The following is a 112901-nucleotide window of genomic DNA, read 5'->3' as shown; positions in this document are numbered from 1 at the left end:
CGTACCCCAGCGCGATGCCGAACCACCGTGCCCACCCGACGTGGTGGCGGGCCAGGCAGTCGAGCAGCAGCCCCCGCGTCAGCGCCCGGCCGACCAGCTCACGCTCCGTCTCCGCCGAGGCGACCGGGACTCTCTCCGGCCGGAGGTACTGGCGGGTGTCAGCCGGGCGTGATGCCGTAGTGCTCGCGCACCTCGCCGACATTTGGCGCGCCGTTGAACCCCACGTCGTTCGCCCCGACGATGATCGACCCGTCTTCGGTCACGTACTTCTGCGGGGTCGCCCAACGGTCCTCGAGGTCGGGCGATGCAGCGAAGGCCCGCAGGGCCGCGTCCATCACCGCGATGGCCTCGTCCTCGGTGGTCGCCTCGATCACCACGTCACCGCGCTGCCAGCCGCCGCCGAACTGTTCGCTGCAGTCCCATTCTGCGGAGACCACACCGGGGACCGACATCGCCGCCGCGGGGAACGCCTTCTCGCACTTGGCTGCACCGCATGCCGAGACGGACAGCATCAGCGCCGCCGCCACGACAGCCGGCAACAACCGCATTCGCTCACGTCGTATCACTCAGTCAGTCCTTCCGTAGTGTCCGCGCACCTCACGGATCGTCGGAACCGCCGAGAATCCGACGGCCCCCGCGCCGACGACGATCGACCCGTCCTCGTTGCGGTACTCCTGCGGCGTCGCCCACCGGGGTTCGAGGCGCGGCTCGGCGGCGAACGCCCGCAACAGCGCGTCCATGATCCGAATCGCCTCGTCGCATGACGAGGCCCGCAGGACCACCTTGCCCCGCTGCCAGCCGCCGAACATGTCGCTGCAGTCGAACTCGGCCGACACCACGCCGTCGACGGCGAGCGCCGTCTCCGCGAACACGTCCTCGCAGTCGGAGTTCCTCGCCCGCCCCAGGCTGAGCAGAACGGCGAGCACGCCGCCGACCGGCCCCGCCTGAGACATCCGGTTCACAAGCCGACGCCTGCGGCGTTCCCAGCCCTTGCCCATCAAGGCTTCCGGCCGCCGTGGACCTCCACGGCGGTTACGTCGCTACCCGACGAGTCAGGATCCGTCAGGAACCCGCTGTCGCGGAGCGGCTGCTCGTAGGCGAGGTATCCGGGATCCGTGCTGTGCGCCTGGTAGTACGCCGTGTCGCCCTCCCGCACCATCGTTACCGGGGTCACGCACCAGAGCGGGACGAACGGCACCTGGCCCAGCGTGGCGTTCAGCACCCGCATCGCGCCGTTCTCGGCACGCGGCACCATGTAGACGATCAGCTCGGCCACCGGCGCTACGCAGTAGAGGCAGACCGCGAGGAAGACCCACACCACCCACCACAGCGGCAGGAACACCAGGGTCAGGGGGAGAAGCAGCAGCCAGCGCAGTGCGGCCGGGCGGACGGGAAGCGGCCTCCCCCAGGCCGGGTCGTCGTAGTCATGCACGGACGGTGTCTCCCCCCCGGGTTCGCCGTCGCTCGACGGTGCGCCCGTGAGTGTACGCCGGGGGCCGACCCGCACGGAGCGGCGGGCCGTGCCGACCCCGGCATCAGCGTGGGTCCGGCCGGTGTCTCACTTCTTCCGTAGGCCGTGCCGTAGATGTCGTACGGCACGGTGCAAGGGACGTCGTCGGCCTGCGCGCAGGACAGGGATCGGGTTGCGTTGGTGGCAGGCTTCGAAGCGGCGCCCGGCGGCTCCAGCGGGACGTCGCACCAGATCAACGGGTCCAGAATGGACGACTTCACGGGGCGTGAGGCCGATCCCGCCAGCTCGGAGACCGGTCTTGAACCCGCCCGCAGCGGATTACCCTTCCAACGCATATTGATCCGAAACGCTTTGTGTTCGCGCTCGTTGGTGGTGTGTGAGTGATCTGGTGGGGGATGCGCGGGCCTGGTCGCCGGACGCACAGGAGGCTGTACGTCTGCTGGCGGTGTCCGCGCTGGTGGACGGCCGGGACCGGTCGGAGGTTGCGGCCCTGTTCAGAGTGTCGGTCAGGGCCGTGGACAACTGGTGGGCGAGGTGGCAGGCGGGTGGCCGAGACGCGCTGATGTCCCGCCCGCGGGGCCGGCGCGCGGGTGCGAGGCCGCGGCGGCGCACATCGACAGCCAGGCCGGTCACGCGCGCGGGCGCCGGGTCATCGTCGTCTGAGCCGTCTCCCGCGCGTCGGCACGGCGTCGCCGGGCGAAGACCCTTACTCGGAACGCGAGTTGCCCGGCCCCAGCGGCACAAGCACCCTCACGGCCGTAGGATCCGTACGTCCTCGCACCGGCGAGGACCGTACGAGGGGGAAGCCGGATGGTCGGCATGCTGACGATGACTCACCCGAGGCGACAGGAGGGGGTCACTCCCGAGCCGGTCGCCCGCAAGATCAACCTCTTTGTCAAGCCGGGACCGTCCTGGACGGTCGGCCACGTGGAACGGGAGCTGCCGCCGGGGGGCGTGCCCGCCTATCTCGCGGCCCGGGGCAGCGGCGCACGCTCCTTCGTCCTGTGGGCGGACGAGTACCGCGGGGCGCGGGTCGCCACCGTGGTGACCGCCTCCTGCGCGAAGGGCGTCTCGGTCTATCAAGTACTCGGCGCGCAGGGTGAGCTCCTCTGCACCGTCGTACGCGAGAAGGCGTTCAGGAGGGGGCTGCGTACCCGGTGGACGGTGAGCCGGCCCGGCGCACCCGATGCGGTGGGATACAAGGGCCGGATCGTCTGGTGGTGCGTGTGGTGGCTGTTCTCGCCCCTGCTGCCGTTCCTCTTCGTGGCGGCCGTGCTGGGCGGGGGCGGCGACCTTCCTCGTGGACCGGGCCGCATCATCTGGCGCGAGGGCGGCCGGGTGCCACTGGAATTCAAGGCGCACGGAAACCAGGTGCATCTTGAAGAAGCGTTCCTGGACCCGCGGTCAGGGGCCGCCGTACTGGCCCTGGTCCGTTCCTTCGACGGCATGCTGAACGCGTGGGACCGGGGGAAGATCTGACGGCCGCCCGCAGGAGGCGCGGTCTCGGTCGTCGGCCAGCACCACGCACGACTCCGGCGGCAGGTGCAGCACCCCGTCGCCGCCCGGGGCCTCGGCCGGCTCCCAGGCGGCCAGCACCCTCCCCCCGCCGGCCCGGTGCCGGCCGGCGCCCAGCGGGATGGCGGCGGGCTTCCCGGAAAGGTTGACCGCGACCCGCAGATCGCCACGCTTCGCGCTGCTTCAGAAGAACGTCCTCGACCGCCGTACCTGGGCCACCCGCCAGGAACTGCGGATCGCGATCGTCACCTGGATCGAGCGCACCTACCACCGACGCCGGCGGCAGAGACGCCTGGCCCGATTGACCCCCGTCGAGTACGAGACCATCATGACCGAGCCGCAGCCCTGGCTGCATAAACCCCGCCGTCACCCGCCCCTGCAGCAGTCCCCTTTCTCTAGCAGATGCATGGTTCAGCACGGTTCGAAGCAGGTCCGGCCTCATCGCTGACAGTCGCAGCGAGAAGGGCAGCCGCTGGGGCGGGCGACCGGAAAAATCGCGTGACCCTGCCCATGGCACCGGCGACACTCACGCCATGACTGGTACTGCACGGCCCCAGCTGCTTCGACCGCGTGCCCTCAGGCCCGGAGACCTCGTAGTCATCGCCGCGCTGTCCGGCCCGCTGCCGACCGCCTACGAGCCCAACGTTCAGCGAACGGTGGAACTGTTCGAGCGAATGGGTTTCCGCGTGCGGCGGGCTCCGCTGCTCGAAGTAGGACGGCACCATTGGTGGAGCGCGGCCACGCCGGCCGAGATCGCCGCAGAACTCAACGGACTTCTGCGTGATCCCGAGGTGCGCGCGATTATCGCGAGTGACGGCGGCCAGACGGCGCTCGGCTACCTCGACCTCATCGACGTCGACGCGATCAAGACCGACCCCAAGCCGATCCTCGGCTACAGCGACACTTCGCTGCTGCACCTGGTGCTCCATGGGCGCACGGGCCTGGTCGGGTTCCACGCCGACATGGCCGTCCCCGGCTTCGGCGGCCAGTGGCCGTCCGCGCCCACGGCGCGCCAGGCGGAACTCGAGCAGCTCTACTGCAGGCTGCTGACCGGTACCGCGGTGATCGGGGCGCTGCCGGCGAGCCCGTCGTGGGAATGCTGGCGTCCAGGTCGCGCCGAAGGGCCGCTGATCGGCGGGGTGATCAACCGCATCGTGCTGGCGCAGGCGACACCCTTCGCGCTGCCGCTGGAGCGGTTCGACAGTGCCGTGCTGTTCTGGGAGGAGATGGGCGGCCTGGCCTCGTACGTGTGGAGCTATCTGCAGGTGATGCGGCACTGCGGCATCCTCGACCGGATCTCCGGCATGGTCGTGGGCGTGCCGCGTGAGATCGGCGGACTTGAGCCCGGCGCGTCCCCATCCCTGCGCGAGATCGTCCTCGACGTCCTCGGCGACCGTGACATCCCGGTCCTGGGCAACGTCGAGTTCGGGCATGCCGGCCCGAACCTGCCGATGCCGGTCGGCATCCGTGCCGGCCTCGATGCGCAACGGCGGACGTTGTCGCTACTCGAACCGACGGTAGGACCTCTCGCGATGACGGGACCGGTGAGCTGAGCGACGCGGAACAGTCAGCCGATGGCCCCGGCAGCACCCCTGGGGCCGATTCACGCTTTGGTGACTGCCGCTATGAGTCGCTCGTTGGGCCTGTAGGAGGGGCCATGAACACCTGGCGGCTCGTGTTGATATAGAGGCCCACCTCCCGACCTCAGGGATCACCAACCCGGTGAACGTACGCGGTCACAGCACTGGCGTCGCGCACTGGACATATCGAACAAATAGGCAATTATTCGGCCACTGAGCGCGCGGCATGGCGCTGATCACGCCGCCGCGATCAGCGCCATGCCGCTATTGATCAAAAACTCATGGGGTCCACTCGTCGATGACGTAGCGGACGTGTCGGCCGCCGAAGTATCCACGCACAATGTGAGGTTGGCGTTGTCGACGGTGGAAGAACCGCCGGGTTTCGGAGGCGAGTTCGGTCTGGTTCCTGGCCCGGTGGGTGTGAGGCAGGCTGCGTTTGAGGTCGGCGTTGACCAGCTCGTCCGGGTTGAGTTCGGGTGAGTACGACGAACTCACCGCGTACCCCACCGAACTCGCCAACGCTGCTTGACCCGTTGGCATCGTGAGGTGTCTGGCGCGTGCTCGGCAAGGTACGCACCGACCCGAGGTGGGCGACCGCGCTGGTGAGGGCTCTGCTGGTCCTGACGAACTGCCAAGTCTCCCGGTGACCGACGATCTTCGCCGAAGTCATCCGCCCGCGACCAGCACGAGCATCCCTAACCCCGCGCACACCAGACCCGTCACCAGCAACTTCACGATGCACAGTGCTCAATGCTCGCGGAGTCACGGTCGTCACCTCCTTCCTCCGCTATTGACCTTGCCCCGGGGGCCGGGTTCTAGCGTCGCGGACGTACCGAGGAAGACGCGACGAGAGAGGTGATGACCATGCCGTTCCGTGAAGGTGAGGTCTACCGCTGCCCTGAGGCGGACTGCGGGTGCGAGCTGACCGTGACCAAGGCGGGTCCGCTCATCTCCACTGGTCGGCAGAGCCCGACGTGCTTCTGCGGCAAGGTCATGGTGAAGCAGCCGGCGTGAAGTGGATCGTTTGGAGCCGCAGGTCTGCCATGCTGGGACTGCCTGCTCCGGTGGACTCCCCCGTACCACCGGGGCGGGCTTGTCAGCCCCGGTCGTCGGTCACGTCGCAGACCAGGAGGGCCCGTCCGAGGGAAGCCTCGCTTCCACAGCAGGGGCCTTATCCGGCTTCGTCCTTCAGGCGCGCAGGATCCAGGACCGTGATGCGGCCCCGGGCCAGGTGTAGCAGGCCACGGTCCGCGTAAGCGCCCAGGACCTTGGTGCAGGTCTCGCGGGAGGTGCCGGCGAGTGCGCGCGAAGTCCCTCAGGTCGCGCGGCTTATCGCCGAGGACGGCATCGTTGACGGGGGGCAGCAGCATCAGCCCCCACGACCCCAGGCCGAGCACCGCCGTGGTACCGACGAGCCACAGTGCGACCAGGGCCGGCTCCTCCGTCCCGTGCCTCAGGACCCCGCGCACGACGACCACCACGAACGCCACGACCGCCAGCTCACCCCCGACGATCAGCCAGGACATACCGCTCCTCCTGTTTCCACGAATCGATGCACCGGCCCCCTACGTAAGTGACGACGACCGGAGCGCCATCACGTCCTCTCCGAGCCGTTCGACATTCGTTGTGGTCAGCGTGCCGGGCGTTGATGGCACTTTGCTTCGCCTGAGCCCCGGCTTGACAGCCGGAGGTCTTGAGGCGGGCGGGAAGGGGGCGCTCCGTCGGTGGTAGTGGCTGACCCAGGGGCTTTTGGGGCGGTCAGCCCAGCAGGCGCAGGGAGATCGATTTGACGAACCGGAAGTCCTGCCCGAGTCCAGTGCGCAGGGCCCCGACCAGCAGGGCGACAAGTCCCACCAGCGTGTAGCACGACCACAGGAGTATCGGCAGTGGCTGGGACTGCGGGTATGACGCCGGAAGCCCGAGCAGGGCCGACACCATGGCTCCGCCGAGGAGTGCAATGAGCACGGTGAGGCCGAAGTTCGCGGCGTGCGTGGCATGCTCGCGGGTCCACGGGTTTTGTGTCCGCGCACGGATGACGACGGGGACCAGCCAGATTACGAAGATGCCGACGAACGTGAAGCCCACCAGCGCCGTACCCAGATACGACCACACCGCTCCCGTCCGGCTTGCGGTCTGCTCGACCATGACGCCCATCTCCCTCTCAACAGGCCACCGTTCTACCGTCGGTGAGCCGGGAGGGGTCCCGATCGAGCGGTGCGAGACGCGCTGTTCGCCGACGACGGGGACCACTCCTTCCGCTCCCGGTCCCCACCGTATGGAGCCGAGCACGTTCGGGCCGACGTCCGCGAGAGCCGAACCGAAACACCACAGGCCCCCGGGGGGAAGCAGACATCCCTGGGGGATGAGAGGACCTTTGAATATGACTGCCCCGAGGAACATCCGCTGGAGTTGCGTGAGCGTGCGGTCCGGATGTACCGCACCACCGAGCCGAAGCCTGTGCTCAAGCGGATGGCCGCCGAGCTGGGCGTCCGTCCCGAGGCGCTGCGCGGCTGGATCCGCCAGGCCGGGACCGATGCCGGCGAGCGCGAGGACCGGCTCACCACCGACGGGCTGCTCCTCGGGTTCGCGCCCCAGCTCGTCCTGTCCTTCGTCGGCGGTTAGCCGCGCACGTGCAGCCCGAAACCCGTGCGGCCCGCCGGCTCCCGTCCCTCCTTGAGGTGCAGTGAGGGGATCTCGTAGTCACCGAAGTTCTGCGGCCGGAACGCGATCGGCTCGGTCGACTCCAGGGTGAGCAGGCGCTGCTCCCAGGCCTTGGCGACATCCGGGTACTCCACGCTGGTCATCCGGTCGGTGCCGTACAGCACGAACGGCGGCAGCACCTCGATGCCCGGGTAGTAGAGGATGCCGTGGTGGATCGGGAACAGCAGATCATCGATGGGGCCGTTGATCCCGCGAGCGGCGTAGTGCGACTCCGGGCCGCCGGCGGTCACCGACAGCAGAGCCCTCCTGCCAGCGAGGGTGCCTTCGCCGAAGCGCTCGCCGTATTTGGTGTCGCTGTGCTCGCCGACGCCGTACGCGAAGTGGTAGGTGAACACCCGGTCCACCCAGCCTTTGAGGATCGCGGGCATCGTGTACCACCACAGCGGGAACTGGAAGATGATCGTGTCGGCCCACAGCAGCTTCTCCTGCTCGGCGAGGACGTCCGGGGTGAGCGTTCCGGCGTCGAAGGCCCGGCCCGAGTCCAGGGCGACCTTCAGCGGACGTGAGGCGTCGGGGCCGTAGTCCGCGGCGTCCACGACCGCCTTCCAGTTCATCGCGTACAGATCGCTCACCCGTACCTCGTGTCCGGCGGTCTCCAAGGTGGACACCGCGAGGTCCTTCAGCGAGCTGTTGAGCGACTTCGGTTCCGGGTGGGCGTAGACGATCAGCGTCTTCATGAGAACTCCTTCGGATCGGATGCCTCCGATCCTGGGCGCCGCGGCGCCGGGCGTTCAGGGGCTCCTCTTCCGTCGGACGGGACTTCCTGGTATCGGCAGGACCACCTTCACGGGCACCACCGAGGCCATACTGAGGGGCATGGACGACCTTGCGGGCTTCCTGCGGACCCGGCGTTCCCGGGTCGACCCGGCGGCCGTCGGCATCCCCACCGACAGCCGCCGCCGGGTCGAAGGGCTGCGCCGCGAAGAGGTCGCGCACCTGTCCGGAGTCAGCGTCGACTACTACGTACGATTGGAGCAGGGCCGCGCGACCCAGCCCTCCGAACAGGTCCTCGACGCGCTCGCCCGCGTCCTCGGCCTCGACGAGACCGAACGCGGGCACCTCGACCGGCTCGCCCGGCAGCGCCGCCGCCGTGCGAAGGCGCCGGGCGGGCGGGTCCGGCCGGAGCTGCTACGCGTTATCGATCTGGTCGCCGACGCACCCGCGCTGATCATGGACCACCGCCTGGACGTGCTCGCCGGGAACCACCTCGCCGGGCTCCTCTACGGCCGGCCGATGCCGGGCCTGAACACCGCCCGGCACATCTTCCTTGAGGAGGCCGAGCGCGGCCTTTACGCGGACTGGGAAAACTGCACCCTCGACGTGGTCGGGCACCTGCGCCTGGCCGCCGGCAAATACCCCGAGGACCCCCGCCTGGCCTCGCTCATCGGCGAACTGGCGATGGGCAGCGAGCGCTTCCGCCGCCTCTGGGCCCGCGCAGACGTGCGCGCCCGCACACATGGACGCAAGGCGTACCGGCACCCGCTGATCGGACTGCTGGAACTGCACCAGGAGAACTTCGCACTACCAGATGAATCGGGCATGGAGCTGCTGGTGCTGTCCGCGGCCCCCGGCAGCCCCGCCGAGGACGCGCTGCGCCTGCTCGTGGGCCTGGGCGCGGACAGTGGTGACGCGCATCCCATAGTGAACGCTCAGGTCCGCGAGTAACTCGACGACGCCCATACGCCTCAGCGCTGACGGCTTTCCGGTCTCCGGACCACTTTGCGGCTGGTGACATGATCCTTACCGACACACAGGAAGCTGGGATGGTGTCGGCTGCTGTCGTGTCTGCTGGACGGTTCGATTTCTGTGTGCGGCGGGGTGCCTCCGCGCTTATCTAGAGCTGCCGAGCATTCGCGCAGGTTATGGCGCTTCAGGGGGTGAGGGACGTTGGGCACATTCCGTTGAGAGAAGGCGGGAACGGAGGGCTGCCCTTACGCGCTCGGAGCGCAAGCGCGCAGGGGCAGCCAGTTCCAGGAGATCAAGCTGGCCGTTCCGGAAGCCCGCGCTCACACCCGCACCGACGCCGCCACCGCCAGGTGGTCGCTGCCGGTGGCCGGGAGGGTCCAGGCCGACCGCGGCTCCACACCGCGTACGAGGATGTGGTCGATCCGGGCCACCGGGAACGAGGCCGGCCAGCTGGCACCGAACCCCGCGCCCGACTCAGCCTGCACGGACCGCAGTTGGGAGGTGAGCCCGGAAAACGCCCGGTCGTCGGTCGTGCCGTTCAGGTCGCCCACGAGGATCGTGCGGGGGAGCGGCTCGGCGCGCACGGCGGCGGCGAGTCGCCGCGCGGCCGCGTCACGTGCGTCGGAGGTGAACCCCGAGCCGGCGGTGAAGCGGACGGACATCAGATGGACGACGAAGACCGCGACCGGTCCCTCGGGCGTGCGGACGGTGGCGCGCAGGGCACGTGGCCAGGGCGCGATGTCGACCGCACGGGCGTCGGCGACCGGATACCTGCTCCACAGACCGACCGTGCCCTGCACGGAGTGGTACGGGTAGGTGCCGGCCAGCGTTCTCTCGTACGCCGCTGTCGACGGGCCGCCCAGCTCTTCGAGAGCCACCACGTCCGCGCCGGAGGCGGCCAGGGCACGGGCGGTGCGCACCGGCCGCGGATTGTGTTCGTTGACGTTGTGCGTCACGACGGTCAGGTTGCCGCCGTCCTCCCGTTTGTCGACGAGTGTCCCGCCGAAGAGCGAGCACCAGACGACGGCCGGCAGCACGGCCACGGACACGGCGGCGGCCCTGGACCGGCGAGCCAGCGTGCACAGGAGCAGCAGCGGCACGGCCAGACCCGTCCAGGGCAGGAAGGTCTCGACGAGGCTGCCGAGACGGCCGACCCGGTTGGGGACGAGGGCGTGGCCCAGCATCACCAGCGTGGCCAGGACCGCGAGCGAGCCGAGGACCAGCGGCGGCCGCCGGACGCCGGTGTCCTCGTTCCGCGGGCGGATGGAATCGGGTTCCGGCCGGGCGGGCGCGGTGTCGAGGGAGTTTGTCACTGCCGTCTCACCGTGTTCCGGGCGAGGTCGTCGACAGCCATCGCCGTACGCCCTCGATCAGCGCGTGGCTCGTGGCGAGAGCGGCCCGCAGCCCCTGCCGGGGGTCGGTACCGGCGCGCTGGTGCAGCACCACTCCGAGGATCAGCCGGTCCCGGCCGTCCTTGTCGGACGCGGTGGCCGCCCACATCAGGGCGCCGCCGGCGGGAGTGCTGGAGCCGGTCTTGAGGCCGATCACGCTCGCCGTGCCGAGCAGGGTGTTGGTGTTGCGGATCGTCCCGGGGACACCGGGCACGGTGGTGCTGGGCATGGCGACGATGGTCCGGAACACCTCGTCGCGCATGACCCGGCGGGCCAGCCTCAGCTGGTCGGCCGAGGTGCTGGTGGTCGTGGGTTCGATGCCGCTGGCGCCGGTGTAGGTGGTGTGGCGCATCCCCAGGTCACGGGCGGCCCGGTTCATCTTCGTGACGAAGGCCTCCTGCGAGCCGGCGTTCCAGCGGGCCAGCAGCCGGGCGATGTTGTTGCCGGAGGGGATCAACAGCAGTTCCAGCAGCTGTCGTTCACTCAGCCGCATACCCTCCCTGACCGGCACGCTCGACTCCACGCCCGAGACGGACTCGTTCGCGGCGGTCCGGTCGACGGTGACGAGGGGGCCGTCCTCGCCCGTGTGCAGCGGACGGTCGCGGAGGATCACGTAGGCGGTCATCACCTTGGTGACGCTGGCGATCGGCACCGGTGTCCGCTCGCCCCGCGTACCGAGGGCACCGTGGGCGCCGATGCCCTCGACCACCACGCTCGTCTGCCCCTCCGCCGGCCACGGCAGCGAACCCGCTCCGGTTCCCGGGCTGTTGCCGGAGGTGAGCACGGCGACGGCGAGGACCGCCAGGGTGACCAGTGCGGTGGCGCCCGCGGCGAGGCCGGCCGTGAAGCGCCGCCCGGACCGGTCATGCCGGCGGGGCGGAAGCCATGAGCCGGTGGACCACGAGGGCTGGGCCCGGCCTGCGCCGGGCTCTCCGGAAAAGGGAACCGGTGACATGGGAGGGACACCTCCAAGGGGGCGGGTGCGCGGCGTTCACGCACGTCGACCACCTTCCGCGGGGCGGATCTCCGCTCGGCTCCGGCCACGGATCGGGCACCGCTCGGCCGGGCATCCGTTCGGTATCGGCCGTTCGGCGTCAGCCCGCGGGCGGCAGCCGGAGGGTGGCGAGCGCCCCGCCATCGGGAGCGTTCGCGAACTCCAGCGACGCCCCGATGACCCGGGCCTGCCCCAGCGCGATGGTCAGCCCGAGGCCGTGCCCGTGGCCGCGCTCCGACGCACCCGTGCGGAATCGCTGCGGGCCGTCCGCGAGCAGCTCCGCCGGGAAGCCCGGGCCGTGGTCCCGTACGGTCACGGTCGTCCCGGCCACCTCGACCTCGACGAGCGTGCGGCCGTGCCGGTGGGCGTTGACGACGAGGTTGGCGACGATCCGGTCGAGCCGGCGCGGATCGGTCTCCGCCGACAGGGCACCGGTGGCGGTGAACCGCGTGTCCAGCCCGGTGCGGGCCACGGACTCTCCGACCATGTCGGCGAGCGGTACGGGCCTGAGTTCGGCCCGCTCGGCGCCCGCGTCGAGCCGGGAGATCTCCAGCAGCTCCTCCACCAGCGTCCGCAGCACCCCCACCCGGTCACGCACCAGGTCGGTGGTCTCGCCCTCGGGAAGCAGCCCGCTCGCGGTCACCAAGCCCATGAGTGGCGTACGCAACTCATGGGCGACGTCGGCGGTGAAGCGCTGCTCGGTCAGCAGACGTTCGCGCAGACTGTCGGCCATCGAGTCGACGGTGGCCGAGATCTCGGTGATCTCGTCACCGCCCCGGCCACCGGCCGCGGTCCTGGCGGCCAGGTCGCCCCCGGCGATCCGGCGGGCGGTCCGCGCCACCCGGCGCAGCCTCCGGTTCGGCAACTCGGCGGCGAGCGCCGACAGCGGTACGACGACCGCCAGCGCCGCCAGGGAGTACTTCCACATGTGCCGGTCCAGCGCCCGCCGGGTGAGCAGGTCGGAGGTCATGTCGGCGCTCACCGCCACGGGAGCGCCACGGAGGGTCCGAACGGCCCACATCGAGGGGTGGTCGCCGGGGCTGTCGCCGTCGTACCAGGTGGCGGAGCCGACCGCCCTGCCCTGCCGGTCCTGGAGACGGCGCAGGAGTTCGTCGGGCATCTCCCCGGGCGAGACGACCAGACCGTCGGGCGGGACGCCGTCCCGCTCGTAGTCCTCCACAGCGTCGGCCAACTGGGTCAGGGCCTTGGCTGCACCGTCGTTCATCGACCGTTCCAGGGTGCTGCGGTGGACCAGCAGCCCGACGGTCACCGCGATGGCACAGCACGCCACGGTGACGAGCAGCGCGATCTTCCAGCGCAGCGAACGCCAGTGCGGCAGCGCGCGTACCACGTCAGCGCCGCAGCTTGTAGCCGAAGCCGCGGACGGTCTCGATCCGCTCGGCCCCGATCTTCTTCCGCAGGCGCTGCACGCACAGGTCGACCACGCGGCTGTCGCCGTCCCAGCCGTAGTCCCACACGTCGCGCAGCAGGGTCTGCCGGTCCAGCACGATGCCCGGGTTCGCGGCGAACTCCAGCAGCAGCCGCAGTTCGGTGGGGGCCAGCGCGACCGGTTCACCGGCCCGGAACACCTCCAGGCCGCCCGTGTCGATGACCAGGTCGCCGAAGACGAGCCGAGCGTGCCGGTCGCGGCCGGGCCTCCCCGACCGGTCCGGCGGGTCCGGCTGGTCCGACAGGCCCGGACGATCGGCCACGGGCCCGGCCGCCGGGCCGGGGGCCGGGGTGAATGTGGCCCGCCGCAGCAGCGAACGGATCCGGGCCACCAGCACGGCGGTGTCGACGGGCTTGACCACGTAGTCGTCGGCCCCTGCCTCCAGGCCGGAGACAACGTCCAGGACGTCGCCGCGCGCTGACATCATCAGGACGGGATCCACGCTGGTCTCCCGGATCCGGCGGCACAGCCCGATGCCGTCGAGGCCGGGCAGCATCACATCCAGCAACAGCAGGTCGTGCCGGCCCTCCCGGAACAGTTCGAGTCCGGTCAGGCCGTCGGCGGCAGCGGTGACGCGGTAGCCGTAGCGCTCCAGCGCCATCGTGACGGATCTGCGGATCACCGCGTCGTCCTCGACGAGCAGGATCGTCACGGGCGCGGGCATGGACACGGGCGCGCCCCCGTCAGCTGCTGAAGCGGGCATCTTTTCCGTCCGGAGGTAGGTTCGGGGGCTCTCTCACCCTGCCAGAACCGTGCCTCCGCCCAGGCTCAACCGTGTATCAGCCGCGTATCGGCGATCTCTCGGCGGGATCGCGGGCTACGAGGTCCGGGAAGCAACAGACGAAAGCCTCGAGCGTGTAGCCCTGATCCAGCAGGTCACCTGGGCCTGCCTTCGCCGTGCACTCGGCATTGAGGATGACGACTGGTCGGCAGCGCAAGAGTCCCTGTCGGAGAGCGTCGATCCATTGGGTCGAATCGAATCCAAGTGAAGCCGCCCCGAAGGGAGCGCCTTGACCCAGTACGCCACCCGTGTGGTTCAGTCCGGGATGACGTGCCCGAGCCCATGAGAGGCGAGCGGGTCGCGGAACGGCTTCCAGATGGTGGGGTCGGCCAGGTTCGTGAAGAGCCCGGTGCAGGTGTTCGTGTCGCCGGTCACGAGCCCGTACACGACCGTTTTGCCGGAGGCCTTCGTATCGAACAACGGTCCCCCGCTGTCCCCGGGGCCGACCCGGGATTCGGCGGTGCCCGCGCAGATGAACTCCTTGTCCCAGGCACCGCCCTCCGTGTCGAACTTGTTGACGGGCAACTTCACTTCGTGCATACGGGACGGCTTGTTCGGATCGGCGAGATCGGTACGTCCCCAACCGGCGGCGCGTACGAGACGCCCCGGCCGCAGCTGCGTTCCCAGCAGTGGCAGGGCCGCGCGAGGCTGGTCGACCGAGCTGTCGAGCACGATGAGCCCCAGGTCCGTGTTGGTCGCGGTGTCGAAGTCGGGGTGGCTGTAGACGGAGAAGCGGTCGCCGGTCACCACTGTTCCGCCGGGCGTGCTCGAGTCGGTCCGCCCCAGGACCAGCCGGATCTTGACCATGCCCTGCTCGGCGAACCTGGCGCAGTGCGCCGCCGTGGCGACAACGCGGCTGTGGACGAGTGCTCCGCCGCAGTAGTGCGACCAGGTCCCGTCGTCGCCCTGTTGCTCGATCTGTACGACGAAGGGCCGCTCGCCGTCCGGTACCGGCACTCCCCCGACGATCGCCGAGGCGACGGGTGCCATGGCGAACACGGTTCCCAACGCGCAGACACCCGCGAGGGAGGTGACCGCCCGTCGGCTCACTGACTTGCGCAAGGTGGACTCACTTCCGTCTGCCACCGGGCGCGGCCCCGGCGGACTCGCGGGGCGGCCGACGCCCGGCCGCCCCTTCCGACGAGGATTATGAGTCCGTCATTCCTCCGGCAGGCCTCCGTCCCGTATCGGGCCGATCGCGGCCTCCCCTCGGCTGTGTAACAGCGTGAGGGAAGTCACGAGGGTTTATTCCAAAGGGAGTTGGGGTCGGCGACCGCGACCCCCGGACGGGATCGCGGTCGCCTGCTCACCTGCGTCCGGTGCCGAAACGCCGAGCAGCCCCGGTCACGTCCGCTGGAGTGGTGTATCGACGGCCACTCGGTGATCTCGTTTTGCGGCTATGCGGTGAGTTCGGTGGGCAGGGCCGTCTCGCCGGTTTCTGACTCGATCGGGTGGAGCGGGCCTTGGCGAGGAATTCACGGCCCATGTAGCGGCGGGCCTCGGACCATTTCAAGGAGTTCTGCGGCTGGTGTCTGAGCTAGGGCGTGTTGCGAAAGTGCTTGCTGTGGGGGTCGGGACAAGCGGCCATTGATCAACGCGACCCGGGTTCGTACCATCTCCCGATGGGACATGACGATCTTCCGACTCTTGAACTCGCTTTTCCCGGACCAGAACGTGACCGTGGCGTGGCGGCGATCCTGAGCGGTCAGAAGACCGCGCTCACAGGCCTCCTGGAGATCTATGAGCACGCCGGAGAGGCAGTGCCGCAGAGCGGCCAGCGGTTCTCAGTGCTCGATTCCGAGGGTCGTCCGGCCGTCACGATCGAACTCGTCGACGTACGGGTCGTTCCCATGAAGGAAATCGACGATGACTTCGCGCGAGCCGAGGGGCGCGGCTACTCCGATGTTGCACAGTGGCGGGCAGCCCACGAAGAGTTCTTCCAGAGCGATGGCGTGAGCGAGTTCCTGGGTCGCACCCCCGACATTACCGATGACACTCTCGTCGTTGCCGAACGCTTCCGAGTGGTCAAGCCCGTGTGATCGGTGGCCGGCATCCGACACGACGAGAGTCCGGAAGGATCAGCTGGGCAGGCTTTGAGAGGCGGCGGGAAGGCTGTTGGTCGTAGCCACTCGTTGATGGCTGCGACCAGCACTGTTGCCTCATAGCGGACGGCAAGTTTGATGCCCCTATGGATGTCAAGCTGCCAGGGCCTGTTCGCGGGGCCGAGCATGGGCTCGGATGATGATCGTGTAGAGCTCTCGGGCGACGTAGCGTTTCAGGCAGCGGATGGCTTCGCGTCGGGTCTTGCCTTCGGTGATGCGTCGCTCGACGTAGCTGCGGCTGCGTGTCTCCCAGCGGAGTCGAGCAAGGACGATTGTGTAGAGAGCCGAGTTGGCCTGACGGTCACCGCCCCGGTTGAGCCTTCTGCGCTGCGTCTTGCCCGAGGATGCTTCGACCGGGCTCACTCCGCAGAGCGCGGCAAACGAAGCCTCGCTGTGGAGCCGTTCGGGATTGTCGCCTGTGGCGATGAGTAGCGCTGCGGCGGTGTCCGGACCCACGCCGTAGCAGTCAAGCAGCTGCGGGATGTGCTGCCTGATCACGTCGGTGATCTGCTGCTTGAGAGCGGCGATCTCATGATCGGGTTCTTCGACTCGACGGGCGAGCAGCCGCAGGGTGAAGACCGCGGCCGCTGTCGCCGTGCCGGCCGTAGACCTGTGCAGTGCCATGCAGGCTCGGACCAGTTTGGGGATGGTCAGCCCGTCAAGGGACTCTCGCAGCTCGGGACTGGCCGTCACGAGTACCGCCCTGAGCTGGTTGATGGCCTGGGTACGAGCTTTGACCGCGGAGACCTTGGCCATCTTGAAGAGCCGGAGAGCTTCAACGGGGCCGTCAGCGAGCTTGGCCGTCGCGGTGGCTCGGCCGGACAGCACGGCATGGGCTGCTGCCTCGGCGTCGATGGTGTCGGTCTTGCCACGACGGCGGCGTGTTGCCTTGTCCGGCTGGTTCACCTCGATGACGGTCAGCTCGTTGGTGCGCAGAAAGCGGCTCAGCGCGGCTCCGTAGGAGCCAGTGCACTCGACTCCAGCGCGGCTGGCCATGCCTGATGAACGGGCCCAGTCCAGCAGCTGCTGGTAGCCATCGGTCGTGGTGGGAAAGCTCCGGCAATCGATCAGCTTGCCGGTGGTCGAGATCACGGCTGCCACGTGGGCATCCTTGTGAGTGTCAACACCCAGGATTACCTCACGATGGCAGTCATGGTGAATACGGATCGGCTGGGCCATGCTGGCACTGGTCATCGGTCTCCTGCCATTGAACCGGAGCTGGTGGCCGTCGCCGGGCTGGCAGGGTGGTCAGGACTGTGACGGTGCCTGTCGCGAAGGCCCCTATCGGGACACACCCGCCGGCCTGGCGGCAGCGAGCGCCGTCCCGGACAGTGGCCGACAGATCAAGACTCAGGACAAGACAGTCAGTCGTATCGCGGGTCAGGCCACCGCCGAGACGGCACCGCCATCCTCACAGTCATATCTCGTGGCCACGGCCCGGTGGCGCTTCAGCCGGTTGATCCCGCACTCCACCGCGTGGCGCTCTTTGTAGTCGGCCTTGTCGAACTTGGGCGGTCGGCCGCCTCGGGAGCCGAGCTTCTTGCGGTTGCGGACCTGGTCGGACTTCTCCGGGACCGTGCAGGGGACGCCTCGTCTGCGCAGGTAGACGCGGTTTGCGCGAGAGCCGTACGCCTTATCGGCGCGGACCTTGTCCGGCCTGGTGCGAGGTCGGCCCGGGCCGATGCGGGGCACCCGGATGCCTACAGGTTGGAACTGCGGACTGTCATGCCTCTGGCCCGCGGTGACGAGCAGGGACAGCGGCTTCTGCCCCTGCTCGACCGCGAGGTGCAGCTTGGTGGTCAACCCGCCACGCGAGCGTCCGAGGCCGTGGCCGTCGGGCTCGGTGTCGACGCCACCAGGAGGCTCCTTCTGCAGATCCCCCTTTTGCGAGCCCCCGCGGCGTGCTGGTGGGCGCGGGCGATCGTGGAGTCCACGCTGACGTCCCAGGTGATCAGGCCCTTCGCATCGGCCTCCGCCTGCAGTTGCTCGAAGATCCGCTTCCAGGTGCCGTTGCGCTGCCACCGTCGAAAGAGGTCGCAGGCCCGGTCCCACGGTCCGTACCGCTCTGGGAGATCACGCCACGGCGCACCAGTCCTGGTCCGCCACCGTATGCCGTCGATCAGCTGCCGACGCGTCCATGTCGGCGGCCGCCCTGGCTTCTTGCCCGTCGGCAACAACAATTCAAGCCGGGCCCACTGGCCGTTCGTCAGATCACCACGCCCCACGGCGTGATCATTTCACGACCTTGATCCACTTTCGCAACACGCCCTAATAATCGGTTGCGGACCTTCGGGATGGCGTTTCACGCCAAACTTTCTCAGCCAGCAGCGCTCCGGCGACGACACGACGGCCACTGCGCCGTTGACACGGCGAACACGACGAGACCGCGAGGGTATGTACTGACAGGTGTCTGCCTCGGGCAGGCGCTGGCCGCGATGCTCGTGGCATGACCAAAACGAGTGTCCCGATCACCGTCCTCGCCCGTACAACGTCCAGCCCCGCGCACACCTACCAGGTCATCGTGCCGATCGACCTCGCCCAGGTGTTCAAGCCGTGGGGACCGTTCCCCGGCGTCGCGGAAGTGCGCGACCAGACCGGCACCTGGAACCGGCCGGGGACGTCGCGCCAGACCTGGTTCACCGACGGCTCCAAGGCCGACGAGCGGCTTACCGAGATCGCGGAGGGGCACGGGTTCGCCTATGAGCTGAGTGGCTTCACCAACGTGCTGGCCAAGCTGATCTCCGGGGTGCGCGGCGAGTGGTCGTTCCTGCCCGATGGCACCGGCACGTCGATCCGGTGGACGTACGACTTCCGGCCGCTGCCAGGCCGCCGCTGGATCGTCGCGGGGCCGTTCAAGCCGCTCTGGGCCCGCTACATGCGCGCTGCACTCACCAGGATGGTGACCGTGGTGCAGGAAACGCCCGGTGGCATCATGGAGGAGTGAGCGACCTGAGCTTCGGCGCCTTACTGCGCGGCTGGCGCGACCGCCTCGACCCGGCCGATGCTGGCTACGCCCGGTCGGCCCGCCGCCGCGCCCCTGGCCTGCGCCGCGAGGAACTCGCCGAGCTCGCCGGCCTCTCGGTCGAGTACGTGCTGCGCCTGGAGCAGGGCCGGGCCACCAATCCCTCCGCGCAGGTGGTCTCGGCCATCGCCCGCGCGCTGCGGCTCACCCCGGCCGAACGCGACCAGCTCTTCCGCGCCGCCGGCCTGCTCGCCCCGCGCGACCACACCGTCGGCACTCACGTGCCGCCGAGCATCCGCCGCCTCGTCGCCCGCCTCGGTGACCTCCCGATCGGCGTGTTCGCCGCCGACTGGAGCCTGCTGTGGTGGAACGACATGTGGACGGCTCTGCACGGCGACCCGTCCGGCCTGCCACCCGCCGAACGCAACCTCGCCCGCGCACTCTTCGGCACGGGAGAGGGGCGCTGGCACCTGTACCCCGTCTCATCGGCGGCCGGACAGTACGCGTTCGAGACGGCGATCGTCGCGGACCTGCGCGAAGCGGTCGGCCGCTATCCGGCCGACCCGGAGCTGGCCACTCTCGTGGACGGGTTGCGCAGGGCCTCGCCGTTCTTCGGTGAACTGTGGGCCGTGGCGGGCATGGAGCAGCTGGCTGGGGACCTGAAGACGATCAGCCATCCCGAGCTTGGCGACGTCACCCTGGACTGCGACGTGCTGACCTTGCCGAGAGTCGACCTGCGCATCGTCACCTACACAGCGGCCCCGGGAACCCGCGGCGCCGACCAACTCGATCTCATGCGTGCGTCCCGGCTCAGCGAAGCCCGCTGACAATCGGGACGCTGAGGAACTCATTCGGCATCTGGCCGTTCATCGCAAACATCCTGCGGGGTGCCAGAACACGGCCCTCGTCGGTGCGTAGGAGGCATCCGGACGTCAACCACGACCCCTTCGGCACTCGGCCCGGCTCCCGCACCGGGGCACGACATCTGTGAGACCGTAGGACCACTAGCCGCAGTCGCGCGCGAGCCCGCAGCCTGACCACCACACCGATGGTGTCCGTCAAAGCGGAACAAGCTCAGTACGGCCGCGAGTACACCGGGCACATCGACGAGCTGTCGCAGGTGTACGACGTCGACGAACTCCGCCAAACTCGGGAGCAATGCTCAGTACCTGTGGATCGGGGCTCGGGAGGCGCGCGGAGGGCATACCTTCCCGAGTGATCGATTGAAGGTCACCGAGTAGGCCGACGCTGCGAACGTCGGTCGGGAAGGCACGCCCTGTGCTGAGCGTAGTCAATACCGATGGCTCTACTCCGAACGGCTCCCTGATCGACGAGATCGTCCGCGAGGGCGCGAGGCGGATGCTGGCCGCCGCTCTTGAAGCGGAAGTCAACACCTACATAGCCGAGTTGGCCGAGGAGCGAGACGAGGGCGGTCGCCGCCTGGTAGTGCGCAACGGCTCGCATCAGCCGCGGAAGGTCACCACCTCGGCCGGATCGATCGAGGTCAAGGCGCCGCGCGTCAACGACAAGCGCGTCGATGAGAGCACCGGCGAGCGCAAGCGGTTCTCCTCGGCGATCCTGCCGCCCTGGTGCCGCAAGTCCCCGAAGATCAGCGAGGTGCTGCCGCTGCTTTACCTGCACGGCCTGTCCACCGGCGACTTCGTGCCCGCGTTGGAGCAGTTCCTCGGCTCATCGGCCGGCCTGTCGCCGGCGACGGTGGCCCGGCTGACCGCGCAGCGGCAGGCCGATCACACCGCCTTCCAGGATCGCGACCTGTCGAGCACCGACTACGTCTGGGCCGACGGCGTCCACCTGCGCATCCGCCTGGAAGAGGCGAAGGCCGCCGTGCTGGTGTTGATGGGCGTGCGCGCCGACGGCACCAAGGAGCTCATCGCGATGAGCGACGGCTACCGCGAATCGTCCGAGGCATGGGCCGGGCTGCTGCGCGACTGCGCCCGCCGCGGCATGCGCGCCCCGGTGTTGGCCGTCGGCGATGGCGCACTCGGCTTCTGGAACGCTTTGAGCGAGGTCTTCCCCACCACCCGCCACCAGCGGTGTTGGGTTCACAAAACAGCCAATTGCCTGGACGCCCTGCCGAAGCCCGCGCAGCCTGCGGCCAAGCGCGCGATCCAGGACATCTACAACGCGCACGCAGCGCGGGCGGTGGCCGCCTTCGCCAAGCAGTACGGCGCGAAGTACCCCAAGGTCGTCAAGCGGATCACGGACGACGAGGACGAACTGCTGGCGTTCTTCGCCTACCCGGCCGAACATTGGATCCACCTGCCTACGACAAATCCCATCGAATCGACCCTCGCCACCGCGCGACTCCGAACGAAGGTCACCAAGGGTGCCGGGAGCCGGGCCGCCGCCCTCGCGATGGTCTTCAAGCTCATCGAGTCCACCCAGACCCGCTGGCGAGCTGTGAACGCACCCCACCTCGTCGCCCTCGTCCGCGCCGGCGCCCACTTCGAACGCGGCCACCTCGTCGAACGCTTCGATGGCCAGAGCCCACCCGCAGCCGCTTAACCCCGGCGACGCGCCAGTTCCGGCCGCTTAACGTAGTCGGTCAGGCCGATCACGTTTCCCCACGGGTCGGCCACCTCCACTGTCCAGCCCGTGGCCACCTCAAAGGGCTCGGCAAGCAGTTGGACGCCCCACTCAGCCAGTTCCCCAGCCAGGCGCCGGGCATCGGACACCTCAAGCCACAGCCGCATCGCTGGCGGACTGCCCTGGCCGGCAAGCTGATCGACCCGAACCATGACCCCCGGCGCCTCATCGCCCACCGCGAACAAGGCGAGTCGGTCCCCTGGTCCACCAGCTCGGACTTCACCGTCAGGCCAAGCCCGGCCGATCACGGCAAGCGAAGACGGCACTCCGATCCACAGGCATCTTGACGATTACTCTCGGACGTCACATGTCACCCATCGATGCAGTAGTCCTCGATCGCCCATCCGCCATCAGTGGCAGTGATCGGACTCGGCCGCCGGGCCGGTGCCGGTGGCGCCCAAGTCATCAGAGCGGCCGGCGTCGACGCGCGGCCACTGTGCTGTGGGACGCCCAACCGGTCGCTCCTCCCACAGCGGCGGCCAGTCGGGAGCCCCGCCCAGGGTCCGCGTGGCGTGCCCGAGGCGCTGCCAGCCTGCCGGTGAGTCTTCCCAGGTCTCCTGGCGCCCGAACACTGTGAGGTCCATGAGCGCGTAGCTGTAGTCCACCGCCTCGGCCCCGCGACGTTTGGTCCAGTACGTCTCGAAGACACGGTCGCCGTCGCGCAGGTAGCACACCAGGTGGAACAAGCCGAGCTCCCGGCCGACAAGAAGCGACTCAAGCGAGGGCTGGGCGGAGTACCACGGCATCGTCCAGCCCATGAAGGCGCGATAGCGCAGGCTCTCCTCGTACGACGTCTGCGCATCCGCGAAGCCGTAGGCGGTGTTCCGCCCCTGACAAAAACACGGCGAAGGTGATGTCACGGGAGTGCAGATAGGCCAGCTCGCCCACGTGGCTCATCACCCAGGTACAGCCTTCGCACTGCTCAGCGGCCGGCCGGCCGGGCCACCACATGAAGTAGTAGGCGATCATCTGGCGTCGCCCTTCGAACGCGTCCAGGAGTGTCATGGGGCCGTCCGGCCCCAGCAGCGGGCTGTCTGCGGCCACCTCGACCATCGGGAGCCTGCGGCGCGCGGCGGCGATCGCGTCGCCTTCGCGGGTGTGGGCCTTCTCCCTCGCCCGCAGCCCTTCCAACTGCTGCTCGAAGGTCGCGCGGTCGACGACCGACTGTTGCGCCTTGCTCGGGTTCTCGGACATCAGCGGCTCCTGGGATCGCTTCGTCGTGACTACGGGTCGCTCCTCAGCAACGTAGTTGCCGGTCGGGATCGCCGTCACGCGCATCCGACCCGGCTCTGCCGTCTCCGAACGCACCCACGACGTCACTCACCGTAGCGGCCGACGACCTCTGCGTGGGCTGACGTACAAGCTCATCGAGTCCGCACAGGCCCGCTGGCGCGCCATCAACGCCTCCCACCTGGTCGCGCTGGCTCGGGCTGGCGCGAAGACGGAGAAGGCCAAACTCATCGAGCGACCCGAGAAATCAGGAGGAGATCAACAAGTCGCAAGACACGCCGATCCACAGGTCTTGACTATTTCTCTACCGGGAACTCATCACGGAAACTGGGAGATTCGTCAGCTCGCGCAAGCAAATCCCCCGGCGTTTCCACGCGGGTGACGAGGTGCGGGCGCGGACCGGGCGGCCGTCGGCCGGAAAGACGCTATCCTCCCGGCGACGGCCACCGGGCCGTCAGGCGATGCGAAGCCGCCGGTAGCGCAGGCGCGAGCGAGCGGCGTGTGGCGGCCAGCAGCGCGAGGAACGCCGCGGCGGAAAGCTCGTACACCTCGGGCCTGAAGACCAGCACGATGCCCAGGACCGGGGCCGCAATGAACGCCCCTACCTGCATGTTGACTTCCCTGTCACGCAGATCACGTGTTTCAACCACGCCTGCCTGCGGGATGTCACGGTCAAGTCGCTTCTCCCGGCTCCACTTGAACCGCCGGTGGAAGCCGATGTTTCGGGGTCCTCGAATTTAGTGGGGGCGCGCCTCCCGTCGGCTCCGCCGAGTGGTTGCGCAGCGTGAGCTCAGGCATTGGTTCTCTCGGTTCCTGAAGCCGAAGGCGTTACGCGCTTCGAGCTTGATGAGGCGGTTGTTGCCTTCGGAGGCGGCGTTGGTGATCCCGGTGGTCAGGTAAGTCTCGATGCCGTCCCACCACTGCTCGACAGTCTCGGCAAGGGTGACGAGTTCGGGCAGGTGGGCGTGGTCGGCGGCGTGGGCTAAGAAGTGATCTCATTTGGTGAGTCTGCGGTAGCAGATCAGGGTGCAGGCGATGCTGGTGAAGGCTAGGAAGTGCTCGGCTTTGCGTTCGTAGCGGCGGTACAGGCGTCGGCATCCGGCGAGCCAGGACATCGTGCGCTCCACGGTCCAGCGGTGGCGGCCCAGGCGGGCCGAGGACTCGATACCTCTGCGGGCGATGCGGTGCCGGATTCCTCGGCCGGCTAACCATCGTCGCAGGTGGTTGTAGTCGTAGCCCTTGTCGGCGTGGAGTTTGCGGGGTCTGCGTCGCCGGGGTCCCCGGCGGGAGCGGATCGGCGGTATGCCCTTCACCAGGGGGATCAGTGCCTGGCTGTCATGCGTGTTGGCGCCCGAGATGCCGATGGACAGGGGCAGTCCGGTCCGCTCCGTGATCAAGTGGATCTTTGACCCGTACTTGCCCCGGTCTACAGGATTCGGACCTGTCAGCTCCCCCTTTTCAGGGCCCGCATGTTCACCGAGTCGATCGCGCACCGCGACCAGTCCAGCTCGCCACGGGAGCCGAGTTCGTCGAGCACCAGGCGGTGGAGCTTGGCCCACACCCGGGCCTTGGTCCACTCGGTGAAACGCCGGTGGGCCGTCGCGCCGGACGGCCCGAACGACGCGGTCGGCAACTGCTGCCACGTGCAGCCCGAGGTCGCCACAAAGACGATCGCAGCCAGCACCTCCCGGTCGCCGTGCCGGCGCCGGCCGCCACCCTGAGGCCGCGACGGCGCCTCCGGGACCACCCGCTGGAACAGCTCCCACAACTCATCCGGCACCAGCCGCTCAACGATCCTCGCCACGCCACAAGTCTAGTCACCCAAATGAGATGGCGTCTAAAGGCGGGGATTCCCTCCGAAGAGAGGGATGGAAGCAGTCCACGACCACGGCCGCGTGGGGCAGCGCGCGGTGGACGGCGGTGCGGAAGGTGGCACACAGGTCGATGGCGACGTAGCGGACCTGCGTGCACCAGGAGGCGGGCTGGGAGGTGAGCCGGTCGGCGACGGAGGCGGAGTTGCGGCCCTCGACCTGGCCGAACAGGCCGCGTCCGTCGGTCCCCAAACCGGAGAAGCTCACCTGATTCTTGCGAGGATGCCCCGGCGTTCACGCAGGGCAGGAATCGCCTCCCGTGACGGCGACGCGGAGCGTCGCCGTGTCTGGTCTCCTGGGGCGCGGAGCGCCTGCAAAGCCGCCGACGGAGCCGAAAAACGAACGGGTGTGCCCGTGTTCGCTGGTTGGGGTCGCTTTGCCGTAGTTGGGGTACGGGTGTGTGCATGTCGCACGTACGGTCTCTTCATGGAAGCTGGGGTGATCGGGCGGGGCGTGGGAGGGGGATGTCGTGTCGGTGGTGAAGGGGGCCGGGGACGCCGGGCATGCCCGGCGGACGTTCCGGCTGCGCGTGTCGTCGACCGCCGAGCGTGGACTGGTGGCGGAGTGGGACCGGTGCCGGTGGATCTGGAACGAGTCCGTCGCCAAGTCCAAGCAGACCGACCTCTGGAACAAGAACCGCGCCGAAGACACGGACAAGGCGACGTGCGGTCCGGCCCGGCTCGACACGATGCTGACCGAGGCCCGCGCGAAGACGCTGTGGCTGCGTGAGGGCTCATCGGTTCCCCAGCAGCAGATCATCCGCGACTTCGGCAAGTCCCGTGCGAAGGCGCAGAAGGACATCCGTGAACGTCTGCCGCAGCATCGCCGGGCCGGGATGCCGAGGTACAAGAAGAAGCGTGAGGCTGACCCGAGCCTGAACTACACCAGGCGCGGCTTCCGGCTGAAGGACGGCCGTCTGCACCTCGCCGGGAACATCGCCCTGACGGTCGTGTGGTCGCGGGATCTTCCCGCCGACCCGTCCTCGGTGCGTGTGTACCGCGACAGCCTCGGGCACTGGTACGCCTCGTTCGTCGTGCCGGCCGAAGTCCAGCCGCTGCCCGGGACCGGCCGGGTGATCGGGATCGACTGGGGGGTCAGGGAGACCGCGACCACCACCAGCGACACCCACGACCTCCCCCATGCCCGGCACGGGAAGAAGGCCCAGGCGAAGCTGTCGCGGTACGACCGCATGATGGCCCGCCGCAAACCCGCCAAGGGGCAGGCGGCCTCCCAGAGCTACCGCGAAGCGAAGAAGCTGCGGGCCAAGGCGTACAAGAAGGTGTCCCGGCAACGCCAGGACACCGGCCGCAAGTGGGCCAAGCGTGTGGTGGCCGACCACGACGCCATCGCCGTGGAGGACTTCCGCCCGAAGTTCCTTGCGAAGTCGACCATGGCGAGGAAGGCCGCCGATGCGGCCATCGGGGCCACCAAGAAGGCCCTGTTGGAAGTGGCCCGCAAGCTCGGCAGGATCGTGCACCTGGTCCATCCCGCGCACACCACGATGGACTGCGCGCAGTGCGGAGCGAGAACCAAGCACGCACTACCGCTTTCGGAACGAACCTACGCCTGCGCCGCGTGCGGAACCGTCTCGCCCAGAGACAAGAACTCCGCCCGCGTGATGCTGGCCCGGGCTGGTCTCCACCCGGCTGGTGCTGATGGTGCAAGACCTGGCGGGACGCTGTTCCGCCAGGCAGCCTGAGCCAGGAATCCCCCTCGTTTACGAGGGGGAGGATTCAATGTGTTGCCCTCATGGCGCGCAGGACGATCTGTGTGATCGCACGTTGTCCACGGGCGTTGGGGTGTACCGGTGCTGCCGGGATTCTGGGGATCAGCGGCTCGATCCATCGTGTGTCCTCGGCTGAGCAGGCGCTGTGCTCCCGGGATTCGGTGTAGGTGTCGACGTAGGTGGCGCCGGCTGTGTGGGCCTGTAGGCGCAGTACTTTGTTGAGCTGATGTTCCCTCTCCCGTAGGTAGGCAATATCGCCGGGAGCGAGGGGAAGTGTGCGTCCGCATCCTGTGTCGCCGGGCGGCAGGATCGCGGGGTAGCCGATGATGTAGATGTGTGCTTTGGGCGCACGTTGCCTGATCTCTTTCAGACGCCATCCGCTTTCCGAACGTGATCGTTTAGTTCGGGTGGATGGGCATGAACTCCCTTTCGTCGCGGGAGAGATGGGCGTGGTTCGTCCGCTCGTCTGGCTCGTGGAGGTCGCTGGTGGCGTCGGTGCTGGGTCTGTTGGAGGCCAGGGAGAAGAGGGTCCGGGAGGAGATCGCGCGGCTGCGAGAGGAGGCCGAGCGGGTGCAGGCCGCGCTCGGTGAGGCGGAACGCGATCTTCAGCGGCTGGTGGATGCCCGGGTGACGGTGACTGAGGTACTGGCCGGGTCGCCTTCGGCGGTCACGGTACCGACTGGAAGCGTGGTGGCTGGTTCGACGGTACCCCGGCGGGAGACGGGCATGGCGGCGACAGCCCTTGCGCCGGACTACCAGCGGATCTTGTCGGTGCTGGAGTCTGAAGCGGGCCGGGAGGGCGTGCGCTGCCAGCAACTGGCCGTCGCGCTGGGCCTGGAGGCCGTCCCGGCGAAGGTCGAGGGACTGCGATCGAAGGCGAAACGCCTGGTGGAGCGAGGGTGGGCCTTGCAGGTGCGGCCGGGAGTGTTCACCGCTCTCGCGGTGCCGGCCGTCTGAAACCGGCCGGGCGGCGTCCGGCCAGGCGACCGCTCATGAGCATGGTCATCGACCACAGCACCATGGCTTCGTGCATGGCCGGCAGCGTCTCGTAGTCGCGCACCAGGCGACGCGAGCGCATCAGCCAGCTGAGCGTCCTTTCCACCACCCACCTGCGCGGCAGCACCACGAACCCCGCTGTGTCATCGGTGCGTTTGACGATCTGAAGGGTGAGCCGGGCCGTCTCACGGGCCCAGTCGACGAGCCGGCCGGCATAGCCGCCGTCCGCCCACACCAGTCGGATGGAGAAGTACTGCCGCCGCAGCCGCTGAAGCAGCGGGACGGCAGCGTCGCGATCCTGGACGCTTGCCGCACTCACCGTGACGGCCAGGACCAGGCCGAGGCAGTCCACCACCAGGTGCCGTTTGCGGCCGCCCACCTTCTTGCCGCCGTCCCAACCGGAGGTCGAGCGCGGGATGTTCACCGCCGCCCGCACCGACTGGGAGTCCACGATCGCGGCCGTCGGGTCCGGCAAGCGGCCTTCCTTCTCCCGGACGCGGTCGCGCAGCCGGTCGTGGAGTTCAGCGAGCAGACCCGTGACCTGCCAACGGCGGGCGAAGGCATGCACGCGCCGATACGGCGGGAAGTCCGCGGGCAAGTTGGCCCACTTCACGCCGTTGTCCACGACATAGCGCACCGCGTCAAGCATCACGCGGTGGCAATAGCCCTCCGGCCGCCCGCCCCGCCCCTCCAGCCAGGCCGGAACCGGAAGCAACGGCCGCACCACCCGCCACTCCTCCTCCGTCATGTCGGAGCCATAACTCGGGGTGCGGTCCGGCCCGTCCGCCGCGTTGCCGAACCTGTGCGCGAGACAGTCACACGACGGTGGCAGCGAGTTGGACTCCACGCAGGCGGACGCGAAAGACTGCGGCAACAGGGCCTCCTGGTACTCGGTTGGGATCGCACCCCCGAACTACCAAGAGGCCCTGCTGTCATGCGCTGACCCTCACGCGATCACCCGATCAGGAGCCCTGTTCGACCAGCCCAGCCCCGTGATCGATAAGCGGATGGCGTCTCAGCAGGTCGGACAGTTCTGTTCCCAGAGCTGTCATCCGCTGCTGCGTACTGTCGGTGCCGTCCTTGACGTAGCGCTCTCGGCAGGGAGCGTCGACCGAGACGTCCTTGCTGCGAGTGATGATCTTGTACGCCGTTCCCATGGTGAGGCAGCGGGTCAGCATGCTGCTGAAGCCGATGTCATTGCCTCCGATGCCGACGGTGACGAGCCGGGTCCGGCGGGACAGGGCGGAGAGCTGTGCGGGATTGCGGCCGTTGTCGGTGGACTGAGGCGAGGTGAAGTCCGCTGTCGTTGCGCCGCTGCAGCTCATGTCGCGGAATATGCCCGGTGTGAGCTTGAGCTGGGCGGCGAGCAGCGTCGGGTAGTTGTGGTCGGAGCGGTCGCAGCCAGCGGGTTTGCCGCTCTGAGCTGGTATGCGTGGACCGGAAGTGTAGGAGTCACCGAGGGCGACATAGGGGCCCTGCAGGTCGCGGTCCCCAGCGGTGTCGCTGTCCTGGCGGGTCTCGGCGACGGCGGCGGTCAGGACTATTACGGACAGGAGGATTCCGGTCAGGACGACGCGTAGGTGAGTCACGATGCCTTGTGTCCCGTCTTCTGAGTGGGCTTGATCGGTCAGGAACAGGGCATGCCCGGTGCCTACGAGAGCGGCAGCCTGGACATGGGATGCCCTGTTGCGGCGTGCAGGGGCAGACACCGCGATGACTCGGGCGATTTGGCAGCGTGGGGGTCAGTGAAGAGCACCGGCCGCATTGCCTGTCACTGCGGCGGTTGCACCAGGCCGGACTGGTAGGCGAAGGCGACGAGCTGTGCACGATCGCGGGCGCCCGTCTTGGTTTTGGCCCGCTGGACGTGGGTGCGGACGGTCAGGGGGCTGAGGAACAGTGCGTCGGCGATCTCGTCGTTGGATTTGCCCTCCGCGACCACGGCCAGCACCTCGCGCTCTCGCGGAGTAAGGCTGCTGAATTGCTCGGGGTCGGGGGCGACGGAGCTGGGTACGGGAAGGGCGAGAAAGCGGGTGATCAGTGAGCGGGTGGCTGCGGGTGACAGCAAGGCGTCACCGGAGGCGACCGTGCGGATGCCGTCGAGGAAGGCGTCAGCAGTGGTGCTCTTGCCGAGGAAGCCGCTCGCACCCAGGTGCAGGGCCTGGGCGACGTGCTCGTCGGTCTGGAACGTGGTGAGGATGAGGACGCGTGTGTCCTGCAGCTCGCTCTGGTCGCAGATGGCGGCGGTCGCGGCCAGTCCGTCGGTGCCGGGCATGCGGATGTCCATTAGAACGACGTCCGGGCGGTGGAGGCCGGCCAGCGTGATGGCCTGCTGCCCGTCGGCGGCCTCGGCGACGACCTCCATATCGTCACAGGAGTCGATCAGCACCCGGAAGGTCGCTCGCAACAGGGCCTGGTCGTCGGCAATCAGTACGCGGATCGTCATGGAGGTTGCTCTCTTGTCAGGCGCTGATGGGAAGTTCGGCGGTGACGGCGAAGCCGCCTTCCGGGCGGCGCCCTGCACGGAAGCGGCCCCCGGCGGACTGAGCGCGCTCTCGCATGCTGATGAGACCGAAGCCTCCGCCGGGTGCGCGCGGGGGTGTGATCGGGCTGCTGTCGTTGCTCACGGTGATCGTCAACTGTTCCTGGGCGTAGGCGAGGTGGACATGTGCCGTGTTCACGGCGGCGTGTTTGGCAACGTTGGTCAGCGCTTCCTGCACAATGCGGAAGGCGGTCAGGTCTACCCCGGCCGACAGGGGCTTCACGGGGCCTTCGACAGCGGTCGTGATGTGCAGTGCGGCGGCGGCAAAGGCGGCGACCAGGTCAGGAAGCCGGTCAAGTCCAGGTGCGGGGGTCAGCGATTCCTCGGCGGTCTCGGGCTGGCGCAACAGGCCCACGGTTGCCTCGAGTTCGCGCAGCGCTGCCGTGGTCGCGCCGGTGAGTTCGGTGAGGATTCGGTCGGTCTGCGCGGGATGAGTGGAGAACAGGTGGGCGGCTGTGCCGGCTTGGGCGTTGGCTAGGGCCATGTGGTGGGCCACCACATCGTGCAGTTCCCGGGCGATGCGGACGCGTTCTTCGGTGACGCGGCGTTGTGCTTCCTCGTAGCGGGTGCGTTCGGCGTCCTCGGCACGTGTGCGGACGGTGTCCATGTACGCGCGGCGCGCTCGCACCGCCAATCCGTGCAGGATGGGCAGCAGAATCCAGAAGGCCAGGCTCACCGCCTCGTTCGCCCAGGGCTCGTCCTCCGAATCCCAGCGCAGGGCAGTGGGCACGAGGATGACAGCAACCAGGAGACCGTAGGTACGGATGGTTTGCTGAGAGGCTTGGAGAGTCAGTTCGTACAGGGCAACGATGACCGGGAGCAGCAGGAGGGGCCCGAAGGTGCTGCCCTGGGCGCCTGCGACGGCGGTGCCGAGGGTGGTGAGGACGACAACGGCGGCGGGGCGGCGACGGCGCGCCAGCAGGCTCGTACAGGTGACTGCCGCGAGGGCGAAGCCCGGCCACCACAGGGTGTCGTCGCCAACCCGACGGTACTGGTTGCTGGTGGCCGCATAGATCAACAGGAGGAAAGCCGCTTCGACGAGGCGGGGGTGCCGGTCGATGTGACGTCGCAGGCGGGTGACCATGGTTTCTCCGCAGTGCCGTGACCGAGGGCTGAAGAAGTGGACAAAGTGGAGGCCAGACCGGGCCGCTCTGGGACTGGGTCCGAGCGGCCCGGTCGGCACGTGTGTCAGACCGTCACGGAGGCCCGTGGATCGTCGGCAGGCAGATCATTCGGCGCGGAGACCTGCTGGGTGAGTGCTTCGCCCTCGACGTCGACGCGGGGCATCAGCCGGTCCAGCCAGCGCGGCAGCCACCATGCCCGCTTGCCGAGGAGCGCCAGGACCGCGGGCACGAATGCCATACGGACGACGAAGGCGTCGAAGAAGACGGCACTGGCCAGCCCGAAGCCGACCATCTTGACCAGGGATTCGCCGCCCGTCATGAACCCGCCGAACACCGCCATCATGATCAGCGCTGCTGCCCCTACGACCTGGGCGCTGTGCCGGAATCCGGTGACGATGGCCTGGTCAGGCCTTTCTCCGTGGATGTGCGCCTCCCGGATCCGGGAGACGAGGAAGACCTGATAGTCCATGGCGAGGCCGAAGACGATACCCACCAGGAAGATGGGCATGGTGCTCATGATCGGGCCGGTTTCGTCGACGCCGAAGAGGCCGGCTCCGTGGCCCTGTTGGAAGACCGTGACGATCGCGCCGAGGGCCGCACCGACGGACAGCAGGAAGCCGAGTGCGGCCTTCAGCGGAACCAGGATCGAACGGAAGACCAGGGCCAGGAGGAGGAAGGCGAGACCGACGACTACCGCGAGGTAGGGGATGAGGGCGTCCTGCATCTTCTGGCCCACGTCGATGTTCAGGGCGGTGGTGCCGGTGACCTTGAAGTCGGCGCCGGTGGCCGACTCCACCGCACTGCGCTCGCTGCGGATGGTGTGCACCAGGTCCTGCGTTTGCCGGCTGGTGGGTGCGGTCGAGGGGACAGCGGCGATCACCGCTGTGTCTTTGGCCTCGTTGAACCGTGCCGGGGAGACGGAGACGACTCCCTTGGTGTCGGCGAGCTTTTCGGAGACCGCTGTCACGGCCGCCTGCGGGTCCTTGGCCTTCTTGACGTCGACTACCACGGTCAGCGGGCCGTTGAAGCCCGGGCCGAAGCCCTCGGCGAGCGCGTCGTAGGCGCGGCGCTCGGTGGTTGCGGTCGACTTGGCCTCATCGCCCGGCATGCCCATCCGCAGGTCAAGGGACGGCACCGCGAGCGCCCCGAGGCCGATCACTGACAGGAGCAGGACGGGCAGCGGGCGGCGCACCACGAACTGGGCCCAGCGAACACCCCGGGGGGCCTTCGTGGTGGTGCCGGCCGTCCTGGTCCTGCCGACGAGGCTGAGGATCTTGGTGCGGGAGCGACGTCCGCCCTTGCGGTCACGGCGCGAGAGCACTGCATTGGGCCAGAAGCCCAGGAGTGCCGGCACTGCGGTCAGGGCGATCAGGACTCCGACCATGACGGCGCCTGCCGAGCCGATACCCATCTTGCTGAGCATCGGGACGCCGATGACGGACAGACCCAGCAAAGCGATGACGACGGTGAGTCCGGCGAAGACGACCGCGCTTCCGGCCGTGCCCACAGCCAGGGCAGCCGCCTCCTGCGGCTGGTGTCCCTTGGCCCGCTCCTCCCGGTAGCGCGAGACCACGAACAGGGAGTAGTCGATGCCGACGGCGAGGCCGAGCATCATCGCCAGTTCACCGACTGTCGAGGAGAATCCGAAGGCACTGCTCAAAGCGGTGATTGCGGCCAGGCTGATGCTGACGCCGAGGATGGCGGTGAGCAGGGGGAGGCCGGCGGCGGCGAGCGAGCCGAAGGTGATCAGCAGAACCACTGCGGCGACGAGAACGCCGAGTACTTCACCCAGGCCCTGCGCGGCTTCGGTCTCCAGCGCGGAGCCGCCGACCTCGACGGTCAGGCCCGCGTCCCGGGCCTGCTCGACCGCCTTGGTCAGGTCCGTCTTGCTGGCGTCGGTGAGATCGTCGCTGGCGACCTTGTAGGTGACGGTGGCGTACGCGGTCGACTTGTCCTTGCTGACCGCGTTCGCGTCGAAGGGGCTGGCCGCGTCGGCGACCTGCGGCCCGTCGGCCACCGCCTCGACGAGTTCACCAATGGCGGACCGGCTGGCGGCGGAGGTGACCTGCTGGCCGCGTTCCGCGACGAACACGATGCGGGCCTCCGCACCGTCCGCTTCGGCACCCGGGAACCGCTCATTGATCAGGTCGAATGCCTGCTGCGACTCGATGCCGGGCAGGGAGGAGGAGTCCTCCGACGCCTCGGATGCACTGGAGGCGCCGAGGAATACAGCAGCCAGTACGGCCACCCAGACCAGCACCACAGTGCGACGCCTTCGGAAGGCCCAGCGGCCCACCCGATGCAAGAAAGTCGCCATGAGAGACATCTCCATATCTGGATATCGGGAACGTCATTCACCCTGCCGGGCCGACCTCATTCGTGTCGTCGGCCGTAGCGACAATCCCCTGTACTCAAAAACAAGTAGGGCTCAGCGGGCGTGTCATATCCCGCCGGTAGTCCTCCTGCCGTGAACGGCAGGAGGCCGCGCAAGCAGGACGGCGGCACACCTGGGCGGAGCACGCCATCGGTTCTGTTGAGACAAACGGTGTGTCGCCTACTGCTCGCTGTCCGCAGCAGCAGGCCGAAGGGGTCGGGCGATCCTCAGGAGTTGCCGACGGAGCTGTCGGGATGCAACGGCAGCAGGACGCGGAACGTGGTGCCCTCCCCCGGCTCAGAGCACACCTCAACACGGCCTTGGTGAGCGGTCACCAAGGAGCGGACGATGGACAGGCCAAGTCCGGCACCGCCGGTCTGTGTGCGGCCGCGGGCGGTGTCGGCACGGTAGAAGCGGTCGAAGACATGAGTGACCTGTTCGGCTGTCATCCCTGGTCCCTCATCGCTGAGTTCGAGGACGGCTTGGCCCCCCCGCGTGCCGACGCCGATGCGTACCGGTGTGCCGGGCGGGGTGTGGGCGATGGCGTTGCCGACGAGGTTGGAGGTGACCTGCCGCAGGCGTGACTCGTCGCCCAGAACCGGGGCGCCACCGGGCGGGCCGCCGTCCGGGCCGGTCAGGGTGACGGGACGGTCGGGTGCCATGGCCCGCAGGTCGTGCAGGGCATCGGCCGCCAGGGTGCGCAGGTCCATAGGGGTCAGGCGAAGGGTCAGATGCGCATCAGCGGTGGCGTCTTCGTCGAGCCGGGCGAGCAGCAGCAGTTCCTCGACGATGCGGACCAGGCGGGCTGCTTCACGTTCGATACGGCTCATGGCGGCATCGACGTCCGCACGCTCGGGCATGCCGCCCATCCGGTACAGCTCGGTGAAGCCCTTGATCCCGAACAGTGGTGTGCGCAGTTCGTGGCTGGCGTCCGCGATGAAGGTACGCATGCGCGCGTTGGTGGCCGCGCGGGCGACGTCGCCGGCTTCGGTGCGGTCCAGCATGCCGTTGAGGGCGGCGGACAATCGGCCCAGTTCTGTGCGCATGGTGGCCGGCTGCGGTACCCGGCTGGACAGGTCCCCGCCCGCGATGGCAGCTGCCGTCTTCTCGATGCGCCGCAGCGGCCGCAAGCCGGCCCGCACCGCGAACCAGGCGACGACGCCCAACCCGATGAGCACCACTGCATCGATCACCAGCATCCACACGCCCAGGTGCCGGATCGTCGTATGGACCGGAGACAGGGAACCGGCCACGACGACGCTGCCGCCCTTGCCCGCTTCGACGTCCTGGCCCGGGACCAAAGCAGCAGCGATGACACGCCACTCGTCGCCGTCGCCTTCGGCCGCCACCTGGAAGGGGCGCTGTTCGCGGGCGGCGACCGCCGCGGTGTCGAGGACGGGAAGACGTGGGGCGCTGTGCGTAGCCGGACGCAGCGTACGCCGCAGTTGGCCCTGGGAATCGAGGTAGACGACGTAGACGTCACCGGTCAGGTCGCGCTCCACTGCCTCACGCAGCTCCGGTGCCGTCTCGCCGGGCACGTCTTCCAGGTTCGACAGCCGCGCCGCCGTCGCGGCAGCGGCGCGCAGCCGGTCTTCCAGCTGGTGCACCAGTTGCCGCTCCAGCAGGGTGACGAGTACGGCGTTGCTGGCCAGCAGGGCGGTGACGACCAGCAGCAGCGTGATGGCCACGACCCGCCCGCGCAGCGACATCCGGCTGATCGGCCCGCGCGGTGAAGCGGCACTCATGCGCGGGGCCTGCGCAGAACGTAGCCGGTCCCGCGCACCGTGTGGATCAGCTTCGGTTCTGCGATGTCGATCTTGCGGCGCAGGTAGCTGATGTAGGACGCGACGATGGAGTCGTCACCGTCGAAGTCGTAGTGCCAGACCTGGTCCAGAAGCTGATGCCTGGACAGGACCTGGCCGGCGTTTTCCATGAGCACGCGCAGCAGGCTGAACTCGGTCGGAGACAGCTGCACCGGCAGGCCGTTGCGGGTCACCTGGTGGCTGTCGGGATCGAGCTCCAGGTCGTCCACGACTAGGAGCCCATCGGGCCGGCGGCCGCTGGTGCGGCGCAGCACGGCCTGGATGCGCAGGATGAGTTCCTCGAGGTTGAAGGGCTTGGTGACGTAGTCGTCCCCGCCGACCCGCAGACCGCTGATGCGGTCCTCCGCGGCGTCCCGGGCGGTCAGGAAGAGGATCGGCGGCTGCCCGATTCCCGGGCCGGAGGGGTCCTCACGCAGACGACGTGCCACCTCGAAGCCGTCGAGGTCGGGCAGCATCACATCCAGGACGATCAGGTCGGGTCGGTTGTCGCGGGCCGCTTCCAGGGCCTGACCGCCCGTCTGGGCCGCAGTCACCTCAAAGCCGGCCAGCCGCAAGCTGGCGGACAGCAGCTCACACAGCGTGGGCTCGTCCTCCACCAGCAGCAGTCGTTGCGTCGTCGCCATGGCACCTGTCCCCGACCGATGATCTTCTGTCTTCACTGTCCCGCCCCGCTACGCGTCACGCTTGCGGAAGACAATGAATGCCGCCGCCATCAGAACCGCCACGGACCCAGCCATGACACCCACCCCTGCCCAGGGTGAGGTTCCCCCGTCATGCGGGAGCCGCTGATCAGCTCGTCAGCAGGGGGTGACGGGTGTTCAGATTCGTTGGTTCGGCCGTCGCCTGCTCGGCGTAGTACTTCTCCTCGAACTCGATCGGGCTGAGGAAGCCGAGCCGTTCCTGGATGCGGCGGGAGTTATAGAAGCCGTCGACGTACTCGAAGAGCGCGAGATTCACCTCGGCCCTCGTGGTGAAGGTGCGGCCGCGGAGGCCCTCGGTTTTGATGAGCATCCAGAGGTTCTCCGCGAGCGCGTTGTCGTACGAGTCCCCGACCGAACCCATGGACGCCTCAACTCCCGCCCGCATGAGCCGAGTTGTGAGCTTGATGGACGTATATTGACAGCCGTGGTCGGCGTGGTGAATGAGCTTGCCCGGCTCGACCTCGCGGGACGCGAGCGCGTACTCCAGCGTGGTCAGGACCAGGTCGGCGTCCGCGCGGGCGGAGGTCTCCCACGCGACGACCCGGCGGGAGAACGCGTCGCGGATCGCGGACAGCCACAACGGCCCCTCGCCGGTGGAGATCATCGTGAGGTCGGTGACCCACAACCGGTTCGGCGCCGGTGCGGTGAAGTCTCTGTTGACCAGGTCCGGGGCCAGGGTGGCCTTCGGATCCCGGCGCGTGAAGCCCTTCCGCCGCGGGCTCACACCCGCGAGGTCGGCCTCACGCATCAGGCGCTCGACCCGTTTGCGGCCCACCGGGGTGCCCTCGCGTTTCAGCACGGCGTGCACGCGCGGAGAGCCGTAGACGCCGGTGGAGTCGGCGTGGATCTCCTTGATCCGCTCGGTCAGCTCGACGTCGCGACGCCGCCGTTCGCAGGGCTCCTTCTCCGCGCGGCGCCAGCGGTAGTAGGTGGAGGAGGGGATGTGGAGTTCCCGAAGTACGCACTCGACTCCCAGGCGGGGATGCTCGTCGACGAGCGCCGTCACCTGGGCCGGGTCGGGTCGAGTTGCGCCGCGAAAAACGCCGAGGCCGTCCGCAGGACGTCGTTGGCCCGCTTGAGCTGGGTGTTCTCCTTGCGCAGGGCCGTGAGTTCGGCGCGTTCGTCGCTGGTGAGACGGTCGTCGCGCTCGCCGGCGTCCGCCTCGGCCTGGCGGATCCAGCCACGCAGGGCCTCCGGGTGCACGCCGAGGTCGACGGCCAGCTTCTTGATCTGGGGCTTCGGCTCAGCGGTGCGATACATACGTACCGCACGCTCACGCAACTCGAGCGAGTATTTCCGGGGTGCAGCCATGGTCACAGGTCCTCTCATGAGTCCCATCTGACCTGCTGTCAACTTCCTCCGCATCCCGGGGGAACCTCAGGGGCTGAGCAAGTCGGGGTCCTGATAGCTGGTGATAATCTGCCCGCCAGCGATCGGCGGCCAGTACTTCGACACCCAGTCACCCAGTCCGCCGGGCAGGGCCGGGGCGAAGGCCTGAACAATCAGCATCACCCCGAACAGTGTGGTCACCGTCGCCGTGGTGGAACGGATCACCGTGCCCAGAGCCAGTCCGAAGAGCCCGGCCAGTGCCAGGTAAAGGCCACCACCTACGATGCCACGCAGTGCCACGCCGTCGGAGAGTGCCAGGTGCGGAGCGCCCGCCCCGGACAGCGACGCCTGCCCGACGAGAAACCCGGCCAGTGACACCGCGATCCCGACCGGGAGCGCCACGCCCACCAGCACCACAGCCTTGGATACCAGCACCCGCGCCCGGTGCGGAACAGCAATCAGGGTGGGGACGATCGTGCGCGCACCGTACTCCGAGGTGATGACCAGGCCGCCCAACAGGCCGAGCGCGATCTGCGCAAGCAGGTAGCCGCGCAGGCTGGTGGCCAGCGGGTCGAACGAGGCCTGGTCCGCGGGACTCAGGTCCGCGAACTCATTGCCCGCGGACGAGGCATTCAGCGCAGCGAGACCGATGCAGAACGCCAGGGTGCCCAGGATCACGTACAACGTCGACCGCATCGTACGAATCTTGATCCACTCGGCGTGCAGGCAGTGCCAGAAAGTCACCTTCCCACCCCGCGCACGACGCGGTTGTGGCTGAAGTCGGAGCACAAGCGAGCGCCGGCGGGCTTTCGTCGCCCTGGCAAGGACTTGCGTAGGGGGGCGTGTCATCGGCTCGTCTCCTTCTCCGACTGGTATTCCACCGCATCCCGGGTCAGGTCCATGAACGCCTTTTCCAGCGACACCTGGCGCGGAGCAAGCTCGTGCAGCTCCACTCCGCTGACCGACGCCAGCGCGCCGATCTCGGCGGCCTCCAGGCCGGTCACCACCAAAGCGTCGCTGCTCTCGGTCCGCACCTGAACGGCTGCACCGAGCATGCTGCGCAGTTCCTCGGCCTGGGGGCTGCGGACAAAGACCTCGCGCTCGGAGTGAGCCTCGATGAAGTCCTTCATCGTGGTGTCGGCGATCAGTCTTCCCCGGCCGATGACAATGAGGTGGTCAGCGGTCAGTTCCATCTCGCTCATCAGATGGCTGGACATCAAAACCGCGCGTCCTTCGGCCGCCATCCTCCGCATCAGTGAACGGATCCACACGATGCCCTCCGGATCCAGCCCATTGAGCGGCTCGTCGAAGACCAGCACCGGCGGATCACCCAGCAGGGCCGCAGCGATCCCCAGCCGCTGACGCATGCCGAGGGAGAACGTCCCGGCACGCCGGCGGCTCACCTTCTCCAAGCCGACTTCCTCCAGCACCGCCGCAACCCGGCTGCGCGAGATCCCGTTGCCGGCCGCCAGCGCCAGCAAATGGTGAAATGCGGTGCGACTGGGCAGCACCGCGCCCGGATCCAGGAGCGCCCCGACCACCTTCAGCGGCGCGGGCTGCGCAGCATACGGCCGCCCGCCCACAGTCGCAGTCCCGGAGCTGGCGGCGTCCAGGCCCACAATCATCCGCATCGTGGTCGACTTGCCGGCACCGTTGGGCCCCAGGAACCCGGTCACTTCCCCGGGCCGGACAGCGAACGTCAGATCATCCACGGCCAGAACCTCGCCATAGTGTTTCGACAGGCCACATACTTCGATCATCGAGACTCCAGACCGGCAGTAGTACACGCGACCGTCACGTGCACCACTCACTGTCCACCGCCGCCGTGAACCAGGCCTGGACGAACATGAACGTCACATGGGAACGCCAAGCCTGTGACCTGCGAACACTCCGCAGCCCGCACCCGATAGCCCTGGGACTCACATGAAACTCACATGGGTGCAGATCTTCTGAGAGGGCGGTATGAGAGTGCGTAGGTGTTTTGTCGTCACCTGAACGTGTAGCGGTGTGGCATCTCGGCCGGTCGGCGGCCCTGGGCATGTTGAGCTGGTCGCCGTGAGCGAGCGCAAGTCCTACAAGACCGACCTGAGCGATGAGCAGTGGGTGTTGGTCGAGCCGGTGATCATCGCGTGGAAGGGTGCGCATCCCTCGGTCAGTGGTCATCAGGGCCGGTACGCGATGCGGGAGATCGTCAACGCTCTGCTCTACCAGGGCCGGACCGGTTGTCAGTGGGACCTGCTCCCGCACGACTTTTCGCCGCCCGGCGCGGTGAAGTACTACTTCTACATCTGGCGCGACGACGGGACCGACCAGACCATCCACGACCTGCTGCGTTGGCAGGTGCGGGAGAAGCTGGGCCGGAAGGCAGATCCGAGCCTGGTGGTGCTCGACACTCAGAGCGTGCACGCGGCGGCCGGAGTGCCCGCCGGGTCGACGGGGCGTGATGCGGCAAAAAAGTACCGGGCCGCAAGCGCGGCCTGGCCGTTGACGTTCTGGGACTGGTGATCGCAGTGGTCGTGGTGGCCGCGTCGGCGCACGAGAACGCCGTCGGGATCGCGCTGCTGAACAAGGTTGCCGCCGACACCGACGCCGTGGAGAAAGCCCTGGTCGACCAGGGCTTCAAGAACGCCGTCGTCGCGCACGGGGAGAAGGTGGGCATTGAGGTGGAGGTCGTGGAGCGCAACCCCGCACAGACCGGGTTCGTTCCCCAGGCCAAGCGGTGGGTCGTGGAGCGCGCCTATGGGATCTTGATGCTGCACCGCAGGCTGGTGCGCGACTACGAGCACCGGCCCCGCAGTTCGGAGTCACGGGTGTACTGGGCGATGACCTCGGTAATACTGCGCCGGTTGACCGGGGCGACCGCGCCGGCCTGGCGCACCTCGTGACCGGTGGAGAGCTGACGCTCGGGGCGGTGCTGGCCCGGCTGGAGGAGCGGGAACGAGAGATCACCGCGCAGGCCGAGGCAACGAGGGAACGGATCGCGCAGCTGACCGCACAGCTCGACGAACTCGACCGGGCCACCGAGGAAGTTCGGATCACCCGCAAGACACTGCTGGAGCTGCCCGATCCGCAACCGCCCGCACCCCCGGCACCGAAACTTCCGGATCATCCGGCCTATCAGCAGATCATGGCGGTGTTCACCGCGGCCGGCCACCCGCTGAGAGCCCGGCAGGTCTGCGAGGCGATGGACCTGGCGGTCGCGCCCAACAACATCAACAACATCCGCCTAAAGCTCAAGCGGCTGGCCGACCGCGGGATCCTGGCCGAGACCGAGCAGGGCTTGTTCACCCAGCCCCGGCCGTAGCCGCCGCGACCTGCCCGCCCACCCCGGACAAAACCAAGAATCGGGCATCAGGTCTCATACCGCCCCCTGAGCATGCGACATCGTCGCTTCGCTGACGGAGCAGTTCCTCATCAGCAAGACACCCGGCGGCATCCAATGCCCTGTCAGCTGCGCCACAGTCTTCTGCCGAAGTCGGACGGAGGGCCCGGGGTCCATCAGATCGGTATCACCAGACACACCGCGGTCGGCCAGTGCCCACAGCGCATTCCTGACCGCCATCACGGCATCAATCGTCGTACAGCCACCGCCCATGGCATGAACTCGACCGTGCCGCACCAGCGGACACCCCTCGGGCTCGCCGTGAGCAACTGCGGCGTGCTCCCCTCAAGGCGGCGAACTCCACGGACGGCCCACAGGATCCAGTGAGGTGACCGCCGGGTCAGGCGAGTTCGTCACCGTCCCGGTCGGTTCCCGCCAGCACCAGCACGGCCGATCCCGCCACGACCGTCGAAGCGGCCATGGCCACGGCCATGGGGACGGCGGTGTTCTCTCCGCCCAGTCCGACCAGCGGGGAGACGGTGGCGGCCAGACCGAACTGCAGAGCCCCGACGATCGCCGACGCGCTGCCCGCCGCCTGCGGAGCGCGGGCGACGGCGAGCGCCGTGGCGTTGGCCGCGATCAGACCGAGCGACGAAACCGTCACGAAGACCAACGGGACGGCGAGGTCTCGGACGAGCAGTCCGGTGCCGGCGAGCAGGCACAGCGTCGTAGAGCACACCGCCATGACGAGGAGGCCGACGCGCAGCAGGAGACGGGCGCCGAAGCGCCGGACGATCCGCCGGTTGAGGGCGCTGGTGGCAGTGAATCCCACAGCGTTGGCAGCCAGGATCACCGCGTAGGTCCCGATTGAGAGATCGAAGACGTTCTGGTAGACGAACGGCGAAGCCGCGAGGTAGCTGAACAGGGTGCCGAACCCGAAGGCGAAGGCGAAGGCGTAGCCGAGGAACGGGCGGTCGGTGAGGAGGGTGCCGGTACGGCGGAGGGTGGTGGCGAGCCCCCCGCCGCTCCGCCGGTCGGGCGGCAGGGTCTCGGGGACCAGGAAGAGCGCGCCGAGGAACGTCAGTGCCGCCAGGCCCGCGAGGACGAGGAAGATCCCGCGCCAGCCGACGGCACCGACCAGTGCTCCGCCGATCAGCGGGGCGACGACCGGTGCCACGCCGGCGGTCATCATCAGCAGTCCGTACGCCCGGGCCGCCCCCGCCCCGCGGGCCCGGTCGCCGACCACGGCACGGGCGATGACGATCCCGGCGGCTCCGCTGACGCCGTGCGTGAAACGGGCCGCGACGAGCAGTCCGACGGAGGGCGCCGCGGCGCAGAGCAGCCCCGCGAGCACGCTCACCGCGGTCCCGGCCAGCAGCGGCCGACGCCGGCCCCAGCGGTCCGACAGCGGCCCGATGACCAGTTGCCCGACGGCCAGGCCGGTCATGAACGCGGTCAGCGTCAGCTGGACGCCGGTGGCTGAGGCATGCAGGTCACGCGCCATGCGCGGAAACGCCGACAGATACATGTCGATGGCCAGCGGGGAGACTCCGTAGGCCAGGGCCAGCGCCAGCAGCATCGCGGCCGGCAGGTCCGTTCCGTGTTCCATGGGTGCGGTACAACGGTTAAGCCGTTCGGACCGTGCACGCCTCGCGCGCATGGGCGTCACGCGGAGTCGGCCGGCGGCCGGGCGTGCCCGTTCCGGAGGGAGTCCAGCAGCCTCGGTGACGCCTGGAGTGCCGTTCGCTGCATCAGGTCCACGACACCGCGGGTGCCCCCCATTTCCGATCCCCCGCCGGCTCGGCCCGGGCCGCCGTGGCGCAGGGCGGGGAGCGGGGATCCGTGCCCGGTGGTCTGCGTCAGGTTCGTCGAGTCCAGCAGGTGGAGCCGCCCGTGCCAGGGAGCCGCCTCCCGGACGAAGGCGGTCGTCCAGGCGAGGTCGTCGCCGACCACGGAGGCGGCGAGGCTGCCACGGCCGCGCGCAACCAGGTCCGTGGCGTGGGCGGTGTCGCGGTACGCCAGCACGGTCGCGGCCGGTCCGAAGGGTTCGACCTCGTGGGGTGCCGAGGCGTCCGGGTCCGCGGAGATCAACAGCGTGTCCAGGAAGGCGCCCCGCTCCGGGTCGGCGTCCACCACGCGCACCTTGCCCGGGTCGCCGTACACGAAGCGGCCGGACTCGACGATGGCGCGCACCGCCCGCCGTACGTCGTCGCGCTGATCCAGGCTGACGACTGCCCCCATCCGGACGCCCTCCGCAGCGGGGTTGCCGATGGTCACGCCTGCCAGCTCGGCCGAGATCGCGTCCAGGGCGGCGAGTTCGTGCTCGCGCGGGACGAGGACCCGGCGGATCGCGGTGCACTTCTGGCCCGCCTTGACCGTCATCTCGGTGACGACCTCGCGGACGAATGCCTCGAACAGCGGGGATCCGGGCTCGACGTCCGGCGCGAGGACGATGGCGTTGACGGAGTCGGCCTCCGCGTTGAACCGGACGGAGCGGGCCACCAGGTCGGGGTGCGTGCGCAGGGTCGCGGCGGTGGCGGCCGAGCCGGTGAAGGAGAGCACGTCCTGTTCGTGGAGCAGATCGAGCGCCGTGCGCACCGAGCCCACGACCATCTGCAGGGCACCGGGAGGCAGGACCCCGGCCTCGGCCACGATCCGTACCAGGTGTTCCGTGAGGTACGCGGTGGGCGTGGCCGGCTTCACCACGCTCGGCACGCCGGCCAGCACCGCCTGCGCGAGCTTCTCCAGCGGCGCCCAGACCGGGAAGTTGAAGGCGTTCACCTGGAGCATCAGGCCCGGTGAGGGGGAGACGAGGTGGACGCCGAGGAAGTCCTCACCGCGCGCGAGGCGTTCGGCGGGGCCCTCCAACAGGTAGGGCGCGTCCGGGAGTTCGGCCCTGGCCCGGGTGGCGTAGTCGCGCAGCACGCGGACGCCGCCGTCGACGTCGTACCGGGCGTCCGTCAGGGTCGCACCGGCGCGCGCCGACAGCACGTAGAGCTCCTCGCGGCGGGCCCGGACGGCGGCGGCGACCGCGTCCAGGAGGTCGGCTCGCTGCGGGAAGGTGAGGTCGCGCAGGGCGGGACCGCCGACGCGTCGTGCGTGGGCGAACGCCCCGGCGACGTCGAGCCCTTCGGAGGAGACGTGGCAGATCGTCTCGCCGGTGACCGCGTCGCGTACGGCGACCGCCGACGCGGGCGTGACCGTGGGGGTGACCCAGGTGTCCTGCAGAAAACTCTGGAGCATGGGGTACGGCTGCTTTCGTCGAGGGCGGACGGGGGCGAGGGCGTGACGGGAAGGTCCGGGCATTCAGTCCACGGAATGGAGGCCCGGGGCTGTCAGTCCACGGGGTGGTGGCCCCAGATGTCAGCGGTGTAGGTGCGGCTCACCCAGGTGCTCTCGTCGACCTGCACACCGCCCGCTCCGATCTCGATGCCGAAGCCGGCGGGCGACGTCATGTAGAAGGAGAACATCCCGTCGTTGGCGTGCTTGCCGAGCGTGGCCATGAGCTCGACCTCGTGCTCGCGGGTTCGGTCCAGGGCGCGGCCGACCTCCTCCGGGCTGGTCACCTCGCACAGGATGTGGTGGGTGCCCTCGTTCTTGTACGAGCGGATGAAGGCGATGCTGTGGTGCCGGGGGTTGCAGCCCAGGAAGTAGAAGGTGCCCCAGGGGTAGTCGGCGGTGTCGCTGAGCCGGAAGCCCAGGATCTCGCAGTAGAAGTCGACCGCCTCCTGCACGTGCGGTGTCTTCATCACGACGTGCCCGAGGCCCTGTTCTCCGGTCACGAAGTCGACGCCGAGCGGTGACACGAACTGGCTGGGGGCGAGGCGGCGGCCGCAGAACAGCTCGGTGCGGATGCCGAGCGGGCCGGTGAAGTGCACCATGCGGGCCACCTGGCGGTCCCGGCACTCCTCCTCGGTGCCCGCCGTGACGTCGACGCCGGCCTCCTTGAGCCGCACCGTCATCGCGTCGATCGCCGCCCCGTCACGGACCTCCCAGCCGATGACCGTCACACCACCGGGTTCCGCCTCCGTCAGCCACATGCGGAACGGGTGCTGGTCCATACGCAGGCGATAGCGCACGGGCCCCTCGCCCGGGGCGGAGCCGCTGTCGGCCGCAGCCCCCGGCTCGACCGCGAGACCTATCACTGTCCGGGCGTACTCCGCCCATGCATCCGGGTCGGGCGCACCGATGCCCACATACCCAAGGCTCTGGATCGTCATGGCGAAGACAATATTTGTTAGACCCTTGACGGTCAATACTCTTACGAATACGTTGACGCCATCGAGTCGAGGAGGTCCCCGATGTCGGGAGTAGTGCCCGAGAAGGCCCGCCTGCAGCCCGTCGACGAGGGCGAGCTGCATGAGAAGACGCTGACGTCGCTGGCGCCGTACCGCGATCAGGACGGGCGGATCTACACGATCTGGGCGACGCTGGCCCACCACCAGGAGGCTCTGCGCCGCTTCATCCTCTTCGGCAACCACGTGCTGGGGAAGAACACCCTGCCGTTGTCGTCCCGGGAGCTGATGATCCTGCGGATCGCCGTCCGGGCGCGGGCCGCGTACGAGTGGGACCAGCACGTCCGGATCGCCCGCCGCGCCGGGCTCACCGACGACACGATCCTGGCCGCCGCGACCGGCGACTGGGACGGACTGGAGGAGCTGGACCGGGTGCTGCTCTCCGCCACCGATTCGCTCCTGGACCGCCAGGGCGTCGACGACGAGCTGTGGGACCGGCTGACGGCCCACCTGAGCACCGAGCAGGTCATCGACGTCCTCTACACCGTCGGCCAGTACCTGACCATCGCCACCGTCATCAACACCCTCGGGGTCCAGGTCGAGGGCGACCTCGCACTGCCCCTGCCCGAACCGACCGAGAAGAAGGAAGAAGCCGCATGAAGCTCGCCAACCTCGCCGGCCGCCCGGTCGTCGTCCGCGACAACCTCGCCCTCGACATCGCGGACGCCAGCAAGGGAGCGATCGAGCCGCGCCTCGAGGTGCTCTCCGATCTCTCGCTCCACGACGAACTGCGCGCCCTCGCCGAGCGGGCGGAAGAGGCGGACTGGAAGCCGTTCGAGCAGCGTGACCTGGGCCGGGTCGCCAAGCCCTACAAGGCAATCGGCGTGGCCCTGAACTACCGCGCGCACGCCGAGGAGTCCAACCTGCCCGTCCCGGACGAGCCGTCGGTGTTCGCCAAGTTCGCCTCCTCCGTGGTCGGTCCGTATGACTCCATCGTGGTGGAGCCGCAGTACGACAAGGTCGACTACGAGGCCGAACTCGTGGTGGTCATGGGGCGGACCGGCAAGAACATCTCCGCGGCCGACGCCTGGTCCTACGTCGCGGGTGTCACCGCAGGTCAGGACGTCAGCGACCGCAAGGAGCAGTGGCGCAAGCCGATCAACCAGTTCACGCTGCCGAAGTCGTACGACACCTTCAGCCCGATCGGCCCGTACCTGGTGACCGTCGACGAGTTCGAGGACCCGGACGACATCGAGGTGGTCGGCTGGGTCGACGACCTCGAGGTGCAGCGAGGCCGAACCTCGGACCTCATCTTCAGCGTGCCCGAGCTGATCGCCTGGCTGTCGAAGCGGGTGACGTTCGAGCCCGGCGACCTGATCTTCACCGGCACCCCGGCCGGCTGCGGTGTCCGCCGCACTCCTCGGCTGTACCTGACCGAGGGTAAGGTCCTGCGGACCGAGGTCACAGGCGTCGGCACTATGGTCAACCCGGTCGTCGGCGGCTGACTGCGGTCCGGTCGGACCAGAGAGGACGGGAGATCGTGACGGACACCGCAGGAGAAGCGGAAGCCGCGAGGCTGCGCCGGACCCGGGAGTTCTCGGAGTTGCTGCGCCACCACCATCGCGAGCTGGGCACGACCGATCCCCGGGATCTCGACGCGATCGAGATGGTCACCGACCTCACCCGACTCGAGGCCCGGCTGACGAAGGACTTCGAGAAGCACGTCCACCGGCCGCTCGGTCTGACCTGGGCGGGATTCCGCATCCTGAACGCCCTGTGGGCCTACGACGGGCTCGCCCAGCAGGACATCGGCCGGGTCTCCGGGTCCACGCGCGCCAGCATCTCCAGCGCGCTGACGACCCTGGAGAACCGCGGCCTCGTCACCCGCCGTCGCGTGGAGACCGACCGCCGCCAGCTGATCGTCGAGCTCACCGACGAGGGCCGCGAGACGCTGCGGAAGGCCATCGAGGCCCAGACCCTGCGGGAACGGGCGTGGACCGCCGTCCTGCGCGACGACCAGCTCAGTGAGCTGGTTCACCTGCTGCGAACCCTGGTCAATCAGGAGACCCCGGCCGCAGACTGACCGGCACATACTGACCGCCAGCACCCGAACCCCCGCACACCGACCGCACGCAGACGTGAGTCCGCGTGGCGACTTACGACATCCGCAGAATCGTCAGGACCCTTACTGTCGCATCCCTAACTACTCAAATGCTGTCTCAGCAGGGCTTCTCAAAGGAGAGAATCATGGTCCGTCGTGTCGTTACCGGTGTCAGCCCGAGCGGCAAGCCCGTGATCGTCAGTGACGGCGAGCCGCCGCGCACCCGTCAGTTCACCCACACCCCCGGCTTCGCCCGGTCCGTGGTGTGGAACACGGCGGCGCCCGCCGTTCCGTCGGCCGACCCGACGGAGTCCCTGAAGTCGTTCGTGCCCGCCCCCGGCGAGACGATAGCCCTGACCGTCACCTTCCCGCCGGCCAGTGTCTACGCCGACCCGGCCTGGGACCCGGCGGCCGCCGCCGGCGAGCAGTTGGAGGCCACCCCGGGTCTGGCGGAGCTGTTCGAGCCCGACAACCCGGGCATGCACACCACGCCCACCGTGGACTACGGCGTCGTCCTGAGCGGCGAGATCGTCCTCGACCTCGACGGCGGTGAGGTCGCCACGCTGGGGCCCGGCGACCTGGTCGTGCAGAACGCCACCCGGCACGCCTGGCGCAACCCCGGCACCGAGCCCGCCACGGTGTTCTTCGTCCTGATGGGCGCCGGCGGCACCGCATGAGCACGCTGATGGCCGCTGCCCCGGGTGCGCCCGTCGTCGAGCTCGATCTCGCCGAGCTGCGCGACGACCCGTACCCGGCCTACGCGGAGCTGCGCCGCACCGCTCCGCTGGCGTGGGTGCCGTCGGTCGGACGGCACCTGCTGACTCGGTACGAGGACATCGTCCGCGCGGAGAAGCTGCCGGAGGTGTTCAGCTCGCGCGAGGAGGGTTCGCTGCTGCTGCGCACGGTTGGCCCCAACCTGCTTCGTGAGGACGACCCGGAGCACCGGCGGCTGCGGGCCGCGGCCGAGCCGCCGACGCGCCCCCGCCAGGTCCGCGACCTGTGGGCCGGGACGTTCGAACGCAACGCGCACGACCTGCTCGACCGGATCGCCGGGCGCGGCGAGGGCGACCTGATCGGCGACTTCGCCGAGCCGCTCGCGGCGGCCAACCTGGCCGTGGTCCTGGGGCTGCGCAACGCGAGCGCCGACGACATCTCCGACTGGTCGCGGGCGATGATGGCGGCGAACGGCAACTACGCCGACGACCCCGACATCTGGCTGCGTGCCGAGCAGGCCACCCGTGCCATCGAGGACGCGGTGGCCGAGATGGCCGAGGCCGCCCGCCGCGAGCCCGACGGCTCGGTGATCTCCTCCATGGTCCACGCGGCCGATCCGGTCGAGCTGACCGAGATCCAGAACAACATCAAGGTCATCATCGGCGGCGGCGTCAACGAACCGCGCGACGTCTTCGGGGTCGGTGCCCAGGCACTGCTGCGACGCCCGGACGTACGGGACCGGGTCGTGGCCGATGCCGGGCTCTGGAAGCGGGTCTTCGAGGAGACCGCGCGCTGGATCTCGCCGATCGGCATATATCCTCGCCAGCTCACCCAGGACTACGAGATCGCGGGCGTCGCGCTCCCCGCCGGGAGCCGCGTGGCCCTCGTCATCGCCTCGGGGAACCGGGACGAGTCGGTCTTCGAACGAGCGGACGAGTTCGACATCGACCGGCCGCACCGGCCGCATCTCGCCTTCGGCGGCGGACCGCACTTCTGCATGGGCGCGTGGGTCGCGCGCCACGAGGTCAGCGCGCTCGCCTGGCCCCTCGTCTTCAGCCGCCTCAAGGGACTCCGCCTCGTCGAGGGCGCGGACGACCGGATGGAGGGCTGGGTGTTCCGGGGACTCACCTCGCTGAACGTCACCTGGCAAGCCTGAGCCCCGCCGGGCCCTGTGGGCCCTGCGGAGCCAATCGAGCCGTCCCCACCGGGAGGACTTCATGCCCATCGTCATCTTCGAGTTGCCCGACGGCACCCAACGCAAGGTCACCGCCGATTCCGGGACGGTGCTCATGCAGGCGGCCGTGTCGAACGGCGTCGACGGCATCGTCGCGGAGTGCGGCGGAAACGCCTCCTGCGCCACCTGCCACGTCTACGTCGACGAACGGCACGGCGAGCTCGTGGGGCCGCCGAACGACGTCGAGGACGAGATGCTGGACTTCACCGCCGCCGAACGCCGGCCCACCAGCCGGCTCAGCTGCCAGGTCCAGGTCTCCGACGCGCTCGACGGGCTGGTGGTCCACATCCCCGAGGAGCAGGTATGAGTGCCGCCGGCGTGGTCGTCGTCGGGGGCGGGCAGGCCGGGTTCAGTGTCGTCCAGGCCCTGCGCGGCGCCGGGTACGAGGGCCCGGTCACCGTCTTCGCCGACGAGCCCCGGCTGCCGTACCAGCGGCCCCCGTTGTCCAAGAAGGCCCACACCGAACCGGAGGGCCTGGGCGTCGACCTGGTGCCCGAGTCCTTCTACCGCGAGCGGGACATCGATCTGCGGCTCGGCGAGTACGTCGCCGCCCTCGACACGGCCGCCTGCGCGGTGACCACCGGCTCGGGCGAGCGCGTCCCGTACGAGCACCTCGTCCTGGCGACCGGCGCGCGCAACCGTCCGCTGCCCGTCCCCGGCGCCGAGTTGGCGGGCATCCACGCGCTGCGCTCCCTCGACGACGCCCTCACGATCGGCCGGGCGCTCTCGACGGCCCGTGACGTCGTGGTTGTGGGCGGCGGGTTCATAGGACTGGAACTGGCCCAGGTCGCCCGGGCACGCGGAGCACGTGTGACGGTGGTCGAACTGGCCGACCGGCTGCTCAGCCGGGCCGTCTCACCTCAACTCCAGGAACATCTGCGGGAGCGGCACGAGCGCGACGGCATCCGTATCCTCACCGGAACGGCCGTCGAGCGGATCGAGGGCAAGGGCGGGCAGGTCCACCAGGTCGTCACCGGCCAGGGCCCGCTCCCCGCCGACCTCGTGGTCTACGGCATCGGGGCCACGCCCAGGGACGAACTGGCCCGCGAGGCGGGTCTGGCGGTCGACGACGGGGTGATCGTGGACGAGCAACTGCGCTCGGTCTCCGATCCCCGGGTCTTTGCCGTGGGCGACTGCGCCCGGCATCCGCATCCGCACGCGGACGGGCTCATCCGGCTGGAGTCCGTGCAGAACGCCATGGACCAGGGGGCGCTCGTCGGCCGCCGTATCGCCGGGGGCGCCGCCGGGCCGTACGAGAGTCTTCCGTGGTTCTGGAGCGACCAGGGTCCGGTGAAGCTCCAGATCGCGGGGTTGCGGGCGAGCACCGACGAGGTGCGGGTGGTGCCCGGTGACAGTGACACCCTGGAACGGCTGGCCGCGTACGCCTTCCGCGACGAGCGGCTGGTGGCCGTGGAGACACTTAACTGGCCCGCCGAGCATCTGGCGGCCCGTCGGCTGCTCCAGCAGGACCCGCCCGTCTCTCCCACCGACCTCGCGGGGTCCACCCTCGGCGCCCTCGCCCGCGCCAGACGTACCAAGGAGGTGCGCGCATGACCGGAGACTCCACCGAGGTGTGGTTCGGCGCCCACCTCGTGACGAGCGCGGCCGAGGCCGGCTCGCGGACCGCCCTGGCCTTCGCCGACAGGTCCTGGACCTATGCCCAACTCGACCTGGCTGTGCGGCGCACGGTCGCCCGTCTCGACAAGTTCGGGGTGCGCAGGGGCGACCGGGTCGTAATGCAGGGGGCAACCCGGCCCGAGGCGCTGATCACGCTGTTCGCGGTGACGCGGATGGGCGCGGTCCTCGTACCGGTCCACCCTCAGGTGACCGGCGGCGAGCTGGCGGTGTTCCGCGAGGAGACCGCGCCGCGTGCGGTGGTCGGTGACGAGCGGTTCCTGAGCGCGGGGCCGGGCGATGGCGGAGGTACCTGCTTCCGGCTGACGTGGGACGATCTGCACCCCGGCGACGAGGCGTCGGCGCCGGCCGCCGATCCCGAGCCGCCCGCCGGGTCCGATGCCGCGATCATCGCGTTCACGTCCGGGACCTCCGGCCGCCCCAAAGGGGTCGCGCTCACGCACGACAACCTGCGCTGGAGCATGGTCAACGGCCTGTCCCTGCTGCCGGTCGGCGAGGACGACGTCGCCCTCGTCTCCACCCCGCTGGCGCATGTGGCCGTACTGGGAGGGCTTCCGCAGTACACATGGGCGCGGCGCGGGACGGTGGTGCTGGCGCCGAAGTTCGACCCGGACCTGTTCACCGACCTGGTCCGCGACCACCGGGTGACCTGCGCGTTCGCGGTGCCCGCCATGGCCGCGCTGCTGGCCCGGCACCCTCGCTTCACCAGCGGTGACCTGGACACCCTTCGGTGGGTCCTGTCCGGCGGGGCACCGGCCCAGACGGCGACCCGGGCACAGCTCCATGAGCGCGGCATCGGGGTCGCCGACTCCTACGGGCTGACGGAGACCTGTGCCGGGGTGACGTACTCGCCGCTCGACACGGCCGCCGCCGTCGCGGGGCGTGCCGTGCCCCATGTCGAGCTGCTGGTCGTGGACGGGACGGGGGCGCCCACCCCGGCGGGTGTCGCCGGTGAGATCTGGGTGCGCGGGCCGTCGGTCGCCTCGCACTACTGGACGGCGACCGGGCCGCGGCCCGCCACCGACGCCGAGGGCTGGTTCCACAGCGGCGACCGAGGACGGTTCGACGCCGAGGGCCGGCTGGAGGTCGTCGGCCGGGTCAAGGACACGATTATCACCGGCGGCGAGAACGTCGACCCCGCCGAGGTCGAGAACGCGCTGGCCGACCTTCCGGGCGTGGTCGAGGTCGCGGTGTCCGGAACGCCGGACGAGGTGTGGGGCGAGGTCGTGACCGCGTTCCTCGTCTCCGACGACTGCGCACCGACGCTCGACGACGTCCGCGCACACCTCGACGGACGGCTGGCCCGCCACAAGTGGCCCCGCCGCCTCAGCGTCGTCCCGGCACTGCCCCGAGGGGCGACCGGGAAACTCCAGCGGCAGCGGCTGACGATGCTGCTGGACGACTGAGATCACGCACGCCGTACGGGCGGTCCGACCGGACCGCCGGGCGACCGATCACGCCGTACGACGGCGGCGACGCCGTACAGACGGCACCGGTGGCGCGGTTCGACGACCGGCATCAACACCACAGAACCGCATCTCCCAGAGCTCCACACCCCAGAGAGCCCCACGCACATCCCGAACCCCCACATCCATATCCGACCCATGAGATGGGGGCCGGCTCCACCGGCGACATCTCCACACACAAAGGAGTGGCCATGAGTGCGACCATGCGAGCCGCGCGGATGCACCAAGTCGGCGAGCCCATGCTGATCGAGGAACTCCCCGTTCCCGAGCCGGGCCCCGGCGACGTCCGGGTGGCCGTGCACGCCGTCAACATCGTCCCGAACCTCGCCAACATCCTGAACATGTGGACCACGTGGTTCCCGCACAGCCCCCTGCCCACACTCCCGGCGATCTTCGGACTCGACCCGGCCGGCGTGGTCGAGGCGGTCGGCGAGGGAGTCCAGGGCTGGAAGGTCGGCGACCGGGTGTACGTCAACCCAGGCCGCAGCTGCGGGTCCTGTCGGTCCTGCCGCAACAACGACTCGATCAACTGCGCCAGTTACGCCTTCGCCGGGTACTTCGGTTTCTCCCCCACCGCGATCGACCTCCTCGACCGCTACCAGGGCGGCCTCGCCGAGTACATGATCGCCCCCGCCTACTCCCTGGTGAAGCTCCCCGACAACCTGTCCTTCAACGCCGCCGCCCGCTTCGGCTACCTCGGCACCATGTACTCCGCCCTCCGCAAGGCCGGCGCCGCACCGGGCAAGTCGGTCCTGGTCAACGGCATCAGCGGCACCCTCGGCATCGGCGCCGCGCTGCTCGCGCCCGCCATGGGCCTGACCCAGGTCTACGGCACAGGCCGCGACAAGGGCCTGCTCGACCAGGTCGACAAACTGGGCGGCGGCCGAGTGCACCTTCACTCCCTCAGCGACGGCCCGCTGGACAACTGGATCCACCAGGAGACCGGCAACTACGGCGTCGACATCTACATCGACGCCCTCGGCCCGGGCGCCCCGCACGAGACGTTCCTGGCCGGCATGCGGGCCATGGCGCGCGGCGGCATCGCGGTGAACATCGGCGCCGTCGCCGGTGACCTGCCCATCGACATCCACCGCATGATGGACCAGCAGCTGCGGCTCATCGGCTCGGCCTGGTTCACCTCCGGCGAGGGCCAGGCCATGGCCGACATGGTGGAGGCGGGCTTGCTCGACCTGAGCCCGCTGGAGCACCAGGTCATCCCACTGGAGCAGGTCAACGAGGCCATCAGCGGCATCGCGGAGCGCAACGGCGGCTTCAGCAACTTCATCATCAGCCCGACAGCGACGTCCTGATCCCTACGGCCGGGGGCCGTCGGCCAACTCCCCCTCAGGACCGGCGGCCCCCATCCCCCTTCACCTCTGCTCTCCTCTCGTCTCGTCTCGTCTCCTCTCATCTCTCCCCCTTCTCCTCGCTTCTCCTCGCTTCTCTTCGCTTTGGAGCCCCGATGCACGCGCAGAACTCCGGCCGTCCGGCCGACCCCCTCGACCTTCTGGAGATCGACAGCCTGCTGACCGCGGACGAGCGTGCCGTGCGCGACGCCGTCCGCACCTTCTGCGACCGGCGCGTGGAACCGCACATCGCCGAGTGGTTCGAGCAGGGCGCGGTCGAGGACATCCGTGGGCTCACCAAGGAACTCGGGGAACTGGGCCTGCTGGGCATGCACTTGGAGGGCTACGGCTGCGCCGGGATGAGCGCTGTCGACTACGGACTCGCCTGTCTCGAACTGGAGGCGACCGACTCCGGTCTGCGCTCCCTCGTCTCGGTCCAGGGTTCGCTCGCCATGTACGCGATCTGGGCGTTCGGTTCCGAGGAGCACAAGGAGGAGTGGCTGCCCCGCCTCGCCGCCGGCACCGCCATCGGCTGCTTCGGACTCACCGAACCCGACTCCGGCTCCGACCCCGGCAGCATGCGCACCGCCGCCCGCCGCGACGGCGACGACTGGATCCTCGACGGCCGCAAGATGTGGATCACCAACGGGTCGGTCGCCGACGTCGCCGTGGTCTGGGCCCGCACCGACGACGGCATCCGCGGTTTCGTGGTGCCCACCGACACCCCCGGTTTCTCAGCTCCGGCCATCAAGCACAAGATGTCGCTACGGGCGTCGGTGACGAGCGAGCTGGTCCTGGACTCCGTACGGCTGCCCGGGAGTGCCGTGCTACCGGAGGTACGGGGGCTGAAGGGCCCGCTGTCCTGCCTCAACGAGGCCCGGTACGGCATCGCCTGGGGCGCCATGGGCGCCGCCCGCTCGTCGTTCCGAGCGGCACTCGCCTACGCGGGCGACCGGGTCCAGTTCGACCGCCCGATCAGCGGCTTCCAGCTGACGCAGGCCAAGCTGACCGATATGGCCATCGAGCTGGCCAAGGGCACGCTGCTCGCTTTCCACCTGGGCCGCGCCAAGGACGACCGCGGGCTGCGCCCCGAGCAGGTCAGCTTCGGCAAGCTCAACAACACCCGCAGCGCGCTGGAGATCTGCCGCACCGCCCGCACCATCATGGGCGCGAACGGCATCTCGCTGGAGTACCCGGTCATCCGGCACGCCAACAACCTCGAGTCGATCCTCACCTACGAGGGCACCGTCGAGATGCACACGCTGATGATCGGCCAGGCCCTGACGGGGCAGGCGGCCTTCCGGTGAGCGCTGGGCCGGGCGCGGACGTGCGCAGGGTCGGCGTCGTCGGCTGCGGACTGATGGGCGCGGGCATCGCCGAGGTCTGCGCCCGGGCCGGCTTGGACGTCGTGGTGCACGAGGTGAACGAGGAGGCGGCCAAGGCCGGTCGGTCCCGGATCGCCGCCTCGCTCGACCGGGGCGTACGGCGCGGCAAGCTCACCGGTGAGGAGCGCGACGCCGCGCTGGACAGGGTGCGGGTCACCTCCGACCTCGTGGACCTGTCCGACCGGGACCTGGTGGTGGAGGCGGCGACCGAGGACGAGGCAGTGAAGCTCGACCTGTTCGCCGCCCTCGACCGCATCGTCGTACGCGAGGACGCGCTGCTCGCGTCGAACACCTCCTCGCTGCCCATCATGAAACTGGGCATGGCCACCACGCGCCCGCACCAGGTGATCGGGGTGCACTTCTTCAATCCGGTCCCGGTCCTCGGCCTCGTGGAGATCGTGCCGTCCCTGCTGACGAGCCCTCAGACCCAGTCCCGAGCAGAGGGGTTCGTAACCGGCGCGCTCGGCAAGCAGGTGATCCGCTCCCAGGACCGGGCGGGCTTCGTGGTGAACGCGCTGCTGGTGCCGTACTTGCTCTCCGCGATCCGGATGCTGGAGTCCGGCTTCGCCTCAGCGGAGGACATCGACAACGGCATGGTCCTCGGCTGCGCCCACCCCCTGGGCCCGCTGAGCCTGGCCGATCTGATCGGCCTGGACACTCTCGCTGCGATCGCCGACGCGATGTACGCCGACTTCAAGGAGCCCTTGCACGCCGCACCCCCGCTGCTGCTGCGCATGGTGGAAGCCGGACTGCTCGGCCGGAAGTCGGGGCGCGGCTTCCACGACTACTCGGAATCCCAGAAAGGCAGTTGACCCATGGCGCAGGAAGTACGCGGTGTGATCGCGGCGGGCAAGGACCTGCCGGTGCGGGTGGAGACGATCGTGGTACCCGACCCGGGCCCGGGCGAGGCCGTGGTGCAGGTGCAGGCATGCGGGGTGTGTCACACCGACCTGCACTACAAGCAGGGCGGCATCAGCGACGACTTCCCGTTCCTGCTGGGCCACGAGGCGGCGGGCATGGTGGAGTCGGTCGGCGAGGAGGTCACCGACGTCGAGCCCGGGGACTTCGTCATCCTGAACTGGCGTGCGGTGTGCGGGAATTGCCGGGCCTGTCTCCGCGGCCGGCCCTGGTACTGCTTCAACACGCACAACGCCACGCAGAAGATGGCCCTGGCCTCGACCGGCCAGGAACTCTCCCCGGCACTCGGCATCGGCGCCTTCGCGGAGAAGACGCTGGTCTCGGCCAGGCAGTGCACCAAGGTCGACCCGTCGGTCGCCCCGCAGGTCGCCGGGCTGCTGGGCTGCGGCGTGATGGCCGGGATCGGTGCCGCGATCAACACCGGGAACGTCGGCCGGGGCGACACAGTCGCGGTGATCGGCTGCGGCGGTGTCGGCGACGCGGCGATCGCCGGGGCGAACCTGGCCGGGGCGGCGAAGATCATCGCCGTCGACATCGACGACCGCAAGCTGGCCACAGCCCGCACCATGGGCGCCACCCACACCGTCAACTCGCGCGAGACCGACCCCGTCGAGGCGATCCGCGAGCTGACCGGCGGCTTCGGCGCAGACCTCGTCATCGAGGCGGTCGGCCGCCCGGAGACCTACCGGCAGGCCTTCTACGCCCGCGACCTCGCCGGCACCGTCGTCCTTGTCGGCGTACCCACCCCGGAGATGAAACTCGAACTCCCCCTCCTGGACGTCTTCGGACGCGGCGGCGCCCTGAAGTCCTCCTGGTACGGCGACTGCCTGCCCTCCCGCGACTTCCCGATGCTCATCGACCTGCACCTGCAGGGCCGCCTAAACCTGGAGGCGTTCGTGACCGAGACCATCCAACTCGACGAGGTGGAGAAAGCCTTCGAGCGGATGTACCACGGCGACGTCCTGCGCTCAGTGGTGATGCTGTGAGCGGGGCCGTACGTGTCGAGCGGGTCGTCACCGCCGGGACCTTCTCACTGGACGGCGGGACATGGGACGTCGAGAACAACGTCTGGATCGTGGGTGACGACCACGAGGTACTGGTCGTCGACGCTGCCCACGACGCCGACGCCATCGGCGAGGCGGTCGGCGACCGTCTCCTTACGGCCATCGTGTGCACCCACGCCCACAACGACCACATCGACGCCGCGCCGTCACTGGCCGACCGCACCGGTGCGCCGATCTTCCTGCACCTGGACGACCGTCTGTTGTGGAAACACACGCATCCCGACCGGGATCCCGACGGCTACCTCTCGGACGGCCGCCGTCTCACCATCGCCGGGACGGAACTGACGGTCCTGCACACCCCCGGGCATACTCAAGGCGCGGTGTGTCTCTACGCTGAGGAACTGGCCACGGTTTTCACCGGAGACACCTTGTTCCAGGGCGGGCCGGGGGCCACGGGACGTTCGTACTCGCACTTCCCGACGATCATCCGCGCGATCCGCGACCGTCTGCTGACGCTGCCGCCCGAAACCACGGTGCGTACCGGACATGGGGACGACACCACGATCGGCGCCGAGGCGCCGCATCTCGACGCGTGGATCGAGCGCGGTCACTGACAGTCGGGTTCGCGGATCGCGCCCACCGCCGCATAAGACGCCGCAGCGAGCGCACAGGTCTGACTGCGGGTGACGCGAGGGGGGGACCAGGCACGCCGCCACGGCCAACGAGTTGCCACCCAGCCCCAAAGGCCGGAGTTCAACGCTGGGTAGTCAGCACCAAGTCAGCACGTCAAATCACCCCGAATCACACATCCCTGACGCCGTCTGTCCTGCCGCCGATCGAGCGCCTGGTCCGGATTTTGAGAGGCAGACGTGTAGGCCACGCTTACGTTCCGGCCCCGAACTATGTTGTCCCGCCACATGTGCGCCTAACCTGCATATTCCTACGATGTTCCGACACGAACCCGTCCTCACCGCACACGAGGAAGCGGCGCACATGGCCTCCGCAGCAACCGCTCCCCGACGCCGAACAGCCTCAAGCGCGTCGTCACCGCAAGCCTCATCGGCACCACCATCGAGTGGTGCGACTTCTTCCGCATGTGCTCGCCACGAGGCACCTACTCGCCCTCGATGAAAATCGCACACTCCATCTTGCACAGCAGCGCAGCAACTCGACATATCGCGCCCGTCGGCTGCGCCCTGCATCGCGAAGTCCCGCTGGTACATCCACGAGGAGTAGGCCACGCCCCCGGCCCAGTGCACACTGGGCCGGAAACTCCTGGGGAATCCCGGGAAGTCGGGGGTGACATTCCGCAACCATCAGCACGATTGCCCAGCTCAGCAGGGGTGCAGGTCAGGCCCAGGATGTCACTGGCGTGAATGAACTGTCCTGCCGGGTTCGTCCAGTTCGGCCCGTCTTGTGCTCAGGGGGCGGTATGAGACCTGATGCCCGATTCTTGGTTTTGTCCGGGGTGGGCGGGCAGGTCGCGGCGGCTACGGCCGGGGCTGGGTGAACAAGCCCTGCTCGGTCTCGGCCAGGATCCCGCGGTCGGCCAGCCGCTTGAGCTTTAGGCGGATGTTGTTGATGTTGTTGGGCGCGACCGCCAGGTCCATCGCCTCGCAGACCTGCCGGGCTCTCAGCGGGTGGCCGGCCGCGGTGAACACCGCCATGATCTGCTGATAGGCCGGATGATCCGGAAGTTTCGGTGCCGGGGGTGCGGGCGGTTGCGGATCGGGCAGCTCCAGCAGTGTCTTGCGGGTGATCCGAACTTCCTCGGTGGCCCGGTCGAGTTCGTCGAGCTGTGCGGTCAGCTGCGCGATCCGTTCCCTCGTTGCCTCGGCCTGCGCGGTGATCTCTCGTTCCCGCTCCTCCAGCCGGGCCAGCACCGCCCCGAGCGTCAGCTCTCCACCGGTCACGAGGTGCGCCAGGCCGGCGCGGTCGCCCCGGTCAACCGGCGCAGTATTACCGAGGTCATCGCCCAGTACACCCGTGACTCCGAACTGCGGGGCCGGTGCTCGTAGTCGCGCACCAGCCTGCGGTGCAGCATCAAGATCCCATAGGCGCGCTCCACGACCCACCGCTTGGCCTGGGGAACGAACCCGGTCTGTGCGGGGTTGCGCTCCACGACCTCCACCTCAATGCCCACCTTCTCCCCGTGCGCGACGACGGCGTTCTTGAAGCCCTGGTCGACCAGGGCTTTCTCCACGGCGTCGGTGTCGGCGGCAACCTTGTTCAGCAGCGCGATCCCGACGGCGTTCTCGTGCGCCGACGCGGCCACCACGACCACTGCGATCACCAGTCCCAGAACGTCAACGGCCAGGCCGCGCTTGCGGCCCGGTACTTTTTTGCCGCATCACGCCCCGTCGACCCGGCGGGCACTCCGGCCGCCGCGTGCACGCTCTGAGTGTCGAGCACCACCAGGCTCGGATCTGCCTTCCGGCCCAGCTTCTCCCGCACCTGCCAACGCAGCAGGTCGTGGATGGTCTGGTCGGTCCCGTCGTCGCGCCAGATGTAGAAGTAGTACTTCACCGCGCCGGGCGGCGAAAAGTCGTGCGGGAGCAGGTCCCACTGACAACCGGTCCGGCCCTGGTAGAGCAGAGCGTTGACGATCTCCCGCATCGCGTACCGGCCCTGATGACCACTGACCGAGGGATGCGCACCCTTCCACGCGATGATCACCGGCTCGACCAACACCCACTGCTCATCGCTCAGGTCGGTCTTGTAGGACTTGCGCTCGCTCACGGCGACCAGCTCAACATGCCCAGGGCCGCCGACCGGCCGAGATGCCACACCGCTACACGTTCAGGAGACGACAAAACACCTACGCACTCTCATACCGCCCTCTGAGGGTGCTGTCGATCAGGCGGTGGGTATGGCCTGGTCGCGGTAGCGCGTTTGGTGGTTGCGGATGAACTCCTGCTGCTGGTGTCAGGCCCAGTAGGCGTCGAAGTCGCCATTGGCGCGGACGGCACGCAGTTTGAGTACGGCTTCAGCTCCGGACAGGCCCCAGCGGGCGCCGGTGATGTCCAGGCGGTCTTTGACCATTCACCGACCCAGACCACCTGATGCACACCCTCCGGCGAGGACTTCGCCAGATCCAATACCGCGGCAATGTCATCGACGGCTGCCTCACCGAAACCGGCCTCACCTTGACGGCATCACACCAAAAGGGTCAGTAACCGCAGCTGACGCCTGGGTATGAACGTGCGATGGAGTTCTGGTTCAGTCGTGCCGACAGTGCGGCGGAGCTCGGTGCCGAGGCGCAGGAACGGAGGTGAACTCCTCCCACTCGTCCGGCGAGGCAAAGTCAGGTAGAAGTCGAGGCGCCGTCGCCTTCTTCATTGTGGTCCGAGTGGGCCGAGCCGGTGGTCGAGCGCGGCACCGACCTCGGGGCAGTTCTGGCGGATGATGTCGAGGAAGGCGTTCAGTGCCGGGGAGCGGTCCCGGGCTTGGAAGGACAGGACCAGATCCGGCAGAGGTGTGTGCGGGGTCACCTCGCAGAACCACGTGCCCCGTCGTTGGGCCGTCAGCATGCGGGAGGGTCCCAGACCGACGCCCACCCCGCAGGCAGCGAGGCCGATGATGGTGTGGATGTCCCTCGCGACGGTCGCGCCGGAGAGCGTCGGGGAGTCCTTGCCCAACAAGTTCCGCAGCCCGGTGACGACGGCGGGCTCGTCCTCGCCCGGCGCCACGATCAGCGGCTGTCGCCGCAGTTGGTCCACGTCCACCGACGACTGCCCCGCGTACGGATGCGTGCTGCTCACGACCGCGACCAGGTGGTCGTGTCCGATCGGGACCTATACCAACTGCTCGGCCCCGACGCCTCGTGGACGGCCGAGGCCGATCGCCACGTCAAGTTCGCCGGCGACGAGCGCGGCCGTGCTGCGGTTGGTCGCCATCTCGTGCAGTTCCAGCCGCACGTCGGGCCGTTCGCGGCCGAACCGGCCGAGGACGTCCGGCAGGGGCTTGAGCAGCGCCGAGGCGATGAACCCCAGGCGCAGCCGTCCCGTCTCGCCGCGTGCTGCCCTGGCCGCGTCGACCGAAGCCGCCGTGATCTCGTCGAGCGCCCTGCGGGCCCGGGAGAGGAAGGCCGCGCCCGCAGCTGTCGGGAACACCCCCTGGCGGGTGCGGTCGAACAGGCGGGCGCCCACTTCTCGTTCGAGGTCGGCGATCTGCTTGGACAGCGGAGGCTGCGCGATGCCCAGCGCACCGGCCGCCCGGCCGAAGTGTGCGTGCTCGGCGAGGGTCAGTGCGTATCGCAGGTGCCGCGCCTCCATGTCAGCCTCCCATCCATATCTCACATGTATCGTAGGTCGGCTCTTCAGATCTTTCGCTGGATGATCGGGATCGGGTCGCGTGGAATGCGGTCATGACTGCTTCTTCCTCCACAGACACCGTCTTCGTCTTCGTGCACGGGGCCTGGCACGGCTCCGGGCAGTGGGCGGCGACGCAGCGCGCACTCGCCGCACTCGGTGCCGCGAGCATGGCCATCGACCTGCCGGGACACGGCTTCGACGCGCCACTGCCCAGCGGATACCTCCAGCCGGGTCAGCCGGGCCTGTTGACCGAGAAGTCCGCGCTCGCCACCGTGACGATGGACGACAGCGCCGAGGCCGTGCTGGACACGCTGCGCCAGGCCCGCCACCACCGTCGTGTCGTGCTCGTCGCGCACAGCGCGGGCGGCGGCCCCGCGTCACTGGCCGCCGAGCGCGCACCCGAACTCGTCGATGAGATCGTCTACCTCTCAGCCTTCGTGCCCGCCGGACGGCCCCGGTTCTTCGACTACCTGGGCTCGCCCGAGAACGCCACGGCACGAGGCCAGAGTCTGAACCTCGGCGACCCCGGAGAACTGGGCGCCGTGCGGATCAACCCGCTCTCGCACGACCCCGCCTACATCGAGGAACTGCGGCAGACGCACTACCACGACACCCCCCTGGACCGCTTCGACCGCTGGCGCTCGGCACTGAGCCCCGATCTACCTCTGGCGATCCCCACCACCCCGGTCATCGTGACCCCGGGCCGGTGGGGGCGCATCCCGCGGACCTTCCTGCGCTGCGCGGACGACCGGGCACTGCCGACGGCCGTGCAGGAACTGATGATCGCGGAAGCCGACCGGGCCATGCCCGGCAACCCGTTCACCGTGCGCACCCTCCCCGGCAGCCACAGCCCGTTCGCCGCCCGGCCCCATGAGCTCGCCGCGGCGCTGCTGCCGTGAGCGTCGGACGCCTCGTGCTGCCGGTGGTGCTCAGCGCCACTTTCGTGCAACTGCTCAACGTCACTGTCGCCCAGGTGGCTGCGCCGGCGATACAGGCTGGCCTCGGCGCCGGTCCGGGCGCCGTGCAACTGGTCCTCGCCGGATACACCCTGACGTACGCGTGCCTGCTCATCCCCGCCGCACGGCTCGGCGACCGGTACGGCTACCGCCGCCTCTTCGTGGCGGGCACCGTGGTCTTCACCGCGGGCTCGGTGGCCGGCGCGTGTGCCCCCGACGCCGCATCACTGATCGCGGCCCGGCTGGTGCAGGGCGCGGGCAGCGGCCTGGTCGCTCCCCAGGTCCTGTCAATCATCCAGGCCGCCACCCCCGCGACACGCCGGCCGCGCGCCCTCGGCCTGTACGGCGCCACCATGGCCGTCGCGTCACTGGCCGGGCCCCTGATCGGCGGCCTCGTCCTGAGTGCCGATCTCTTCGGCCTCGGCTGGCGGCCGGTGATGCTCCTCACCGTGCCGGTGGCGCTCGCCTCGCTGGCCGGAGCGACCGCGTTGCCCCGCACCCGCGGGGCGGACGGACTCCGCGTCGACAGGCTGGGTGCGTTGCTGGTCACCGTGGGAGCCGGCGCGCTGGTCCTGCCCCTGGCGCTGGGGCGGGAAGCAGGCTGGCCCTGGTGGACGTGGGCCGGATTCGCCGTGGCTGTTGCCGCCCTCGGCCACTTCGTCCGCAGCCTCCCGCACCGGCCCGACCCGCTGATCCATCCCGCGGTGCTGCGTGACCGGTCGGCGCGCCGGGGCACGCTGCTGGTGTTCGTGTTCAACACGGGCGTGCCCTCCTTCACCTACCTGCTCTTCCTCCACCTTCAGGCCGCCGTCGGGTACTCGGCCCTCGCGGCCGCGCTGACGTCAGCACCGTTCGCGGCCTCCGCCGGCGTCGGCAGCAGAGCCGCGCCCGCTCTCACCCGCCGACACGGGCCGACGGTGCTCACCGTCGCGTCCCTGGTACTGGCCGGGATGTGCCTGGCGCTGGCCCCGCTCATCGGCTCGGCAGCGGGACGCCAGGCGGCACTGCCCGTGCTGGCCATCGGCGGAGCTGCGTTCGGCGCCTTCACCGCCTCGGTGTTCACCCTGGTCCTGGCCGAGGTGCACGGCCCCGCCGCCGGTTCGGTCTCCGGACTGCTGCCCACAGCACAGCAGCTCGGCGGATCGATCGGAGTGACCGCAGCCGGACTCGCCTACCATGCCCCCGCCGCCGATGCGGACACCGCGTTCCGGCACGCCATGCTCTACCAGGTCGCCGCCTTCACGATCACCGCACTGATCAGCCTCCGGCTCCGCGACCGGCCTGGCACCGAGCCCGTGCACGGCCATAGCAGTCACAACGGAGGGGCACGTATTTAACTGGGAGTGAAATCTAACTGCTCTGTCTCACTTTCGGTGGTGACGCAGAGTCGTGAGGCTCGTTGGCATCCGTGTGACGGATGTCAACGAGCTTGTGCAGATGGTGTTTTCGGGCCTGTGCCCGCTGGTCATAGACGACATGGTCGACGAGGGCGAGCGGACCGTGGTGTGGGCGCAGACGCCGCAGAACATGGCGCCGTGCCCGGTGTGCGGGGTGTCGTCGGGGCGGGTGCACGGCTACCACTGGCGGACTGTGGCTGACGTGCCGGTCGACGGGAGGCGGGTGGTGGTCCGTGTGCGGGTGCGGCGTCTGGTGTGCCCCACGCGCGGCTGCCGACATACCTTCCGCGAGCAGGTGCCCGGAGTGCTCGACCGATACCAGCGGCGCACCACTCGTCTGACCAGGCAAGTCAAGGCCGAGGTCAAGGAGTTAGCGGGCCGGGCGGGGGCACGTTTGCTGGCGATACTCGCGGTGGGCGTCTCGCGTCATACGGCTCTGCGTACCCTGTTGCGCATCCCGCTGCCCGCAGCGCGGACGCCCCGCGTGATCGGCGTCGACGACTTCGCTCTGCGCCGGCGCCACCGCTATGCCACCATGATCATCGACGCCGAGACCCACGAGCGGATCGCCGTGCTGCCCGACCGCACGGCCGACCCCCTGGAAGCGTGGCTGCGCGAACATCCGGGCGTCGAGGTCGTGTGCCGTGACGGCTCGGCGACCTACGCCGAGGCCATCCGCCGCGCTCTGCCCGTGCGACGCAGGTCGGTGATCGGTGGCATTTGTGGAAGAACCTGTGTGAAGGTTCTCACGGCGAGGTGAAGGCACACAGCACCTGCTGGGCCACCGTACTGGACGCATCTATTTACGACGGGCCCCGCGCCCAGACCACCCTGGAACGCTGGCACCAGGCCCACGGTCTGCTCGAACAGGGCGTGGGCCTGCTCGATGCGCCCGCCGCCTGCAACTGGCCCTGAACACCGTCAAACGCTACGCCCGTGCGGACCGGACCGAGCGGATGCTCCGCGTCCCCAAGTACCGTGCCAGCCTGGTCGACCCCTACCGCGAGCACCTGCGAAAACGCCGAGCCGAGGCCCCTGGCGTCTCCCCGTCCTGCACCTCTTCGAAGAGATCAAAGCCCTGGGCTTCACGGGCTGCCTGAACCTCCTGCACAAGTACATCAACCAAGGCCGCGCAGACGCCGACCGCAGCCATATCTCCCCGCGTCGGCTCGCCCGGATGCTGCTGACCAGGCCCGACAACCTCAAGGCCGAGCAACACGAACTCCTGGCCAAGCTCACCGCCGCCTGCCCCGAGATGATCCAACTGGCGGCAGTTATAAGGGACTTCGCCCCGCTCCTTGCACCTCACGCCGACAATCCCGACGCGCTCTCACATTGGATCGTCCAGGTCCGCGGAGCCAACCTGCCCCACCTGCATGCCTTCGCCCGAGGTCTAGAACGAGACCGCGACGCAGTAAACACCGCCCTCACACTTCCGTACAGCAACGGCCCCACCGCGGGCGTCAACACCAAGACCAAGCGGATCGCGCGCCAGATGCACGGACGAGCAGGCTTCACCCTTCTTCGCCACCACATCCTCCTCGGATAGCGGCACACTCCGTCACCACCGAATGTGAGACAGGGCCGTTAAATTGACACACCCAGAGCGGAGGCCAGGTCCGACGAGGCGGTCTCTCCAGGTTGTGAGGTTGGACCGCACAGCAGCTCTTTGGCCTCATGGAGACGCTTCAGGGCCTCGTCACAACGCTCCTGTGCTGTTGATCAGGGCGGGCGCGTGGGCGAAGTTCCTGGATGCGGTGGGCACTGCCTGATCGGCAGATCTGTAACGCGTTCGGCCGGGGCCCCTGTGAAGGAGCCCCGGCCGTGTGGAGTTGACCTCAGAAGCTGCCGGTCCGGCCGCTGGGGGACGTGGCTCCCAGGTCGATGTCGCCGTAGGCGTAGGAGGTGACGCCGGCGTCGTTCACCTGCAGCGTGTAGCAGGAGTGCCGGGCCGGGTCGTTCTCGGTGTAGCACCTGTACTCCGCACCGTCGCTGTTGCGGTGAACGGTGGCGTGGGCGCAGTTGTCCACCCCGGCAACGCAGCGGTTGCCATTGGTGATCGTGATCCGGGCCCAGGCGGTCCTGCAGCCACTGCTGTAGCGCAGTTCGAGCAGCGCGGCGCCGTTTCCGATGTTGGCCGAACCGACGGTGCGTGCCGAGGCACTGCATCCGGTGGCCGACGGGTCGGTGCCGTCGTACTGAGCGGCGCTCGCTGTCCCGGCGCTGCCGACCAGCAGGCCTCCGGCCAGCAGTGCCGCCGTCGCCGTACCGGCCATGAGTGTTCCCGTCAGACGCATGCTTCCCCCTGGCTTCGATGTGTCGGGTCTGTACGGGGCCGACTCTTCCCTGCGGGGGTGGAAGGAATGTTGAAAAGACGTTGAGCGCCTGTCTCACCCCAGGGTCCCCGCTGCGCACAAAATGGGAGGGGTACACGGGGAAAGGGGGACGCTGTGGAGTTCCGATTACTCGGCCCGGTCGAGGCGTCGGCCGACGGCCGGCCCGTCGCACTGGGGCACGCCAAGCAGCGGTGTGTGGCGGCGGTGCTGCTGGAGCGGGCGGGCCAGGCGGTGCCCGCCGAGCAGTTGATCGACCGGGTGTGGGGCGAGGATCCACCGGAAACGGTCCGCAATGTGCTGTACGGCTACATCGGGCGGTTGCGCACCGCGGTGGGCGCCACCCGACTGGTGCGCTGTTCTGGCGGCTATCTGCTCGAAGTGGCCCCCGAACAAGTGGACTTGCATCGCTTCCGAGGTCTGGTGACCGAGGCGCGCGCGATGGTGGGGGAAGTGGACGAGCGAGCCGCCGCCCTGTTACGGGAGGCTCTCGGGCTCTGGCGTGGGGAGGCCCTGGCGGGTCTGGCGGGCGCTTGGGCCGAGGAGACACGCGGTCAACTGGCTGGGGAGCGGAGAGCGGCACAGTCGGAGTGTCTCGATGTCGAGCTGCGCCTGGGCCGGCACCACGCATCGCTGGGCGAGTTACGCGCCCTGGTCGCGGCGAACCCCCTGGACGAGCGGGCTGTGCGGCAGCTGATGACCGCGCTCTACCGCAGCGAGTGCCAGGGCGAAGCCCTCTCGCGCTACGAGACCACCCGCAAGCACCTCGCCGACGAACTCGGCGTCGACCCCGGCCCGGAACTGCAAGCCCTGCACCAGCAGATCCTGTTGGGCGGGCCCGGCCTCGCCGCACCGACACAGCCCGCGAGGGTGGTGCGCTCCGAACTGCCGCACGATGTCGCGCCCTTCGGTGGACGAGCCGCCGAACTCGCCCGGCTGGATGTCCTTCAGTCCTGTGGCTCCGTGGCGATCTCTGTGATCAGCGGCACGGCCGGGGTGGGCAAGACCGCCCTGGCCGTGCACTTCGCCCACCGGGAGCGCGCACGTTTTCCCGACGGGCAGTTGTACCTGGACCTGCACGGCTTCGACCCCGACAGCCAACCCCTCTCCCCCGGTAAGGCGTTGAGCCGGCTCTTGCGCAGCATGGGCCTGGAGCCGCAGGACATCCTTGCCGACGAGGACGAGCAGATCCGTCAATACCGCTCCCTGCTGGACGGCCGACGGATGCTCATCGTGCTGGACAACGCTGTCTCCGCCAAGCAGGTACGCCCGCTGCTGCCCGGCGACCGCTCGTGCCGAGTGCTGGTGACGAGCCGCAACCGGCTGGACGGCCTGGTCGCCCGCGACGGCGCCCATCAGCTCACCCTGGAGGTCCTCGGCCCACCCGAGGCGCAGGCATTGCTGGCCTCGGTCCTCGGCAACGAGCGTACAAGCGCCGAGCCGGAGGCGACCCGGGAACTCGCCCGGCTGTGCGGGCGGTTGCCCTTGGCGTTGCGGATCGCCGCAGCACAGCTGGCCCGTGACCCGCACCGCCGTATCGCCGACCTGGCGGCCGAGCTGTCGGCGGACGGCCGGCTGGCCACGCTCGAACTGCACGGCGACCAGTCCTCCGGGATACGGGGCGCCTTCGCCCTGTCCTACCGCTCCTTGTCCCCCGAACCCCGTCGGCTCTTCCGCCTGCTGGGTGTCGTACCCGGACCGGACGTCACCGCTGAAGCGGGTGCGGCCCTGCTGGACACCACACCGCAACGGGCCAAGCATCTGCTGCGGGCGCTGGCAGCCGCCCACCTGGTCGAATCACCCACGACGGGCCGCTACCGCTGCCACGACCTGGTGCGTGAGTACGCCGCCGAACGGGCCCAGGCCGAAGAGTCGCAGGCCAAGTGCGCCGCGGCCCTAGAGCGGCTGTTCTCCTTCTACCTGCGGCACGCACAGGCGACCGGCAGTGTCCTGCCCTGGCAGTACCCGCAGTTGCCGGACGATCCGGCGGGCCCGGAACCGGCCGATGTCTCGGGGGCGTCTTCGGTGTCTTCGGATGAGGCAGTGACGTGGCTGGAGGCCGAACGGGAGAACTTGCTCTCCGCCGTGAACCACGCCGGCCGTCACGGACCACGCCCGTTCGCCTGGCAGTTGACCACCGCGCTGCTGCGCTACTTCTGGCTCTGTCTGCCGCGCACCTCCTGGCAGGCCACCGCACAAGCCGCGCTGGAGGCGGCCCGCGCCGACGGTGACCCGTTCGGCCAGGCCGCGGCACACCGCAGCCTCGGCCTGGCCCACTGGGACATCGGCCAACACCGTCAGGCCCGCCAACACCATGCTCACGCTCTGGAACTGCACCGCCACACCGGCGACGCACTGGGCGAGGCACTCGCCCTCGGCGGCCTGGGCCTGGTGGAGGCGGAGGTGGCACAGCTGGACGACGCTCTGGGCCACTACCGCACCGCCCTGCACATCGCCCGTACCCTGGGACGTCCCGAGGTGGAGGCGCAGGCGCGGGTCGGCTTCGGCGTGACCTACCGGGACATGGGACGACTGGCGGATGCCGCCGACCACCTGGAACTGGCCCTCCGCCTCTACGACAAGGCCGGGGCATCGGTCGAGCCCGTCCGCCTACCGGCTCTGGCCGCCGTGTACTGGGAGCAGGGCAGGCTGAGCAAGGCCCTGACCCTCCTGGGCCTCGCGGCCGATCCCCGTGACACCAATCCCACCACCCTCGACCTCCTCGCCAAGATCCACCTCGATCTCGGCCGTCACGACGAGGCTTTGGCGTACGCCCAGCACTCCCTCCGACTGGCCGAGGACACCGGTCGGCGCCGTCTGTTGGCCATCGCCCTGACCACCGTCGCCGACGTACGCACACGGGCAGGGCACACCGAGTGGGCGGCCAGAACACAGGAGCACGCCCTGGGACTGGCCCGCGAGACGGGCAACAGACGCGCCGAGGCCGACTGTCTGCTCGGCCTGGCCGCCACTTGCCGCGACGAGGCCCTGGCCTACGCCCACCAGGCACTGGCACTGGCCCGGCGCAGCGGCTTCCGGGTGGTCGAAGGACAGGGCCTGACCGCCCTGGCCGCCGTCCACGCCGCCCAGGGGCACCCCACCGCAGCCCTGCCCCACGCCCGTGACGCCTTGACCCTCCAGCAGAAAACCGGCCACCGCCTGGGCGAGGCCCGCGCCCTCACCGTCCTGGGCAGCACCTTGCACACACTCGGCCGGAACACCGCGGCCGAGGCCGCCCTCCAACAAGCCCACGCCCTCTACACGGACACGGGGGCCCGGCCCCCCGAGAACAACACCCGCGACCTCGACCGCATCCGGGCCACGCCCGGCAGTCCGGCTCCTCGAACATGAGCGGCGCGCGAAGCCCGCGCCGCCTCAACGGAGTTCGCCCGTACCGTCACCGGTCGCGACGCGGCGTGCAGCCCGGGTGCGGGCGACGTCCACGGCCTGGTGCTCGGTGTCGGTGATGATGCCGAGCCGCCGCACGTGCGCGTACTCGTCTTCGTCCTTCCACGTGAGAGCGCTCAGGTCGGGGTCGACGACCAGGTCCGCGGTCAGGTCGAAGGTGTCGAACCCGTCCGCCCTGCGGCAGGTGGGGTGCTCGAGGTTCACGTACCACTTCCGCAGCCCAGTCGGCGTGGAGAAGGCGTTGATGCTGAACCATGTGGCCGGCGGCTTCCACAGCAACAGCTCGGTCTCCTGCCACCGGCCGTCCGCGAGCTCCCACTCCCCCGCCGCCAACGCCTCGAACGCCTCCCTACGCACCGAACGGTCCCCGTCGGAATGGGCCTTGGCATACAGGGCGGGCCAGCGGGTCTCCGCTCCCGGCACGCAGGCGGTCACCAGAGCCTCACCGGAATCGGCGATGACACGCAGCGCCTGCTCACTCCACACCCGCCCAGTGCGGTGCACGTCGCGTCGGCCGATAGGTGCGGGCGGTGTAGAGCAGTGCGATGCCTGCGCCGAGCGCGGCGGGGAAGGCGACGACGGCGGTGCGCAGGCCGGTGACGAGGGCTGCCGATCCCTTCATCAGCTCGGTCCGGTTGATGTAATTGGCATCGATGACGTAGGGGCCGCGCCAGACCAGCCACGTCAGCCCTGCCAGTAGCAGGAGTGTTCCGGCCGCAATGAGAGCGATCCGAGCCCGACGCTGGACACGTTCCTTCTGGCGGGCTCGTATCCAGCGCTGCTCCAGCCCAGTCATAGGCTGCCATGCGGTCTTGCGCCGGTCGTACCTCCGGCGGAGGGAACGCACGGGTGCGGTGTCCTCATGCCCGCATACATGCCGCCCTGGCGGTGTTCGGTTGCAGCCATCCCGCAATCAAATGGGCCGCGCTGTAAGCCGCAGACAGCTCAGCAGCGCATAACCGAAGGTCGATGGCCACCGGACCGTGCTGTGGCGAGCCGAGGACAGCGTCCGGCTGCAGTCGCGGACCGGCCGCGACGTCACCGCGCTCTGGATGGACCTGGCCGTGGCCGCCATGCATTCTCTGGGGGTTCTCTGAGCGTGGTGTGACGTCGTACGCCGTGCCCTCGTTGAAGGTGCGGCAGCGGTTCTCAGGGGGTGTGGCTCTGCGGTGAATCGTTGCGGTCGACTCGTGGAGCAGGGGTACAAGTGCGTGCTTTTCCTGTCCGGATGCCCTCAGGTGTCCGGTACTGGACGGTAATGGACGACGCGGTACGGGTGGTTGAGGCCCCCGATCGCTTCCTGAGCGAGACTCGGCTGGCGCGGGGGCGGGCGGAGACGACGACGAAGGCGTATGCGGAGGGCCTCTCGTTGTTCCTGCGCTGGTGTGACAGGACCGGTCGGGACTGGCGGACCGCCGCCCGCGACATGGGACTGTTCATGATCTGGCTGGGCTGGACTTCGGGGAATGGCGGCCAGCGCCGGACGGTCGTTCCGGGCCCGGGAGCCCGGCCGGTGCGGGGCGACGGCCGGATCAACAAGGTGCTCACGGCGGTTCGGATGTTCCTGGTCCACGCCGTGGTCAACAAGGAGGCGCCGGCCTGGGTGCTGGAGCAGGTCTACGAGCTCGGCGACGATCGCGACCTGCCGGTGGAGGCCAGGGGTGAGAGCGGCGGGCTGCGTTACCGGCTGCGCGCCCGGCATCGGCTCCAGGAGCCGGAGAGCGAAGTGGACCGGGCCAGCGACGAGGAGGTCGTCGCGATGTTCCGGTCCTGCCGTTCGGCACGGGACCGGTTGACGCTGCTGTTGCTCGCCCGGGTGGGACTGCGGCCGGGGCAGACGGCGGGACTGCACCGCAGTGACCTGCACCTGATGGCGGACTCGCGGTCGCTGGGGTGCGACATCGAGGGCGCTCACGTCCATGTGGTGCGGCGGCAGAACGAGAACAACGCCTGGTCGAAGTCGAAGAAGTCGTGGGTGATGCCGGTGGATTTCCTCGTGGTGCGCGCCTTCGACCTCTATGCGGTGGAACGCCACGCCGTGCTGGAGGCAGGTGGCAGCGACTTCCTGCTGGTCAACCTGTTCCGCCCGCCGTTTGGGGCGCCGGTGAGTGCGGAGGCGATCGGGGAGCCGTGCGAGTCGCTGTCCGCGCGGGCCGGTCTCGGGCGCCGGGTGACGCCGCGGATGTGCCGGCATGCGATGGCCAGCAACGTCGTGGACTCGGGCGGCACGCTGGATGAGGTGCAGGCCCTGCTGGGGCAGAAGCACCCGGAATCGTCGCGGCCCTACCTGCACCCGGGGCGGGAGCGTCTGCGCAACGCCGTTGAGCGTGTCCCCTCACCTCGGCTGGCCTTCGGCGAGGACGGCGCGCGATGAGCCTCCTGGTGGTGCCGGCTCAGGTCGAGGAAGGCCGCAGTCTGCGGTTGCGGCTGGTGCGGGAGGCCATCGAGCCGTCGTTCCTACAGCTGATGCAGTGGGATCCGGCCGTGGGCCGGCTGATCTTCCCGAAGGATCATGTTCAGCTCGGCGGGGTGGCCTGCCGGGTGGAGGGCTGCCGCAAGACGTCGTTCAAGTTCGCCATGGCCCACGGTCTGTGCGACACCTGCGACTTCCACTGGCAAGCCTCCGGGGTGCCAGTCGAGGAGTTTCTGGCCACGGCGAAACGGACCTGGCGCTGCGTCGGCAAGGACGCCTGCTGCGTTCGCGACTGCCCGCGGCCCTGCAAGAGCGCCAGGAACCGTTCTGCTACGCGCATCTGCATCAGCAGCGGGTCAGCGGGCTGTCGATCCTGGACTTCGTACGGCGGCCGGGTGTGGTCGCACTGCCGTCGTTCGGGATCTGCCAGGTGTTGGCCTGCGACCGGGAGAAGGACTACGAGCGCACCCCGTACTGCATGGCCCACCGCAACCGGCTCAGCGTCGAGACGCGCAACGGCCGCGTGGCCGACGAGGAGACCTGGCGCAGGACTACGAGCCCGGTCACGATCACCGGCGAGATCAACCTGCGCGGTCTGCCCGAACTACTGGTCGCAGAGATCATTTTTGGTCTGCAGGAGCGGACCCGGTCCGGGGCCAAGACCAAGGACCACTCGCTCAGGCCCTTGTGTGACACGGCCCGCCGCCAGCAGGTCGGATCGATCACCGAGATCGACCTCGCGGGCCTGACCCGGCTGCAGTGCCAGCTGGTGGCCACGTTCACGACCAGCATCGACCGGCTCGGCGCGACGCCGGAGACTGAACGCCTCAAGGACATCTGGGACTTGGTGGTCTTCGGGATGGGAGGTCACCTCCGGTTCAGTGACATCAGCCAGCCCTGGCTGCGTGAAGCGGCGAAGGCATGGGCGGTTGAAGAACTCCCGCAACGCCGCGGCAAGCGCGCACACCACGGTCCAAGGCGGCATCAAGAACCTGGCGAAGTTCTCGGAGAGCCTTCGGCTGCAGCGGGACGATCACGGGATGGACCCCCGGCGCCTGGGCCGGTCGGACATCGTCGCCTTTCTCCACCGGCAGGCGTTCCTGCAGCAGGAGGGCGCCTTGTCCGCGGACGGCCGCTACAAGCGGATCACCAAGTTCCGTCAGGTCCTGCGCCGCATGCGTTCCCTGGGGCTGACCGGCCCCGGCCAGCCGCTGGACGGGCTGCCCGGTGACGTGGTCCTCAGAGAAGAGGACATCCCGACGAGGCAGAGGATTCCGAGGCCGGCAAGGACCTCCCCCAGGAGGTCATGCGGCAGCTCTGCTCCCAGCTGGACGCGCTCGATGCCATCGCGCCCCCGCACATCAGGATCGCGGTGGAACTGATCATCGATACGGGGCGCCGGTCCCAGGAGGTCAGCTATCTGCGCTGGGACTGCCTCGATGCCGATGAAGACGGCCAGCCCGTCCTCATCTACGACAACTACAAGTCCCACCGCCTGCGAAGGCGCCTGCCCATCGCCGCGGCGACCGCCGCGCTGATCACCCGGCAGCAGGAGACCGTGCGACGGCGCTTCCCGAATACTCCCACGAAGGACCTGGCGCTGCTGCCCACGCAGATGCGAAACCCCCACGGCGTCAAGACGATCAGCGAGGACCTGCTCGCCCAGTGGCACCGCACCTGGGTCAACGGACTGCCCGACCTCTACGTCAACGTCGTTGTGGAAACCGACGGGCGGCGCACAAACCAGCAGATCCCTTTCGATAAGGCCCGCGTCTTCCTCTACGCCTACCGGCACAGCTACGCCCAGCGGCACGCCGACGCCGGCGTCGGACCCGACGTGCTCAAGGAGTTGATGGACCACCGCCAGCTCAGCACGACACAGGGCTATTACCGGGTGGGCCAGCAACGACGGCGGGAGGCCGTCGAGCGAGTCACGGCCATGCAGTTCGACCGGCACGGCCGCCGGATCTGGCGCCAGGCCCAACTCGTCCTGGACTCCGAGCACGCGCGGCGGGCGGTCGGCGAGGTCGCCGTTCCCTACGGATTGTGCACCGAGCCGTCCAACGTCGCCGCCGGCGGCCACGACTGCCCCGTCCGTTTCCGCTGCGTGGGCTGCGGCCACTTCCGCACCGACGTCTCCTATCTACCCGACCTGGAGTCCTACCTCACCGACCTGCTGCGCAGCCGCGAACGCCTGGCCGCCTTCAGCGCCGATGACTGGGCCAAGGGCGAGGCCATGCCGTCCGACGAGGAGATCACCCGCGTCCGTCGCCTCATCAGCCGCGTCCGCGCCGACGTCGATGAGCTCCCCGACGAGGACCGCGCCCAGATCCAGCAAGCCGTCCAGGTCGTCCGCCGCACCCGCCAGGTCGTCTCTCTCGGCCTTGTCGGCGTACACCCGAACGTGCACCGCTCGGTACAACTCAAAGTGCACCGCTCGCCTGGCTCTTCAGGCTGGTGGGGGCGCCGGGGCCACCCGACTCGTCAGGATGCGGGACGGACACCGCCGTCAAGGGCGCCCTACGGGCGTCGCCCTGCGATGGGGCTCCGCCCCACCCTTGACGGCGGTGTCCGTCCCGGGGGTGGCTGGCTGGCGGGTGGCCCCGGCGCTGTGGAGTACGGCGCGCTGTGCACGTTCGCGCGTACCGGCCGGTGCACTTTCATGCGAACGGCGACAGGCCTGCCCAGAGTCCGTCAGCCCCTGCCCGACCTACGTCCCGAAAGGCCCACCGCGTGACCAGCCCGATGATCGAGGGCAAACGAGCCGACTCCGCCCGCCGTCGCGAACGCGTCCTCCAGGCCCTGGATGCGGCCCTGCGCAGCGGTCAGAACATCACTGTGTCCGGCCTCGCCCGCACCGCCCGTGTCGACCGCACCTTCCTCTATCGCCACCGCGACCTGCTCGAACGCGCCCACGCCGCGGCAACCACCCCTGCCGAGGCAGGCAGAACAGCAGCCGTGAGCAGAGCCTCGCTCCAAACCGACCTCGCCAACGCCCTGGAACGCAACGCCCGGCTGACGGCACGCGTCCGGCAGTTGGAAAAGCGGCTGCCCGAGGAGCTGGGCACGACGGTCTGGACCGAATCCGGCCTCGGTGCCCCGGCCGACCTCGACCAGCTTCAGCGCCGTATCACCGAACTGGAACAACAACTCGCCTACGTGCAAGGACAGTTGGACGAACGAACCGAGGAACTGGACGCTGCACGCGCCGCCAACCGTGAACTGACCCGGGCGCTGAACCACACGCCGGAGGGAACCGGCCCGCCTACACCCCGAAGGCCCCGCCCTCGATCAGGATGAGCAGACCGATCGCGATCAGCACCAGCGGCAGCAGAATGTGGCCCCAGCGGCTGAGAGCCTTGGCGACGAACCGGACGGGGGGCGAAGAACCTCGGCAGGTCGAGTCTCACTGCGAACTCCTCATAGCGACGAATGCTGGTCGGGGTCCAGCGCTGGCAAGGCGCTCGGCTCGTGAAACTGGTACTGACTGAGCCGGTGATACGCACCGCCGGCTCGCAATAGCTGCGTGTGCGTTCCCTTCTCCACGATCCGACCGTCCTGCAGTACGACGATGACGTCGGCGTCGCGGATGGTGGAGAGCCGATGGGCGATCACCAGGCATGTGCGGCCATGCCGCAGCCGCGAGGTCGCCCGTTGCAGAAGGAACTCGGTGCGGGCATCAACCGCACTGGTGGCCTCATCGAGGATCAGCACGGCTGGATCAGCGATGAACGCGCGCGCGATGCAAATCAGCTGTCGCTCGCCCTCGCTCAGGCGACCGTCCACAGTGTCAACCACCGTGTCGTAGCCCTGTGGGAGAGCGTTCACGATGTGGCTGACACCACAGGCCTGAGCGGCCTGCTCGACCTGCTCAAGTGTGGCATCCGGCCGCCCGTAGGCGATGTTGTCGCGAATGGTCCCGCCGAACAGCCACGGCTCTTGAGGAACGAACCCGATCTCGGAGCGCAACGCGTCCCGTGACACCGAGGTGATGTCTGTGCCGTCGACGAGGATGTGTCCACTGCCAACGTCGTAGAACCGCATCAGCAGGTTCATCAGAGTCGTCTTCCCGGCGCCCGACGCGCCGACGATCGCCGCTGTCCGCCCCGGCTCGACGACCAGGTCGAGGTCCTTGATGGTCAGCTCGCGGTCGTAGCCGAACGACACCTGCTCGAACGTGATCCGGCGCGGCCGAACGACCGGCAGCCGTCCCTGGCTACCAGGGTCCTCCTCCGGCTCGTCGAGAAGGGCGAACACGCGGGCAGCCGACGCGATACCCGACTGGAACAGGTTGGACATCGAGGCGAGCATTCCGAGTGGCTGTGAGTACTGTCTCGAGTACTGGACGAACGCAACGACTCCGCCCAGGGTCAGCTGCCCACTGATCACGCTGAAGGCACCGACGACGCAGAGCAGGACGTAACTCAGGTTTCCGATGAACAGCACCAGCGGGGCGATCAGGCCGGACACGAACTGCGCGAGATGGCTCGCCTTCTTCACCTCGGCGTTCCTGTTCGCGAACGTCTCGCGGAACACGCCTCCGCGGTCAAACACGGTGACGAGTTCGTGGCCGGAGTAGGACTCCTCGATATGCGCGTTGAGTTCTCCGGTCAGTCGCCACTGGTCGCCGAACAGCCGTTGGCTTCGTTTCGCCATCACGGCCCCAATAGCGAAGGTCAGCGGTATCGAGATCAACGCAAGCAGTGTCAGCAGGGGTGAGATGCTCAGCATCATGGCCAGTGCGCCGACGACAGTGAGCAGACCGAAGAACAACTGGGTCAGCGTCTGGCTGAGCGAGGTCGCGATGTTATCGATGTCGTTGGTCATCCGTGACAGCAGCTCGCCGCGTGAAGAGCCGTTGAGGTAGCGGACCGGAAGCCGATTGAGCTTCGCCTCAACGTCGGTACGCAGAGTTTGCATGACGCGAGCGATCGCGCTGTTCTGGATATACTGCTGGCCGAATCCCGCCAGGGTGCCGAGGCTATATAGGCCGGCGGCTATCAGCAGTAGATGTCCTACATAACCGAAGTCGATGCCGGACCCGGGCGTGACGTTCAGCCTCTCGATAATGTCCGCGAAGCTGTTTCGGCCGCTGTCGCGCAGCGCCTGCGCGGCAGCCTCTTTAGTTTGTCCTGTTGGCAAACCGGCGCCCAGGGTGCCGGCCAACACCGCGTCGATCGCACGGCCCCAGATCCGCGGGCCGACCAGGTAGGCCAGTACGCCGAACACAGCCAGAGCGAGCGAACCGATCACCGACATCCGGACTTGCCGGAACAGGCCTGCCAGTCGGCGCGACGTTGCGGCGACGCTCGCGCCGTCTTCGAGCTGACCACGCTCCCGGCGGCTCATGACAATGCCCCGATCGCTTCCTGCGAAGCCACCAGCTCCTGGTACGTCTGACAGCTTTCCATCAGTGATTGATGTGTCCCGTCGCCGACGATGCTGCCCTCGTGGAGCACCACGATCCGTTCGGTACTGCGGATACCGGCAGTCCGCTGCGACACCAGTAGGACTGTCGCGTCGGCCGTGGCTGTGCGCAGCGCTGCCAGTAGCCGTGCGGCTGTTTCGGAGTCGAGCGCCGAGACCGGATCGTCAAGGAGGAAGACCCGCGGGGCGGCAACGAGTGCGCGGGCAATGCACAACCGTTGCCGCTGGCCGCCGGAGACGTTCGTTCCACCCTGGACGATCGGTGACTCGAGTCCGTGGTCCATCGCGGCGACGAACTCGCGAGCCTGCGCGACCTCCAGCGCCTCCCAGAGCTCGGCGTCAGTGGCGTCCGGCCTGGCCAGCCGCAGATTGCTTGCGACCGTACCTCTGAAAAGCAGCGAACGCTGCGGAACGATCGCGAGCTGACTGCGCAGCACAGTGGGATCGATGGTGCGCAGATCAACGCCGTCCAGCCGGACGGATCCGGATGTCGCGTCCTGAAGTCTCGCGACGATCGACAGCAGGGTGGTCTTGCCAGCACCCATCGATCCGACGATCGCCACCGTGCCGCCGGGCTCAACCCGTAGGTCGATGCCGGCCAGGACGTCAGCATCGGCGCCCGGGTACCGCAGCGCAACGCCGCGCAGCTCCAACTCACCGCGAATCGGGACCGACCTGGCGGGTACGCCCGATGGCCGGAGCATAGGCGTGGAGTTGAGCACCGCCTGAATACGTTCCGCCGCGACCATCACTCTTGGCAACATCATCACCGCCGAGGCGGCCATCATGGCTGCCCCGAGGATCAGGCCCAAGTAGGTGACGTAGGCTGTCAGACCGCCGATCAGCAGATGTCCCGACTCGACCCGGTGGCCACCGAACCACACCACGGCCAAGATCGACAGATCGGTGATCAGCATGACGGCCGGAACGAACGTCCCGTTCAGCAGCCCCATTGACCGGGTTGCCACCGCCAGCTCGTTGTTCACCTGCCCGAACCGCTCGGCCTCGAAGCGCTCGCGGGTGAACGCGCGAATCACCGTGAGACCCATCAACTGCTCGCGCAAGACCCGGTTGATCGCATCCAGCCGGTCCTGCATCCGGCGCGACACCCGCGTCATCCAGCGAAGGATCACCGCCAACGCCACACCCAGTACGACGACTGCCACGACGATGAGAAGGGACAGGCCAGCATCCGCACGCAACGCCATATAGGCCCCACCCAGCATCGTGATCGGTGCGGCGGCCGCCACTGTGCCGAGGGTGAGCAGAAACGCTTGTACTTGCTGCACGTCGTCGGTGCTGCGAGTGATCAGCGTCGGCGTGCCGAAGTCCTGATGTTCCCGGCTGGAGAAAGTCGCGATCTTGTCGTAGACGTCTGACCGCAGGTCGTGCGCAGCGTTTGTGGCCGCGCGCGTTCCGGCATAGGACGAGATCGCCGCTGCCAGCAACTGGACGATACTGACGACCACCATCCACCCGCCGGCCGTCCAGATGTGCCCGACGTCTGTGCGCAGTAGGCCGTTGTCGATCAGATCCGCATTGATCGTCGGCAGATACAAGGTGGCGGTGACGCTGACCAACTGGAAGACGATCAGGCCAGCGAACCACCATCGGTGCTTGGCGAACTGAGCAAGGACCAGCCGCATCGGTCAACCTTTCGTGGGAGGTGCTCAGGCGATGACGAAGCTGGGGTGCAACAGTCCGGCGGGGTCATACTTACGGGCCAGCTGCAGCAATCGGTCACGACGCTCGGCGTCGAACAGTTCTGCGACGGCGCGTTGGTCGGGTCGTCCGAGAGTGAAGTTCGGCGAGCTGCCTACCGCGGTCCCGGACCAGCCGGCCAACAGTTCATCCTGCAGCGCCCGCGCACTTGCCGCGTTCGACTTGGTTGTCGGGGCTACCACACCTACGACACACAGCAGGTACATCGCCTCGCGGTGGCTGACTGCGTTCGGCACCCTCGGCGGAGTGGACAGCGCCCCACCGAGATGACGAACCGAAATGATGGAGGGAACCGACCGGCCTGGCGCCGACGTGGCGATGGCGTCGCGGAGGCGTTCCTCGTCGATCGCCCGCAACAAGACATTGTCGGCGACATACGCATGCGGCTGATCCGGTTCGCTGAAGACGGTGTCGGACCGCCGGTACGGGATCTCCCGCAAACCGTCGTATGCAGGCTTCAACGCCCGCAACGGGGCCACCAACTCGTCTGCCTCCGCAGCCGAACCCAGGTAGGCGATCTGGACATGGGCCATGTGCCGCTTGGAAACTTCAAGCGTGGTCATCGCCGAGGTCATCTCCGGGGGCATTGTCGCCGTCCAATGCAACCAGGTTGAGGCCACCTCCGGCGTCTCGCCCAGGTCGAACATCAGACCGCCCCCGACCAGCCTGGCGACCGGCATCAAGGCCATCTCCAGCGCGGTCACAATGCCGAAGCTCCCGCCACCGCCGCGGAGCGCCCAGAACAGGTCCGGCTCCTCGTGTTCCGAAACCGTCAGCAGGGAGCCGTCGGCGGTGACCAGTTCCAAGCGCGTGACATGGTCCGCGGCGAAGCCGTAGCGACGAGCCATGAGCCCGATGCCGCCGCCGAGCGTGTAGGAGACAGCGCCGACACCGGGCATGCTCCCAGACAGCGGTGCCAGATCGTAGCGTGCGGCGGCCTCGATCACGTCGCGCCACCGCGCTCCAGCGCCCACCCGTGCGGTGCCGGCGCCGGGGTCGACATCGACGTTGTCCATCCTTCGCGTCGACACCAATACACCTTCACCGGCGAGCGGGTTGGCGAGTCCATGTCCTGCGGCCTGGACCGCGATCGGCATACTTGCCTCCGCGGCGTGCCGGACGGCCGCCACGACGTCGTCGGCATCCCGTGCCGCCACCACGTGGGCCGGCCGATGTTGCTCCCGCAACTGGAAGCCGGCACGGTGCTCGTCGTACTCGGCAGACCCTGGGTGGTACGCCACCGGTGATTCGGCGTCGGTCGTGTTGGCACTCATCGCGAGCACCTTTCTGGATCGGCGGGTGCGTGCGCGCACCCACTCGGCGAACAGGCAGGTCGTAGGTGCGCAGCCACCAGCCTGACCGGGATATGCGCCGCATCGTGTCGCAATTCCTGGAAAGATCGGGTGTGTGACCCCAGATCGCTTCTTCACCCTGATGCTGCTCCTCACATCGAGGGACGCCGTGACCACGCAGGAACTCGCCTCGGCGCTCGGGGTGTCCCTTCGCACCATCACCCGGGATCTGAACTGGCTCCGCGACGCCGGTCTGCCGGTGACCGCACAGCGGGGCCGCCTCGGAGGCGTGACCATGCCGCCCGGATCCAGACTCGACCTCACGCGACTCACACCGGGCGAGCGTGATCAGCTGTCGCTCACCGGGCTGGACGAGAAGCAACGTGCGGAACTCGACGGATCCGTCGAGAGCCGGCGCGCGCTCGCCAAGATCGCCGCCGCACAGCCACGTCGAGTTCATGAGCTCCTGCCGCTCACCGACGTGGTGCACGTGGACAGCCGCCCCTGGCTCCAGACACGAGCCTTCGGCACGACTCCGGCTTCGCTGATCGGCTCAGTGCGGCGAGGTCGCCGGATGCGGATCGAGTACGACAGCCCACGCGAGTCATGCCCGCGCGACCTGGTCGTGGATCCCTACGGGCTGTTGGCCAAGGCCGGCATCTGGTACCTCGTCGCCGACCGTGCCCAAGTGCCACGGATGTACCGACTCGAACGGATCACGACGTGGCAAGAAGTCGACCAGCCACGACGGATCCGCGAGAACCAGACCCTGGCCACCGTCGCTGCAGCGCTCATTGATCAGTGGGAACACAACCACGCGATAGAGATCAGCGCCACCATCGACCAAACCCAGATCGAGCGAGCCCGACGGATCTTCGGCCAACGACTCGTCTGGGACGACCATGAGGCATCCGCCACCGGCCACAAGGTAACGATCCGCTTCCTGCATCTGGAGGACGTGCGAGCACTACTGCCGTTCGGGAGCGCCATCACTGTGCACGGCCCCACCGAAGCCAGGGCTCACCTCAGCGACCTCGCCACCAACCTTGCCCACCACTATGCGCCGTCACCAACGTCCTGACCCGCAACACCAGATGATCGATTCCAACGGGTGCCTGCGGAGGGTGTGGGGGTGGGTGGTCAGGCGTCGGGGTCGACTTCGGGGTGCGTGAACCGCACGGGCTTGCCCAGCGACCGGGCGTAGGCGATTTCGGCTCGGGTGCTGTCTCCGATGTAGTCGCCGACTACGAGCACCTCATCAGCGAGCCGGATCTTCGCTCGGTGCAGATCGTCGAGTCGAACCTTCAGCGCCTCGGCCTCGACAGGATCGGACCAAAATTCGTGCGGCGACTTCATGTCGCAACCCGGCTTGACGACAATCTTTCCGGCTTTGGTCTCCCGCAGATCAGCCTCGGTCATCTCGGCCATGAAACGGGTGGAGCCGCAGATCACGACGATACGTGGGAGGCTCAGCTGCTTCTTCGCGTCGGCGAGTTTCTCCTCGGGGGTGAGCGGTTGCGGGTATGACACTGGTTCCTCCTGGGTGGGGTGGTCCAAGGGGTGCCTGCGGAGACGAGAATGAGGGTGTCCAAGATCGTCTTATGGCGTGAACACCCTCGCGGCCGAACTGGTCACCCTCGCCATGATGCGAACCGCCCGGCGACAGCCCGGCGCACGGCCCCGCAGCGCCAGCCGGGCTCCACAGCAGCCTCGTCAACGAGATGGCCGCCCAACAGCCCCTTTAGGCGACGCACCACACCTGTCGCAGTGGCTAGACTCCCGATCAATGGCGCTGAGCTGCACCAACGTGAACCACTCACTAACGCCACAGCCCAGAACCCCAGAGAACAGGCACCTTCCGCCCGGCGTGATCCTGGACGGCGAGGCCGTGGTCTACGTCGCCGACGACGACGGCCGTGCTCGGATCAGCTTCGAGACCGCGCAGTCCCGCGCCCTCTCCAAGCCCGCCGGGCCCGGGAGCTCACCGACCGGCGCCCTGCGACGTACGTCGCGATCGACGTCCTGGCCCTTCCTGCGGCGGGCCTGCCCGACCTGCGGCCGCGTCCGTACTCGGAGCGGCGCCAGGTCCTCCTGGAGGTGCTCGCCGACGTCGGCCCGCCGATCGAGCCGGTGTGGTCGACCTCCGACCGGAACGAGGCCCTGCTCTGGTACGAGGCACTCGAAGGGACAGGTTGTTTACGCACAATTACCGTGTCTCATAGACGAGTAGGCGACGGCTGACCGGATCGGCCGTCGTCCCTGTCGGCGTTGATGTTCGCGGTGGCTGGCTGCGGCGCTACCGCGGGTAGTGACTGGCCTGTGCTCCCAGGACGTTCAGCAGAGCGAGGGCTTCGGCGCCGGGGGATCCCGGTGGTGCGGTGAAGAGCACGAGGTGCTGGTCGCGGTCGGTGAGGGTGAGGGTGTCGCAGTCGACGGTGACCTCGCCGACGGCCGGGTGGCGGAAGGTCTTGGTGAGCATTGGCGCGGCCTGTACGTCGTGTCGTTCCCAGAGCCGAGCGAAGTCGGGGCTGGTGTCGCGGAGTTCGTCGACGAGGCCGGTCACCGCGGGATCGGTGGGGTAACGGGCGAGGGTGGTGTGGAGCTGCATCACGACGCTCAGGCGGAAGTCGGCGGCGTCGGAGATCCCGTACAGCGTCGTATCGGCGCTCTGCGGTCCGGGGAAGGCCCGGCGGGCGAGGTTGCGGTCCTTGGGGGTGAGCGGGGCGAAGTCCTCCATGAGCGCGGCCGCGAGGTCGTTCCAGGCGAGGACCTCGCATGCGGCGGACATCACGAAGCCGGCCGTCTGCGGCAGCCGCTCCAAGAGCGCGAGGATGCTCGGGCGGACGTCGCGCCGGTGCAGTCCGGTCCGGTTCGGCGCGGTGCCCGCGAGGACGTGGAGGTGGTCGGACTCCGCATCGGTGAGCCGCAGCGCTCCCGCGATGGCGGCCAGGACGTCGCCCGAGGGGCGTGGCGCCCGGCCCTGCTCGAGGCGGATGTAGTACTCCGTGGAGATGTGCGCGAGGACCGCCACTTCCTCGCGGCGAAGACCTGGTGTGCGGCGTCGTGGTCCGGTGGGGAGGCCGACGTCCTGCGGGCGGAGCCGCTCGCGGCGGCTGCGGAGGAACGCGCTGAGTTCCTGTTTGTCCATACGGCAAGTGTGCGCGCCGCCCGGCGGCGGATCCTGGTACAGCCTGTGCCTGTATCCGGCCGGCAGCCGGCCGGACGCTGGTGTCATGACGAACAACACGCACACCACCGACAGCGCATCCATCGGCCTGCTCACCGGCAAGGTCCTGTTCATCACCGGCGCCAGCCGGGGCATCGGGGCGGCCGCGGCCCGGCTCTTCGCCTCCGAGGGCGCCGCCGTCGTGCTCGCCGCCCGCAGCACCGACGCCCTGGACCGCATCGTGCAGGAAATCCGTGCCGACGGCCAGGTGGGCCAGGGCGAGCAGGGCCTGACGTCCGGCAGGAAGGCGCCGCCACCGCGTTCCGATCTCCTGCCGCCGGGCTGTCAGTTGCCCGGTCAGGAACCGCAAGGTGCGGCTGGACAGATCAATCGAGGACGGGTAGACAAGCACGCGAAGCTCCTGGCGGACACGGGTGATCTTGGTCGAGAACCCGTCTACCAGGAGCTTCGTCGTTGTGCAGGACAGTCCAACTCGCGGTCAGCGCCGCCAGCTTGAAAAGGGCTCACTGTGAGGGCACCTCTGACCGCGCTCGCACGCGTGCACTGGCATTGACACCACCCGAGGTCTGGCGACAGGAGCGTGGGGCGCTCCTGCCGCCTGGGACCGGCTGGTGAAGGCGAATTCGATGGTGACAATGCAGCGTCCGACGCTGCTCGTCACGGAGAGGGGTTCGCCACGCCGCTTTCGTCGACAGTGAAATGTCCGTTCGCCGCGCCGTTGAAGGTGCCTTTCTTGATCCACTCTGCCACCGCGGCCTGGGCGGTGGCATGGGGGCCGGACCAGGGGCGGCCGGGGCGTCCGCCGTAAGGCGTTCCCGATTGCGGAGTGCAGCGCGGACCGGAGCAGCCCTCCCACAGCATCGCGTGGCTCGCGCACTGCACCTGCACCAGCACCTTGTTCGCTGTGCCAAGGCTGTTGTAGAGGGCCCTTGAGTCGGCCGGTGTCGCGAGCGGTGTCCTGTCATCGAGGCCGTCGATGACGAGCGAGGGTGTGGTCTGCTGCTGCGCGATGGTGGCGTTCCAGCCGTAGCTGGAAAAGGTCTGCGAGCGCAGGACGCCGGTCGGATGGTCGGGGTCGTTGCCTCCCCACCTGCTGCCGAGGCGGTCTTCCTCCATGAGCCGCGTCCACATCTGATTCTGACTGCCCGGGACGACGTGGCCCGTGCAGGCAGCGTCCCGATCAGGAGCCATGGCCCAGGCTCCGTCGCTGTCCGACCGGGTGTTGAGGTTCGTCGGAAAGGACGTGAAGCCCGCCGCCGGTGTCACTTCCTCGGTCGGCGTGCCGAAGATCGATGACGCGAACACGGCACGGTTGACCTTCGCGATGACGGCGGCGCTGCCGGGAAGCACCGGGTTGGCCGCGTACAAGGTCCGGCCGACGTGCTGCCCGCCGAGCGAGTAGCCGATCAACGTGACCTTGCCGTCCGTCGGCCTGGCCCGCGCGATCGCGTCGTCGATGACCTGGCGGATGTCGCGTACCCACAGGTCGACGCGGCCGAATCGGTAGTTGCTGGAGTGCGCGCGCCGCTCCCCGTCGAGAGAGCCACAGCAACCGGCCGCCCGGATCGGTGACCACTTGCACGTTGACCCCGTGCCGGCGGTGCTTGGCCGAGTAGTCGGCCCGCCCGTCGCCGACCCGGTCGCACTCGGCGAGAGTGCCGTTCAGCAGGACGAAGTCCGCGTCGGCCACGCGCAGGACCTTCAGCAGACCCGGCGCACGTTCGGCGAGCAGGTGGATGACCGCGCTGGTGTAGGTGTGGGCGGTGGACTCGCTGATCCCGAACCCGGCAGCGATCTTCGCCAGGGTCGTGTGTTCGCGCAGGTACACCAGTGCCACCATCGCGCGCTGGGACGGGCGGAGCCTGCAGCGCCGGTCCCCCCTCACGGGTGACAACATGCATGGTCACCGACTCCACGAGCGCATGGGGCAGGTCGAGTGCGGCTGTTCACCGTCGCCGACCTCGACCGCCTGGCCACCGAGGCGGCCAGCAGCCCCCATCACCATCTCAAGACGATCCAGCTGCCGGTCAGCCTCGTGATGGACTCGGCGCTCGCCGCAGCGCTCGACGGGCGCGGACCCATCGCCGACGCCACCGCCCGGGGATGGGACGTACACGCTTCCGCGCCCCTTCACGGCGGAGGGCTGCCGGCCCTGGCCACCGCCGAGCTCGCGGATCTGCTCCACCCCCGGCTGAGCATCGCCCAAGCCTGCCTCCTGGCCGTCGCGTCCTGCCCCGGCGTCTCAAAAGTGCTGCTGTCGGCCTCGACTCCGGCACACTGGGACGCCGCTCGCACCACCCTCGACGAGCCGCCTCTGCCCGCCGAGACCCTGCGGAAGGCCCTCGATGTACTCGCCCCCCACCACCCGGACTGACGAACAGCGCACCCTGGCCGCCCAGTCGGCCGCCGCCCACGCCCTCGGCATCACGTTCACCGGCCCCCGCCAGTGGGGCTACCAGGGACGCACCCTCGGCCAGCAGGCCCGCCACCCTGCCCACGGGGCCTGCTGGCTGCGCCTCATCTCCGCCCCCGCCGACAAGGCGAACGGAAAACTCTGGGACGGCACCGCAGAGGCCGCCGCCGCGTTCCCCACCGTGCACAAACCCGCCCTGCACGCCCTCCATGACCTGGACCACGACGGCTTCGCCTTCCGCGCAGAGCTGTCGGAGTTCATCACCAGTCCGACGTGTTCACCCGAGCCCGTCCTGCGCACCGAACGGAACCTGGCCCCGGCATGGTGGACACGCCTGCGGTCCGATCTCGACACCGTCGCCGCCACCCACACCACCCGCGTCGCCGTGCGGCAGCAGTGGATCGCACGGGCCCTCCCCCAGCACGCCGGGGTCCCCGCACCGGACATCACCCGCTGGGCCACGGCCCACGGCGACTTCCACTTCGCCAACATCACCGAGGACCCCATCATCTTGGACTGGGAGGGCTTCGGCACCGCCCCCCTCGGCTACGACGCCGCCATGCTGTACGCCTACTCCCTGCTCGCACCCGCCACCGCCGCCACCATCCGCCGGGAACTGCCCGTCCTGAACACCCCAGCCGGCGCCACGGCCCTCCTCGTCGTCGCCGCCGACCTCCTCCAGTCCTGCTCCCGCGGCGACCACCCCGAACTCGTCGACCCCCTGCACTCCCTCGTCACCTCCCTCATCTGAGAAGACACCGCACATAGGGGCCCAGGACTTGATGCGCAGTAGATACACGAATCCGCAAGACCAGTACGCAGCAGCCGTGAACCGCTGCCGCAGTTACCCAGGGAGCTGCGGTACACGGTGCCAATGAGCCCTCCGACGGCGGGCCATCCGAACGGGTGGCTTTTGAAGGCTTCCCACTCGATCTGCAGGACGTTCAGTCAATGTGCAGTTCCACGGGTCAGATTCTCAGAGGACACTGACGAAGCTGTCTCACTGACCCTGTTGTTACGGGTGAGGACCCGTAACAACAGGGAGCCCTTTTCAAGCTGGCGGCGCTGACCGCGAGTTGGACTGTCCTGCACAACGACGAAGCTCCTGGTAGACGGGTTCTCGACCAAGATCACCCGTGTCCGCCAGGAGCTTCGCGTGCTTGTCTACCCGTCCTCGATTGATCTGTCCAGCCGCACCTTGCGGTTCCTGACCGGGCAACTGACAGCCCGGCGGCAGGAGATCGGAACGCGGTGGCGGCGCCTTCCTGCCGGACGTCAGGCCCTGCTCGCCCTGGCCCACCTGCGGTGCGGTGACACTTACGCCCAGCTCGCCGCCGGGTTCGGCATCGGGATCGCGACCGCGTACCGCTACATACGTGAAGCCGTCGAGGCCCTGGCCGCCCTTGCGCCGTCCCTGGACGAGGCGATGACGACTATCCGGGCGAAGGCGTTCGTCATCCTCGACGGCACCTTGCTGCCGATCGACCGCATCGCCGCCGACGCCCCGTACTACTCAGGGAAACATAAACGCCATGGCATGAACGTCCAGGTCCTCACCGATCCCTTCGGACGACTGCTCTGGGCCTCGCCGGCTCTGCCCGGCTCGACTCACGACCTGACCGCCGCGCGGCAGCACGGGATCATCGAAGCCCTCGCCGATGCGGGGCTCAATTGCTGGGCGGACAAGGCGTATCAAGGCGCCGGCGGATCCGTCCGGGTTCCGTTTCGGGGCCGCCGCCTCAAGCGATGGAAGCGTCGCCACAACACCACCCACGCCAAGATCCGCTGCCTCGGCGAGCGGGCCATGGCCACCATCAAGGGCTGGCGCCTCCTGCGGAAGCTCCGCTGCAGCACCAACCGAATCACCGACGTGGTGAAGGCCGTCCTCGTCCTTCACCACGCATCAGCGTGAGGTTGGAAAAGGCTCAGGGTGACCCCACAAACGCATCGGGCTCTTCGTTCCCCAGTACAGCATCATGATCAGCGGTCTGGGTGCCACCAGCAACCAGGCATATATTTGATGCGGGTCAGGGAGTGCCAGGCTTGACCAAGCCGCTCTGGTAGGCCAGGGCAACGGCTTGTGCCCGGTCACGAAGCCCGAGTTTGGTGAGTACTCGGGCGAGGTGGGTCTTCACTGTGGCCTCGCTGATCACAAGGCCACTAGCGATGTCGTTGTTTGACAGACCATGCGCGACCTGGACGAGGACTTCACGTTCGCGCGCGGTGAGTCGATGCAGCTCCTCCGGGCTGCGCGCTACCGGATCGGGCCTGGCCGCGAACTCCTTCAGGAGCCGTCCAGTGACGGAAGAGGCGAGCCATCCATCACCAGCCGCGACCGCACGAACTGCAGTCCCCAGTTCGGCAGGGGCGGCATCTTTGAGTACGAAGCCGGAGGCGCCCGCACGCAACGCGCCAAGGACTGCCTCGTCCAGGTCGTACGTCGTCAGGATGAGCACTTTGACCGGGTTGCCGGCATCGGCAGACATCTCGTCTGCAGTGATGCGCCGGGTGGCTTCCACGCCATCCGTGCCGGGCATGCGGACGTCCATGACGATGACATCCGGCTGCACCTGCCGGACCAATGTGATGGCTTGATCCCCGTCGTCGGCTTCCCCCACGACCTCAATGTCTGGTTCGGCGTTCAAGAGCATAGCCAAACCGCTGCGCACCAGTGGCTGATCGTCAGCGAGGAGAACACGAATCATCATCCTGCAGCACCCCCGATCGGGCCGACGGTACCTCTCTGGGTGAATGCCACCCGCCAGCCTGCAACCGTGATGGTACGCCCAAGACTGGCCAATACAGCTCCAAGCTGGCCAAGAACATCAGTTTCTCATCCGACGACTTCGTATCCGTGGAAAAGGAGCATGGATGGGCGTCGGCGGAAGTTCCGCCGACAGATCCCAAAAGGAGGACTTAAATTGACTGCCCGTTTCATCAGGAAAGCCGCCGTGGCAACGGCGCTGGCGGGAAGCTTGGCGACGCTCGGGTCTGCTGGCGTTGCGTCAGCATCGGTCAGTGACCCAGTGCTGCAGGCAACTGCGCAGAGCCCGTACGCTCCGCCTTGCTCCTACACGGCGAGCGTGGAGTGGAATCGAGCGACCTCCAACCTCAATGGCTCGATGTGGGTTTCGAACCACATGTGGTTCGAGGCCTGCCGCAAGATGCTGGTCATCACCTTCGTCGATAACGAGGGCAACTCGGCCGCCACCATGGACATCACGCTTCCCACGGCCTGCGCCACCACAGATCCGACATGCCCGAGCGAGAGCGTCACGCCGATCAACCAGGTGGCGCCGATCAGCAAGTACGTCAAGCCCTTCATCGACCACCTGGACGTGCAGGTCGTCGACCGCCCCAGGTAAGCCGCAGGGGTTCACTCGCTCAACTGGCGGTGCGGGGGCCGGGCGCGGTCTCCGCACCGTGCGATTAGAGAGGGGTAAGGATGCCCAATCGTGAACTGCTGCTCTGCGCACGTGCGATGGCGTTGTTCACCACCAGCCTGCCTGTGAAATTCTCACCGACCCGCGACCAGATCGATGAAGAGATCATGAAAGCGGTTCGACTCCATCATGGGTACACGGCTGCGTAGCAGAGGTCGCCACCGCCTACGGCGAGCGCCCCGAGCTCGCTGCAGCACGCATGCAGTGGGCTCGAGTGGTCGTCAGCGACTGCTACGCCACTCACCTCGATGATGCATCCCCACGGTTGGGAGCCTCTGGCTTGTCCAGCTGGGGTGCGAACACGTAGACCGATCAATTCCGGTTTCGCCTGGTGCATGGCTGAAAATAGCCGAGCGTAAATTGTTCGCTATCGACAGGCTCGTACTCCTACTGGATACTCGCGCTGAATCTCCCGCTATGCCGGGAGCCAAATATATACTGGAGCATGTAGTGACTGATCTAGATTTCACTGCGAACGCACTGGTAAGAATCTATACCAGCACTGGTGTAGTGCCTGGCTGCGTAGGAGTGCTCGCCCGCCCTGACAACGGTCCAACAGTGGCAGTTGTCGCTCCGTGGCCCGCCGTACTCAGCCCCGTTACGCGTTTCGGGCTGGCGCTGTTGTCGCCGGAGGGAGCGGTGCTCGACTGGCTGCAACCGCAGCGCATAGAGCTCTTTCGTCTCGAGGACACCGCACTCACCAACACGGTCGCTGTGGTAGCACTGGAAACTCCGAGCAAATCGGATGGTATGCCGGTTCCCGTCGACGCAGCCGCTCATGTGCTAAGCAAGTTGGAGACGTCCAAGAATCTCATTGGGGCGATGGCCGAAGCCATTCCCCAGCCGTTCGAGCCTCTGTCGTCCCCTGCCCCCGAAACAGTGATCACAATCGATGATGTTGCGCGCCAAATGCTGACAGCCGTGCCGATCAGCCCCTTCGTCGGAGACGCGCCTTCGGTCGTCGAAGGGATCTGCCGCCTGCTGCGCTGGGATTGACGGCGGTAGTGGCCCATGAGGAGCATCTGGAAAATGGGTACGCCAACACGAAGCAGCCTGATAGCTGTAGTGCTCGTCGGCGCCGATGTCATGCTCTTCTCCCGCATCACCGAAGATCCCAAGTACACGTCCTGGGTGACGTATCCCGTCAACTCAATCGTCGTGGTATTGGCCAGTGTGCCGGCGGTTCCCCTCCTCATCTGGCGCCGTCGTGCACCGGTCATTGCCTTCCTCGTGCTGACCGTGCACGATCTCCTGCTCACCTGCGTGCTCGGGACCAGGCCGGTGCTCACCCCCATGGCGGCTCTGTACACCGTGAGCAGCCGGCGAGAATTACGGACGACTCTCGACTGCTTGGCCGCTGCATTAGCAGTACATGGCTTGGCAGTCGCCTATGAGGTCTATCCGCTCACCCCAGCAGAGCGGCCTCTCGACAGCCTGCTCATTGCCACATTCCTCACCTTCTGTGACGCAGCAGCGGTCCTCGTGGGCCGATGGGCAGCGAACAGCCGCATCCGGGAACGGCACCTGATAGCCGAACGCTCGGTGGCAGTCGAGGCGGAACGCCTGCGTATCGCAAGAGAGCTCCACGACATCGTTGCGCACGCAGTGACGGTAATGGTTCTACAGTCCGCAGGCGCCCGCCGCGCGATGGCAACCGAGCCGGCCCGGGCCCAAAAAGCCATGCAGGCAGTGGAAGACGTCGGAGTCCAAGCAATGGCCGAGCTACGCCGCATGCTGAACGTGCTACGGCCCGTGCAAGGAGCCGTCGACAACACCAGCATCGACCGAGCGCCACGGCTTTCCATGCTCACGGACCTCGTCGAGCAGGTTCGAACGACCGGGGTCGCAGTACAAGTTGATTCGTCGGGGCGACCAGCACCACTGGACCACAGCGTGGACACCACCGCCTATCGTGTCATCCAGGAAGCATTGACCAACGTAACTCGCCACAGTGGTCCCGGATCATCCGCATGCGTTCGGCTTCGCTGGTCAGGGACCGCACTTGAGATCGTCGTCACCGACGACGGCGCAGGCACCCCTTTATCCCGCGCGAAGGACATGTCAAGCGGACTCGGACTCGTCGGACTGCGAGAACGCGTCACAGTGATAGGCGGAAGCATGGCGTCCAAAAGCCTTGCTGAGGGTGGCTATCAACTGACCGCCATCCTCCCTGTCACAACACAAGCCGGACCCTAACTCCGTAGACAATTGGACACCCATTCTGATGGCGTGACGGTGCATCGAACCGTGCATGGCGGATCTAGGGTCCGTCTTCAAAGATCATCAGGTCATGGATCACGGTGTGATGATACGTCGCCATGAACTCACCGATCATGAGTGGGAGTTACTCGCTCCAGTCATACGGCGGGCTGCGACGGGCCGACCTCGCGTAGAAGACCGGCAGATCATCAACGGGATGGTCTACAAGATCCGGACCGGGATCTCCTGGCGTGACCTGCCGGAACGCTACGGGCCATGGAAGACGGTCTACACCCGCTTTCGCCGTTACGCCCCGGACGGCGTGTTCACCCGGGCTCTCTGAGGGGCCACGTGCTTTCCGGACAGGCGTCTGACTGTCTATTTCACGCGGCGATTCGCAACTTTTCGTACTCGGCGTGGACTTCACGTGGAGGGCGGTAACCCACCGCCGAGTGGAGGCGTTTGCGATTGTACCAGAATTCAATGTACCGAGTGATGTCCTGCCGGGCAGCCTCTCGGGTCAGGTAAGTGACCCGAGATACGCGCTCGTTCTTCAACACGCCGAAGAACGATTCGGCCATGGCATTGTCGAAACAGATCCCGGTACGGCCGGAAGACCTGCGCAGTCCGAACCGGTTGAGCGTCTTCCCGAACTCGGCTGACATGTAGTTGCTTCCGCGGTCCGAGTGAAATATCGCTCCCGCCGAGAGGCTTCTGTTCCGTGCCGCGTTGCGGATCGCCCTGGATATCAGCGAGGTTTGGTAGTGGTCGTCCATCGCGTAACCGATAACTTCCTTCGTGCAGCAGTCGATGACCGTCGCGAGGTACAGCCAGCCTTCCCCGGTCGTGATGTAGGTGATGTCACCGACGAGCTTTTCGCCAGGCGCATCTGCGGTGAAGTCACGGCCCACCAGATCCGGTACCTGGCCGGCTGCGGCCTGGGTGAGGCCGAACCTCTTCGGCCTTGGCTGGCAGGGCACCAGGCCCAGTTCACGCATGAGGCAGCGGACCAGCTCCATGCCCGCGGCGACGCCCCAGCGATCCAGTTGAGCCTGGATGCGCCGGTGCCCGTAGGTGCTGTCGGATATGTCGAAGGCTTTCTTGATGAGCAGTTTCAATTCTTCGCGCCGCTGGGCCGTTGCGGATTCCGGGCGGGATCGCCAGTCGTAGTAGCCGGACCTGGACACGCCGAGTCGGCCGCACATGAACTCGACGCTGTAGGCGTACTCCTCGGTGTCGAGCCGCATCTCGTCGATGAACTCGTACTTGCTTGCTACCGGGGATCCTTCGCGAAGTACGCTGCGGCTTTTTTCAGGAAGGTAACTTCCATCTCCAGCTCGCGGTTGCGTCGTTCGAGTTCCTTCAGGCGCGCCCGCTCGTTCACCGTCAGTTCCGCATCGGGGGCCGGTTCCTGCTGCTTCTGGTGCTTCTTCACCCAGCCGCGTAGCGTCTCCGAGTTCAGCTCAAGCTCCCGGGCGACTTCAGAGATCGTCTTGCTCGACCTCAACGCGATCTGGACGGCTTCCTCGCGGAACTCCGGCGAGTACTTACTGGGTGGCGCCACTTCTTCCTCGTTTCCTTGTTCAGGACAACCCTATTGGGTACCTGTCCGGAAACTTCGTGGCCCCTCACTCCAGCAGATCCAGGCTTTCGCGGACGCGGCCGGCAACATCGACTGGCTCGTGCAGATCGACTCCACCATCGTCCGCGCCCACCAGCACGCCGCCGCCACCGGCCGAAAAAGGGGATCCACCGGCTGGACGAACCACACGATCACGCCCTCGGCCGATCCCGAGGAGGACTGACGACCAAAATCCATCTCGCCTGTGACGGCAAAGGACGTCCGCTCGCGATCATGCTGACACCTGGCCAGCGTCACGACAGCATCTGCGCGCCCTCTCCTGGAACGCATCAGGGTCCCACGCGCCGGTCTCGGACGGCCCCGCTCCAGGCCTGATCGAGTCATCACCGATAAGGCTTACAGCTCCCGAGGCTTTCGTTTCTACCTGCGCAAACGCGGCATCGCGTGCACCATCCCGGAGAAGACCGACCAACAGCGACACCGACACAACCGCGGTCGCCGCGGCGGCCGACCACCGGCATTCGACCGGCAGATCTACCGCCGACGCAACATCGTCGAGCGCTGCTTCAACCGACTCAAGGGCTTCCGCGGTATCGCGACCCGATACGACTGTGAGGATGGCGGTGCCGTCTCGGCGGTGGCCTGACCCGCGATACGACTGACTGTCTTGTCCTGAGTCTTGATCTGTCGGCCACTGTCCGGGACGGCGCTCGCTGCCGCCAGGCCGGCGGGTGTGTCCCGATAGGGGCCTTCGCGACAGGCACCGTCACAGTCCTGACCACCCTGCCAGCCCGGCGACGGCCACCAGCTCCGGTTCAATGGCAGGAGACCGATGACCAGTGCCAGCATGGCCCAGCCGATCCGTATTCACCATGACTGCCATCGTGAGGTAATCCTGGGTGTTGACACTCACAAGGATGCCCACGTGGCAGCCGTGATCTCGACCACCGGCAAGCTGATCGATTGCCGGAGCTTTCCCACCACGACCGATGGCTACCAGCAGCTGCTGGACTGGGCCCGTTCATCAGGCATGGCCAGCCGCGCTGGAGTCGAGTGCACTGGCTCCTACGGAGCCGCGCTGAGCCGCTTTCTGCGCACCAACGAGCTGACCGTCATCGAGGTGAACCAGCCGGACAAGGCAACACGCCGCCGTCGTGGCAAGACCGACACCATCGACGCCGAGGCAGCAGCCCATGCCGTGCTGTCCGGCCGAGCCACCGCGACGGCCAAGCTCGCTGACGGCCCCGTTGAAGCTCTCCGGCTCTTCAAGTGGCCAAGGTCTCCGCGGTCAAAGCTCGTACCCAGGCCATCAACCAGCTCAGGGCGGTACTCGTGACGGCCAGTCCCGAGCTGCGAGAGTCCCTTGACGGGCTGACCATCCCCAAACTGGTCCGAGCCTGCATGGCACTGCACAGGTCTACGGCCGGCACGGCGACAGCGGCCGCGGTCTTCACCCTGCGGCTGCTCGCCCGTCGAGTCGAAGAACCCGATCATGAGATCGCCGCTCTCAAGCAGCAGATCACCGACGTGATCAGGCAGCACATCCCGCAGCTGCTTGACTGCTACGGCGTGGGTCCGGACACCGCCGCAGCGCTACTCATCGCCACAGGCGACAATCCCGAACGGCTCCACAGCGAGGCTTCGTTTGCCGCGCTCTGCGGAGTGAGCCCGGTCGAAGCATCCTCGGGCAAGACGCAGCGCAGAAGGCTCAACCGGGGCGGTGACCGTCAGGCCAACTCGGCTCTCTACACAATCGTCCTTGCTCGACTCCGCTGGGAGACACGCAGCCGCAGCTACGTCGAGCGACGCATCACCGAAGGCAAGACCCGACGCGAAGCCATCCGCTGCCTGAAACGCTACGTCGCCCGAGAGCTCTACACGATCATCATCCGAGCCCATGCTCGGCCCCGCGAACAGGCCCTGGCAGCTTGACATCCATAGGGCCGGGCCCTGGCAGCTTGACATCCATAGGGGCATCAAGACCGCCACCTCCTACGAAGCAGCGGTCAGTCTCGCGTCATTCTTGCTCTGGGCAGGATCCGTTTGAAGACGGACCCTATTGATTAGAAACTCAAATGGTTCTCTTCGAGGGTGTAGCGGACGTGGGGGCCGCCGAAGTAGCCGCGGACGATGTGGGGCTGGCGCTGGCGGCGATGGAAGAACCTGCGGGTCTCGGCTGCGAGTTGGGCCTGGTTGCGGGCCCTGCTGCTCGTGGGCAGGCTGCGTTTGAGGTCAGCATTGACGAGTTCGTCGGGGTTCAGCTCGGGTGAGTACGAGGGCAGGAAGTGCAGCTCGATCCTGTCGGCGTGGTCGGCCAGCCATGTGCGGACCGCGCGGGAGCGGCGTACGGAGTGACCGTCCACCACGAGGTGGATCTTGCGGTCGAAGTGGCCGATGAACCGGACGAGGAAGCGGCACATGACTTTTGCGTCGAAGGTCTCGGTGAACACCATGAAGTGCATCCGGCCTTTCGTGCTGATCGCGGATATCGCGTTCACGGAGAACCGGTTGCCGGTGCGGCGCACGATGGGGGTGCGGCCCTTCTCGCCCCAGGTACGGCCGGTGACCTGATCGGAACGGATGCCGACCTGGTCGGCATCCGTTCCACCGTCGCGATCACGTTCTCGCGGACCTCCGCGGCGGCCTCGCGGATGCTGACCCCGTATTCGACGGCGACCTGGAGGTCGATGGCGGTCTGTTTCTCGCTGACCTTGACGCCGCGTCCCGCGTGCCCGCCGGGGACCCGGTCGCGCATCGCGCCCATGGTGCGAGTGAATCCGCCGCCCAGTGCGTGGATTCCGGGGACCTCCCGCGCGGCGATCCCGGCGATCTTCTCCACCACCCCGTCCGCGATGGTCGTCCGGCCGCGGGTCTCCGGTGGTTCCTGAGGCCCAGGCGGCGCGCGGCCTGCAGTATTGTGCCCAGTTCAGTGCTCGGCTCGTCGGTATCGGGCTTCTGCAGGGTTGAACCGTTCGGCTCCGTCATGCGAAGCCACCTCCTCGGGCAGTCGACGGACTGCCATTCCTGAGCGGCTGTTGGCCGCCGCCTACGTACCGCAGGCCCCAAGTACCGTGCGGGACACCGGACATGAGCGCGCCGCCATGCTTTGACACCGTCCGCATCCTGAGATGGGACGGTTTCGGGCCGTCTGTCGCGCTGGGCCAGGGCTATGCTGTTGTCCAGGCGTCCCAGACCCCGGCGGCTTGTCGTTGAACGACACAGATGGCTGCGGGGAGCGGATCTTTCGTCCGTCACCCGGCGCATCCCTGGAGGGAACCGGGTGGATCCCTTGTCCTGTTGTACAGGTCCTCGGACCGGCCGTCGTTCCGCCTCCGCCGAACGTACGCCCCTGCCGGCAGCGCGCCAAGAGGGGCCGGGAATCCCGGTGTCACCGCGTGCGCTGGCGGATGGTCTTTTGAACCGAGGCGTCATGCCTGTCCCACAGCTCACCATCTACCGCCATGATCAAAGGCACCGGGCACTGGTCACCCTGGCCGGTGAGATCGGCCTGGAATCGGCACCGCTGCTGCGCGCGGCACTGGCACAGTGCCTGAGCGACGGCATCCGCATCATCGATGTCGACCTCACCACCGTGACGTTCTGCGACTGCAGTGGCCTCAATGCCTTCCTCTACGCCGCACAGCGGACCACGGAGGCCGGCGGGATCCTACGACTGCACAACCCGCCACCGTCACTGGCGCGGATCCTCGAGGTCACCGGCTGCGGGTTCCTGCTTCTCGGCCTTCCGCTCTGGCATCTGTCACCGTCTCTCGGGAACATCCCTGACCCGGCCGCTCCAGCCCTGCCGCACCGGAGTGCTCCCCGGGTGCCTGTCTTCTCGGGCGATGCGCGGTGACGGCCCAGCCCAGGCAGGGGCAGCCGCACAAGCCCCAGGCAGGCGAGCCGTCCACCATGGACGCGGTCCGGTTGCGGCGCGTGAACCGCTGGCTGGCACAAGGGCTGAGCGGAGAGCTGGCGGATCTGTACGTCGACTCCCGCGAAACGCCCGCCCTTGAGGCATACCGCAGCCGCAGCCGCCAGGACTTCCTGAACCGTCTCACCGGTGACATCCGCCGGCCGGGGTTCGCCATGGTGATCGCGGAGACGGACCACCTGGTGGGATGCGCCTTCGGGTTCCCGGTGGGCAGTGACGGCTTGTGGTGGCTCGGGTTCGACGGAGCACTGCCGCAGAGCATCGAGCAACTCACCGCGTCCGGCGGCGTCTTCGCGATCACCAGCATCCTGGTCCAGCCACACGAACAGGACCAGGACGTGGCCCGCCGGCTGCAGGAGCGGCTACTGAGCGACCACCAGGCATCCCTCGGCGCCACCCTGGTGGATCCCGACGATCACCCGACCCTCGCCTCGCTCCGCTCCTGGGGATGGCTGAACGTCGGAGAAATGTGGCGGCCGGCGGGCCCGACCATGTTCCGCGCGCTGGTACTCCCCCTCGGGGAACGCACCACCGCGCGACTGGAAGGCCTGGCGCACGACGCCTGGACCCGGTGGCCCGGATGAGGTCCGACAGCCGCTCGGCCCGCATCCAGGTGCTGGTCGCCGAACAGGCAGCCCGACGCGGCGCCCGGCCCGGCGTGGTCGATGTGTGTGCCGCAGCCGTGGCCGCCCTCCCGGTCGGCGGAGCCGGGGTATCGGCGATGTCCAAGACCGCCGCAAGCCATCCGCTGTGCAGCACCGACACCATCAGCGAGCAACTGGAGGAGCTCCAGCTCACCCTGGGTGAAGGACCCTGCGTGGACGCCTTCACCCACGGCTCGGCCGTCCTGACACCCGATCTGCTCACCGGTGAACTGCAGGACCGCTGGACCGTGTTCGCCGATGCGGCCCTGGACGCCGGGGCACGCGCCGTCTTCGCACTCCCCCTGCAGATCGGGGCGATCAGCCCGGGAGTCCTGGACCTGTACGCCAACGTCCCCACCGTGCTGGACGCGGAGGAGCTGGCCGACGCGCTGGCGTTCGCCGACCTCGCGACACTGCTCCTGCTCGATGCGCGGATCGATGAGACGGGCGCGCCGGTCGGCGGAGCACTGGCAGACCGGGGCTTCGAGGACCTGGGCGGATACCGGGCGGAGATCGACCAGGCCACCGGCATCCTCACCGTCCAGCTCGAAGTCGGCATCGACGAAGCCTTCGTCCGGCTGCGCGCCTACGCCTATACCCAGGGACGCCGGCTCGCCGACGTGGCCGCCGACGTGGTGGCCCACCGGCTCCGCTTCTCCCCCGACACGGAACCGAAACGGACGGACGATGACACCTGACGCACCGGTTCCGGACGATAAGCGTGCTGCGCTTCCCGCCCCCTTCCGGCGGGACTAGTCTCAATCGAGGGTGTTCACGATGAATCAGCAGCTCCTGGCCAAGACCTTCGTCGAGCTGGCGGACAACCTGGTCGCCGACTTCGACCTCATCGACTTCCTGCGTCTGCTCACCGACCGCTGCGTGAGCATGCTCGACGCGAGCGCCGCCGGGGTGCTGCTGGCCGACCGGGACGGCAAACTCCGTGTGATGGCCGCCTCCGACGAACGGGTACGCCTGCTGGAACTCTTCCAGCTCCAGAACGACGAGGGCCCCTGCCTGGAGTGCTACCGCACCGGGCAACCGGTGATCGTCCCCGACCTGACCCGGGAGGTCGACCGCTGGCCGCACTTCGCCACAGCGGCCCACCGCAGCGGATTCGGCGCCGTCCAGGCCCTGCCCATGCGCCTGCGCGACGAGACCGTCGGCGCCCTGAACCTCTTCCACGCCACCCCCGGCCCCTTCGACCCGGCCGGCACGCTCATCGGCCAGGCCCTGGCCGACGTCGCCACCATCAGCCTCCTGCAACAACGCTCCACCCACCGCAGCACCGTCCTCAACGAACAACTCCAGACGGCGCTCAACAGCCGCGTCCTGATCGAACAGGCCAAGGGGAAACTCGCCGAACGCCAGAACATCGACATGGAACAGGCCTTCACCGCACTGCGCGGCTACGCCCGCGCCCACAACCGCCGCCTGTCCGAGGTGGCCCGCGCCTTCATCGACGGTACGGAAGTCCTTCCCGGCCTGGTGGCCTGACACCGTCACCGAAGCGGTGACCGCACGCAGCTGCCCGAGCACGAGGAATCACGCCCGGATCAGGGCCCGTGCTTCTGGAGGCGCGGTGCTGCTGGAGCGCCGCTGCCGGCTGACGCCCGCTGTGGTGCGCCGTCGGCTGCGGGGCCGATCCCGGGCTCCGGACTCTCGCCCTTGGCTGTCTCGCCGGACCGCGCCGCCGTCCCCGTTGCTGTCCCTGTCGCTGTCGCTGTCCATGCGGCGCAGTACAGCAGCAGCCTGGCCATGAGGTTGATCCACAGCACGACGGCGACCGGCACGGCGAAGGCGCCGTACATGCTCTTCCCCGCGACGCCCTGCAGGTAGCCGGTCAGCAACCACTTGAGCAGTTCGAAGCCCACCGCACCGATCAGAGCGGCGACCACGACCGCACGCCGGCCCGGATGCACCCGCGGCAGCCGGGTGAGCAGGTAGACCAGCAGCAGGAAGTCGACGACCAGGGCGATGGCCAGGCCGGCGAGGAACAGCAGGGCCCGTCCCGCCCCGCCCTCGATACCGGCCTTGTCGGCGGCCCAGCCGACGGCACTGCTGGCGAACACCGAACTGCCGATCGCGACCAGCCCGACCGCGGCGAGGCCGACCAGCACCACGGAGTCCTTGAACTTGAGCAGGAACGGATTGCCCGGGTCCTGCTCCTTCTCCCACACCGCGCGCAGGCACCCGCGCAGGGCGCCGACCCAGTTGATGCCGATCACGAGCAGCAGCGCGCCCGCGATCAGCCCGACGGATCCGGCATGCGCGACGAGGCTGTCCAGGTCCAGCAGGTCGGAGAGGCCCGGCGCCTGGTCGGCGATCTTGTCCTGGAGTTTCCTCAGCTGGTCCTCGCTCAAAAGCTTGGCGCCGATCGCCGCGCCCACGGTGATCAGCGGAAAGAGCGCGACGAAACTGGTGAAGGTGATGGCCGCGGCGAGCCGGGCCCAGTGGACGGCATCCAGCCGCTCGAACGCCCGCCAGGCGTGCGTCCGCATCAGCTTTCCGATCACGGGCAGCCTTCTCAGCCAATCCATGAGAAACACCCGCTCTCTGCCTACCCACCGTCACCGTGCCCGGTGGGTCGGCCGCGGTCTGTGTCGAGGCCGTCTGCGGGATCGTCAGCGGGGAGCGGCCCGGCGGTGGAACCAGTGCTGCTTGTGGCGGGGGCGTTCGCCCAGGCCAGCCCGGTCCTCGTCCTTCCTCTCCGCCTGCGCGCGGGCGGAGTCGCGTTCGCTGGTCAGGACGCCGCGTTCCTGTTCGGCTGCCGCTGTCTCGCGCCGAGACTGCTTGAGCCCGCGACGTGCCGTGCGGCCGCGGCGAGCTGTGCGGCGTGTACCGGTCAGGAGCAGGCTCAGCCCGAGCAACGCCGCCGCCCCGACGACGATGCCGTAGAGGAAGAGGGTGCCGGTGGAGCCGGTGACGTCGACTCCGAAGACGGAGAATCCGCCGGTGAGCTCGTGGGCGCTGCCACTGTTGGAAAGAACGCCGGCGACAGCGATGACCACCGCGGCGACGAGGATGACGAGTCCGAGGATGATCATGGCGCGCTCCTGGGATCTGCTTCCTCTCTCCACGGTAGAACCGTTCTGCCTGGCAGGCCACCGCCATGGGTTGCGGCTACCCTGAAATTGAGGTAGGAGCGCGGCCGGAGCACCCGGCACCACTGGTGGACGGCCTCTGGTCCGCCCCTCCGCCACCACCCCAGGAGGCGTAGCGCCATGGTCTTCTTCCTGGTTCTGCTCATCTGCGCCACCGCGCTGATCGTCATCGGCGCTGCCGTCGACGGCATGCTGTATCTGCTCTCCACCGGCGTGCTGCTCCTCATCGCCGCCGTGCTGTACCTGCTCGTGCGCTCGATATCGCGCTCGCGCCGACGCCCGGCCCACTGACGCGCGGTGGTGGATGGTGGACCGCCGTTCCACATACCCGCATGCGCACGGTGGCGGGGCGGGACAGTGCATGGTCAGGATGAAGATCCCTGCCGCAGCGAGTACCACGCCTCGTGCCACGCCTCCGACCACGCCCAGAGCGGTGACGACCTTGCTTCGTCCGGTGGCTCATGGTGCCGGTGTCCAGCTGCCGCAGGAAGCGCCGCATGGCCGCCCGGAAGACGAGTACCCGGCCGATGCCCCGGCGGCTGGCTGCGCCTGTGCACCCGGGACCTGGTCACGATGCCCTCCTCAGATCGCGGTCCGCCATCATCTGGTCACGCAGCCGTACACAGGTGCGGGTGAGCAGACGGGAGACGTGCATCTGGGAAATACCGAGCTGCTCGCCGATGCGGCTCTGTGTCATCTCGCAGAAGAACCGCATGTACAGGATCTGCCGGTCGCGTTCGGGCAGTGCCCGCAGGAGCGGTCGGAGCGGTCATGTCCCGCTGGGTGGTGTAGTCAGGGCAGCTGTTTCGATTCCGGTTGTGCGGTGATCTGCGGTTCGCGTTCGGTTGGCTTGGTGGTGCAGAGGTCGGCCATGGAGGCTTCGGAGAGGTAGCGGCGGTCGAAGACCTGCCATTCGTCGTGGAGTTCGCAGAGGACCGCGGCAGCGAGTCGGTCCAGGGCGGCGGGGTTGGGGAAGACCTGGACGACGTCGGCCCGCCGTTTGATCTCCCGGTTCAGCCGTTCCAGCGGGTTTGTCGACCAGATCTTCTTCCAGTGCGCCGACGGGAAGTCCGCGAACGCGGTGATGTCGACCGCGGCGTCCAGCAGCATCTTCTTGACCTTCGGAAACTGCCGTCCGAGCATGTCGGCGACCACGTTCAGCTGGGTGCGGACCTGCTCGCCGGTGGTCTGCGCGAAGATCGTGCGAATGGTGGCGGCGACCATCTCCCCAGAACCCCCCTCGATCACCGAGAACACGTCCCGGACGAAGTGAACCCGGCACCTTTGCCAGATCGCGCCCAGGAAGACGGTGCGGATCGCGGCCACCAGTCCGCTGTGGCTGTCGGAGATGACCAGCTGGACGTTCTCCAGGCCGCGGGCCCGCAGGCTGCGCAGGAACGTGGTCCAGAACGGCTTCGATTCGCTGTCACCGACCATCACACCGAGGATCTCGCGGTGCCCGGCGGCGGAGATCCCGGTGGCGATGACCACGGCCTGCGAGGTGATCCGGTGGTTCACGCGGGCCTTGCAGTAGGTGGCGTCCAGGAAGATGTAGGGAAAGACGGTGTGATCCAGCGGCCGTTCCTTGAACGCCGCGAGTTCGGCGTCGAGTTCGCCGCAGATCCTGGAGACCTCGGACTTGGAGATCCCGCTGTCCGCACCGAGGGCTTTGACCAGGTCATCGACGTTGCGGGTGGAGACGCCGTGCACGTATGCCTCCATCACCACGGCGAACAGCGCCCGGTCGATCCGCCGTCGGCGTTCCAGCAGGGAGGGGAAGAACGATCCGGTCCGCACCTTCGGGATCTTCAGGTCCAGGTCGCCGGCCTGCGTGGTCAGCAGGCGTTCGCGGTGTCCGTTGCGCCAGGTCGTGCGCGTCTCGGAGCGTTCGCCCGGGGCGGCACCGATCGTCTCGGTGGCTTCGGCTTCGATGAGCTCCTGCAGGATGCGCTCGCACACCACCCTGATTGCTTCAACTCCATCGGCCCGACGTAGTGACTCCAGCAGCCGCATCAGCTCAGACTGGGACAAGGCCATCGCGTGCTCCTCCTGTTGAACTGCCCGTTCACCAGGGAGACTTGCGCGATGGCCTGCCCTTGTTCAGGGAGCGTGCACCGTCAGCGGATGCACGCCCCGGGCAGACACCCGCGCGTTCCGGACCGCGGCCCGGCTACACCACTTCACGGGACACGATCCGTCCCCTCCCGTAGCTCGCAACGAAAACAAGAAGCCGGCGATGCCAACCTCAAACGGTCCCTCCACTCCGCAGGAGCTCATAGTCCAGGAGGTCCTGACCTGCTTCGCCACCCACGCACGCATCCGCAGCGCGCGTGGCGGCCTCCTTGCCGCCTCCCGGGTCGGCCCGCGCGACGGAGAACGCGCCTTCGACGACCTCCAGCAGGCCATCACGCAGCTCCGAACCCTTTCCCGACAGCAGGACACAGGAAGAGCCACCTGATCTGGATGGCCCGCCACTGAAGACGAATCGGCGCTGAGATTGGAACTGCGATCGGAACCCCAGTTGGCGCGGGCGCGGAGTGGACCTGACTGGCTCTGGCCACGAGTTACGGCAGCGGATGTACACCAGCTTGGGCAGCGCCTGGCCCGTGCTGCAGTTGATGTACGCGAGAACGGGCAGCACCCACGGCTGCCGTTTGCTCCGGCCATCCATAGTTCAGGTTTACATGAATTCACGAATCCATGTACAGTCCTGGTGTGCTGACTGTTGCCTCTGACATCGAGGTGCTGGCCCGGTTCGGCCGCGCGCTCGCCGACCCGATCCGTTGCCAGCTCCTGCTCGCCCTTCGCGAAGCCCCGGCATATCCCTCTGACCTTGCCGACGCTCTGGGGATCTCCCGCACCCGGCTGTCGAACCACCTGGCATGCCTGCGCGACTGCGGCCTGGTCGTCACCGTGCCCGACGGGCGCCGCACCCGTTATGAGCTGGTTGACGAACGCCTCGGCCACGCGCTCGACGACCTGCGTAGCGCCGTGGTCGCTGTCGAGACCGACCGCACCTGCGCTGACGCCGACGACAAGGGGTGCTGCTGATGACTGCGATATCCCTCGGCCCGTCCCCGACACGCCGTGACGCCCTGGCGAAGCGCATACGCCTACTGGTGGCCCTGACGATCACCTACAACGTGATCGAGGCGATCGTCGCCCTCACCGCCGGCACCCTCGCTTCCTCCACCGCGCTGATCGGCTTCGGCCTGGACTCCGTCATCGAGGTCTCCTCCGCCGCCGCGGTGGCCTGGCAGTTCTCCGCCCGCAAACACTCTGTCCGCGAGGCACGGGAGAAGACCACACTGCGGATCATCTCCGTCTCCTTCTTCGCGCTCGCTGCCTACGTCGCCGGCGACGCCATCCGTGCCCTGACCGGTACCGGCGACGCCGAACGCTCCATCCCCGGCATCATCATCGCCGCCCTCTCCCTGGCCGTGATGCCGTTCCTGTCCACCGCTCAACGCCGCGCCGGCCGCGAGCTCGGCTCCGCCTCCGCCGTCGCGGACTCCAAGCAGACCCTGCTGTGCACCTATCTCTCAGCCGTCCTGCTGGTGGGCCTGGTCCTCAACGCCATCCTCGGCTGGTCCTGGGCCGACCCGATCGCCGCCCTCGTCATCGCCACCATCGCGGTCAAGGAAGGCCGCGACGCCTGGCAGGGCAAAGGCTGCTGCGCACCGTCTACCCCCGCCGCGACAGGCCCCGGCCTGACAACGGCCGAAGCAGATGCGTGCGGCTGCAGTCCCGGGTGCAACTGCTGCAAATGACCGGCAGGCCCGGCTGCTGTCCGTGACTCGTGAACATTCGGGCCGGAGCCGACGCTCTGCTGCCACCCGACTCCCTGTCGAAACCCTGTCCGTTCTCACGAACAAAGCCACCCACCTGAGCAACCACTCGATGAGCAGTCGTTTGTCTGTCATGGAGATCAGCGATTTCGCACAGCGCGAAGCAGGGTTCATTCGAGCCGAGCTCACTGATGACGAGAGGGGGGACTGCTTCAACACCGGCCCGAGCTGAGACCGACAGTGTCCAGCCTCTTCAGGCTGCGTTCGTCGGGTTGGCCGATCCGGCGGCGCGGCGGTGTTCGGCGTTGATGCGCTGGGCTTCTTCGAGCTGGTCTTCGAGGATGATGATGCGGCAGGCGGCCTCGATCGGGGTGCCCTGGTCGACGAGTTCCCGGGCGCGGGCAGCGATGCGCAGCTGGTAGCGGGAGTAGCGGCGGTGACCGCCCTCCGAGCGCAGCGGGGTGATCAGACGGGCTTCGCCGACGGCACGCAGAAAACCCTGGGTGGTGCCGAGCATCTCGGCGGCCCGGCCCATGGTGTAGGCGGGGTAGTCGTCGTCATCGAGACGGCCGTACGAGTCGTCTGCTGTCATCGCACCTCTCTGCGGAACGCGTGGAGGGGCCCTGGCGCCATTGGCGCCAGGGCCCCGAAGGAACTGCTACACCATCTGCCGACCCTGATACTGCGCCGGCCTTCTGTGTCCGCACGCCCACCCGGGAGAGGGCGGGGAATGCGGGGATCGCGGTTGCCTGACCGGAGACCACCTCACTATCGATGTCCTGCGGTACCCGGGCTCAGCATTTTGCCCGGGCGATCCTGATGGCGCTCGGCTCCTCCGTTCTTCCCTCTTGATCAACACTTGCCAACGGGGACTGCGTACTGCTGGTCCTGCGAACTGCTCTGTACTGCTGGTGATGCGAACTGCTGGTGGCCTGGGTGAGCGCCACTCTTCGGCAGCCAGCCCCGTCGCCCGTCCTGCGTCTGCTCTGGCTTAGAACCCCACTGCCGAACCTCCCGGCACGCGCGCCCGCAGCCGACGCCTTCACCGAGGTGCTGCTCTCCTACTTCGCTGCTGGGTACTGCGCACTGCACTTGCAGGTACTGCACTTGCGTTAACTGCGGTCCTGCTCACGGCGGCCCCTGATCACTGCGGGCCACCCGGTCCGGTCGTCAGCCCCGTCGCCGTCCTGCAACAACCCTGGCTTCGGAACTCCACCACCGCACCGTCCTGCGGTACTGCAACTGCGTACTACTGCCCGGCAGTTCGTGTCTGCCGGGCCCTGCTCGATCTCGGCTACGAGAGAAACCATAACCACACCACCACCCAATGTCTACTCCGGCCAACATAGATTTCCGTGAGCTCGGCAGCGAGATAATCGGCCTCGTACAGCGACAGGGCCTTCGTAGGTGGCCAGGCACGGTCGGGCCGACCAAAAGAGAAGCCGCCAGGGCGGGCGCGGCTCGAACAGCAGTGCCAGCATGGCCGGTATCCTGCGGGCGAGGTGGCTGGATAGCGCCACCCGGAACAGGATCCACGATGACAACTCCCGCGCCCCTGGTCGCGGAGCTCGACCCGTCCGCGCTGACCTGCTCCGGTGACCGGGTCGGCCACTGCGCCGGCTACCAGCCTCTCTGCACTTCATTCGGACGGGTGACGGGGTTCAGCTGAACTCGGTGCGAGGCCGTGGAAGTCCCAGGTCGGTGGTGGTTCGTCCTCGTGAGCGGATTGCCTCAGCCTGTTTGCTGCGGAGGAAGGTCAACGTGAGGTCGATGCCGTCGATCTCCCCGAGCCACTATTCCTCCTCGGCCCGCTTGCGCCTCATGACCAGGTCTCTCTCCACTTCCTCCAGGCGGGGAAGCATCCTCGGGTGGACCTGAAGCATGGGGCAGCGGACGCACGCGTGCTCGTGCTGGCAGGGTGTGCCGTAGGGACGAGCACAGTTTCCGAGCTCGACCTTCCGCTTGTCGAAGTGCTCTTCGAACTCCGCCCATTCCTTGGGGGTGACGTTGACGTACTCGTCTTCGGGCCGCTGCGACCGGCGATTTTCCAGGAATTTTTGGTAATGGCCGACGATGTCCTCTGCAAAGACGGCGACGTAGCCCTGCGTGGTCTGGAGATTCAGATGCCCGAGCAGGGCAGCTCCAATGTGAATCGGGAGACCACCGTTCACAACCTCCGTGGCGAACAGTCTGCGGAAGTCATGTGGAGTGAAGGTGGCATCTTCGAAGTCCCGGTTCGTCTGCGCGATCTCGGCGCAACGCCGGGCGAGTATCCTGACGACTGTGTTGGGAGACATAACACTGTGGACGGTGCCGATTTGGCGCTGGAGCAGGAACGGCATGGGCTCTGACCAGGTTCGTTCCTGGTGATCGTAGCGCCTCAGAAAGGGGATCGGTCTGCCACCTTTCGTCTGTCGGCGGATGACTTGCGCGACGGCGTGAAATAGATCAGGTGACATTGGGATAACGCGTTCACGATCGTTCTTGGAAGGTGCCACCACCAGTAGAGCGATAGTCTCCCCGTTGGGCCGTTGATACTGGCGGATACTCAGATGGGTGAGTTCAGTTAGCTCTTCGATGCGGATTCCGCTGTGCCGAAGGACCTCGATGACGGCCCAGTCCCAAAAGGCCCTCTCCTCGGCCTGATCCAGGTAGACCGTCTTGCCCGTTTCCTGGTCGATGGCGCGGACTGTGGGGCCCTCGGGTGTCTTAAGCCGACGGCGATCCTCCGGCGAGTTGCTGCGCTTGTAGCTGCGCCCCTGGTAGGCGAAGTAGGCGCCCAGGGATGTGGAGCGGGCCGCTTCGCGCAGATTGGAGAGGTGCTCGTGCCTCGATTCGACGTGCTGGACTAGCACTGGCAGCAAAGGCTGGCGGGTCCGGGTTCGGTCAGCCATCCGGCGGTTAATCTCGCGACGCCGCTGCTTGAAGCCTTTGAGGTCGCGCGGTCGAACAGGGCATGGAACGACCCATTGCGCCCAATGTTCGGGTTCAGCGACGGACCAGCTTTGGATATCGATATAGAAGCCTCGGACCGCGAGCAGGATCGAGGCTTTGTCCTGGCGGACCTTGGATTTGTCACTGTTCCAGTGCTGGAGTTCAGCCAGCCACTGTTCATAGACCTCAGAGCTGAGCTGGAGGTCTTTTTGTTCAGGGGCGATGCGTTCGATGACCGCCCAGAAATTGGCAGCCAGCTTGCGGGCAAGTCCGTCGAGCGTGGTGTAGTCGGTGTCCGCTTTGCGGCGAGCGAGGTAGTCGATCAGCAGTTGTCGGACGGCAGCGTTCTCGATCCTGTAGCGGTCGACGAGGGCTGCGACGCTGTGCTGGCCTTGCTGGAAGCACGAACGCACCGTGTGAGGCGTCCCTTCGCGGAAGTGGCCCATCTCGACTAGCACTTCCCGTGCTACCCGCGCTGCGAACCGGGTCCTGTTCTGGTTGCAGGCTCCATGCGTCAGTCCAAGCCGCTTGTTCTCCACTGAATAGTGCAGCAGAGCTGAAGGCGTCAGGTGCTGGAAGGTGATGCCTTGTGTGGTGAGCGCGCAGGTGACGTCGAACTTCACCCGATGCTTGTGGACCGAGTTTAGGCGCGTATGGGCATCGACCACCCTGAAGAATTCGTCCAGCATTGGATCGTTCTGGAGCAAGCGGAACGGCTCGGCGTAGCCGGAGAATCTGTTCACTCGAAATCCGGGCAGGGAGGGCTGAATGATCCGCTGTCCGAACGCCATCTTCAGGGCCGAGGTCACGCCACTGGTCTGGAACCTGGTGCACGCAAGGGTGCTGACGGAGAGGGCGTCTTCTGCGTTGAAAGGAGACGCTTCCCACCGTTCTTGCCACGTCTCACCTGGGTGAGCCGCCAGATGGCTGAACAGCATGCGGATGCCGGCCCGGCGCTTCTCGCGGCGTCCCTCGCTGGCATCGTGCAGGATTTGTGTCGCTAGTCCACAAAGCTCGGGAATCTCGGCGCGTGACAGATCACCAAATGGTGCAGGCGGATTTTGCGGCTTTGGGGCGGGCGCGGGTTTGACCACGGTACTGACAAACTGAGGCGTGTCCTTCCGTTCGCTGTCGCGATAGCTTCTTCGCCGATCCCTGATCGTGTACGTTTCGACCACAGAAGAGCTAGTGTCTCGTGATCCTGTTTGCATCACTTTGAGTTGTTTGCGACGAGCTTCTTGATGTTGGTCTGGACGAGGCGGACCTTCGCCAGGATCTCGTCGGCGGTTGCAGTCCAAGTGAAGGGCCTGGCCTCGGCGTTCCAGGAGTCGATGTAGTTGCGGATCTGCGAGATCAGGACGTTGACGCTGGCGAAGGTGCCGCGGCGGATCGACTGCCGGGTCAGGATTCCGAACCAGGTCTCGATCTGATTGATCCAGGAAGACCCGACGGGGGTGAAGTGAAAGTGGACGTGGGAGTTCTTGGCCAGCCATTCCTTCACGTCCGGTGTGGTGTGGGTGGAGAGGTTGTCCAGGACGACGTGGATCTCCTTCCCCGCATGTGGCTTTACCGCCTTCTTCATAAAGGCCAGGAAGTTCTTTCCGTTCCGGCTCGGCTTGCACTCGCCGATGACTTCACCGGTGCCGACGTTGAGGGCGGCGAACAGGTTCGTGGTGCCGTGCCGGACGTAGTCGTGGGTGCGCTTCTCGGTGGCCGCGAAGGTGACCGGCAGCACCGGCTGGGTTCGGTCCAGCGCCTGGATCTGCGTCTTCTCGTCGATCGAGAGCACGACTGCGCCACCGGGCGGGGCGAGGTAGAGGCCGACCACGTCCGCGACTTTCTCCGCGAACGCGGGGTCCTTGGAAATCTTGAAGGTTCCGTTACGGTGCGGCTTGAGTTGCTCCTCACGCCAGATCCGCGCGATGTAGTGCCAGGACACGCTGACGTTCTCGGTCCGCTTCAGGTACTTCGCCAACTCGCGCGTCGACCAGTGCGACAGTCCGGTGCAGGCCGGCGGCGTCATACGCGTCAGAGCAATCACCCGTGCCCGTACCCGTGCCGGTACCTGGTCCCGGGCCCCACCGGGGCGATCACCTTCCAGCCCGGCCAGCCCGCGCTGGGAATATCGGGTCTTCCAGCGGTCCACGGTCGGCAGCGACACCCCGAGCAACTCGGCAATGTCCTTGCGTCGCCGCCCCTCGCCCGACCACAGCACGATCCGGGCTCGCGTGGCCAAATCCGCAGGAACATCCCGGCTGTTCGCCAACTCCCGCAACTCGGCGGCCTGTTCCACGGAAAGCTCCATGCCAGCACCAACGAGACACGCAAGATCACGTAACGCCGACGGAATCACGAGACACTAGCCACCGAACACCGCCTTAAAGTCCTCGGGGTCGTATCCTGGCGCAATACTCCGCTCGACGCGGGGGCGGTTGTAGTGGGCTTGGAGAGCGTCAAAGAGCTCCTCGACCCGAGCATTGAGATAGCGGCCTGTGGTTGCCAGATCGTTGTGCCGCAAGATCGCACGAACCTGCGGCAATGTAAGGGCCGGATCGTTTGCCATGCGATTTGCGGCTGCGTGCCGGATATAGTGCAGAGTCCAGTTAGTTCCCAATTTCTCGTTTGCTCGTTGAAGAACTCTCCTCATTGCCCAGTAGGACAGCGGTTTGTCTGGTCCGCGGCGTGTCCGAAAGATTGGTTCATGAGCCGCTGGCAGACCAGTCCGGTCCAGATAGGCAGCCAGGATCACAAGGGCCTGAGGGCTTGCCGGTACCGGCTCGCGCTCCTCGCTTCCCTTTGTGACAACATAAATGAGCTGGCGCGACCAAACAATGTCGGCGGGGGTGACTCCCAGCAGTTCACTAGCGCGGGCGCCACTGGAGACATAGAGCCTTTTCCAACCTCACGCTGATGCGTGGTGAAGGACGAGGACGGCCTTCACCACGTCGGTGATTCGGTTGGTGCTGCAGCGGAGCTTCCGCAGGAGGCGCCAGCCCTTGATGGTGGCCATGGCCCGCTCGCCGAGGCAGCGGATCTTGGCGTGGCTGGTGTTGTGGCGACGCTTCCATCGCTTGAGGCGGCGGCCCCGAAACGGAACCCGGACGGATCCGCCGGCGCCTTGATACGCCTTGTCCGCCCAGCAATTGAGCCCCGCATCGGCGAGGGCTTCGATGATCCCGTGCTGCCGCGCGGCGGTCAGGTCGTGAGTCGAGCCGGGCAGGGCCGGCGAGGCCCAGAGCAGTCGTCCGAAGGGATCGGTGAGGACCTGGACGTTCATGCCATGGCGTTTATGTTTCCCTGAGTAGTACGGGGCGTCGGCGGCGATGCGGTCGATCGGCAGCAAGGTGCCGTCGAGGATGACGAACGCCTTCGCCCGGATAGTCGTCATCGCCTCGTCCAGGGACGGCGCAAGGGCGGCCAGGGCCTCGACGGCTTCACGTATGTAGCGGTACGCGGTCGCGATCCCGATGCCGAACCCGGCGGCGAGCTGGGCGTAAGTGTCACCGCACCGCAGGTGGGCCAGGGCGAGCAGGGCCTGACGTCCGGCAGGAAGGCGCCGCCACCGCGTTCCGATCTCCTGCCGCCGGGCTGTCAGTTGCCCGGTCAGGAACCGCAAGGTGCGGCTGGACAGATCAATCGAGGACGGGTAGACAAGCACGCGAAGCTCCTGGCGGACACGGGTGATCTTGGTCGAGAACCCGTCTACCAGGAGCTTCGTCGTTGTGCAGGACAGTCCAACTCGCGGTCAGCGCCGCCAGCTTGAAAAGGGCTCATAGAGGAGCACAGCAGCTCGGTCCCGATCGTGGTTCATTGCCGCAAAGAGGTCGTCCCACATAGCGTCCGGATCCTGGTGGGCCAGCATGTGTCTTGCGCGGACGCCTCGGGGACCGGGTTGACTCCGGGGCCTCGTCCGTGGTGCCCGTGAAACGCGTAGAAACTGCTGATCACTGTGAGGTTGTGGTTAATCGTGCTCGGCGCGTAGCCGCTCCGTAGATAGCTCTTCCCAGTACGACCGTTCACCGACCCCGGCGGCGGGCTGTCTGGGTTGCGCCGGCCGCGCTGCGGGTTCGTCGTGACGCGGAGCCAGCCCACCAGAGCGCCGGCCTCTGCTTCAGTTGCCCTGTGCCAGGGGACGTCGAGGAACCAGAGCACGCGGAACCAACGCAGCAGATCGAAGGCATAACTCCGGCAGGTCAGCGGTCGGTTGTCGCACAAAGCGAGGTCCCGCAGGTACTGGACCACGGGCTCAAGAAGGGCTCCCGTGGAATCCAACGAGCAATGCTCAAGACCTGTGGATCGGCCTCGGTAAGGGTGCCTCGCGGAACGCGGAGGGCGTACCTTCCCGAGTGATCGACTTCTGGTCATCGAGTATGCCCGCGTTGGCGCGCGGGTCGGGAAGGCACGCCTGTGCTCAGCGTAGTCAACAACGACGGAACCACCGAGACCGGCTTCCTGATGGACGACATCGTCCGCGAGGGCGCCCGGCGGATGCTCGCCGCGGCCCTGGAGGCCGAAGTCAACCAGTACATAGCCGAGTTGGCCGACCAGCGTGACGAAGCCGGTCGCCGGCTGGTGGTCCGCAACGGTCACCACCGTGAGCGCACTGTGACCACGGCCGCAGGCCCGGTCCCGGTGAAGGCGCCGCGCGTGAACGACAAGCGCGTCGACGCCGCCACGGGCGAGCGCGAGCGGTTCTCGTCGAAGATCCTGGCCCCCTGGTGCCGGAAGTCCCCGAAGATCAGCGAGGTCCTTCCCCTCCTCTACCTGCACGGACTGTCCTCCGGCGACTTCGTGCCCGCCATGGAGCAGTTCCTCGGCAGCTCGGCCGGGCTTTCGCCGGCCACCGTGACCCGGCTGACCAAGCAATGGAGCGATGACCACGCCGTCTTCCAAGCCCGCGACCTGTCGGAATCCGACTACGTCTACGTGTGGGCCGACGGCGTCCACCCCAAGATCCGCCTCGGCCAGGCCCGCTCCTGCGTCCTGGTCCTCATGGGAGTGCGCACCGACGGCCGCAAGGAACTCATCGCGCTCGCCGAAGGACTGCGCGAGTCCACCGAGTCCTGGGCCGACCTGCTACGTGACTGCCGGCGGCGCGGCATGCGGGCCCCCGAGCTCGTGGTCGGTGACGGCGCGATGGGCCTGTGGCGGGCTCTCACAGAGGTGTTTCCGCAGGCCAGGCATCAAAGGTGCTGGGTTCACAAAAGCCGGAACGTCGTCAACGCCCTGCCGAAGTCGGCCCAGCCCGGAGCGAAGAAGGCACTGCAGGAGATCTACAACGCCGAAGACCGCGACCACGCCGAGAAGGCCGTCAAGGACTTCGATCGCGCCTACGGCGCGAAGTGGCCCAAGGCGGTGAAGAAGGTCACCGACGAGGCCGATGAACTCCTGGCGTTCTACGACTTTCCCGCCGAACACTGGGTCCACCTCAGAACGACGAACCCGATCGAATCCACCTTCAGCACCGTCAAGTTGAGGACCCGGGTCACCCGCGGAGCTGGCAGCCCCGCAGCGGCCCTGGCCATGGTGTTCAAGCTCACCGAGTCCGCCCAGGCCCGCTGGCGCGCGATCACCGCACCCCATCTCGTCGCCCTCGTCCGCAACGGCGCCACATTCCACAACGGCTACCTCGTGGAGCGTCCCGAGGTGAGCGCAGCATGACCAGGCACGGGAACCGTCCACTGCTCTTCGTGGACGTCGACGGGCCGCTCCTGCCGTTCGGTGACGACCCGCAGCGCGATCTCACGGGCACCGCATCCAACTCGCACCTGGCGCGGCTCGACCCGCAGATCGGGCCGCGGCTCGCGGCGCTGCCGTGCGACCTAGTCTGGGCCACCACCTGGGAAGAAGAGGCCAATATCGAGCTGGCACCGAGACTCGGCCTGCCGCAGCTGCCGGTCGTGAACTGGCCAGAGCCCTCAGCCGCCCACGAACGCGAAGACCAGTGGTTCGGGCTCCACTGGAAGACCCGAACCCTCGTGGCGTGGGCGGACGGACGCCCGTTCGCCTGGGTCGACGACGAGATCACCGACGCCGACCGAGACTGGGTATCCATCCACCACCCCGCCCAGGCGATCCTCCA

At 68.0% G+C, this 112901-nt stretch carries 105 protein-coding genes and 19 pseudogenes (1 of these 124 cut by a window edge); 60 read left to right on the top strand and 64 right to left on the bottom strand.

All coding sequences use genetic code 11. The features are described 5' to 3' along the window. Positions 1-158: 158 nt before the first annotated feature. Genes QF035_RS54800 through QF035_RS54790 form a run of 3 tightly spaced genes read right to left on the bottom strand, consistent with a single transcriptional unit; the run spans position 159 to position 1432 of the window. On the bottom strand, positions 159-527 hold the full coding sequence (locus QF035_RS54800; protein ID WP_307530700.1) for a hypothetical protein: 369 nt from the start codon (positions 525-527) through the stop codon (positions 159-161). A gap of 39 nt (positions 528-566) precedes the next feature. Further along, entirely contained in the window at positions 567-953 is a 387-nt protein-coding gene (locus QF035_RS54795; RefSeq protein ID WP_307530698.1) for a hypothetical protein, read from the bottom strand. A gap of 44 nt (positions 954-997) precedes the next feature. Then, positions 998-1432 (bottom strand): hypothetical protein, encoded by a 435-nt coding sequence (locus tag QF035_RS54790; RefSeq protein ID WP_307530696.1) that lies wholly within the window; start codon positions 1430-1432, stop codon positions 998-1000. Between the two features lie 415 nt (positions 1433-1847). Between QF035_RS54790 and QF035_RS54785 the strand changes: the two are divergent. Beyond that, positions 1848-2000: pseudogene (locus QF035_RS54785) on the top strand (IS630 family transposase); the annotation flags it as partial. Between the two features lie 290 nt (positions 2001-2290). Continuing rightward, positions 2291-2950, top strand: a complete 660-nt coding sequence (locus QF035_RS54780) for a hypothetical protein (protein ID WP_257551534.1) — start codon at positions 2291-2293, stop codon at positions 2948-2950. Between the two features lie 27 nt (positions 2951-2977). On the opposite strand, the pseudogene QF035_RS54775 reads toward QF035_RS54780, so the two are convergent. After that, positions 2978-3160: pseudogene (locus tag QF035_RS54775) on the bottom strand (DUF3459 domain-containing protein); the annotation flags it as partial. On the opposite strand from QF035_RS54775, the pseudogene QF035_RS54770 reads away from it, so the two are divergent. Together QF035_RS54770 and QF035_RS54765 are read left to right on the top strand one after the other, a co-directional pair. Further along, a pseudogene (locus QF035_RS54770) lies at positions 3159-3320 on the top strand (IS3 family transposase); the annotation flags it as partial. The pseudogenes QF035_RS54775 and QF035_RS54770 overlap by 2 nt on opposite strands. 199 nt (positions 3321-3519) lie before the next feature. After that, positions 3520-4539 (top strand): S66 peptidase family protein, encoded by a 1020-nt coding sequence (locus QF035_RS54765; RefSeq protein WP_307530693.1) that lies wholly within the window; start codon positions 3520-3522, stop codon positions 4537-4539. A gap of 306 nt (positions 4540-4845) precedes the next feature. Here QF035_RS54765 and QF035_RS54760 read toward each other — a convergent pair whose 3' ends face one another. Then, the gene (locus QF035_RS54760; protein WP_373466909.1) at positions 4846-5106 is read right to left on the bottom strand and encodes a hypothetical protein; all 261 of its coding nucleotides are present in this window, start codon (positions 5104-5106) and stop codon (positions 4846-4848) included. 324 nt (positions 5107-5430) lie between these two features. Between QF035_RS54760 and QF035_RS54755 the strand changes: the two genes are divergently transcribed. After that, positions 5431-5580 (top strand): hypothetical protein, encoded by a 150-nt coding sequence (locus tag QF035_RS54755; RefSeq protein ID WP_307530691.1) that lies wholly within the window; start codon positions 5431-5433, stop codon positions 5578-5580. Between the two features lie 157 nt (positions 5581-5737). Here QF035_RS54755 and QF035_RS54750 read toward each other — a convergent pair. Together QF035_RS54750 and QF035_RS54745 are read right to left on the bottom strand one after the other, a co-directional pair. Beyond that, positions 5738-5854, bottom strand: a pseudogene (locus QF035_RS54750) (helix-turn-helix domain-containing protein); the annotation flags it as partial. 470 nt (positions 5855-6324) lie between these two features. Beyond that, positions 6325-6711 (bottom strand): DUF4870 domain-containing protein, encoded by a 387-nt coding sequence (locus QF035_RS54745; protein ID WP_307530689.1) that lies wholly within the window; start codon positions 6709-6711, stop codon positions 6325-6327. Between the two features lie 264 nt (positions 6712-6975). Between QF035_RS54745 and QF035_RS54740 the strand changes: the two genes are divergently transcribed. Next, positions 6976-7188, top strand: coding sequence for a transposase (locus tag QF035_RS54740; protein ID WP_307530687.1), 213 nt, complete (start codon positions 6976-6978; stop codon positions 7186-7188). Here the strand turns inward: QF035_RS54740 and QF035_RS54735 are convergent. After that, a complete protein-coding gene (locus tag QF035_RS54735) occupies positions 7185-7964 on the bottom strand; it encodes an NAD(P)H-dependent oxidoreductase (RefSeq protein ID WP_307530685.1) in 780 nt (259 codons plus the stop codon). The genes QF035_RS54740 and QF035_RS54735 overlap by 4 nt on opposite strands. A 139-nt stretch (positions 7965-8103) precedes the next feature. On the opposite strand from QF035_RS54735, the gene QF035_RS54730 reads away from it, so the two are divergent. Further along, positions 8104-8952 carry a helix-turn-helix transcriptional regulator gene (locus QF035_RS54730; protein WP_307530682.1) on the top strand — a complete coding sequence of 283 codons (849 nt, stop codon included), beginning with the start codon at positions 8104-8106 and terminating at the stop codon, positions 8950-8952. A 341-nt stretch (positions 8953-9293) separates the two neighbouring features. Here QF035_RS54730 and QF035_RS54725 read toward each other — a convergent pair whose 3' ends face one another. The 5 genes from QF035_RS54725 to QF035_RS54705 all read right to left on the bottom strand — a co-directional run bounded on the left by QF035_RS54725 (position 9294) and on the right by QF035_RS54705 (position 14651). Beyond that, positions 9294-10238: an endonuclease/exonuclease/phosphatase family protein gene (locus QF035_RS54725; RefSeq protein ID WP_307532030.1), complete on the bottom strand. Its 945-nt coding sequence runs from the start codon at positions 10236-10238 to the stop codon at positions 9294-9296. A 55-nt stretch (positions 10239-10293) separates the two neighbouring features. Next, positions 10294-11319 (bottom strand): D-alanyl-D-alanine carboxypeptidase family protein, encoded by a 1026-nt coding sequence (locus tag QF035_RS54720; protein WP_307530680.1) that lies wholly within the window; start codon positions 11317-11319, stop codon positions 10294-10296. Positions 11320-11458: 139 nt separating this feature from the next. Next, positions 11459-12709 carry a sensor histidine kinase gene (locus QF035_RS54715; protein ID WP_307530678.1) on the bottom strand — a complete coding sequence of 417 codons (1251 nt, stop codon included), beginning with the start codon at positions 12707-12709 and terminating at the stop codon, positions 11459-11461. Position 12710: 1 nt separating this feature from the next. Then, the gene (gene cseB / locus QF035_RS54710) at positions 12711-13472 is read right to left on the bottom strand and encodes a two-component system response regulator CseB (RefSeq protein ID WP_307530676.1); all 762 of its coding nucleotides are present in this window, start codon (positions 13470-13472) and stop codon (positions 12711-12713) included. Between the two features lie 372 nt (positions 13473-13844). Beyond that, the gene (locus tag QF035_RS54705; protein ID WP_307530674.1) at positions 13845-14651 is read right to left on the bottom strand and encodes a S1 family peptidase; all 807 of its coding nucleotides are present in this window, start codon (positions 14649-14651) and stop codon (positions 13845-13847) included. Positions 14652-15211: 560 nt separating this feature from the next. Here QF035_RS54705 and QF035_RS54700 point away from each other — a divergent pair. Next, positions 15212-15628 (top strand): ASCH domain-containing protein, encoded by a 417-nt coding sequence (locus QF035_RS54700; protein WP_307530672.1) that lies wholly within the window; start codon positions 15212-15214, stop codon positions 15626-15628. A 156-nt stretch (positions 15629-15784) separates the two neighbouring features. Here QF035_RS54700 and QF035_RS54695 read toward each other — a convergent pair whose 3' ends face one another. Further along, positions 15785-16885: an IS110 family transposase gene (locus QF035_RS54695; RefSeq protein ID WP_307530670.1), complete on the bottom strand. Its 1101-nt coding sequence runs from the start codon at positions 16883-16885 to the stop codon at positions 15785-15787. 186 nt (positions 16886-17071) lie between these two features. Then, positions 17072-17916 (bottom strand): IS5 family transposase gene (locus QF035_RS54690; protein WP_307530667.1). Its coding sequence is split into 2 segments (ribosomal slippage): positions 17072-17569 and positions 17572-17916, totalling 843 coding nucleotides; the frame shifts between segments, so codons are not numbered across the junction. Between the two features lie 221 nt (positions 17917-18137). Between QF035_RS54690 and QF035_RS54685 the strand changes: the two genes are divergently transcribed. The 3 genes from QF035_RS54685 to QF035_RS54675 all read left to right on the top strand — a co-directional run bounded on the left by QF035_RS54685 (position 18138) and on the right by QF035_RS54675 (position 21179). Beyond that, positions 18138-18635: an SRPBCC family protein gene (locus QF035_RS54685; protein ID WP_307530666.1), complete on the top strand. Its 498-nt coding sequence runs from the start codon at positions 18138-18140 to the stop codon at positions 18633-18635. After that, on the top strand, positions 18632-19480 hold the full coding sequence (locus QF035_RS54680) for a helix-turn-helix domain-containing protein (protein ID WP_307530664.1): 849 nt from the start codon (positions 18632-18634) through the stop codon (positions 19478-19480). Before QF035_RS54685 ends, QF035_RS54680 begins: the two co-directional genes overlap by 4 nt. A 451-nt stretch (positions 19481-19931) precedes the next feature. Beyond that, the gene (locus QF035_RS54675; protein ID WP_307530662.1) at positions 19932-21179 is read left to right on the top strand and encodes an IS256 family transposase; all 1248 of its coding nucleotides are present in this window, start codon (positions 19932-19934) and stop codon (positions 21177-21179) included. On the opposite strand, the gene QF035_RS54670 is transcribed toward QF035_RS54675, so the two are convergent. From QF035_RS54670 to QF035_RS54645, 6 genes and pseudogenes are all read right to left on the bottom strand, one after another. Beyond that, on the bottom strand, positions 21176-21445 hold the full coding sequence (locus QF035_RS54670; RefSeq protein ID WP_307530660.1) for a VOC family protein: 270 nt from the start codon (positions 21443-21445) through the stop codon (positions 21176-21178). The genes QF035_RS54675 and QF035_RS54670 overlap by 4 nt on opposite strands. Positions 21446-21610: 165 nt before the next feature. After that, positions 21611-22454 (bottom strand): annotated as a pseudogene (locus tag QF035_RS54665) (DUF899 family protein). Between the two features lie 461 nt (positions 22455-22915). Then, positions 22916-23101: a hypothetical protein gene (locus tag QF035_RS54660; protein WP_307530658.1), complete on the bottom strand. Its 186-nt coding sequence runs from the start codon at positions 23099-23101 to the stop codon at positions 22916-22918. Between the two features lie 126 nt (positions 23102-23227). Further along, on the bottom strand, positions 23228-23449 hold the full coding sequence (locus tag QF035_RS56165; protein ID WP_373467043.1) for a transposase: 222 nt from the start codon (positions 23447-23449) through the stop codon (positions 23228-23230). A 36-nt stretch (positions 23450-23485) separates the two neighbouring features. Further along, positions 23486-24285, bottom strand: a protein-coding gene (locus QF035_RS54650; RefSeq protein ID WP_307532028.1) for an IS5 family transposase whose coding sequence is annotated in 2 segments (ribosomal slippage) — positions 23486-23947 and positions 23950-24285 — 798 coding nt in all. Because the reading frame shifts where the segments join, the coding sequence is not laid out codon by codon here. A gap of 22 nt (positions 24286-24307) precedes the next feature. Beyond that, positions 24308-24553 (bottom strand): transposase, encoded by a 246-nt coding sequence (locus QF035_RS54645; RefSeq protein ID WP_307530654.1) that lies wholly within the window; start codon positions 24551-24553, stop codon positions 24308-24310. Positions 24554-24830: 277 nt separating this feature from the next. On the opposite strand from QF035_RS54645, the gene QF035_RS54640 reads away from it, so the two are divergent. Further along, positions 24831-26060 carry an RNA-guided endonuclease InsQ/TnpB family protein gene (locus QF035_RS54640; RefSeq protein WP_307530652.1) on the top strand — a complete coding sequence of 410 codons (1230 nt, stop codon included), beginning with the start codon at positions 24831-24833 and terminating at the stop codon, positions 26058-26060. Between the two features lie 34 nt (positions 26061-26094). Here QF035_RS54640 and QF035_RS54635 read toward each other — a convergent pair whose 3' ends face one another. Beyond that, positions 26095-26448: a GDSL-type esterase/lipase family protein gene (locus tag QF035_RS54635; RefSeq protein ID WP_307532023.1), complete on the bottom strand. Its 354-nt coding sequence runs from the start codon at positions 26446-26448 to the stop codon at positions 26095-26097. Positions 26449-26573: 125 nt separating this feature from the next. On the opposite strand from QF035_RS54635, the gene QF035_RS54630 reads away from it, so the two are divergent. Beyond that, a complete protein-coding gene (locus QF035_RS54630; RefSeq protein WP_307530650.1) occupies positions 26574-27044 on the top strand; it encodes a hypothetical protein in 471 nt (156 codons plus the stop codon). On the opposite strand, the gene QF035_RS54625 is transcribed toward QF035_RS54630, so the two are convergent. From QF035_RS54625 to QF035_RS54575, 11 genes are all read right to left on the bottom strand, one after another. Beyond that, positions 27016-27957, bottom strand: coding sequence for an IS5 family transposase (locus QF035_RS54625; RefSeq protein ID WP_307530648.1), 942 nt, complete (start codon positions 27955-27957; stop codon positions 27016-27018). The two genes, QF035_RS54630 and QF035_RS54625, sit on opposite strands and share 29 nt — an antisense overlap. Positions 27958-28045: 88 nt before the next feature. Then, entirely contained in the window at positions 28046-28672 is a 627-nt protein-coding gene (locus QF035_RS54620) for an SGNH/GDSL hydrolase family protein (RefSeq protein ID WP_307530646.1), read from the bottom strand. Between the two features lie 182 nt (positions 28673-28854). Beyond that, positions 28855-29526, bottom strand: a complete 672-nt coding sequence (locus QF035_RS54615; RefSeq protein WP_307530644.1) for a response regulator transcription factor — start codon at positions 29524-29526, stop codon at positions 28855-28857. Positions 29527-29542: 16 nt separating this feature from the next. After that, complete coding sequence (locus QF035_RS54610) at positions 29543-30706, bottom strand: sensor histidine kinase (protein WP_307530642.1); 1164 nt, start codon at positions 30704-30706, stop codon at positions 29543-29545. Between the two features lie 104 nt (positions 30707-30810). Then, positions 30811-33063 carry an MMPL family transporter gene (locus QF035_RS54605; RefSeq protein WP_307530640.1) on the bottom strand — a complete coding sequence of 751 codons (2253 nt, stop codon included), beginning with the start codon at positions 33061-33063 and terminating at the stop codon, positions 30811-30813. Positions 33064-33347: 284 nt separating this feature from the next. Further along, positions 33348-34865 carry a sensor histidine kinase gene (locus QF035_RS54600; RefSeq protein ID WP_307530638.1) on the bottom strand — a complete coding sequence of 506 codons (1518 nt, stop codon included), beginning with the start codon at positions 34863-34865 and terminating at the stop codon, positions 33348-33350. Then, positions 34862-35566 (bottom strand): response regulator transcription factor, encoded by a 705-nt coding sequence (locus tag QF035_RS54595; RefSeq protein WP_306934986.1) that lies wholly within the window; start codon positions 35564-35566, stop codon positions 34862-34864. The genes QF035_RS54600 and QF035_RS54595 overlap by 4 nt, the downstream gene beginning before the upstream one ends. A gap of 166 nt (positions 35567-35732) precedes the next feature. Continuing rightward, positions 35733-36650, bottom strand: a complete 918-nt coding sequence (locus tag QF035_RS54590) for an IS3 family transposase (RefSeq protein ID WP_307529595.1) — start codon at positions 36648-36650, stop codon at positions 35733-35735. Beyond that, entirely contained in the window at positions 36647-36955 is a 309-nt protein-coding gene (locus QF035_RS54585; protein WP_307529597.1) for a transposase, read from the bottom strand. The genes QF035_RS54590 and QF035_RS54585 overlap by 4 nt, the downstream gene beginning before the upstream one ends. Before the next feature lie 66 nt (positions 36956-37021). Continuing rightward, positions 37022-37717 (bottom strand): ABC transporter permease, encoded by a 696-nt coding sequence (locus QF035_RS54580; protein ID WP_307530636.1) that lies wholly within the window; start codon positions 37715-37717, stop codon positions 37022-37024. 101 nt (positions 37718-37818) lie between these two features. Further along, complete coding sequence (locus QF035_RS54575; RefSeq protein ID WP_307530634.1) at positions 37819-38733, bottom strand: ABC transporter ATP-binding protein; 915 nt, start codon at positions 38731-38733, stop codon at positions 37819-37821. 295 nt (positions 38734-39028) lie between these two features. Here QF035_RS54575 and QF035_RS54570 point away from each other — a divergent pair. Together QF035_RS54570 and QF035_RS54565 are read left to right on the top strand one after the other, a co-directional pair. After that, positions 39029-39858 (top strand): annotated as a pseudogene (locus tag QF035_RS54570) (IS5 family transposase). Further along, on the top strand, positions 39855-40277 hold the full coding sequence (locus QF035_RS54565) for a hypothetical protein (protein ID WP_307530601.1): 423 nt from the start codon (positions 39855-39857) through the stop codon (positions 40275-40277). The pseudogene QF035_RS54570 and the gene QF035_RS54565 overlap by 4 nt, the downstream one beginning before the upstream one ends. A gap of 418 nt (positions 40278-40695) precedes the next feature. Here the strand turns inward: QF035_RS54565 and QF035_RS54560 are convergent, their stop codons facing one another. From QF035_RS54560 to QF035_RS54550, 3 genes are all read right to left on the bottom strand, one after another. Then, entirely contained in the window at positions 40696-41904 is a 1209-nt protein-coding gene (locus QF035_RS54560) for a multidrug effflux MFS transporter (protein WP_307530632.1), read from the bottom strand. Between the two features lie 56 nt (positions 41905-41960). Further along, positions 41961-43538 (bottom strand): phenylacetic acid degradation bifunctional protein PaaZ, encoded by a 1578-nt coding sequence (gene paaZ / locus QF035_RS54555; RefSeq protein WP_307530630.1) that lies wholly within the window; start codon positions 43536-43538, stop codon positions 41961-41963. Positions 43539-43630: 92 nt separating this feature from the next. Then, entirely contained in the window at positions 43631-44515 is an 885-nt protein-coding gene (locus QF035_RS54550) for a VOC family protein (protein WP_307530628.1), read from the bottom strand. Positions 44516-44596: 81 nt separating this feature from the next. Between QF035_RS54550 and QF035_RS54545 the strand changes: the two genes are divergently transcribed. The 13 genes from QF035_RS54545 (at position 44597) to QF035_RS54485 (ending at position 56947) form a co-directional block, all read left to right on the top strand. Then, on the top strand, positions 44597-45190 hold the full coding sequence (locus QF035_RS54545) for a carboxymuconolactone decarboxylase family protein (RefSeq protein ID WP_307530626.1): 594 nt from the start codon (positions 44597-44599) through the stop codon (positions 45188-45190). Further along, entirely contained in the window at positions 45187-46035 is an 849-nt protein-coding gene (locus QF035_RS54540) for a fumarylacetoacetate hydrolase family protein (RefSeq protein ID WP_307530624.1), read from the top strand. Before QF035_RS54545 ends, QF035_RS54540 begins: the two co-directional genes overlap by 4 nt. A 35-nt stretch (positions 46036-46070) precedes the next feature. Beyond that, on the top strand, positions 46071-46613 hold the full coding sequence (locus QF035_RS54535; RefSeq protein ID WP_242435756.1) for a MarR family winged helix-turn-helix transcriptional regulator: 543 nt from the start codon (positions 46071-46073) through the stop codon (positions 46611-46613). A gap of 164 nt (positions 46614-46777) precedes the next feature. After that, entirely contained in the window at positions 46778-47308 is a 531-nt protein-coding gene (locus tag QF035_RS54530) for a cupin domain-containing protein (RefSeq protein ID WP_307530621.1), read from the top strand. Then, complete coding sequence (locus tag QF035_RS54525) at positions 47305-48501, top strand: cytochrome P450 (RefSeq protein WP_307530619.1); 1197 nt, start codon at positions 47305-47307, stop codon at positions 48499-48501. The genes QF035_RS54530 and QF035_RS54525 overlap by 4 nt, the downstream gene beginning before the upstream one ends. 61 nt (positions 48502-48562) lie before the next feature. Beyond that, on the top strand, positions 48563-48886 hold the full coding sequence (locus tag QF035_RS54520; protein WP_307530617.1) for a 2Fe-2S iron-sulfur cluster-binding protein: 324 nt from the start codon (positions 48563-48565) through the stop codon (positions 48884-48886). Continuing rightward, positions 48883-50133 carry an NAD(P)/FAD-dependent oxidoreductase gene (locus tag QF035_RS54515; protein WP_307530615.1) on the top strand — a complete coding sequence of 417 codons (1251 nt, stop codon included), beginning with the start codon at positions 48883-48885 and terminating at the stop codon, positions 50131-50133. Before QF035_RS54520 ends, QF035_RS54515 begins: the two co-directional genes overlap by 4 nt. Next, on the top strand, positions 50130-51620 hold the full coding sequence (locus QF035_RS54510; protein WP_307530613.1) for a class I adenylate-forming enzyme family protein: 1491 nt from the start codon (positions 50130-50132) through the stop codon (positions 51618-51620). Before QF035_RS54515 ends, QF035_RS54510 begins: the two co-directional genes overlap by 4 nt. A gap of 251 nt (positions 51621-51871) precedes the next feature. Next, positions 51872-52990 (top strand): alcohol dehydrogenase catalytic domain-containing protein, encoded by a 1119-nt coding sequence (locus QF035_RS54505; protein WP_307530611.1) that lies wholly within the window; start codon positions 51872-51874, stop codon positions 52988-52990. Between the two features lie 152 nt (positions 52991-53142). After that, positions 53143-54333 carry an acyl-CoA dehydrogenase family protein gene (locus QF035_RS54500; protein ID WP_307530609.1) on the top strand — a complete coding sequence of 397 codons (1191 nt, stop codon included), beginning with the start codon at positions 53143-53145 and terminating at the stop codon, positions 54331-54333. Continuing rightward, a complete protein-coding gene (locus QF035_RS54495; protein ID WP_307530607.1) occupies positions 54330-55223 on the top strand; it encodes a 3-hydroxybutyryl-CoA dehydrogenase in 894 nt (297 codons plus the stop codon). The genes QF035_RS54500 and QF035_RS54495 overlap by 4 nt, the downstream gene beginning before the upstream one ends. A gap of 3 nt (positions 55224-55226) precedes the next feature. After that, a complete protein-coding gene (locus tag QF035_RS54490) occupies positions 55227-56315 on the top strand; it encodes an S-(hydroxymethyl)mycothiol dehydrogenase (RefSeq protein WP_307530605.1) in 1089 nt (362 codons plus the stop codon). Further along, positions 56312-56947, top strand: coding sequence for an MBL fold metallo-hydrolase (locus tag QF035_RS54485; protein WP_307530603.1), 636 nt, complete (start codon positions 56312-56314; stop codon positions 56945-56947). The genes QF035_RS54490 and QF035_RS54485 overlap by 4 nt, the downstream gene beginning before the upstream one ends. Before the next feature lie 876 nt (positions 56948-57823). On the opposite strand, the gene QF035_RS54480 is transcribed toward QF035_RS54485, so the two are convergent. The 3 genes and pseudogenes from QF035_RS54480 to QF035_RS56160 form a co-directional block, all read right to left on the bottom strand. After that, complete coding sequence (locus QF035_RS54480; protein WP_307530601.1) at positions 57824-58246, bottom strand: hypothetical protein; 423 nt, start codon at positions 58244-58246, stop codon at positions 57824-57826. After that, positions 58243-59072 (bottom strand): annotated as a pseudogene (locus QF035_RS54475) (IS5 family transposase). The gene QF035_RS54480 and the pseudogene QF035_RS54475 overlap by 4 nt, the downstream one beginning before the upstream one ends. 117 nt (positions 59073-59189) lie before the next feature. Then, a pseudogene (locus QF035_RS56160) lies at positions 59190-59375 on the bottom strand (ISKra4 family transposase); the annotation flags it as partial. Between QF035_RS56160 and QF035_RS56370 the strand changes: the two are divergent. Beyond that, positions 59375-59509 (top strand): annotated as a pseudogene (locus QF035_RS56370) (IS630 family transposase); the annotation flags it as partial. The pseudogenes QF035_RS56160 and QF035_RS56370 sit on opposite strands and share 1 nt — an antisense overlap. Before the next feature lie 159 nt (positions 59510-59668). Here QF035_RS56370 and QF035_RS54470 read toward each other — a convergent pair. Then, positions 59669-60607: pseudogene (locus QF035_RS54470) on the bottom strand (LysR family transcriptional regulator). A 92-nt stretch (positions 60608-60699) separates the two neighbouring features. On the opposite strand from QF035_RS54470, the gene QF035_RS54465 reads away from it, so the two are divergent. The 3 genes and pseudogenes from QF035_RS54465 (at position 60700) to QF035_RS54455 (ending at position 64548) form a co-directional block, all read left to right on the top strand. Then, entirely contained in the window at positions 60700-61545 is an 846-nt protein-coding gene (locus tag QF035_RS54465) for an alpha/beta hydrolase (RefSeq protein ID WP_307530600.1), read from the top strand. Continuing rightward, positions 61542-62939, top strand: a complete 1398-nt coding sequence (locus QF035_RS54460) for an MFS transporter (RefSeq protein ID WP_307530598.1) — start codon at positions 61542-61544, stop codon at positions 62937-62939. The genes QF035_RS54465 and QF035_RS54460 overlap by 4 nt, the downstream gene beginning before the upstream one ends. A gap of 100 nt (positions 62940-63039) precedes the next feature. After that, positions 63040-64548 (top strand): annotated as a pseudogene (locus QF035_RS54455) (ISL3 family transposase). A gap of 289 nt (positions 64549-64837) precedes the next feature. Here QF035_RS54455 and QF035_RS54450 read toward each other — a convergent pair. Then, a complete protein-coding gene (locus tag QF035_RS54450; protein ID WP_307530596.1) occupies positions 64838-65296 on the bottom strand; it encodes a DUF2690 domain-containing protein in 459 nt (152 codons plus the stop codon). Between the two features lie 153 nt (positions 65297-65449). Here QF035_RS54450 and QF035_RS54445 point away from each other — a divergent pair, with 153 nt between their 5' ends. After that, positions 65450-68683, top strand: coding sequence for an AfsR/SARP family transcriptional regulator (locus tag QF035_RS54445; protein ID WP_307530594.1), 3234 nt, complete (start codon positions 65450-65452; stop codon positions 68681-68683). Between the two features lie 24 nt (positions 68684-68707). On the opposite strand, the gene QF035_RS54440 is transcribed toward QF035_RS54445, so the two are convergent. Both QF035_RS54440 and QF035_RS54435 read right to left on the bottom strand, forming a co-directional pair. Further along, the gene (locus QF035_RS54440) at positions 68708-69226 is read right to left on the bottom strand and encodes a DUF402 domain-containing protein (RefSeq protein ID WP_307530592.1); all 519 of its coding nucleotides are present in this window, start codon (positions 69224-69226) and stop codon (positions 68708-68710) included. Beyond that, on the bottom strand, positions 69216-69536 hold the full coding sequence (locus QF035_RS54435; protein ID WP_307530590.1) for a hypothetical protein: 321 nt from the start codon (positions 69534-69536) through the stop codon (positions 69216-69218). The genes QF035_RS54440 and QF035_RS54435 overlap by 11 nt, the downstream gene beginning before the upstream one ends. Before the next feature lie 432 nt (positions 69537-69968). Here QF035_RS54435 and QF035_RS54430 point away from each other — a divergent pair, with 432 nt between their 5' ends. From QF035_RS54430 to QF035_RS54415, 4 genes are all read left to right on the top strand, one after another. Further along, on the top strand, positions 69969-71114 hold the full coding sequence (locus QF035_RS54430) for a tyrosine-type recombinase/integrase (RefSeq protein WP_307530588.1): 1146 nt from the start codon (positions 69969-69971) through the stop codon (positions 71112-71114). Between the two features lie 217 nt (positions 71115-71331). After that, complete coding sequence (locus tag QF035_RS54425) at positions 71332-72384, top strand: hypothetical protein (RefSeq protein WP_307530587.1); 1053 nt, start codon at positions 71332-71334, stop codon at positions 72382-72384. Positions 72385-72459: 75 nt separating this feature from the next. Beyond that, the gene (locus QF035_RS54420) at positions 72460-73890 is read left to right on the top strand and encodes a hypothetical protein (RefSeq protein ID WP_307530585.1); all 1431 of its coding nucleotides are present in this window, start codon (positions 72460-72462) and stop codon (positions 73888-73890) included. After that, positions 73887-74453, top strand: a complete 567-nt coding sequence (locus QF035_RS54415) for a DUF6262 family protein (protein WP_307530583.1) — start codon at positions 73887-73889, stop codon at positions 74451-74453. The genes QF035_RS54420 and QF035_RS54415 overlap by 4 nt, the downstream gene beginning before the upstream one ends. 120 nt (positions 74454-74573) lie before the next feature. Here the strand turns inward: QF035_RS54415 and QF035_RS54410 are convergent, their stop codons facing one another. The 3 genes from QF035_RS54410 to QF035_RS54400 are packed head-to-tail and all read right to left on the bottom strand — an operon-like array spanning position 74574 to position 79576. Next, complete coding sequence (locus QF035_RS54410) at positions 74574-76502, bottom strand: ABC transporter ATP-binding protein (protein ID WP_307530581.1); 1929 nt, start codon at positions 76500-76502, stop codon at positions 74574-74576. Beyond that, positions 76499-78226, bottom strand: coding sequence for an ABC transporter ATP-binding protein (locus QF035_RS54405; protein ID WP_307530579.1), 1728 nt, complete (start codon positions 78224-78226; stop codon positions 76499-76501). Before QF035_RS54405 ends, QF035_RS54410 begins: the two co-directional genes overlap by 4 nt. 24 nt (positions 78227-78250) lie before the next feature. After that, positions 78251-79576 (bottom strand): FAD-binding oxidoreductase, encoded by a 1326-nt coding sequence (locus QF035_RS54400; RefSeq protein ID WP_307530577.1) that lies wholly within the window; start codon positions 79574-79576, stop codon positions 78251-78253. A 133-nt stretch (positions 79577-79709) separates the two neighbouring features. Between QF035_RS54400 and QF035_RS54395 the strand changes: the two genes are divergently transcribed. Beyond that, positions 79710-80675, top strand: coding sequence for a helix-turn-helix transcriptional regulator (locus tag QF035_RS54395; protein ID WP_307530575.1), 966 nt, complete (start codon positions 79710-79712; stop codon positions 80673-80675). Between the two features lie 59 nt (positions 80676-80734). On the opposite strand, the gene QF035_RS54390 is transcribed toward QF035_RS54395, so the two are convergent. Together QF035_RS54390 and QF035_RS54385 are read right to left on the bottom strand one after the other, a co-directional pair. After that, a complete protein-coding gene (locus tag QF035_RS54390; protein ID WP_307530573.1) occupies positions 80735-81124 on the bottom strand; it encodes a hypothetical protein in 390 nt (129 codons plus the stop codon). Between the two features lie 766 nt (positions 81125-81890). Next, entirely contained in the window at positions 81891-82742 is an 852-nt protein-coding gene (locus QF035_RS54385) for a helix-turn-helix transcriptional regulator (protein ID WP_307530571.1), read from the bottom strand. A gap of 85 nt (positions 82743-82827) precedes the next feature. On the opposite strand from QF035_RS54385, the pseudogene QF035_RS54380 reads away from it, so the two are divergent. Continuing rightward, positions 82828-83031, top strand: a pseudogene (locus tag QF035_RS54380) (SDR family NAD(P)-dependent oxidoreductase); the annotation flags it as partial. Here QF035_RS54380 and QF035_RS54375 read toward each other — a convergent pair. From QF035_RS54375 to QF035_RS54360, 3 genes and pseudogenes are all read right to left on the bottom strand, one after another. Beyond that, positions 83008-83172 (bottom strand): annotated as a pseudogene (locus tag QF035_RS54375) (IS5/IS1182 family transposase); the annotation flags it as partial. The pseudogenes QF035_RS54380 and QF035_RS54375 overlap by 24 nt on opposite strands. Positions 83173-83438: 266 nt before the next feature. Continuing rightward, the gene (locus QF035_RS56155) at positions 83439-84251 is read right to left on the bottom strand and encodes a hypothetical protein (protein WP_373467042.1); all 813 of its coding nucleotides are present in this window, start codon (positions 84249-84251) and stop codon (positions 83439-83441) included. Between the two features lie 67 nt (positions 84252-84318). Continuing rightward, positions 84319-84682, bottom strand: a pseudogene (locus QF035_RS54360) (transposase family protein); the annotation flags it as partial. Between the two features lie 35 nt (positions 84683-84717). Here QF035_RS54360 and QF035_RS54355 point away from each other — a divergent pair. The 3 genes from QF035_RS54355 (at position 84718) to QF035_RS54345 (ending at position 87106) form a co-directional block, all read left to right on the top strand. Further along, positions 84718-85155 carry a hypothetical protein gene (locus tag QF035_RS54355; RefSeq protein ID WP_307530567.1) on the top strand — a complete coding sequence of 146 codons (438 nt, stop codon included), beginning with the start codon at positions 84718-84720 and terminating at the stop codon, positions 85153-85155. Next, complete coding sequence (locus tag QF035_RS54350) at positions 85127-85945, top strand: hypothetical protein (protein WP_307530565.1); 819 nt, start codon at positions 85127-85129, stop codon at positions 85943-85945. The genes QF035_RS54355 and QF035_RS54350 overlap by 29 nt, the downstream gene beginning before the upstream one ends. 405 nt (positions 85946-86350) lie before the next feature. Further along, positions 86351-87106 carry a transposase family protein gene (locus QF035_RS54345; protein WP_307530563.1) on the top strand — a complete coding sequence of 252 codons (756 nt, stop codon included), beginning with the start codon at positions 86351-86353 and terminating at the stop codon, positions 87104-87106. 115 nt (positions 87107-87221) lie between these two features. On the opposite strand, the gene QF035_RS54340 is transcribed toward QF035_RS54345, so the two are convergent. Continuing rightward, a complete protein-coding gene (locus QF035_RS54340; RefSeq protein ID WP_307530561.1) occupies positions 87222-87902 on the bottom strand; it encodes a response regulator in 681 nt (226 codons plus the stop codon). A 375-nt stretch (positions 87903-88277) separates the two neighbouring features. On the opposite strand from QF035_RS54340, the gene QF035_RS54335 reads away from it, so the two are divergent. The 5 genes from QF035_RS54335 to QF035_RS54315 all read left to right on the top strand — a co-directional run bounded on the left by QF035_RS54335 (position 88278) and on the right by QF035_RS54315 (position 91179). After that, a complete protein-coding gene (locus tag QF035_RS54335) occupies positions 88278-88559 on the top strand; it encodes a hypothetical protein (protein ID WP_307530559.1) in 282 nt (93 codons plus the stop codon). 80 nt (positions 88560-88639) lie between these two features. Further along, on the top strand, positions 88640-88786 hold the full coding sequence (locus tag QF035_RS54330; RefSeq protein ID WP_307530557.1) for a hypothetical protein: 147 nt from the start codon (positions 88640-88642) through the stop codon (positions 88784-88786). A gap of 490 nt (positions 88787-89276) precedes the next feature. Continuing rightward, entirely contained in the window at positions 89277-89633 is a 357-nt protein-coding gene (locus tag QF035_RS54325) for a hypothetical protein (RefSeq protein WP_307530555.1), read from the top strand. A 33-nt stretch (positions 89634-89666) separates the two neighbouring features. Continuing rightward, positions 89667-90833 carry a sensor histidine kinase gene (locus tag QF035_RS54320; protein ID WP_307530553.1) on the top strand — a complete coding sequence of 389 codons (1167 nt, stop codon included), beginning with the start codon at positions 89667-89669 and terminating at the stop codon, positions 90831-90833. A 55-nt stretch (positions 90834-90888) separates the two neighbouring features. Next, a complete protein-coding gene (locus QF035_RS54315; protein WP_373466908.1) occupies positions 90889-91179 on the top strand; it encodes a transposase in 291 nt (96 codons plus the stop codon). 40 nt (positions 91180-91219) lie between these two features. On the opposite strand, the gene QF035_RS54310 is transcribed toward QF035_RS54315, so the two are convergent. Continuing rightward, positions 91220-92400, bottom strand: a protein-coding gene (locus QF035_RS54310) for an IS3 family transposase (protein ID WP_307517772.1) whose coding sequence is annotated in 2 segments (ribosomal slippage) — positions 91220-92136 and positions 92136-92400 — 1182 coding nt in all. Because the reading frame shifts where the segments join, the coding sequence is not laid out codon by codon here. Between the two features lie 67 nt (positions 92401-92467). On the opposite strand from QF035_RS54310, the pseudogene QF035_RS54305 reads away from it, so the two are divergent. Both QF035_RS54305 and QF035_RS56365 read left to right on the top strand, forming a co-directional pair. Continuing rightward, positions 92468-93064, top strand: a pseudogene (locus QF035_RS54305) (IS5 family transposase); the annotation flags it as partial. A 186-nt stretch (positions 93065-93250) separates the two neighbouring features. Beyond that, positions 93251-94350 (top strand): annotated as a pseudogene (locus QF035_RS56365) (IS110 family transposase). A 131-nt stretch (positions 94351-94481) separates the two neighbouring features. On the opposite strand, the gene QF035_RS54290 reads toward QF035_RS56365, so the two are convergent. Together QF035_RS54290 and QF035_RS54285 are read right to left on the bottom strand one after the other, a co-directional pair. Continuing rightward, a complete protein-coding gene (locus QF035_RS54290; RefSeq protein WP_444968461.1) occupies positions 94482-95000 on the bottom strand; it encodes an IS630 family transposase in 519 nt (172 codons plus the stop codon). A gap of 17 nt (positions 95001-95017) precedes the next feature. After that, positions 95018-95341 (bottom strand): annotated as a pseudogene (locus QF035_RS54285) (Asp23/Gls24 family envelope stress response protein); the annotation flags it as partial. 507 nt (positions 95342-95848) lie between these two features. Between QF035_RS54285 and QF035_RS54280 the strand changes: the two are divergent. The 4 genes from QF035_RS54280 (at position 95849) to QF035_RS54265 (ending at position 98490) form a co-directional block, all read left to right on the top strand. Then, positions 95849-96274 (top strand): STAS domain-containing protein, encoded by a 426-nt coding sequence (locus tag QF035_RS54280; RefSeq protein ID WP_307530549.1) that lies wholly within the window; start codon positions 95849-95851, stop codon positions 96272-96274. Further along, positions 96271-96936, top strand: a complete 666-nt coding sequence (locus tag QF035_RS54275; protein WP_307530547.1) for a hypothetical protein — start codon at positions 96271-96273, stop codon at positions 96934-96936. Before QF035_RS54280 ends, QF035_RS54275 begins: the two co-directional genes overlap by 4 nt. Beyond that, positions 96933-97694, top strand: coding sequence for an ANTAR domain-containing protein (locus tag QF035_RS54270; RefSeq protein ID WP_307530545.1), 762 nt, complete (start codon positions 96933-96935; stop codon positions 97692-97694). The genes QF035_RS54275 and QF035_RS54270 overlap by 4 nt, the downstream gene beginning before the upstream one ends. A 79-nt stretch (positions 97695-97773) precedes the next feature. Further along, positions 97774-98490, top strand: a complete 717-nt coding sequence (locus tag QF035_RS54265) for a GAF and ANTAR domain-containing protein (RefSeq protein WP_307530544.1) — start codon at positions 97774-97776, stop codon at positions 98488-98490. 59 nt (positions 98491-98549) lie between these two features. Here the strand turns inward: QF035_RS54265 and QF035_RS54260 are convergent, their stop codons facing one another. Both QF035_RS54260 and QF035_RS54255 read right to left on the bottom strand, forming a co-directional pair. Next, a complete protein-coding gene (locus QF035_RS54260) occupies positions 98550-99533 on the bottom strand; it encodes a YihY/virulence factor BrkB family protein (protein ID WP_307530541.1) in 984 nt (327 codons plus the stop codon). Positions 99534-99617: 84 nt separating this feature from the next. Further along, positions 99618-100040 carry a hypothetical protein gene (locus QF035_RS54255; protein ID WP_307530539.1) on the bottom strand — a complete coding sequence of 141 codons (423 nt, stop codon included), beginning with the start codon at positions 100038-100040 and terminating at the stop codon, positions 99618-99620. A gap of 177 nt (positions 100041-100217) precedes the next feature. On the opposite strand from QF035_RS54255, the gene QF035_RS54250 reads away from it, so the two are divergent. Then, positions 100218-100388: a hypothetical protein gene (locus tag QF035_RS54250; RefSeq protein ID WP_307530538.1), complete on the top strand. Its 171-nt coding sequence runs from the start codon at positions 100218-100220 to the stop codon at positions 100386-100388. A 277-nt stretch (positions 100389-100665) separates the two neighbouring features. Here the strand turns inward: QF035_RS54250 and QF035_RS54245 are convergent. Next, positions 100666-100863 (bottom strand): annotated as a pseudogene (locus QF035_RS54245) (sigma-70 family RNA polymerase sigma factor); the annotation flags it as partial. 26 nt (positions 100864-100889) lie between these two features. Further along, a complete protein-coding gene (locus tag QF035_RS54240; RefSeq protein WP_307530536.1) occupies positions 100890-102134 on the bottom strand; it encodes an IS256 family transposase in 1245 nt (414 codons plus the stop codon). Between the two features lie 199 nt (positions 102135-102333). Between QF035_RS54240 and QF035_RS54235 the strand changes: the two genes are divergently transcribed. The 3 genes from QF035_RS54235 (at position 102334) to QF035_RS54225 (ending at position 103867) form a co-directional block, all read left to right on the top strand. Then, entirely contained in the window at positions 102334-102555 is a 222-nt protein-coding gene (locus tag QF035_RS54235) for a hypothetical protein (protein ID WP_307530534.1), read from the top strand. Between the two features lie 257 nt (positions 102556-102812). Further along, on the top strand, positions 102813-103148 hold the full coding sequence (locus QF035_RS54230) for an ArsR/SmtB family transcription factor (RefSeq protein ID WP_307530532.1): 336 nt from the start codon (positions 102813-102815) through the stop codon (positions 103146-103148). Next, a complete protein-coding gene (locus QF035_RS54225; RefSeq protein WP_307530530.1) occupies positions 103148-103867 on the top strand; it encodes a cation diffusion facilitator family transporter in 720 nt (239 codons plus the stop codon). The genes QF035_RS54230 and QF035_RS54225 overlap by 1 nt, the downstream gene beginning before the upstream one ends. 271 nt (positions 103868-104138) lie before the next feature. Here QF035_RS54225 and QF035_RS54220 read toward each other — a convergent pair whose 3' ends face one another. Continuing rightward, complete coding sequence (locus tag QF035_RS54220) at positions 104139-104477, bottom strand: MerR family transcriptional regulator (protein WP_307529670.1); 339 nt, start codon at positions 104475-104477, stop codon at positions 104139-104141. 945 nt (positions 104478-105422) lie between these two features. Here QF035_RS54220 and QF035_RS54215 point away from each other — a divergent pair. Beyond that, positions 105423-105554: a hypothetical protein gene (locus QF035_RS54215; RefSeq protein ID WP_307530528.1), complete on the top strand. Its 132-nt coding sequence runs from the start codon at positions 105423-105425 to the stop codon at positions 105552-105554. 124 nt (positions 105555-105678) lie between these two features. Here the strand turns inward: QF035_RS54215 and QF035_RS54210 are convergent, their stop codons facing one another. The 4 genes and pseudogenes from QF035_RS54210 to QF035_RS54195 all read right to left on the bottom strand — a co-directional run bounded on the left by QF035_RS54210 (position 105679) and on the right by QF035_RS54195 (position 110477). Beyond that, the gene (locus QF035_RS54210) at positions 105679-107997 is read right to left on the bottom strand and encodes a tyrosine-type recombinase/integrase (protein WP_307530526.1); all 2319 of its coding nucleotides are present in this window, start codon (positions 107995-107997) and stop codon (positions 105679-105681) included. A 32-nt stretch (positions 107998-108029) separates the two neighbouring features. After that, on the bottom strand, positions 108030-109124 hold the full coding sequence (locus QF035_RS54205; RefSeq protein WP_307530524.1) for an IS630 family transposase: 1095 nt from the start codon (positions 109122-109124) through the stop codon (positions 108030-108032). A 54-nt stretch (positions 109125-109178) separates the two neighbouring features. Continuing rightward, positions 109179-109697 (bottom strand): annotated as a pseudogene (locus tag QF035_RS54200) (tyrosine-type recombinase/integrase); the annotation flags it as partial. 24 nt (positions 109698-109721) lie between these two features. Further along, on the bottom strand, positions 109722-110477 hold the full coding sequence (locus QF035_RS54195; protein ID WP_307521419.1) for a transposase family protein: 756 nt from the start codon (positions 110475-110477) through the stop codon (positions 109722-109724). 749 nt (positions 110478-111226) lie between these two features. Here QF035_RS54195 and QF035_RS54190 point away from each other — a divergent pair. Then, on the top strand, positions 111227-112480 hold the full coding sequence (locus QF035_RS54190) for an IS256 family transposase (RefSeq protein ID WP_307530522.1): 1254 nt from the start codon (positions 111227-111229) through the stop codon (positions 112478-112480). Further along, a protein-coding gene (locus QF035_RS54185; protein WP_307530520.1) for an HAD domain-containing protein crosses the window boundary here: on the top strand, positions 112477-112901 show its 5' portion. Its footprint extends 73 nt past the window's final position; the window shows 425 of its 498 coding nt (coding positions 1-425); the start codon lies at positions 112477-112479; its stop codon lies off the right edge, out of view. The genes QF035_RS54190 and QF035_RS54185 overlap by 4 nt, the downstream gene beginning before the upstream one ends.

It is taken from the genome of Streptomyces umbrinus (assembly GCF_030817415.1).
Lineage (GTDB): Bacteria > Actinomycetota > Actinomycetes > Streptomycetales > Streptomycetaceae > Streptomyces > Streptomyces umbrinus_A.
The sequence above is the reverse complement of the archived record's forward strand: the minus strand, read 5'-3'. Positions and strand labels throughout refer to the sequence as shown.

What these genes read in the sequence shown, in the direction of transcription:
- QF035_RS54795 (WP_307530698.1), bottom strand. Translation starts at nt 953, where the DNA reads ATGTCTCAGGCGGGGCCGGTCGGCGGCGTGCTCGCCGTTCTGCTCAGC.
- QF035_RS54780 (WP_257551534.1), top strand. Translation starts at nt 2,291, where the DNA reads ATGCTGACGATGACTCACCCGAGGCGACAGGAGGGGGTCACTCCCGAG.
- QF035_RS54765 (WP_307530693.1), top strand. Translation starts at nt 3,520, where the DNA reads ATGACTGGTACTGCACGGCCCCAGCTGCTTCGACCGCGTGCCCTCAGG.
- QF035_RS54760 (WP_373466909.1), bottom strand. Translation starts at nt 5,106, where the DNA reads ATGCCAACGGGTCAAGCAGCGTTGGCGAGTTCGGTGGGGTACGCGGTG.
- QF035_RS54755 (WP_307530691.1), top strand. Translation starts at nt 5,431, where the DNA reads ATGCCGTTCCGTGAAGGTGAGGTCTACCGCTGCCCTGAGGCGGACTGC.
- QF035_RS54745 (WP_307530689.1), bottom strand. Translation starts at nt 6,711, where the DNA reads ATGGTCGAGCAGACCGCAAGCCGGACGGGAGCGGTGTGGTCGTATCTG.
- QF035_RS54735 (WP_307530685.1), bottom strand. Translation starts at nt 7,964, where the DNA reads ATGAAGACGCTGATCGTCTACGCCCACCCGGAACCGAAGTCGCTCAAC.
- QF035_RS54730 (WP_307530682.1), top strand. Translation starts at nt 8,104, where the DNA reads ATGGACGACCTTGCGGGCTTCCTGCGGACCCGGCGTTCCCGGGTCGAC.
- QF035_RS54720 (WP_307530680.1), bottom strand. Translation starts at nt 11,319, where the DNA reads ATGTCACCGGTTCCCTTTTCCGGAGAGCCCGGCGCAGGCCGGGCCCAG.
- cseB (WP_307530676.1), bottom strand. Translation starts at nt 13,472, where the DNA reads ATGCCCGCGCCCGTGACGATCCTGCTCGTCGAGGACGACGCGGTGATC.
- QF035_RS54700 (WP_307530672.1), top strand. Translation starts at nt 15,212, where the DNA reads ATGGGACATGACGATCTTCCGACTCTTGAACTCGCTTTTCCCGGACCA.
- QF035_RS54695 (WP_307530670.1), bottom strand. Translation starts at nt 16,885, where the DNA reads ATGACCAGTGCCAGCATGGCCCAGCCGATCCGTATTCACCATGACTGC.
- QF035_RS54685 (WP_307530666.1), top strand. Translation starts at nt 18,138, where the DNA reads ATGACCAAAACGAGTGTCCCGATCACCGTCCTCGCCCGTACAACGTCC.
- QF035_RS54660 (WP_307530658.1), bottom strand. Translation starts at nt 23,101, where the DNA reads ATGCAGGTAGGGGCGTTCATTGCGGCCCCGGTCCTGGGCATCGTGCTG.
- QF035_RS54615 (WP_307530644.1), bottom strand. Translation starts at nt 29,526, where the DNA reads ATGACGATCCGCGTACTGATTGCCGACGACCAGGCCCTGTTGCGAGCG.
- QF035_RS54610 (WP_307530642.1), bottom strand. Translation starts at nt 30,706, where the DNA reads ATGGTCACCCGCCTGCGACGTCACATCGACCGGCACCCCCGCCTCGTC.
- QF035_RS54605 (WP_307530640.1), bottom strand. Translation starts at nt 33,063, where the DNA reads ATGGCGACTTTCTTGCATCGGGTGGGCCGCTGGGCCTTCCGAAGGCGT.
- QF035_RS54600 (WP_307530638.1), bottom strand. Translation starts at nt 34,865, where the DNA reads ATGAGTGCCGCTTCACCGCGCGGGCCGATCAGCCGGATGTCGCTGCGC.
- QF035_RS54595 (WP_306934986.1), bottom strand. Translation starts at nt 35,566, where the DNA reads ATGGCGACGACGCAACGACTGCTGCTGGTGGAGGACGAGCCCACGCTG.
- QF035_RS54585 (WP_307529597.1), bottom strand. Translation starts at nt 36,955, where the DNA reads ATGGCTGCACCCCGGAAATACTCGCTCGAGTTGCGTGAGCGTGCGGTA.
- QF035_RS54575 (WP_307530634.1), bottom strand. Translation starts at nt 38,733, where the DNA reads ATGATCGAAGTATGTGGCCTGTCGAAACACTATGGCGAGGTTCTGGCC.
- QF035_RS54560 (WP_307530632.1), bottom strand. Translation starts at nt 41,904, where the DNA reads ATGGAACACGGAACGGACCTGCCGGCCGCGATGCTGCTGGCGCTGGCC.
- paaZ (WP_307530630.1), bottom strand. Translation starts at nt 43,538, where the DNA reads ATGCTCCAGAGTTTTCTGCAGGACACCTGGGTCACCCCCACGGTCACG.
- QF035_RS54550 (WP_307530628.1), bottom strand. Translation starts at nt 44,515, where the DNA reads ATGACGATCCAGAGCCTTGGGTATGTGGGCATCGGTGCGCCCGACCCG.
- QF035_RS54545 (WP_307530626.1), top strand. Translation starts at nt 44,597, where the DNA reads ATGTCGGGAGTAGTGCCCGAGAAGGCCCGCCTGCAGCCCGTCGACGAG.
- QF035_RS54540 (WP_307530624.1), top strand. Translation starts at nt 45,187, where the DNA reads ATGAAGCTCGCCAACCTCGCCGGCCGCCCGGTCGTCGTCCGCGACAAC.
- QF035_RS54530 (WP_307530621.1), top strand. Translation starts at nt 46,778, where the DNA reads ATGGTCCGTCGTGTCGTTACCGGTGTCAGCCCGAGCGGCAAGCCCGTG.
- QF035_RS54525 (WP_307530619.1), top strand. Translation starts at nt 47,305, where the DNA reads ATGAGCACGCTGATGGCCGCTGCCCCGGGTGCGCCCGTCGTCGAGCTC.
- QF035_RS54520 (WP_307530617.1), top strand. Translation starts at nt 48,563, where the DNA reads ATGCCCATCGTCATCTTCGAGTTGCCCGACGGCACCCAACGCAAGGTC.
- QF035_RS54515 (WP_307530615.1), top strand. Translation starts at nt 48,883, where the DNA reads ATGAGTGCCGCCGGCGTGGTCGTCGTCGGGGGCGGGCAGGCCGGGTTC.
- QF035_RS54510 (WP_307530613.1), top strand. Translation starts at nt 50,130, where the DNA reads ATGACCGGAGACTCCACCGAGGTGTGGTTCGGCGCCCACCTCGTGACG.
- QF035_RS54505 (WP_307530611.1), top strand. Translation starts at nt 51,872, where the DNA reads ATGAGTGCGACCATGCGAGCCGCGCGGATGCACCAAGTCGGCGAGCCC.
- QF035_RS54500 (WP_307530609.1), top strand. Translation starts at nt 53,143, where the DNA reads ATGCACGCGCAGAACTCCGGCCGTCCGGCCGACCCCCTCGACCTTCTG.
- QF035_RS54490 (WP_307530605.1), top strand. Translation starts at nt 55,227, where the DNA reads ATGGCGCAGGAAGTACGCGGTGTGATCGCGGCGGGCAAGGACCTGCCG.
- QF035_RS54465 (WP_307530600.1), top strand. Translation starts at nt 60,700, where the DNA reads ATGACTGCTTCTTCCTCCACAGACACCGTCTTCGTCTTCGTGCACGGG.
- QF035_RS54450 (WP_307530596.1), bottom strand. Translation starts at nt 65,296, where the DNA reads ATGCGTCTGACGGGAACACTCATGGCCGGTACGGCGACGGCGGCACTG.
- QF035_RS54435 (WP_307530590.1), bottom strand. Translation starts at nt 69,536, where the DNA reads ATGACTGGGCTGGAGCAGCGCTGGATACGAGCCCGCCAGAAGGAACGT.
- QF035_RS54430 (WP_307530588.1), top strand. Translation starts at nt 69,969, where the DNA reads ATGCCCTCAGGTGTCCGGTACTGGACGGTAATGGACGACGCGGTACGG.
- QF035_RS54420 (WP_307530585.1), top strand. Translation starts at nt 72,460, where the DNA reads ATGCGGCAGCTCTGCTCCCAGCTGGACGCGCTCGATGCCATCGCGCCC.
- QF035_RS54410 (WP_307530581.1), bottom strand. Translation starts at nt 76,502, where the DNA reads ATGAGCCGCCGGGAGCGTGGTCAGCTCGAAGACGGCGCGAGCGTCGCC.
- QF035_RS54405 (WP_307530579.1), bottom strand. Translation starts at nt 78,226, where the DNA reads ATGCGGCTGGTCCTTGCTCAGTTCGCCAAGCACCGATGGTGGTTCGCT.
- QF035_RS54400 (WP_307530577.1), bottom strand. Translation starts at nt 79,576, where the DNA reads ATGAGTGCCAACACGACCGACGCCGAATCACCGGTGGCGTACCACCCA.
- QF035_RS54385 (WP_307530571.1), bottom strand. Translation starts at nt 82,742, where the DNA reads ATGGACAAACAGGAACTCAGCGCGTTCCTCCGCAGCCGCCGCGAGCGG.
- QF035_RS54350 (WP_307530565.1), top strand. Translation starts at nt 85,127, where the DNA reads ATGTACTCGCCCCCCACCACCCGGACTGACGAACAGCGCACCCTGGCC.
- QF035_RS54340 (WP_307530561.1), bottom strand. Translation starts at nt 87,902, where the DNA reads ATGATGATTCGTGTTCTCCTCGCTGACGATCAGCCACTGGTGCGCAGC.
- QF035_RS54330 (WP_307530557.1), top strand. Translation starts at nt 88,640, where the DNA reads ATGCCCAATCGTGAACTGCTGCTCTGCGCACGTGCGATGGCGTTGTTC.
- QF035_RS54320 (WP_307530553.1), top strand. Translation starts at nt 89,667, where the DNA reads ATGGGTACGCCAACACGAAGCAGCCTGATAGCTGTAGTGCTCGTCGGC.
- QF035_RS54315 (WP_373466908.1), top strand. Translation starts at nt 90,889, where the DNA reads ATGGCGGATCTAGGGTCCGTCTTCAAAGATCATCAGGTCATGGATCAC.
- QF035_RS54280 (WP_307530549.1), top strand. Translation starts at nt 95,849, where the DNA reads ATGCCTGTCCCACAGCTCACCATCTACCGCCATGATCAAAGGCACCGG.
- QF035_RS54270 (WP_307530545.1), top strand. Translation starts at nt 96,933, where the DNA reads ATGAGGTCCGACAGCCGCTCGGCCCGCATCCAGGTGCTGGTCGCCGAA.
- QF035_RS54265 (WP_307530544.1), top strand. Translation starts at nt 97,774, where the DNA reads ATGAATCAGCAGCTCCTGGCCAAGACCTTCGTCGAGCTGGCGGACAAC.
- QF035_RS54260 (WP_307530541.1), bottom strand. Translation starts at nt 99,533, where the DNA reads ATGGATTGGCTGAGAAGGCTGCCCGTGATCGGAAAGCTGATGCGGACG.
- QF035_RS54255 (WP_307530539.1), bottom strand. Translation starts at nt 100,040, where the DNA reads ATGATCATCCTCGGACTCGTCATCCTCGTCGCCGCGGTGGTCATCGCT.
- QF035_RS54250 (WP_307530538.1), top strand. Translation starts at nt 100,218, where the DNA reads ATGGTCTTCTTCCTGGTTCTGCTCATCTGCGCCACCGCGCTGATCGTC.
- QF035_RS54240 (WP_307530536.1), bottom strand. Translation starts at nt 102,134, where the DNA reads ATGGCCTTGTCCCAGTCTGAGCTGATGCGGCTGCTGGAGTCACTACGT.
- QF035_RS54235 (WP_307530534.1), top strand. Translation starts at nt 102,334, where the DNA reads ATGCCAACCTCAAACGGTCCCTCCACTCCGCAGGAGCTCATAGTCCAG.
- QF035_RS54225 (WP_307530530.1), top strand. Translation starts at nt 103,148, where the DNA reads ATGACTGCGATATCCCTCGGCCCGTCCCCGACACGCCGTGACGCCCTG.
- QF035_RS54220 (WP_307529670.1), bottom strand. Translation starts at nt 104,477, where the DNA reads ATGACAGCAGACGACTCGTACGGCCGTCTCGATGACGACGACTACCCC.
- QF035_RS54215 (WP_307530528.1), top strand. Translation starts at nt 105,423, where the DNA reads ATGACAACTCCCGCGCCCCTGGTCGCGGAGCTCGACCCGTCCGCGCTG.
- QF035_RS54205 (WP_307530524.1), bottom strand. Translation starts at nt 109,124, where the DNA reads ATGGAGCTTTCCGTGGAACAGGCCGCCGAGTTGCGGGAGTTGGCGAAC.